The organism is Streptomyces sp. NBC_01257, from assembly GCF_035917255.1.
GTDB lineage: Bacteria > Actinomycetota > Actinomycetes > Streptomycetales > Streptomycetaceae > Streptomyces.
Window position 1 is genome coordinate 6,785,798 of record NZ_CP108472.1, and the last position, 115,343, is coordinate 6,901,140.

Sequence of the window (115,343 nt, forward strand, 5' to 3'; positions counted from 1 at the left end):
ATGATCGGGTTGATGTAGTCCTTGGCCTCACGCAGCCACTTGTCCCTGTCCCAGTTCTTCCACTCGCCGTCCTTCCACTGGTCGAGGTCGATCCCGTGCTCCTTGAGCCGGCCCTTCAGATCATCCGGAATGGTGATCTTGTTGTCCGACGTCTGGCCCGCGGAACTGCTGCTCGGCTCGGTGCTCGCGTCGTCCTCGCCCGGCCCGCAGGCGGTCGCGGTGACGGCGAGGACGGCGGTGAACGCCGCCGTGGCGAGCACGGTCGCGGGGGTGCGGCGGGCGCTTCCCCTGCGGCGTGCGGTGGAACCCGGTCGAATGAGTCGCATCTGGTGATCCCCCTGGGACTTCGTAACTCAACGCTTCCGTACTGCACTTCTGGACTTCGGCACGGCACACGGACCGGCACCGCGGACGGCGGTCCGGTGCCTCGCGCGTATGCCGTGGCGGCCGGGAGGTTGTCCCGGAGCCCCGGCGCGGTCCCCCACTATGCCGGTGCCGCTGTGGACGGTGTGCGGCAGGGCCATGGTTCCGTTCCGCGAGGATCTTCGGATTTACCCGTGATCCTCGGCGCCCGGCGTCGTTGGTACGTACGGGGGACACGGAGACAGCGTTCACCCCCGCAGTCCGTCCTTGCGGAATCGTGCTGACGTGCAACGCAACTGTTACAGCGGGAGGATCAACAGCCGTGGCCGTGACCGAACCAGCTCCGGCACCACCCCTGGCGGCACACGAAGGCATCCTGCGCCGCCAGTCACTGCGTGAGTCGGCGGCCCGTACCTACGCGCGCTCGCTGCCGATCGTGCCGGTACGGGCGCGCGGGCTGACCATCGAGGGAGCCGACGGGCGGCGCTATCTCGACTGTCTGTCCGGAGCCGGGACGCTGGCCCTCGGGCACAACCACCCGGTGGTCCTGGAGGCGATCAAGAAGGTCATCGACTCGGGTGCGCCCCTGCACGTGCTCGATCTGGCCACACCGGTCAAGGACGCCTTCACCACGGAGCTGTTCGCCACGCTGCCGCGGGAGTTCGCCGACGACGCCCGGATCCAGTTCTGCGGTCCGGCGGGCACCGACGCGGTCGAGGCGGCGTTCACCCTGGTGCGCGCCGCGACCGGCCGCAGCGGTCTGCTCGCCTTCACCGGCGCCTACCACGGCATGACGGCGGGCGCCCTCGCCGCGTCCGGCGGCGCCGAGGACGTACGGGTGACCCGGCTCCCCTTCCCGCAGGACTACCGCTGCCCGTTCGGGACGGGCGGCGAGCGCGGCGCGGAACTCGCCGCGCGCTGGACCGAGAGCGTGCTGGACGACCCGAAGAGCGGCACCCCCGCTCCCGCCGGAATGATCCTCGAACCGGTGCAGGGCGAAGGCGGCGTCAACCCCGCGCCCGACGGCTGGATGCGCCGGATGCGGGAGATCACGGCGGCCAGGTCCATCCCCCTGATCGCCGACGAGGTCCAGACCGGCGTCGGCCGCACCGGCGCCTTCTGGGCCGTCGAGCACAGCGGCGTCGTGCCCGACGTGATGGTGCTGTCCAAGGCCATCGGCGGATCCCTGCCGCTCGCCGTGATCGTCTACCGCTCCGGGCTCGACACCTGGCAGCCGGGAGCCCACGCCGGCACCTTCCGCGGCAACCAGCTCGCGATGGCGGCCGGCACGGCCACCCTCGCGTACGTACGGGAGAACCGCCTCGCCGAGCGCGCCGGCGTACTCGGCGCCCGGATGCTCGCGCGGCTGCGGGGCCTGGCGGCAAGCCACCCGAGCATCGGTGACGTCCGCGGCCGGGGCCTGATGATCGGCGTGGAACTCGTCGACCCGGAAGCCGCCCCGGTGGGCGTGGGCGGCGAGGCACCGCCCGACCCGGTCCTCGCCACCGCCGTCCAGCAGGAGTGCCTGCGCCGCGGCCTCATCGTCGAACTCGGCGGCCGCCACTCCACGGTCGTCCGCCTGCTCCCACCCCTCACGCTCACCGACGAACAGGCGACAGCGGTCGTCGACCGCCTCGCCGACGCCCTGGCAGCCGCTGAGCGCTCCCCGCACCGACGGACCGCGACCGGGTCGATCCGCTGACCCCGGAAACCATCACAGGAAAGACCGCCGTGAACCCCACCCCCGCGCCCGAGGCCGACGGCCCTCCCTCCAGCCACCACGGGGGAGAGGCCGCAACACCCGGCCACCTCGCCGTCGAACCGTCGACCGTGCCGCGCCAGAAAGAGGTGCCGCACGGTCAGTGGCCCGCCCCCAGGCCCACGGCCGCCGGTCCGGCACCGGCCGCCGATCCGCCGGACGGTCCGGACCCGCTGGACCACCCGGACCCGCTGTGCGCCGCCGACACGGCGGGCGTCGAGAACCTGCTGCGCTGCTGGGTCCGCGAGGGCGACCTGTCCCGCCCGGAGGGGGAGACCCTCCGCATCCCGCTCCCCGCGAGCGGCACCGCCCTCCTCGTCCCCGTCCGCCACTGGTCCGCCACGGGCTGGCACCGCTTCGGCCCGCCGCTCCTGGAAACGGCCCCCGACAACGCCCCCGCCGTCGACGCCGTCACCGTCGCCGCCCTCCTCGGCCGGGAGGCCGGCCACCACGAGAGCGCCGACATGGTGGGCCGGGTGGCCGACTCGGTGCGGCGGACCGCCGGATTCATCGAAGGACAACGGCACCGGCCCACCGCACCCGCCGGGGCGGACCTCTTCCTCACCGCGGAACAGTCGCTCCTCCTCGGTCATCCGCTGCACCCCTCGCCCAAGAGCAGGGAAGGCCTCTCCGACTCCGAGACCCGCCTCTACTCCCCCGAGGCGCACGGCTCCTTCCCGCTGCACTGGATGGCCGCCCACCGGTCCGTCCTCGCCACCGACTCCGCGTGGACCGAACAGGGCCGCCCGGTCGGTGCCGCCGAACTCGTCGCCCGCCACGCCGAGGGCCTGCGGATCCCCGGGCACACCGTGGCGATTCCGCTGCACCCCTGGCAGGCCCGCGACCTGGCCAACCGGCCCGAGGTCGCGGCCCTGTTCGACTCCGGACTCCTGCACGACCTCGGACCGTACGGCGAGCGCTGGCACCCCACCTCCTCGGTGCGCACCGTCCAGCAGCCCGGCGCCGACCTCATGCTGAAGCTCTCCCTCGGCGTACGCATCACCAACTCCCGCCGGGAGAACCTCCGCAAGGAACTCCACCGCGGCGTGGAGGTCCACCGGCTGCTGCGCACCGGACTCGCCCGGCAGTGGCACTCCGCCCACCCCGGTTTCGACATCGTCCGGGACCCCGCGTGGCTGGCGGTCGACACCCCCGGGGGCGAACCCGTCCCAGGACTCGACGTCATGCTGCGCCACAACCCGTTCGGCCGGCACGACGACGCCGTCTGCATCGCCGGGCTCACCGCCCCGCGCCCCTGGCCGGACCGGCCGGAGATGCGCTCCCGCCTCGCCGACATCGTCCGCCGCCTCGCCGCCGCCACCGGGCGGACCACGACCGCCGTCGCCACCGAGTGGTTCCTGCGCTACCTGGACCGCGTGGTGCGGCCGGTGCTCTGGCTCGACGCCCACGCCGGAGTCGCCCTCGAAGCCCACCAGCAGAACACCCTGGTCCTGCTCGACGCCGAGGGCTGGCCGTCCGGCGGCCGCTACCGGGACAATCAGGGCTACTACTTCCGCGAGTCCCACCGCGCCGCCCTCGACCGCAGGCTCCCCGGCATCGGATCCGTCAGCGACACCTTCGTCTCCGACGCCGTCACCGACGAACGCTTCGCGTACTACCTCGGCATCAACAACGTGTTCGGACTGATCGGGGCGTTCGGCGCCCAGCGGCTCGCCGACGAGGACGTGCTCCTCGCCGCCTTCCGGCGGTTCCTGGGATCGGTCACCGCACTGGGCTCACCGCTCCCCGCCCACCTGCTGGAAACACCCCGGCTGCGCTGCAAGGCCAACATGCTGACGCGTCTGCACGGCCTCGACGAACTCGTCGGACCCGTGGACACCCAGTCCGTCTACGTCACCATCGCCAACCCCCTCCACGGCTGAAGGAACCACTCCGCCGAGCCGGGATCCGTCCGAACCGCTCAGAAGAGGAGAGCGTCACCGTGCCTCCCGCCGATGCGCACACCGTCCCCGGAACCGGCGCCGACGACACGCTGGACCTTCGGCTCACCGCCGAACTCCTGGCGCTGCTGGGGGAGGAGACCCCCGCACCGCGCCCGCGGCACGAGGACCCGGGGCTGCTCGACCGGCCAACGGAGTGGAAGCCGGTCACGACCCCGGCCGGCGTGTTCCAGCTCGTCCCCGTGCGGCTGGAGCGCGATCTCGCGCTGATCAGCCGCTGGATGAACGACCCCGCCGTCGCGGCCTTCTGGGAGCTCGCCGGAGCCGAGACCGTCACCGCCGGGCACCTGATGCCCCAGCTCGACGGCGACGGACGCAGCGTGCCCTGCCTGGGCGTGCTCTCGGGTGTCCCGATGAGCTACTGGGAGATCTACCGGGCCGACCTCGACCCGCTCGCCCGGCACTGCCCGGTCCGCCCGCACGACACCGGGATCCACCTCCTCATCGGGGACGTGGACCACCGCGGCCGCGGGACCGGCACCACCCTGCTCCGGGCGGTCTCCGACCTCGTCCTCGACAACCGGCCCCGGTGCACCCGGGTCGTCGCCGAGCCCGATGTCCGCAACACCCCGTCCGTCTCCGCGTTCCTGAGCGCCGGATTCCGCTATTCCGCGGAGGTCGAACTCCCGGACAAGCGGGCCGCGCTGATGATCCGCGACCGAGCCCACCGTGCCCGGCTGTGAACGATCCGCTGCCCCCTCCCCACCGCTCGAACCCCGTCGGTTCCCTCCCGAGGAGTCTCCGTGCCGAAATATCCCGCGAGCCGTGATGCAGCCCCGTCGCCCGCGCTGCTCAGCACCCCGGAACTGAACCGGGCGGTCTGGGACCGAGCCGCCGCCCGGCTGCTCGCCAAGATGCTCGGCGAATTCGCCTACGAGGAAGTCATCCAGCCCGTTCCGCGCGCCGCCGGGGGCACCGCGTACACCCTGCTCCTCGACGACGGCGGAAGCCTGAGCTTCACCGCCCGGCGCGGGGTGTACGGCAGCTGGCGGGTCGCCCCCGACTCGATCCGGGCGGCGAGCAGCGCGGCGACGGAGGCCGACGCGGCCACCGGGGCACCGGCCGGGGACCAGGTCGCCGGCAGCGTCCCCTTCCGCGACCCGCTGCTCTTCCTCGCCCGGGCCCGCCGCCTCCTCGAACTGGACGGTGCCACGCTCGGCCATCTCGTCCGCGAGCTCACCACCACCCTCACCGCCGACGCCCGCCTCGACCACGGCGCGCTCACCGCCGCCGAACTCGCCGAACTCGACTACGCCGAACTCGAGGGCCACCAGACGGGCCACCCCTGGATCGTCGCCAACAAGGGACGGCTCGGCTTCTCCGCCACCGACGCGGCGCGCTTCACCCCCGAGGCCCGCACCCCGGTCACACTGCCCTGGATCGCCGTCTCCTCCCGGCTCGCCGCCTACCGGGGCGTGAACGCGCTCGCCCGCCCCGGCCGGCTCTACGACCAGGAGCTCGACCCCGAGGTCCGCGCGTCCTTCGCCGCCGCCCTGCACAGCAACGCCCTCGACCCGGAGGACTACCTCTTCCTGCCCGTCCACCCCTGGCAGTGGGACGAGTGGATCGTGCCGCTGTTCGCCCCGGCCATCGCCGCCGGCGACATCGTGCCCCTGCACGCCGATCCGGACCTTCGGCTCCCGCAGCAGTCCATCCGCACCTTCGCCAACCTGGACCGGCCCGACCGGCACACCGTCAAGCTGCCGCTGTCCATCCTCAACACGCTGGTCTGGCGCGGCCTGCCGACCGAACGCACCCTCGCCGCGCCCGCCGTCACCGGCTGGGTGCAGGGGCTGCGCGACAACGATCCGTTCCTGCGCGACACCTGCGGTGTCATCCTCCTCGGCGAGGTCGCCTCGGTCACGGTCGAGCACCCGCTCTACGACCACCTCCCCGAGACGCCGTACCAGTTCAAGGAGATCCTCGGCGCGATCTGGCGCGAACCCCTCCTCCCGCGCCTCGCACCCGGTGAGCGGGCCCGCACCCTCGCCTCCCTACTGCACACCGACCCGCAGGGCCGCGCCTTCACCGCCGAGCTGGTCGAGCGCTCCGGCCTGGCGCCCTCGGTCTGGCTGACCCGGCTCTTCGCCGCCCTGCTCCCGCCGCTGCTGCACTTCCTCTACCGCTACGGCACGGTCTTCTCCCCGCACGGCGAGAACGCCATCGTCGTCTTCGACGAGCGGGACGTTCCCGTGCGACTGGCGATCAAGGACTTCGTCGACGACGTGAACGTCAGCGCCCGGCCGCTGCCCGAGCACGACACGATGCCGGCGGACGTGCGCCGCATCCTGCTCACCGAGGAGCCGGCCTTCCTCACCCAGTTCATCCACTCCGGCCTCTTCACCGGAGTCTTCCGATTCCTGTCCCCGCTCTGCGAGGAGCAGCTGGGCGTCCCGGAGAGCGAATTCTGGTCACTCGTCCGGGCGGAGATCCTGCGCCACCACGCCCGCTTCCCCGAGCTGAAGGACAGGTTCGAGATGTTCGACATGCTGACGCCCCGCATCGAGCGCCTCTGTCTGAACCGCAACCGCCTGCATCTGGACGGCTACCGCGACCGGCCCGAGCGACCGCACGCGGCGGTCCACGGCACGGTACCCAACCCGCTCCACCCCTCCGTGTGAGTCCGGGAGTGACCGCCGTTGTCAGTGGCGCCCCGTAGGCTGGTCCGGCTATGACGAAGCCATCCCTCCCCGAGCTCCTGCACGCCGCCGTGACCGCCGTCGGCGGTACGGAGCGGCCCGGCCAGGCCGCCATGGCCGGTGCGGTCGCCGAGGCCGTAGACGACCACTCCCATCTGCTCGTGCAGGCGGGCACCGGTACGGGCAAATCGCTCGGCTACCTGGTGCCCGCCCTGGCACACGGCGAGCGCGTCGTGGTGGCCACGGCCACCCTGGCCCTGCAGCGGCAGCTCGTGGAGCGCGACCTTCCGCGTACGGTCGACGCCCTGCACCCGTTGCTGCGCCGCCGCCCGCAGTTCGCCATGCTGAAGGGCCGGTCGAACTACCTCTGCCTGCACCGCCTGCACGAGGGCGTGCCGCAGGAGGAGGAAGAGGGGCTCTTCGACCAGTTCGAGGCGGCGGCCCCGTCGAGCAAGCTCGGCCAGGACCTGCTGCGCATGCGGGACTGGGCCGACGAGACCGAGACGGGCGACCGGGACAACCTCACCCCCGGCGTCTCGGACCGGGCCTGGGCGCAGATCTCCGTCTCCTCCCGGGAGTGTCTGGGCGCCACCAAGTGCGCGTACGGCGCCGAGTGCTTCGCCGAGCAGGCCAGGGAGCGCGCCAAGCTCGCCGACGTGGTGGTGACGAACCACGCGCTGCTCGCCATCGACGCCATCGAGGGCGCCCCGGTGCTCCCGAGCCACGAGGTGCTGATCGTCGACGAGGCCCATGAGCTGGTCTCCCGGGTCACCGGGGTAGCCACCGGCGAGCTCACCCCCGGCCAGGTCAACCGCGCGGTCCGCCGCGCCGCGAAGCTGGTCAACGAGAAGGCCGCCGACGCCCTGCAGACCGCGTCGGAGGGGTTCGAGCGGGTGATGGAGCTGGCGCTGCCCGGCCGCCTGGAGGAGGTCCCGGAGGACCTCGGCTACGCGCTGATGGCGCTGCGCGACGCCGCGCGCACGGTGATCACCGCACTGGGCTCCACCCGCGACAAGTCCGTCCAGGACGAGGACGCGGTCCGCAAGCAGGCACTGGCCTCGGTCGAGACGATCCACGGCGTGGCCGAGCGCATCACCCAGGGCTCCGAGTACGACGTGGTCTGGTTCGAACGCCACGACCGGTTCGGCGCCTCGGTGCGGGTCGCACCCCTCTCCGTCTCCGGGCTGCTGCGCGAGAAGCTGTTCGCCGACCGCTCCGTCGTCCTCACCTCGGCCACGCTCAAGCTGGGCGGGGACTTCAACGGGGTGGGGGCCTCGCTCGGCCTCTCCCCGGAAGGCACCGCGGGCGATGACGTGCCGCAGTGGAAGGGGCTCGACGTCGGCTCGCCCTTCGACTATCCGAAGCAGGGAATCCTGTACGTCGCGCGGCATCTGGCCACCCCCGGCCGGGACAGCGCCCGCACCGACATGCTGGAGGAGCTCGCCGAGCTGGTGGAGGCGGCGGGCGGCCGCACGCTCGGACTGTTCTCCTCGATGCGGGCGGCCCAGGCCGCCGCCGAGGAGCTCCGGGGCCGGCTGGAGAAGCCGATCCTGCTCCAGGGCGAGGAGACCCTGGGCGAGCTGATCAAGAACTTCGCGGCCGATCCGGAGACCTGTCTCTTCGGCACGCTCTCGCTCTGGCAGGGCGTCGACGTGCCCGGTGCGAGCTGCCAGTTGGTGATCATGGACCGGATCCCGTTCCCGCGTCCCGACGATCCGCTGATGAGCGCGCGGCAGAAGGCGGTCGAGGACGCGGGGGGCAACGGCTTCATGGCCGTGGCCGCCACGCATGCCGCGCTGCTGATGGCTCAGGGCGCCGGCCGTCTCGTCCGCGCCACGGGGGACAAGGGTGTCGTAGCGGTGCTCGACCCGCGTCTGGCCAACGCCCGGTACGGCAGCTATCTGCGCGCCTCGCTCCCCGACTTCTGGTACACGACCGACCCCAACCAGGCACGCCGCTCGCTCGCCGCGATCGACGCCGCCGCCAAGGCCGACGACAAGTAGACGGGCGCCACGGGCGGCCCGTGGACACCGACGGCCCGCAGACAGCGGCAGGGCCCCGGAACCGCCGTGGCGGTTCCGGGGCCCTGCCGGGATGACGCGGGGCTTCACACCCGACGCAGCACCGCCACGACCTTGCCGAGGATCGTCGCCTCGTCGCCGGGAATCGGCTGGTACGCGGAGTTGTGGGGGAGCAGCCACACATGGCCGTCCTCCCGCTTGAAGCGCTTGACCGTGGCCTCGCCGTCCAGCATCGCGGCCACGATGTCGCCGTTCTCCGCCACGGGCTGGCGGCGCACGGTGACCCAGTCCCCGTCACAGATCGCCGCTTCGATCATCGAGTCACCGACGACCTTCAGCACGAAGAGCTCGCCGTCCCCGACCAGCTGGCGGGGGAGCGGGAAGACGTCCTCGACGGACTCCTCGGCGAGGATCGGACCACCGGCCGCGATCCGGCCGACCAGCGGCACGTACGACGCCGCGGGCTTGCCGGTCGTGTCCGTGGGCTGCGTGCTGGGCTGGTCCGAACCGCGCACCTCGTACGCCCGGGGGCGATGGGGGTCGCGGCGCAGGAAGCCCTTGCGCTCCAGGGCCATCAGCTGATGTGCGACGGAGGACGTGCTGGAAAGGCCCACCGCCTGACCGATCTCCCGCATCGACGGGGGGTATCCCCGGCGTTGTACGGAGTCCCGGATGACCTCGATCACTCGCCGCTGCCGGTCCGTGAGCCCCGAGCTGTCCGCCCGGATTCCAGGAGGTCGTCCGGGCAGCGAGCGCGCTGGGCGCGCGGGCTCCGGCCCCTCCGTGTTCGTGACTGAGTCATTCATGGCATGCACCGGCTCGAGTCGGCTCTGGGAGCGGTCCTGGGCAGTGATGATGGCACTGTCTGCGGTGGTGGTCACGTCGGCCCCTCTCGAATGGTCTCCCTAGCTGGACAACGGTAGTAGCTTTCGAAAGGTTGCGCCAAACACACGTTCGAGTGAAAAACGAATAAAAGGCTGTCGGCTGTTCAATGGCAGGTGTATGAGCGAAGCCGGGAGGGCTGTTTCGCCACCGGCCCGGACCCCGCGCCTCGCGCGCGGGTCCACCGGCAATTCGGACTATTACGGTAGCGGCCGCGCCCGCGGCGCCGGCGCGCGGGGTGGTCCCGGGTGCGCGTGTCCGCCCGTTCGGGCGGTCCGCCGACGGCCGCCCCGCAATCGGCGGCGCCGCTCGCTTCCCGTACCCTCGTGGTCGGCCGTACGCTGCCTTCCGGCCGCCCGGAACGCGCGACACGCGCTAGGGCCGAATGCGCGGCCAAACCCAAGATCTAGTGGTTGGATTGTCACGACCGCCCAGAAGTTGTGGTCCCCGTCCATCGGGGGTGTGGTCATCGCCTATGCTTGAGACCGCTTCGAGGGCCCGTAACCGGGCCTGAAGAGGCTATTCAGTCGTGCTGTGAAGGAGGGTTGGGAGCCATGCACTGCCCCTTCTGCAGGCACCCCGACAGCCGGGTCGTCGACAGTCGCACCACCGACGACGGGACCTCGATCCGCCGCCGTCGTCAGTGCCCCGACTGCTCCCGCCGTTTCACGACGGTGGAGACCTGCTCGCTCATGGTGGTCAAGCGCAGCGGCGTCACGGAGCCCTTCAGTCGTACCAAGGTCATCTCCGGCGTGCGCAAGGCGTGCCAGGGGCGGCCGGTCACCGAGGACGCCCTCGCCAAGCTCGGCCAGCGGGTCGAGGAGGCGGTGCGCGCCACCGGCAGCGCCGAGCTGACCACTCACGACGTGGGTCTGGCCATCCTCGGCCCCCTGCAGGAACTCGACCTCGTCGCGTACCTGCGGTTCGCGTCCGTCTACCGGGCCTTCAACAGCCTCGAGGACTTCGAGGCCGCCATCGTGGAACTCCGCGAGCGACGGCCTCCCGTACAAGGATGCGGGACCGGCGAGACCCCCGAGGTCCCCGTTCCCGCCGTCGCCGCCGACTAGCGGCACCCGCCGGCCGGCACCGATCCGAGGATCGGCACCGGCGCGGCACGCAGACCTGCTCCGGACGCCGTGCGCGGCGCCCGAGGCATCAGACACAGACTGTGCCCGGGGAAGTTCTCGGCACTTCAGGGCGTTTTTGCCCACATATGGGAGGCGGCATGACAGAGACGGCGAGCGGCCCGGCACGAGGTTCCCGCAACAAGGGAGCCAAGTCGACTGCGACCAAGCAGGGCCTGCGTATCGAGCGCATCCACACCACCCCCGGCGTGCATCCGTACGACGAGGTGGCGTGGGAGCGCCGTGACGTCGTCATGACCAACTGGCGCGACGGCTCGATCAACTTCGAGCAGCGTGGCGTCGAGTTCCCCGGCTTCTGGTCGGTGAACGCGGTCAACATCGTCACCAGCAAGTACTTCCGCGGGGCTGTCGGCACCCCCCAGCGCGAGACCGGTCTGCGACAGCTGATCGACCGGATCGTGAAGACGTACCGGAAGGCCGGCGAGGACTACAACTACTTCGCCTCTCCCGCGGATGCCGAGATCTTCGAGCACGAGCTGGCGTACGCCCTCCTGCACCAGATCTTCAGCTTCAACTCCCCGGTCTGGTTCAACGTCGGCACGCCCCAGCCGCAGCAGGTCTCGGCCTGCTTCATCCTGGCCGTCGACGACTCCATGGAGTCGATCCTCGACTGGTACAAGGAAGAGGGGATGATCTTCAAGGGCGGCTCCGGTGCCGGCCTGAACCTCTCCCGTATCCGCTCCTCCAAGGAGCTCCTCTCCTCCGGCGGCAACGCCTCCGGTCCGGTCTCCTTCATGCGCGGCGCCGACGCGTCCGCCGGAACGATCAAGTCCGGTGGCGCCACCCGCCGTGCGGCCAAGATGGTCATCCTCGACGTCGACCACCCCGACATCGAGAACTTCATCGAGACCAAGGTGAAGGAGGAGGAGAAGATCCGCGCCCTGCGCGACGCGGGCTTCGACATGGACCTGGGCGGCGACGACATCACGTCGGTCCAGTACCAGAACGCCAACAACTCGGTCCGCGTGAACGACGAGTTCATGAAGGCCGTCGAGTCCGGCGGGAAGTTCGGGCTGCGCGCCCGCATGACCGGCGACGTCATCGAAGAGGTCGAGGCCAAGTCCCTCTTCCGCAAGATGGCCGAGGCGGCCTGGGCCTGCGCCGACCCGGGCATCCAGTACGACGACACCATCAACGCCTGGCACACCTGCCCGGAGTCCGGCCGGATCAACGGCTCGAACCCGTGCAGCGAGTACATGCACCTGGACAACACCTCGTGCAACCTCGCCTCGCTGAACCTGATGAAGTTCCTCAAGGACGACGGCCTGGGCAACCAGTCCTTCGAGTCCGAGCGCTTCGCCAAGGTCGTCGAGCTGGTCATCACCGCGATGGACATCTCGATCTGCTTCGCGGACTTCCCCACCGAGAAGATCGGTGAGAACACCCGCGCCTTCCGCCAGCTGGGCATCGGCTACGCCAACCTCGGCGCCCTGCTGATGGCGACCGGCCACGCGTACGACAGCGACGGCGGCCGCGCGCTCGCCGGCGCCATCACCTCGCTGATGACCGGCACCTCGTACAAGCGCTCCGCCGAGCTGGCCGCGGTCGTCGGCCCGTACGACGGCTACGCCCGCAACGCCGAGCCGCACCAGCGCGTCATGAAGCAGCACGCCGACGCCAACGCGGTGGCCGTGCACGCCGACGACCTGGACAACCCGGTCTGGGCCGCCGCGACGGAGGCCTGGCAGGACGTGATCCGCCTCGGCGCGAAGAACGGTTTCCGTAACGCGCAGGCCTCGGTCATCGCGCCCACCGGAACCATCGGTCTCGCGATGTCCTGCGACACCACCGGCCTCGAGCCCGACCTCGCCCTGGTCAAGTTCAAGAAGCTGGTCGGCGGCGGCTCGATGCAGATCGTCAACGGCACCGTCCCGCAGGCCCTGCGCCGCCTGGGCTACCAGGAGGAGCAGATCGAGGCGATCGTCGACCACATCGCCGAGAACGGCAACGTGATCGACGCTCCCGGTCTGAAGACCGAGCACTACGAGGTCTTCGACTGCGCGATGGGCGAGCGTTCCATCTCCGCGATGGGCCACGTGCGCATGATGGCGGCCATCCAGCCGTGGATCTCCGGCGCGCTCTCCAAGACGGTGAACCTGCCGGAGACGGCCACCGTCGAGGACGTCGAGGAGGTCTACTTCGAGGCGTGGAAGATGGGCGTCAAGGCGCTCGCGATCTACCGCGACAACTGCAAGGTCGGCCAGCCCCTCTCCGCGAAGACCAAGGAGAAGGAGAAGGAGGCCGTCACGGCCAAGGCCGAGGACACGATCCGTACCGCGGTCGAGAAGGTCATCGAGTACCGCCCGGTCCGCAAGCGTCTGCCCAAGGGCCGTCCCGGCATCACCACCTCCTTCACTGTGGGCGGCGCCGAGGGCTACATGACCGCCAACTCCTACCCGGACGACGGTCTCGGTGAGGTCTTCCTGAAGATGTCCAAGCAGGGCTCGACCCTCGCGGGCATGATGGACGCCTTCTCCATCGCCGTCTCGGTGGGTCTGCAGTACGGCGTCCCGCTGGAGACGTACGTCTCGAAGTTCACCAACATGCGCTTCGAGCCGGCCGGCATGACGGACGACCCGGACGTGCGGATGGCGCAGTCGATCGTCGACTACATCTTCCGCCGCCTGGCGCTGGACTTCCTGCCCTTCGAGACCCGCTCGGCCCTCGGCATCCACTCCGCCGAGGAGCGTCAGCGCCACCTCGACACCGGCTCCTACGAGCCGACGTTCGAGGAGGAGCAGCTGGAGGCCGAGAACCTGGCCCAGTCCGCCCCCGTGCGGCAGCCGGAGCCGCTGAAGGCCGTGGCGCCGGTGCAGGAGGCCGGTACGCCGGCCCCGAAGACGGCGCACACCTCGGCCGAACTGGTCGAGATGCAGCTCGGCATCAGCGCGGACGCCCCGCTCTGCTTCTCCTGCGGTACGAAGATGCAGCGCGCCGGCTCCTGCTACATCTGCGAGGGCTGCGGCTCGACCAGCGGCTGCAGCTGATCCGCTGGGCCGGGCCGCACCCGATGCGGCGACCGGCCTGATCGGTGAGACGCCGTAGTGCCTGGTGAGGAGGGGGTTCCGGAACTTTCCGGAACCCCCTCTTCGGCTCTCCGGCCACCATTGCTCTCCGTCGCGGGGCCCTGGTCCGGCGGACGTATGGGCTCAGCCGTGGTGACCGGCACGGCACCGGGAACGTCAGCCGCGCTGGATACCGGTCGTGTCCTGCAGCACGCCGCGCCGTCCGTCCTCGGTCTGGGCGACGAGGCCCCGTTCGTGGTGTTCGAGCGCGAGGTACCAGACACCCGTCGCCAGTTCGGCGATCTGCCTCTGTGAACCGTCGACTCCGTACAGCGGCCGGGGTACCGGCACCGCGAACCAGAACGGCGTGAAGTCCTCAGCCGGCCCGGCACCACCCCCTGCGCTCCGCCGGCCGCCGGATGATTCTTCGCCCGCTTGCCGCTTCGCTCGGCTGCCTGCCCGCGCGAGGATGGCATCAGCCTCCCGGCGCGCGTCCTCGACGGTGCGCCGGGCACGGCGCTCCGCATCCGCACGCAAGCTCTCGGCTTCCGCACGCAGCTGCTCGGCCCTCTTCTCTATTTCGTCGAGGCGCGTCAGCGCCATCTGCTGACGAGCGGCCAGGTCCCGTTCGGACTGTTCACGCCGCTTGGCGAGGTTCGTCTCGAAGGCGGCAGCGGCCTGGGCAGCCTTCGCCCGGGTCTCCTCGAAGAGCGCGTCCGCTTCTTCGCGCTTCGCGTGAGCGTGCCGTCGCGCCTGCTCCAGGAGGTCCGCCGCTTCGGCCCCGGCCTCTTCTCCGGCGCGAGGGCGCACTGCTTCGGTGCTCACGTCGCGAGGGACCCTGTCACGCAGAGCGTCCAGTTCGGCGAGGACTTCCCGTGCCGAACCCGGCCGGTCGTCCGGCCGATGCGCGAGCAGACGCATCACGAGTCCGCTGACCTCGGCCGGTATCCCGTCGACCAGGGTGTGCGGCGGCGCCGGCTGCTCGTGGGTCTGGAGATGGATCAACGCCAGGACATTGTCCGCGACGATCGGCGGACGGCCGGTGAGCATGAAGTACAGCAGACAGCCGAGCGAGTAGATGTCCGTCCGGTGGTCGATGCCGGCCTCGCCCCGTGACTGCTCGGGCGACATGTAGAGGAGGCTCCCCAGCGCCACACCGGTGCCGGTCAGGTCGTTGACCCGTACGGTGTCCCCGAGGAACTTCGCGATCCCGAAGTCAAGAACCTTCAGGTCGCCGTCCGCGGCGAACATGACGTTCTCCGGCTTGATGTCCCGGTGCACGATCCGCTGCCTGTGCGCGGCAGCGAGCGCCACTGCCACCTGCCGCCCCCACCGGGTGGCGACCGTCCAGTGGGGGCGTTCGTCCGCGACGGTCTGCCGCAGCGTGCGGCCCGACAGCCGTTCCATCACCAGGTAGAGCACGCGCTCACCGTCGATCAGCGCCTCACCGCAGTCGTAGGCGGACACCGTGTGCCGCCCCGGCAGGCCGGCGGCCGACCGGATCTCCCTGCGGAACCGGAGGAACGTCTCCTGCTCACCCACCTGCGGAATCGCTGTGACCAGCTTGACCGCGACATCGCGGTCCATCCGGGAGTCCCGCGCGCTCCAGACCTGCCCCATGCCGCCTCGGCCCAGTCGTTCTCCGAGCACGTAGCGTCCGTCCAGCACACTGCCCCGCAACATCTTCCCCCTGGTCCCGCGGCCGGACACCCGGCAAGCTGCCCGCCCCTTCAGCCGTCCGCCCGCACCGTCACGCTCCCGGCGGACGGTTTCCCATCGCCGTGGCGAATGAGTCGGCGTCCCCGTCGAACCCCCGCACCGTGCCGTGGAACTGCCAGACACCCGAGGAGTCCCGCACGAACTCGGCGACCACGGCCGCCGTCGCCGCGCCGACCGACGAGAAGTCGTCCTCGGCCATGGTGGTGTACCCCTCGCGGATCTGGACACCGGTGTTCTCTATCGAGGCGAACGTCTTGTGGCCGTCGCGCTGCTGGATCGCGACGCCGACGACCACCCGGGAGTACGTCTCCGAGAGCCGGTCCAGCTCCAGCGTCATGACCTCGTCGTATCCCAGGCCCTGACCGGTCCTGCTGTCGCGGTTGAGCGTGATCGTGCCGTCGGGCGCGCGGCTGTCGAAGTGCACGAGGTAGCCGGGGCTGCCGTACGGATCGTCGGCCGGATAGGTCGCCGCGATGATGTCGAGGTCATGGGCGGGCTCGCCCTGGGGACTGGGGTCCCACTTGAGCCTGACCTCGACCTTCTCGATGTCCTTGTTGGGAGTGCTCATCGGAGTTCGCTCCTTCGCGCGGGGCCGTCGCACCGGTTCTATCACCGGATGATGTCCGTAACTGTCCGTGGAACCAACCGCCTTGGGACGAGGGGCGTAATCGAGCCACGACGGATCCCGGGGCCGTCAGTGCGGTATCCGGCGCGGCGGACGCTGCCGGACCCCGTCCCGGAACGCCTCGATCGCGCTGCTGACCTGACGCAGGAGGTGGGTGTCCTCGATGCGGTCGAGGTAGAGGCAGTTGCGGGCGAGCCCCTCCAGCTCGAAGGCGAAGTACAGCGACATCAGCGGGTTGATGAAGAGCTCACTGCCGCTGGTGCGCGAGGTGAACCGTACGTCGCCGAACTCTCCGCGCACCGCCGCGGCGATCGATCCGTTGACGATGCTCGGATGATCGGGCGTGTGTTCCTGGGCATGGGCCACCGCGTCGAGGAACAGTGCGCCCTCGCGCGTCGTACGGGGTACGGAGAACGCCCCCAGGTACGCGCCGTCGCGTTCGAGCGCGGCGATGTTCTCCAGGACGAGGCCGTGGCTCACCCCGTGGTAGGCGTCGACGCCGAAGCCGATGGAGACGACGAAGCACTCCGGGCCGTCGATCCCGGCGAGCGCCGCGACGCTCGTCATGTCCTCCTCCGGGGTGCCCAGACCGGATTCGTCGCCCCGCATCAGGATGTCCGTACCGCCGTCGACCAGGACGACCGCGTCGATGTCGTACCGCTCGATCAACGCGCGGTAGGCGTCGCGCAGCGGCTGGACACCCGTGCGGGACAGGGCGTGGACGGTGTCCGGGTAGCCGTGCAGGGCGAGCCACTGCGCGAGGGTCCGCTCCGGGAAGTACACCTGATGGAGGGAGGTTTCGGGGGTGATGACCGCGAGGTCGGGGGCGAGCCAGGAGTCCAGGGGGAGCCCTTCGAGCGCGCTGAAGGACAGATTGGCGAGCCGCACCTGCTTGTTCCGGTGGATCAGGGAGAGCGCGAGGGGGAGCCCGGCGTAGATGTCGAAGCCTCCGCCGGCACCGGCGACGAGGATCCTCTCCGCCGAATCGAGGCGGTCGAACAGCTGGTTGGTGTGCAGCGAGGTCATGGTGATCATTGTGTGATCACCCGTGACCGGTTCTGACGCACTCCGACGGAGCGTGACCCACGCCACGTCCGTCACCCGTACGATGGCGCAGTGCTGGTCAAGTGGATTCGCTGCAGTGTGGTGGACCGTCGGGGATTCGAGCGGGGGCAGCGGAAGTGGGCGGGGCTGCTGGGTGAGCCGGGATTCAGGGGGCAGGGCGGCGGCTGGAGCCGTGGCCGGCCGGAGGTGGCCCATGTCTTCGCGTTCTGGGAGAACCGGGTCTTCTACGACTCGTTCATGGCGCGCGGACACGACGCCCTAGCCGCCGCGCAGACCGGCACGTGCAACGACATCCAGGTCAAGCTGTTCGAGTACCGCTTCGACGTGAAGACCGGCTTCGAGCCCCGCTTCACCGACGCGGACGTGGTCAGGGTGGCGCACAGCAGGGTGCACGAGGACCGCGTCGAGCACTTCGCGCTGATGCAGCAGCGGGTGTGGAACCCGGCGATGGCCGGATCGCCCGGCATGCTGCGCGGTGTCTTCGGCGAGGCCCCCGGGCACGAGTTCCTGGTCCTGTCGATGTGGCAGTCGAGCGCCGAACGCGGCAAGTACCGGCCGGGGAGCGTGGAACGGCTCTCGCAGCGGGCGCAGACCGAGGAGGACGTGGCCTCGCTCACCGGCGACGTCGTCCAGCTCGAACCCTCGTGGACCGTGTGACCCGCCGGGGATTCACCGCCGACATGGAGCGTCGGGTTCCGGACAACTGCTCGAACGGCGGCGACTCGATCTAGGGTCGGTACATGGCAAGACCGCAACGCATCGTCCTCATCAGGCACGGCGAGTCCGAGGGCAACGCCGACGACACGGTGTACGAGCGCGAGCCCGACCACGCGCTGAGGCTCACCCCGGCCGGACTGCGGCAGGCCCGCGAGGCCGGGGTGCGGCTGCGCGAGCTCTTCGACGGGGAGCGGGTCAGTGTGTACGTCTCGCCCTACCGCCGTACGCACCAGACGTTCACCTCCCTCGGGCTGGACCTCGGGCGGGTCCGGGTGCGCGAGGAGCCCCGGCTGCGCGAGCAGGACTGGGGGAACTGGCAGGACCGGGACGACGTACGCCTCCAGAAGGCGTACCGGGACGCGTACGGGCACTTCTTCTACCGCTTCGCGCAGGGTGAGTCGGGCGCGGACGTGTACGACCGGGTGGGCGCGTTCCTGGAGAGCCTGTACCGGAGCTTCGAGGACCCCGACCACCCGCAGAACGTCCTGCTGGTCACGCACGGGCTGACCATGCGGCTCTTCTGCATGCGCTGGTTCCACTGGTCCGTGGCCGAATTCGAGTCGCTCTCCAACCCCGGCAACGGGGAGTCCCGGACGCTGGTGCTCGGGAAGGACGGGCGCTACACGCTGGACAGGCCGTTCGAGCGCTGGCGCACCCCTGAGCCGTACGGCATCACCGGATAGAGTGGAAGCGATGACCGAATCCGCTTCCGACCAGCGCTTCGACCGCGCCCTTGGCAGCCTGCGCGGCCTCTCCGTGGGAGACGCCCTGGGCTCCCAGTTCTTCGTGCCCGCGAACTATCCGCTCCTGAAGGACCGCGCCCTGCCGCCCGGCCCCTGGCAGTGGACCGACGACACCGAGATGGCCGCCTCGGTGCTGGCCGTGCTCCGGCAGTACGGCCGGATCGACCAGGACGCCCTCGCCCGCTCCTTCGCGGTGCACCACGACTTCGACCGGGGATACGGCCCCGCCGTGAACCGCCTGCTGAGGCTGGTCCGGGAGGGCGGGGACTGGCGGGAGCTGGCCTCCGCGCTGTTCAAGGGCCAGGGCTCGTGGGGCAACGGCTCCTCGATGCGCATCGCGCCGCTCGGCGCCTGGTACGCGGACGACCCCGAGCAGGCCACGCACCAGGCCGAGATCTCCTCGTACACCACGCATCAGCACCGGGAGGCCGTCGTCGGCGCGATGGCCGTCGCCGCGGCCGCCTCGCTCGCCGCCGCGCCCGGCGGGCCGCCGAAGCCGGCCGAACTCCTGGACGGCGTGATCGCGCTCGTACCCCGCAGCGCGGTCGGAGCCGGGCTGCGCCGGGCCCGCGACATGCTGGACTACGAGGACGCGGGCACGGTCGCCGCCGTCCTCGGCAACGGGCGCCGCACGAGCGCGCACGACACCGTGCCCTTCGCGCTCTGGTCGGCGGCCCGCAGCCTCGGTGACTTCGAGACCGCCTTCTGGGTGACCGCGCAGGCGGGCGGCGACGTCGACACGACCTGCGCGATCGTCGGCGGAGTCGTCGCCGCGGGCACCGCGGGCGCGCCGCCGGCCGACTGGACGCAGCGGACCGAAGCGCTGCCCGACTGGACGGCCGGGTAGCGACCCCCGGCCGTCGGGCACCCGACTGTCACGGTACTGCCACAGCGCCGCCCCGTACGGCTCACGACCGTCACCCGGGGTTACTCTTTCGGCCACGCCGCCCCCGGTGATCATCCCTCGGTGATCATCACGACGGGTGTGCACCGAATGAGACGCCGGGGGGCCGCGCTGCCCAGGGCTCGCGTGAGCGGACCCCGGTGGGGAGGGGTCCCGTGTCAGATCACACAGCAGAACCGTCCCGGCCGGAGAACGGCTCGGATCCGGCCACGGCGGAGCCTGCGGCGGCCGAGGTCCCGCCGCCCGGCGACACCGCACAGCAGACGATGCCGGCCGGGGTGCCGGAGCCCCCGAAGGTGCCCTCGTACGCGCAGCAGGCGCGTCCGACACGAGCCGATCCGTGGGGGCAGGGCCGGACGGCCCCCAAGGAGCTCTCGCTGCTGCGCCCGGCCAGGCCGGGAGACATACCCGTGGCCACCCTCTGGTCCGTCCTCGCGACCGGCCTGCTCAGCGCGCTGCTGCTCGGTGACGGCATCGGCCTGAACCTGCTTCTCGTGGCGCTCCCGGCGGCGCTCGCCGCGTACTTCGCCGCCCGCTCGGCCGCTCGCCGGCTGCGCCCGTGGACGGCGGTCTGGGCGGTCGGCGGACTGGCCCTGCTCGTCGTCCCCGCACTCCGGGACGCCGGCTGGCCGAGCTTCCTGGCCATCGTGTCCGCCTTCGCGCTCGGCTCGCTCGCGCTGCACGGCAGCCGCAGCTGGCTCGGGGTCTTCCTCGGTTCGCTGGGACTGCTCACGTCCGTCGCCGAGTCGCTCGGCTGGGCGGTGCGGGGGCTGCGCGACCGGATGGCGGGCTCCCGCGGCCGCTGGGGTGTCGTCGTGCGCTCCGGCGCCGTGGCGATCGTCCTGCTCATCGTGTTCGGGGCGCTCTTCGCGAGTGCCGACGCCGCGTTCGCCGACGTGCTCGGCGACCTGATCCCCGATGTGTCGATCGGCGACGGCCCGTGGCGGCTCTTCCTCGCCGTGCTCGGACTCGTCGGCGCGCTCGCCGCCGCGTACACCGCCGCCGCTCCGGTGCGCTGGGACAAGCTGCCGGTACGCCCGGGCAAGGCGCGCGGACGGCTGGAATGGGCGCTGCCGCTGATCGTCCTGAACCTGCTCTTCGCCGGCTTCCTCGCCATCCAGCTCACGGTGCTGCTCGGCGGGTACGACAAGGTGATGGCCGAGACCGACCTCAGCTACTCCCAGTACGCCCGGGAGGGATTCTGGCAGCTGCTGTGGGCCACCCTGCTCACCCTGCTGGTGATCGCGCTCGCCCTGCGCTGGGCCCCGCGCGGCGGAGCCCGCGACCGTACGCTCGTGCACGGCGTCCTCGGCACGCTCTGCCTGCTGACGCTCGTCGTCGTCGCCTCCGCGCTGCGGCGCATGGACCTCTACGTCGACGCCTACGGCCTGACCAGGCTGCGCATCTCGGTGGCGGCGGTCGAACTGTGGCTGGGTGCCGTCCTCGTGCTGATCATGGCGGCCGGTGTCTTCGGCGCGCGGCTGCTGCCGCGCGCCGTCGCGGCGAGCGCGGCGGCCGGCGTCCTGGCGTTCGGACTGCTGTCGCCCGACGGCCTGATCGCGGAGCAGAACGTGCAGCGCTACCGCAGCGACCACTCCATCGACATCGAGTACCTCCAGGGCCTCTCGGCCGACGCCGTACCGGCCCTGGACACCCTGCCGGAGCCGTTGCGCTCCTGCGCGCTGGAGGAGATCCAGCGGACCCTGCGGAGTTCGGACGAGCCGTGGTACGCCACGAGCTGGGGCGAGTCGAGGGCCCGGGACATTCTCGGGGACTGGGATCCCGGCGCCCGTACCCGTGACTGCCGGGGCCTGGGGTCCGGGGACAACGGGAGCGAGCGCGGCGGCTCGGACGACCAGTACGACCCCTACGACCAGTACGACCCCTACGACCCGTACTGATCCCCGTACGCACTGGACCGGTTGCGGGCCGCCCCACTCGGGGCGGCCCGCAACCGTGCCTTCCGGCTCCGTGCGCGCGGCCGCTAGGCGACCGGCCCCCCGGCCGACGCCTTTCCGCTCAGCGCCTCCAGATCGCTCTTGCGCACCCGGATCACCAGCAGCGCGGTCAGCAGGGCGAGGCCCGCCATGGCCACCGCCGCGAGGAACGCGGTGGAGATGCCCTGCGCGAGCACCGCGTGGCCCCAGCTTCCCGGCAGCTCCCGGGTCTTGGCGAACTCCGCCTTCTGCTCGGGCGACGCCTGGGCGAGGAACCGTGGGACCTGCTTCTCCGCCTCGTTGCGGCTCGCCGTGCCGAAGACCGTGACCAGGATGGAGAGTCCCAGCGAACCGCCCACCTGCTGGCTGGCGTTGAGCAGGCTGGAGGCCGCTCCGGCCTCGTGCTGGGCGACTCCGGAGACGGCCGTCAGCGTGAGCGTGACGAAGTTCAGCCCCATGCCGAAGCCGAAGACGAGCATCGGGCCCAGGACTCCGGACAGGTAGGAGCTGTCCGGCGAGATGAACGTGAGCCAGATCAGACCCACGCCGCTGAACGCCGAACCCGTGACCATGAACGGCTTGGGTCCGAGCACCGGCAGGAACCGCTGCGAGAGCCCCGCTCCCACGATGATCGCGACGGTCACCGGCAGGAACGCCAGGCCCGACTCGATGGGGCTGTAGGCCAGTACGTTCTGCACGAACAGCACGATGAAGAAGAACATGCCGAACATGGCAGCGGCCAGGCTGAGCATGATCACGTACGTACCCGAACGGTTGCGGTCGGCGAACATCCGCAGCGGAGTGATCGGTTCCCTGGCCCGCATCTCGATGAGGACGAACGAGGCGAGCAGGATCACCGCGGCACCGAACGAACCCAGGGTGAGCGAGTCCCGCCAGCCCTCCTCGGATGCCCGGATGAACCCGTACACGAGCGAGGCCATGCCGAGCGTCGAGGTCAGCGCGCCCGAGATGTCGAAGCGGCCGGGATGCTTCTCGGACTCGTTGATGTACAGCGGCGCCAGGACGGCGATCAGCACGCCGATCGGCACGTTGACGAAGAACACCCAGCGCCAGTCGAGCCATTCGGTGAGCAGTCCGCCCGCCAGCAGACCGATCGCGCCGCCGCCCGCCGAGACCGCGGCGAAGACACCGAAGGCGCGGTTGCGCTCGGGGCCCTCCGGGAACGTGGTGGTGATCAGGGCCAGCGAGGTCGGTGAGGCGATGGCGCCACCGATGCCCTGGAGAGCGCGCGCCGCCAGCAACTGCCAGGGCTCCTGGGCGAATCCGCCGAGCAGCGAGGCCAGGGTGAAGACCAGGATGCCCGTCATGAAGACCCGCCGGCGGCCCAGGATGTCCCCGGCCCTGCCGCCGAGCAGCAGGAGGCCGCCGAAGGTGAGCGTGTAGGCGCTGAGGACCCAGGAGAGATCGGTGGTCGAGAAGCTGAGCGCGTCCTGGATGTGCGGGAGGGCGATGTTGACGATCGTGGAGTCGAGCACAACCATCAACTGACAGGCGGCGATGACGGCCAGGGCGATCCCCGGGCGCCCCTGCCGTCGTGCCGCGCCCGGTGCGCTTCGTTCGTTTAACTGAGAGGTTGTCACCATGGGTCCCCCACAAGTGAATTAGTGAACGGAACCGTTCACTGCGTCGTCAACGTTAGTGAGTCCCCTTCAGTGAACGCAAGCGTTCACTGAATCGCCGTTGTCGCGCCGCGTCCGGATCCGCCGTCCCGGCCGGGACCTGCTCAGCCCGGCGCGGGCGTACCGCCCCGCTGTGATCCGATCTGTTCCGATGGAGAGAAGCTCATGGTTACTTCGCGATCGGCCGCCGCCGCCCGGCAGCCGGTGGTGTCACTCAGGCGCCGCGGACCCGTGCTGGAACGCGCGATCCTCGAAGCCGCCCTGGAGCGGCTGAGTACGGTCGGCTGGAGCGGGCTCACGATGGAGGGGGTCGCCGCCGGAGCCCAGACCGGCAAGGCCGCGATCTACCGGAGGTGGCCCTCCAAGGAGGACCTGGTCGCGGACGCGCTGCGCAGCGCGCTCCCGGCGATCGGGGAGGCGCCGGACCACGGGAACATCCGGGACGACCTCTATCAGCTGTGCTGCCGGCTCCGTGACGCGATGCTCTCCCAGTCGGGCTCGGCGCTGCGCGCGGTCCTTCACGAGTGCGATGCGGACACCGCCGAACGGTTCCAGTCGATGATCCTCAGTGGTGTCGTCGGGCCGACGACCAGCCTCATAAGAGAAGTGGTGAGCAGGGGTGTCGACCGCGGCGAGGTGCGCCCCGACGCCCTGCGCGGGCTGGCCTTCGACGTCATCCCCGCGATGATGATGTATCGCACCAAGGTGTGCGGCAGCGAATGGACGGACGGGGACATCGCCGACCTGATCGATCAGGTCGCCGTGCCGTTCTTCCGCGCCGCCCCCGCCGGCCCCCGGCGCTGAGCACTTCGTACGTCCGCCCCTGAGGCCCCGCACGAGGCCCTGCCCCGGCCCGTCCGATGAGCCGGGGCCGGCCGGGGGGCGGCCGAGGGGCGCCCCGGGGTGTTCTCGGCGGACTCATCGGCGTACGCTGACTGGCGCCATGCCGTACGAACCACCCACGCACACCGTCGAGCGCTCACTGCGCGCCACCACCGGTGCCAAGACCGTCGCCGGTGTCGACGAGGTCGGACGCGGAGCGTGGGCGGGACCGGTCACCGTGTGTGCCGCGGTCACCGGCCTCCGCAAGCCTCCCGCCGGACTCACCGACTCCAAGCTGATCAGCCCCAAGCGCCGCGCGGAGCTCGCACCGCTGCTGGAGCGCTGGGTCACGGCCTACGGACTCGGCGACGCCTCCCCGCAGGAGATCGACGAACTCGGGATGACCGCCGCGCTCCGGCTCGCCGCCGTGCGGGCCCTGGAGGCGCTGCCGGTGCGGCCCGACGCGGTGATCCTGGACGGCAAGCACGACTACCTGGGCAGCCCCTGGCAGGTCCGTACCGTCATCAAGGGCGACCAGTCCTGCGTCGCGGTCGCGGCGGCCTCCGTGATCGCGAAGGTCCGCAGGGACACCGTGATGGCCGAACTCGGCGCGGAGACCGGCGAGTACGCGGACTTCGCCTTCGACGCCAACGCCGGCTACCCGTCCCCCGTGCACCGGGCCGCGCTGGAGGAGCGGGGGCCCACGGCCCACCACCGCCTCTCGTGGTCCTACCTCGACGCGCTGCCCAGGTGGCAGCACCTCAAGAAGGTCCGCTTCTCCGCCGAGGCGGCCGCACTGGAAAGCGGGGGCCAGCTCGGCTTCGACTTCTGATCGCGCACATGTACCCACCCGCCGACGCCCCGTGCGCCGGCGTTTGATAGACAACCACCCATGCCTCTCATCCCCGAGGAGCCTCAGATTCACGAGAGCGCCCAGGGTCCCCGCGCCACTCCGGCCACCGGCCGCACCGCGTCGACCCCTCGTCCCGTACCCGGTCCGCGTTCCGCGGCCATGCCGCGCCCCGGTCGTCCGGGTCCCGGCCCCGCGAGGCCCGCGCCCCCGGCGCCGCGCCCGCACTCCAGCTCCGACCGGCCCCAGGCGGCCCGGCCGGAGAATCGTTCCGCACCCCAGCTGCAGCTGATCCCCGCCTCGGCCGACGGTGCGCTCGACGCCGCCGACGAGGCGGTGGACCTGCTGCTCGACTCGGGCCGCGCGCCCGGCGACATCCTGGTGCTCACCACCGGTGAGCAGCACCCGTGGGCCACGCACGAGCTCTCCTTCGGCGAGGCCGCCTACTGGGCCCAGCACGAAGCGGGCGACGACGTGTTCTTCGCCGGTGCCACGGCAGCGGAGCGGGTGACGTCCCGCCCGGTGGTGATCGTCGCGGTCAACGGTGCCGTCGACGACGCCGCCGCCCGCACGCTGTCGGCAGCGCAGCGCGGCGCCGGAACCCTGCTGATCGTCTGCGGTGACCCGCAGCGGATCAACGCGGTGCTCGGCGCCGGTGTCTGAGCCGCTGCACGCGGCGGCCCATGGCCGACCCGGCCGCCCGTAGGGGTGGCCGGGCGCCCGGGGGCCGGGTCAGCGGGCCGCGGTGCGGTGCAGTGCCTGCACGGCGCCGCCGCCGGTGCGCAGCGGCGCCGGATCCTGGTCCAGCGCGGTGTCGGCGAGGGCGGTCGGCTGTGACGTGGAACTGGGGCGACGGCCGCCCCGGCCCTCACCGAGCACCTGCCAGCCGCCCCGGGTCAGCGTGATGTACGCGCCGCACCGCAGCCCGTGCAGCGTGCAGGCGTCCCGCAGGCCCCACATCCAGGCCCCGTCCTCCTCCGTCCAACGCTCGTCCCCCTCGCGGCAGTAGAGCAGGACCGCGGTACGGACCGGAGTGCGGCGGCGGAGATCGTGCGGGATGACCCGGCGCAGATGCGCGAGCAGCGCGTTGCGGAACTCCCAGCCGTCCGCCGTCACCGAACGGCGGGCGAACGAAGCGCTGGCCGCCAGCCGTTCCTCGTGGTCGAGCACGGCGACGACGGCGGTCTCGGGCGTCGGCAGGTGCCTGGCGTGCAGCCCGCTGACCACCTCGCGCGGGCTGCGGAGCAGCGGTATGCCCGCTGCCGCCCACTCGGCCGGTTCGAGCATTCTGGCAAGGCGGTTGGCGGAGTCGGCGGTGGCCGACATCGAAGTGGCTGCGGACGGAGCGAATCCGAAGGTCACGGTCCTCCCTTCGCATACGCGCCCACGATGCGGGCAGGGTCGGGTGAGGGCGCGCCGCGGCACAGCCCTTCCGGGCCCGCGAAGAGACCGTGCGGGGAGCGAGACCAATTCTTCCTGGCGTATCGGCGGGCGGCAACGAGCAATTGGCGCAGCTGACGGTAATCAGCCGGAATGACACGGATATCCCTGCCCAGTCCAGCACCGGATGACGCCACCTGTCCCGCCTGAACGGCGAGGACCAGCGAAAACACCTGGCCCGTCCCGGCCCTCCCGCAGGTGAGCGGGTCCTCACGCGGGGTGAAGTCGTCGATTGTCGGTGTCATCGGGTTGCATGGGGGTCATGGACAACCTGGAACTCCGCACTGAAGCAGATGCCGTCCTCGCCGAGCTCGTCGGTGATCCCGGAGGCCCTGCCCGGCTGCGGGAGGACCAGTGGCAGGCGGTGTCCGCCCTGGTCCAGGAGCGACGGCGGGCCCTGGTGGTGCAGCGCACCGGCTGGGGGAAGTCGGCCGTCTACTTCGTGGCCACCGCTCTGCTGCGGCGGCGCGGCTCGGGTCCCACGGTGATCATCTCCCCGCTGCTGGCCCTGATGCGCAACCAGGTCGAGTCCGCGGCACGGGCCGGCATCCGGGCGCGGACGATCAACTCGGCCAACCCGGAGGAGTGGGAAACGATCTACGGGGAGGTGGAGCGCGGCGAGACCGACGTCCTCCTCGTCAGCCCGGAGCGCCTCAACTCCGTGGACTTCCGGGACCAGGTGCTGCCGAAGCTCGCGGCCACGACCGGTCTGCTGGTGGTCGACGAGGCGCACTGCATCTCCGACTGGGGACACGACTTCCGGCCCGACTACCGCCGGCTGCGCACGATGCTCGCGGAGCTGCCGGCGGGCGTCCCGGTGCTGGCCACCACGGCCACGGCGAACGCGCGGGTGACCGCGGACGTCGCGGAGCAGCTGGGCACGGGCAGTGGTGACGCCCTGGTCCTGCGCGGGCCGCTGGACCGCAAGAGCCTGCGGCTGGGGGTGCTGGAACTGCCGAACGCGGCGCACCGGCTGGCGTGGCTGGGGGAGCGGCTGGGGGATCTGCCGGGTTCGGGGATCATCTACACGCTGACGGTGGCGGCGGCCGAGGAGGTCGCGGCGTTCCTGCGTCAGCGCGGCTATCCGGTGGCGTCCTACACGGGGAAGACGGAGAACGCCGACCGGTTGCAGGCCGAGGAGGATCTGCTCGCGAACCGGGTGAAGGCGCTGGTGGCGACGTCGGCGCTGGGCATGGGCTTCGACAAGCCGGACCTGGGGTTCGTCGTGCACCTGGGCTCGCCCTCGTCCCCGATCGCCTACTACCAGCAGGTGGGGCGCGCGGGGCGCGGCGTGGACCACGCGGATGTGCTGCTGCTCCCGGGCAAGGAGGACGAGGCGATCTGGGCGTATTTCGCGTCGGTCGGCTTCCCGCCCGAGGAGCAGGTGCGCCGCACGCTGGACGTACTGGAACAGGCGGGCCGTCCGCTGTCGCTGCCCGCGCTGGAACCACTGGTGGACCTCCGGCGCTCGCGCCTGGAGACGATGCTGAAGGTGCTCGACGTCGACGGGGCGGTCAAGCGGGTGAAGGGGGGCTGGACCGCGACGGGGCAGCCGTGGGCGTACGACGCGCAGCGGTACGCCTGGGTGGCCAAGCAGCGGGAGACCGAGCAGCAGGCCATGCGGGACTACGTGGCGACCACGGGGTGCCGGATGGAGTTCCTGCAGCGGCAGCTCGATGACGAGAAGGCGACGCCGTGCGGCCGCTGCGACACCTGCGCCGGGCCCTGGCTCGATCCCGCGGTCTCCTCGGCGGCTCTCGCGGCGGCGACGGGCGAACTGGACCGGCCGGGAGTCGAGGTCGAGCCCCGCAAGATGTGGCCGACCGGGCTCGCCGCGGTCGGCATGGATCTCAAGGGCCGCATTCCCGCGGGCCAGCAGGCGGTCACCGGGCGGGCGCTGGGCAGGCTGTCGGACATCGGCTGGGGCAACCGGCTGCGCCCGCTCCTGGCGGAGCAGGCGGCGGACGGGCGGGTGCCGGACGACGTCCTGAACGCCGTCGTGACCGTGCTGGCGGACTGGGCCCGTTCGCCGGGCGGCTGGGCGAGCGGCTCTCCCGACGCGGTGGCGCGGCCGGTGGGGATCGTCTCGATGCCGTCCCGCACCCGCCCCCAGCTGGTCGGCTCCCTGGCGGAGGGTGTGGCCAGGGTGGGCAGGCTCCCGCTGCTGGGCAGCCTGGTCCACACCCCGGAAGCCGGCGAGTTCGCGGCCCACCGCAGCAACTCCGCCCAGCGACTGCGTGCCCTGGCCGCCTCGTTCGCCGTGCCAGACGAACTGGCCGCCGCCCTGGCCGGGGCCGCCGGCCCGGTCCTGCTCGTTGACGACTACTCCGACTCCGGCTGGACCCTGGCCGTGGGCGCGCGCCTCCTGAGCCAGAGCGGATCGGGTCCGGTGCTGCCGCTCGTCCTGGCCCTGGCCGGCTGAGGAACGGCGCCGACCGCGGCTCCCGGCTCGGGGGCCCCGGACCGGTCTCACCCCCTGTGGACAAGTTATCCACAGGGGGTCGCGGAAACCGTCCCGACGCGGGACGGTCATCCCATGAACAAGCACCACGAATCCACCGGTCCGTCCGATGAGCAGCAGATCACTTTGCGCGGCCCCGCCGAGCTGGCCGACGCACTCCCGTATCTCATGGGGTTCCATCCGAACGACAGCGTGGTCATGGTCGCGCTGCACGGCGGCCGGGGCCGTTTCGGCGGGCGTCTCAGGCTCGGTATCCCGCAGTCCGAGCAGGAATGGCCGTCGGTCGCCGAGCAGCTGGCCGAGTGCCTGATCAAAGGGAGCGAGCGGCGTGGCGGGCGCCCCGACGCGATCGTCGTCTTCCTCTGCCAGGAACCCGCCGAAGGGGAGACCGGCAGCCGGACCATGGAGCGGCTGCGGCCCTTCGCCCAGGGGCTGCGTACCGCCTGCGGGGCTCTGGACGTCCCCGTGCTCGAAGCGCTCTGCATCTCCGGCAACAGGTTCTGGTCCTACGTCTGCCCCGACGCCCGCTGCTGCCCGGCGGAGGGGAACCCGATGGCCGTGCCCGGCACCTCGGTGATGGCGGCGGCAGCGACGTATGCCGGTATCCAGGTGCGCGGATCGCTGCGGGAGATGGAGGCCCGGCTGGCACCCCGGACCGGCGCGGCGGGCCGGGAGCAGGAACAGGCCCTGGACGCGGCGGGGTCGGCGCTGGTGCCGAAGCTCCTCGACGAGGAGAGCCGCAAGGAGGTCGGCGGCACCACGCTGGAACTGGCCGGACGGCTCATGAGGCGCCTCGGCCGGGCACCGGCGGCGACACCCTCACTGGCCGACCTCAACGACGACCGGCTGATCAGTCACGAGGAGGCCGCCGCGGTGATCCTCGGCCTCCAGGACCGGGAGACCCGGGACAGGGCCGCGGAATGGATGGAAGGGCCCGAAGCGGAGTCCGCGCTGCGGCTGTGGCGGGCACTGGCACGGCGCTGCGTCACGCCGTACGAGGAGCACGCGGCGGCGCCGCTCGCGCTGGCGGGGTGGGTCTCGTGGTCGACGGGCGACGAGCCGGGGGCGCGGGTGGCGCTGGGCCTCGCGCTCCGGCTGGATCCCCGGTACACCTTCGCCCAGCTTCTGCACGAGGCCTGCAACCAGGGCCTCGATCCGGAGACGCTGCGGCGCTGCCTGCGCGGTGAGCGCGACACCCGGACGGCGGCGCGCGACACGGCGCAGGACACGGGGGCCGTGCGGCGCGACACCCGGACGGTACGGCGTGGCCACGGTGCGGGACGGGTCGCGGGGGCCCGTTCCGCCCGGGCGCAGGCGGACGGGCGGCGGCGGACGCGGCCCCGGACCGTCCGGTCGGGCGCCGTCGGCCGCCGCCGGGCCGGGCAGTCGCGGAACCAGGGCCGCCGCGCGACCCGGACCGGCCGATGAGAGCAGCGTGGCGCCGGACAGCCGGAGGTGGCCGGCGACCGGGGTACGGGTCGCCGGTGGCCACCCCGTCGCCGACCGGTCCGGGCCCGGGGGAAGCCCGTCCGGAAGGCGCCGGGACCCGTGAAGAGGCATCACGAAGGGAGTGTTTATCGTCAGGCAGACGACTATGATCACGGCATGCCGCCCTACGACCCGTCGACCTTCCCGCCCTTCGCTGTCACCGTCGACCTGGTTGTGCTCACGGTGCGCCGTCATGCGCTCTGTGCGCTGGTGGTACGCCGAGGTGAGACGCCGTTCCAGGGCAGGTGGGCGCTGCCCGGCGGCTTCGTCAAAGCCGATGAGGACCTCGGCGCCGCGGCGGCGCGCGAACTCGTCGAGGAGACCGGGCTGTGCGCGCACGACCCGGCGACCCCGTCGGTCGGCAACGGCGCACATCTCGAACAGCTCGCCACGTACGGAGCGCCCGAGCGCGATCCCCGGATGAGGGTCGTAAGCGTCGCCCATCTCGCGCTGGCGCCCGATCTGCCGGCTCCGCGTGCGGGCGGCGACGCGAACAGTGCGCGCTGGGCGCCTGTCGAGGACCTTCTCGGGCCGGAAGGGGGCTACGGGCGCGAGGGCGAGCGGCAGGCCCCGCTGGCCTTCGACCACGCCCAGATCCTCGCCGACGGTGTGGAGCGGGCCCGTTCCAAGATCGAGTACTCCTCGCTGGCCACCGCGTTCTGCCCGCCCTCGTTCACGGTCGGCGAGCTGCGCCGGGTGTACGAGGCGGTGTGGGGCGTGGTGCTCGACCCGAGGAACTTCCATCGCAAGGTGACGGGCACGCCCGGCTTCCTGGTGCCTGCTGGGGGGACGACCACCCGTCAGGGCGGCCGCCCCGCCCAGCTGTTCCGGTCGGGTTCGGCCACGGTGCTGAATCCGCCGATGCTGCGACCCGAGGTCTGAGCCTGAGGTCTGGGCCCGAGGTCTGAGCGCGAGGTCTGAGCCCGAGGCCTGGGCCCGAGGTCTGAGCCCGAGGCCTGGGCCCGAGGTCTGAGCCCGAGGCCTGGGCCCGAGGCCTGAGCCCGAGGTCTGGGCACCCGGGAGCGGCCGGCCGGCTGAGGGCGGTCGTCGACGCCCACACCGGGGCCGAGCCCGCTGATGCTGGGGGCTGAGGTCCGAGCCCGAGATCCGTGCTGCCTGGGATCCGGACCCGAGGTGGCGCTCCCGGTGCTTCTGACGCTCTGACAGATGTCCGGAACGCCGTAGGTTCGGCATTGCGCGAAAAGTCCGATATGTCGGGTTATCGTGCTGCGGTACCTTCTGCCGCCGAGCGGTCTCACCTTCTGCGAGAGAAGCGATGCTCCAGGCCATCGGACTCACCAGCGCCCGCCACCGCGGACTTCCGCCCGCCGTGGACGACCTCACGTTCGAAGCCGGATCCGGCTGCGTCACCGCCCTGCTGGGCCCACCGGGTTCCGGCAAGACCGCGGCCCTGCGCCTCATGCTCGAACTCGAACCGGGGCGAGGTGTCACCTACTTCCGCGGCAGACCCCTGCACCGGGTGGCGCATCCGGCCCGGGAGGTGGGGGTGCTGCTCGGGGACGTACCGGGGCACCCCGCCCGCACCGCCCGCGGCCAGCTCCGCATGCTCTGCGCCGCGACCGGAGTGCCCGCGTCCCGGGCCGACGAACTGCTCGACGCCGTCGGTCTCTCCGGGCTGGGGGACCAGCGCATCGGCACGCTCTCCCTGGGCATGGACCGCAGGCTGGCACTCGCCTGCGCACTGCTCGGCGATCCGCACACGCTGATCCTGGACGAACCCGCGGAGGGACTCACCTCGCGGGAGGCCGACTGGCTGCACGGCATGCTCGGGTCCCATGCCGATCGGGGCGGCACCGTCCTGTACACCACGCACGACGCCAAGAGGGCGGCCCGGTCGGCCGGTCATGTGGTGACCATCGACGCCGGCCGTCTGGTCGCCGATCAGAGCGTCGCCGACTTCTCCCGCACCCGCCTGCGGCCCCGCGTCGCGGTCCGCTCCCCGCACGCCGCCCGCCTCGCCGCGATCGTCAGCCGTGAGGCGCGGGCCGACCGGCGCTCCGTCGAAGTGGTCACCGAGGCGAGCAGCAGCCGGCTCTCCGTCTACGGCAGCAGCTGCGCGGAGATCGGGGACACGGCATACCGCCATGGGCTGCCCGTGCATCAGCTCGCCGACGAGATCGGTGACACGTCCCCCGAGGCGGGCCCCGGCCCTGGCCCCGACGCCGCCGCCCCCGCCCCCCGCCTCGAATCCTCCGCCGCGCCGCCTCCCTCACCCCTCTCCGAACCGCTCCCGGTGGCGGGGGCCGGCGAGGGCGAGAGGCAGCTGCCGCCGCGGATCCGGCGGCGTCCGGCCCGTGGCCCGCTGCGCCCGGTGCGTTACGAACTGCGCCGCCTCTTCGGTGTCAGGACCACGACGCTGATCATCGCCGTGGCTCTCGTCGCCTCGGCGGCGCTGTCCGTCCTGCTCGGCCGCAACGGCGGCACCCCGTTGCCGAACGTACTGGCCGCCTGGCCCTCGCTGCTGCCGCTGCCGCCCGCCGCGCTTGGCGCCGGACTGCTCGGTGCCCTCTCCTTCGGTGACGAGTTCCGCTACCCCGCGCTCGCCGCAGGGCGCGGCACCGTCCCCCGACGGCTCGGGCTGCTCCTCGCCAAGCTGGCGGTTTCGGCGGGCGTCGCGCTGGTGCTGGCGCTCCTGGTCGTGCTGGCGTCGGCGGAGTCCCTCCGCCTCGTGTACGGCGGGGACTTGGTCAAGGTCCCTTCGAACGCGGTTTCGCTGGCCGTGAGTTGGTCGGGGCTGACCGTCGGCTGCGCCTGGGCCGGCCTGCTGGCCGCCGGGATCTTCCGTGTGACGGCGGCGGGTGTCGCCGCCGTACTCGCCGTTCCCGTCCTGATGGTCCCGCTCATCGAGTCGATGCCGAAGGCGCCGACCGCCCGTTCGATGAGCGGACTTCCGGGCCGGCTGAGGGAACTGGCCTGGCTGCAGTGGCCGCACGAGGCGGACCGGTGGGTGGCTGCCGCGGTGCGGGTCGTGGCGCACCCGGTGGGCGCGGCGCTGACGCTGTCGTTGTCGGTCCTTGTCTGCGCGTATCTGTTCATGACCCTTCGCGGCAGAGTGCGTTGGTGATCGCGGAAGGGAACTTGAGTACGCAGAGATCCACAACTCCATTGAAAATGCCCGCTTTGTACCAGTAAGTCGTCAATTGTGAGGCGGGTGCCGATCACCCTTTCGTGTGCTTTTCACCAAAGACCTCAAGGGGTGGCTGAGCCGCGCCGACAAAGGATGCGTGAGTACCCTTGCGCACACCACGATGACCGCCGCCCGCTCCGCCGACTCCGGCCTCGCCGGCCCGGGCGAACTCGACCGATACACCTATGCGGAGGCGCCGGCCGGCGAGCGTGCCGCCGCCCGGTCCTGGGGCGGTTCCGATACCGAGCTCGGCCGGGTGGGCCGACGGGGATCAGCCAGCCGGGGCCGCGGCCTGCACGGTCAACTTGTTCAGCAGCTCGGTCAGATGATCGTTTCCGGTGACCTCGGTGCCGACCGGCCCCTCGTGCCGGAGGAGATCGGTCAGCGATTCGAGGTCTCCCGCACCGTCGTCCGGGAGTCGTTGCGTGTCCTGGAGGCCAAGGGCCTGGTCAGCGCCCGGCCCAATGTGGGTACCCGGGTCAGGCCGGTCAGTGACTGGAACCTGCTCGATCCCGACATCATCGAATGGCGCGCCTTCGGCCCGCAGCGCGACGACCAGCGCCGCGAGCTCGGTGAGCTGCGCTGGACGATCGAGCCGCTGGCCGCCCGGCTGGCCGCGGGCCACGGGCGTGAGGACCTTCAGCAGCGGCTCGGCGACATGGTCGAGATCATGGGGCACGCGCTCGGACAGGGCGACGTGATCACCTGCGCCCGGGCCGACGCGGAGTTCCACTCCCTGCTCATCCAGGCCGCGGGCAACCGCATGCTGGAGCACCTCTCCGGCATCGTCTCCGCCGCGCTCCAGGTCTCGGGCGCCCCGGTGACCGGTTGTGACCGTCCCAACGAGGCATCCCTCGGTCACCACGCGCGCATCGTCGAGGCCCTGGCGTCCGGCGACTCCGCGGGCGCCGAGGCCGCCATGCGTCAGCTGCTCGTGGCCCAGCCCGGAGTCGTACCGGCGCCGCGCGAGCACTGAGCGCGGCGCGGTCAGGGTGTACGAGCCATGTGTCGCCGGACCCTCGTGGTCCGGCGGCACAATTGTGGAGAGATGTCACCACTGATCTGGTTCGTCGCAAATGAGGTGTGACTCGGGCCACGCGGATTGGGCGTAACACTCCTCGAAACAGCGCGATGACTTAAGAGGTGACCGCCGCGGAAGGAATACAGCAGCCATTCAGTGCGCTGTGCAGTTCTGAGGCCTAGCCCGCGCCGTCGGTACATTCCCAGCCCGACGGTCGTCGGTTCCAGCCCTCTCAGGGCCGGGCCGGAAGCCGTTTCCATCGTTCCGAGAGGTTGTTCGTGTCGGCCAGCACATCCCGTACGCTCCCGCCGGAGATCGCCGAGTCCGAATCTGTCATGGCGCTCATCGAGCGGGGAAAGGCTGATGGGCAGATCGCCGGCGACGACGTGCGTCGGGCCTTCGAGGCTGACCAGATTCCGCCAACCCAGTGGAAGAACGTTCTGCGCAGCCTCAACCAGATCCTCGAGGAAGAGGGTGTGACGCTGATGGTCAGTGCCGCGGAGCCGTCGAAGCGCGCCCGCAAGAGCGTCGCAGCGAAGAGCCCGGTCAAGCGCACCGCCACCAAGACCGTCGCGGCCAAGACGACCGTGACGCGGACCGTCGCGGCCACCGCCGCCCCATCGGCCGAGACCGTGGACGCCGTGGCCGATGACGCCGCCGCGGCCGCGCCCGCCAAGAAGGCCGCAGCCAAGAAGACGGCTGCCAAGAAGACCGCCGTGAAGAAGACGGCGGCGAAGAAGACCGCGTCGAAGAAGGCCGGCAAGCAGGACGACGAGGTCCTCGACGGCGACGACGCGGCCGAGGAAGTCAAGTCCGGCAAGGGTGAGGAAGAGGAGGGCGAGGGCGAGAACAAGGGCTTCGTCCTCTCCGACGACGACGAGGACGACGCACCTGCGCAGCAGGTCGCCGTCGCCGGCGCCACGGCCGACCCGGTCAAGGACTACCTGAAGCAGATCGGCAAGGTCCCGCTCCTCAACGCCGAGCAGGAGGTCGAGCTCGCCAAGCGCATCGAGGCGGGCCTGTTCGCCGAGGACAAGCTGGCGAACGCCGACAAGCTCGCTCCCAAGCTCAAGCGTGAGCTGGAGATCATCGCCGAGGACGGCCGCCGCGCCAAGAACCACCTGCTGGAGGCCAACCTCCGTCTCGTGGTCTCGCTGGCCAAGCGCTACACCGGCCGCGGCATGCTCTTCCTGGACCTGATCCAGGAGGGCAACCTCGGTCTGATCCGCGCGGTCGAGAAGTTCGACTACACCAAGGGCTACAAGTTCTCCACGTACGCCACCTGGTGGATCCGTCAGGCGATCACCCGCGCCATGGCCGACCAGGCCCGCACCATCCGTATCCCGGTGCACATGGTCGAGGTCATCAACAAGCTCGCGCGTGTGCAGCGTCAGATGCTCCAGGACCTGGGCCGTGAGCCCACCCCGGAGGAGCTGGCCAAGGAACTCGACATGACCCCCGAGAAGGTCATCGAGGTCCAGAAGTACGGCCGCGAGCCGATCTCCCTCCACACCCCCCTGGGTGAGGACGGCGACAGCGAGTTCGGTGACCTGATCGAGGACTCCGAGGCGGTCGTCCCGGCGGACGCGGTCAGCTTCACGCTTCTGCAGGAGCAGCTGCACTCGGTGCTCGACACGCTGTCCGAGCGTGAGGCGGGCGTGGTCTCCATGCGCTTCGGCCTCACCGACGGACAGCCGAAGACGCTGGACGAGATCGGCAAGGTCTACGGCGTGACGCGTGAGCGCATCCGTCAGATCGAGTCGAAGACCATGTCGAAGCTGCGCCACCCGTCGCGTTCGCAGGTGCTGCGCGACTACCTCGACTAGGCCGTCGTCCCGACCGGCACATCGGCCGAGGGCCCGGATCCCCCAGGGGATCCGGGCCCTCGGCCGTTTCCGGTGCGGGCGGGCGCCGCCGATTTCGTGCGGGTGCGGGTTGGTGACAGCGGAATGACTCTGGGTAGGCAAGGTCCATCACAGAGTCAGGAGCACACATGTCCCGTACCGTCGTCCGCGCCATGACCGGGGCGCTCGCCCTCACTGCCGCAGCGGCAGTGATACCGCTCGGGTCCCCTGCCGCGGCAGTCGCGGACAGCATCGTCATCGGAGGCCAGCCCGCGCACGTCAAGGACAGTCCCTGGGTGGTGGCCCTCTCCAGCCGTGACCGGTTCGGAGGTACCCGGGCCGGCCAGTTCTGCGGCGCCGTGGTGGTGGAGCCGAAGAAGGCGATCACGGCCGCGCACTGTCTGACCCGGGAGGCGCTGGGTGTCGATGTCGGCCAGGTCCGCGATCTGCGGATCATCTCCGGCCGCGACGAGCTGAACGGCACCGACGGCAAGGAGATCGCGGTGAGCGGCACCTGGGTCAATCCCGGCTTCGACGCCACCACGAACAGCGGTGACGTCGCCGTGCTCACTCTCGCCGAGGCGCTGCCCGAACAGAGCGTGATCCCCATGGCGCCGGCCGGCGACTCCGCGTACGACTCCGGGACCGCGGCGGTCGTCTACGGCTGGGGTGACACGACCGGCAACGGTGACTACGCGACGTCACTCAGGTCCGCGAAGGTGACCGTGCTGCCGGACAGCTCGTGCGAGCAGGCCTACCCGGGGGGCGGGAACGGCACGTACGAGGCCTCAGCGATGCTCTGCGCGGGCGAACCCGAGGGAGGGTACGACGCCTGCCAGGGAGACAGTGGAGGGCCCCTGGTGGCCCAGGGGAGGCTCGTCGGCCTCGTGTCCTGGGGGAGTGGGTGCGGCCGCGCGGGCAGCCCTGGCGTCTACACGCGGATCTCCGCGGCCATCGAGTGGATGAAGGACGCTGACTGACCGGACGCTTCCGCGGGTACGAGAACGGGCGGCTCCCCTTGTGGGGAGCCGCCCGTCGGCCGGTCGGGACCGGCCCCTGGCTCGTCGTGGATGCGAGGTGTCAGTGTTGTTCCTCTTCGGCGGCTTGGGCCTGCACGGCTGTCAGCCGGTCCGTCTCATCCTGTATTTCCGCGGCGATCTTCTTGAGTTCCGGCTCGAACTTGCGACCGTGGTGGGCGCAGAAGAGCAGTTCACCGCCGCTGATCAGGACGACGCGCAGGTATGCCTGGGCGCCGCAACGGTCACAGCGGTCTGCTGCGGTCAGCGGGCTCGCGGGGGTCAGAACAGTAGTCACGTCGCCTCTTCTCTAGCTCGACGAGCTGTCGTACCAGGGTCAACATCCAACCAGGCCGAAAACGTTCCCGCTCGTGGCATTTCTTCGAAACTTCTTCTCAGGATGGCTGTCTGTTGCCGGTTCGCGGCGAATGTGCCGTATTGCGTGGCGCTACGGTTTCGCGTTGCTCTCGGTCGGTCCCGCCGGCTGGCTTGCCGGTTGTTCATGAGGACGTGCCCGGAGCCTAAATGGTTCATGCCTGGAAGGGAACGTGATGTGCGCGTCACTCCAAGGAGGGATCGAACGTGTATGCGAGGCTGGACTAGTGTGAGCGTTCTCCGAGGGTGGCGTTACACCCGCTCTACCAGGCCTCGGTACCCTCTCAGCGGCGACCGAAGCCGAGCCCGTTACCCACTGGGCCCCAAATGAAATTCAGCGAGGAGCGAACCGCGTGACCGCCGATACGTCCGTGCCGTCCACTGCGCTGCTGACCGGAGCAGACCGAGACGGTTCCAACTACACCGCGCGGCACCTGCTCGTACTCGAGGGGCTCGAAGCGGTTCGCAAGCGCCCCGGCATGTACATCGGGTCCACCGACAGCCGCGGCCTCATGCACTGCCTCTGGGAGATCATCGACAACTCCGTCGACGAGGCCCTCGGCGGGTACTGCGATCACATCGAGGTCATCCTCCACGACGACAACTCCGTCGAGGTCCGTGACAACGGCCGCGGCATCCCCGTCGACGTGGAGCCCAAGACCGGCCTGTCCGGCATCGAGGTCGTGATGACCAAGCTGCACGCCGGAGGCAAGTTCGGCGGCGGCTCCTACGCCGCGTCCGGCGGCCTGCACGGCGTCGGCGCCTCCGTGGTGAACGCCCTGTCCGCCCGGCTGGACGTCGAGGTCGACCGCAACAGCGCGACCCACATGATCAGCTTCCGGCGCGGTGTTCCGGGCATGTTCACCGAGCAGGGCCCGGACAGCCCCTTCGACCCGGCCAACGGGCTGCTCAAGGGCAAGCGGGTCCCGAAGGCGCGCACCGGGACGAGGGTGCGCTACTGGGCCGACCGGCAGATCTTCCTCAAAGACGCCAAGCTCAATCTGGAGACGCTCTACCAGCGGGCCCGCCAGACCGCCTTCCTCGTCCCCGGCCTCACCATCGTCGTCCGCGACGAGCGCGGCCTGGACGGCGAGGGCAAGACGGAGGAGACGTTCCGCTTCGACGGCGGCATCAGCGAGTTCTGCGAGTACCTCGCCCAGGACAAGGCCGTCTGCGACGTCCTGCGCCTGACGGGGCAGGGTACGTTCAAGGAGACCGTGCCCGTACTCGACGACCGCGGCCACATGACGGCGACCGAGGTCACCCGGGAGCTGGTCGTCGACATCGCGATGCGCTGGGGCACCGGCTACGACACCAATCTCAAGTCCTTCGTCAACATCATCGCCACCCCCAAGGGTGGTACACATGTGTCCGGATTCGAACGCTCCGTGACCAAGACGGTCAACGAGGTCCTCCGCTCCGCGAAGATCCTGCGCGTCGCCGAGGACGACATCGTCAAGGACGATGCGCTGGAGGGTCTCACCGCGGTGGTGACCGTACGGCTGGCGGAGCCGCAGTTCGAGGGGCAGACCAAGGAGGTGCTCGGCACCTCGGCGGCCAACCGGATCGTCGCCAACGTCGTGGCCAAGGAGCTCAAGGCGTTCCTGACCTCGACCAAGCGGGACGCCAAGGCGCAGGCCAGGGCGGTCCTGGAGAAGGCGGTGGCAGCCGCCAGGACCCGGATCGCCGCCCGCCAGCACAAGGACGCGCAGCGCCGCAAGACGGCTCTGGAGTCCTCCTCCCTGCCCGCGAAGCTCGCCGACTGCCGCAGCGACGACGTCGAGCGCAGCGAGCTGTTCATCGTGGAGGGCGACTCCGCGCTCGGCACCGCCAAGCTGGCCCGGAACAGCGAGTTCCAGGCACTGCTGCCGATCCGGGGCAAGATCCTCAACGTTCAGAAGGCATCCGTCTCCGACATGCTGAAGAACGCCGAGTGCGGTGCGATCATCCAGGTCATAGGAGCCGGGTCCGGGCGGACCTTCGACATCGACGCCGCCCGCTACGGCAAGATCGTGCTCCTGGTCGACGCCGATGTGGACGGCGCCCACATCCGCATCCTGCTGCTGACGCTGTTCCAGCGCTACATGCGGCCCATGGTCGAGGCGGGACGGGTCTTCGCCGCGGTGCCCCCGCTGCACCGGATCGAGCTGGTCCAGCCGAAGAAGGGCCAGGACAAGTACATCTACACGTACTCGGACAACGAGCTGCGCCAGCGGCTGCTGGAGCTCCAGCGGAAGAACGTCCGGTACAAGGACTCGATCCAGCGCTACAAGGGTCTGGGCGAGATGGACGCCGACCAGCTCGCGGAGACGACGATGGATCCGCGTCACCGCACGCTGCGGCGGATCAACATCGGCGACCTGGAGTCGTCCGAGAAGGTCTTCGACCTGCTGATGGGCAACGAGGTGGCCCCCCGCAAGGAGTTCATCACCAGCTCCGCGGCCACGCTGGACCGCTCGCGCATCGACGTCTGAGTCCGAGGCGCAGGGGCCGGGATCCGGACCCCGCTGTCCCACCGAGCCGTTGTCTCCACCCACGGGTGGAGACAACGGCTCCACCCGTGATCCACCCCTGAGCCGATCCCCTGACCTGGCCCTTTCCGTAGCGTCGAAGTGACAGAACTTCCCGCAACCCGGAGGCGCCCATGTCCGGTCTCGTCAACCTGCTCGTGATCGTCGCGGTCATCGGCTTCGTCGTGGTCCGTCAGTGCTCGGCGCAGCAGATCTCGGGAGCCCGGCGCTGGTGGGTCCTGCCGGGTGTCCTGCTCGTGATGGCCCTGCGTGAGCCCGGACTGGTGGATCCGCGTCACGAGGCGCTGTCCGTCATCGTCCTGGGTGCGGAGCTGGCCGTGGGCCTGGTCACCGGGGCCGGCTGGGGGTGGACCGCCCGGCTCTGGCGCGCGGAGGACGGGACGCTCTGGAGCAAGGGCACCAAGGCGACCGTGTACGTCTGGACCGGAGGCCTGATCCTGCGAGCGGCTCTGTACGGGCTCGCCGCGGCGCTGGGCATACATCAGGGCGGCCCCGCCCTGATGATGGCTCTCGCGGTCACCCTGCTGGTCCGCAGCGGTGTGCTGGCCCGGCGGGCCGGGGAGATACCGCGGTCGTACCGTGGCCCGGGCGACGGTGGACCGGCCGGCCGCCGTTCCGCCGGCCGTGTGCCGTTCCGGCCGGCCGGAAAGGACCGCGTGTGACACCCGCTGCCTGGACCAGCTGGCCGTCGAGGGAGGCCCTCGCACGGGAGAGGCGCACCCGCGCACGCGCCGTGATCGGCTGGTCCGTGCGGGCCGGGCTGCTCACCGTGATGCTCTGGGGGACCTTCAGCGGCGGGCTGTTCGGCCCGTGGGAGACCGTGGTCGGTCTGGCCGGGGTGGCGGGATGCGCGGCGGCCGCCGTGGCCTTCTTCCGGACCAGCCTGGAGAACCGGCTGTGGCCCTCGCTCGGGCTGCTCGCCCTGCTGATGCTCGCGGCCTTCGGAGCGCAGCAGGCAGGAGCCGGCGTGCCCGCCGCGGTGATCTGGTGCGGCTGCGCCGTCACCGCGCTGGAGCGGCTCCCGCTCTCGGCGGGCGTTCCGGCCACGGCGGCGGCGCTCGGGGCATACGCCGCCGTGAACACCGACGGCTGGCTGAACACGGCCCTGACCACGGCCGGGCTCTGTCTCGGGGGGTACGTGCTGCGGCTGGACGCCGAGGCCCGTGGAAGCGCACAGCGGCTGCTCGCCCAGGAGCGGGCGGCCAGGGTGGCGGAGGCCGAGACGGCGGCGCTGGACGAGCGCTCCAGGATCGCCAGGGAGATCCATGACGTGCTCGCGCACAGCCTCTCCGCACAGCTGGTGCACCTGGAGGCGGCGCGGCTGCTGATCGAGAGGGAGCCCGAGGGCGAGTTCCGGGACCAGGTGCTGCAGCGGGTGGTCGCCGCCCGCTCCATGGCCCGCGAGGGCCTCGCGGAGACCCGTCAGGCGCTGTCGGCCCTGCGCGGCGAGGTGTCGCCGGTGGAGGAGTTCCTGCGGCAGCTGGTGGCGGCGGAGCCGGCCGAGGTCCGGGTGGAGGGGGAGCAGCGGACGCTGACCGCCGAGGCGTCGCAGGCGGTGCGGCGGGTGGCGCAGGAGGCGCTGACCAACGTGCGCAAGCACGCACCGGGGGCCAGGGTGCTGATCAGGCTGGAGTACCTGCCGGACGTGATCGCCCTGGAGGTCAGCGCTTCGGGTGGTACCGGTGCCGGCGGCGAGCTGGCTGTCAGTGGCTCCGGCTACGGTCTGCTGGGGATGCGGGAGCGCGCCGAACTGCTGGGCGGAACGCTGGAGGCCGGTCCCGGCGAGGAGGGGTTCGTGGTGAGTCTGCGGGTGCCCGCGTGAGCGCGCGGGTGATCGTCGCCGACGATCAGTCGGTGGTGCGCGAGGGAATCGTCATGCTGCTGGGCCTGCTGCCCGGGATCGAGGTGGTCGGCGCGGCCAGGGACGGGGAGGAGGCCGTCGCCCTGGTGGCCGAACTCGCTCCGGACGTCGTCCTGATGGACCTGAGAATGCCCCGCTGCGACGGCGTGGAGGCGACGCGCCGTATCCGCAGGGACCATCCCGGCACCCAGGTCGTGGTGCTGACGACGTTCGCCGACGACGATTCGCTCTTCCCCGCGCTCCGGGCGGGGGCCCGGGGCTACCTCACCAAGGACGCCGGGGGCGACGAGATCGTGCGGGCCATCGAGGCGGTGCTCTCGGGCGAGGCGGGTCTGTCGCCCGCCATCCAGCGCCGTCTGCTGGAGCAGGTCACCACCGGGCCGCTGCCGTCCGCGGGAGGCGCCGAGGCCGAGCTCCCCGACGGGATGACGCCACGTGAGGCCGAGGTGCTGGTGCTGATCGCCGAAGGGATGTCCAACACGGAGATCGCCCGGCGTCTGCACATCTCGCAGGCCACCGTGAAGAGCCACATCAACAACCTCTTCGCCAAGGCGGGACTGGGCGACCGGGCCCAGGCGGTCCGTTACGCGTACGTTCGAGGACTCGCACAGCCGCCCGGCACATCCTTCACCTGAAGAGGTGAAGTCCGGGGAATGAAGTGCCCGGGATCTTCCCGATCTGCCCATTCTTGGGTACGCGGCCGAAGTGGTCCGTGGACAAGGGGAGTTGTTCGGTGGAGAAGGAAGCAGGGCGCGAGGCCGCGGCGACGCGACTCGAAGACCCGTGGTACGACGCGCTGGCCTCCGGATGGGGGGAACTCGACGGCACGGGCAGCTTCGCGCCCGCCGCCGCGCCCGGCCCCGCGGAGTCCCGGCGCGGCCCCAGCGCGGCCGAGATCTATCTGGAGGTGCAGCGCAGCGAGGCCTTCCAGGAGGTGCGCCGCCGCTACCGGCGGTTCGTCGTCCCCGCCTCCCTCGCCTTCCTCGTCTGGTATCTCGCCTACGTCGTCACGGCGGTCACCGCGCCCGGTCTGATGGCCCGTCCGGTGGCGGGGGCGGTCAACGTCGCCATGGTCGCGGGACTCGGGCAGTTCCTCACCACGTTCCTGCTCACCGGGGCCTACGCGCGGCACGCGCGGCTGCGCAGGGACCGGGCCGCGCTCGATCTGCGCTGGGACACGCAGGAGATGACGCGGGGGATCGTGCGTTGAGCGGGAACCACCAGACCCTGGCGCTGCTGCTGTTCAGCGCCTTCATCGCCGTGACGCTCGGCATCACCACCTGGGTGAGCCGCAACCGGCACGGTTCGGCGGAGGAGTTCTACGCCGGCGGCCGGCTGTTCTCCCCCATGGAGAACGGTTTCGCCATCGCCGGCGACTACATGTCGGCCGCCTCGTTCCTCGGCATCTCCGGGCTCATCGCCCTCTTCGGCTACGACGGCATGCTCTACTCGGTCGGCTTCCTCGTCGCGTGGCTCGTCGTGCTGCTGCTGGTCGCGGAACTCGTGCGCAACTGCGGCCGGTTCACCCTCGCCGACGTGGTCGCGGCGCGGATGGCGGAGCGCCCGGTCCGGATCGCGGCGGGGACCTCGTCCGTCACCGTCTCCGTGCTCTACCTGGTGGCGCAGATGGTGGGGGCGGGCAGCCTCGTCGCCCTGCTCCTCGGCGGGACGAGCGGCGCCGCGCGCTCCTGGACGGTCATCGGGGTCGGCGCCCTCATGGTGGTCTACGTGTCGCTCGGCGGCATGCGCGCCACCACCTGGATCCAGATCGTCAAGGCCGTCCTCCTGATGGTGGGCACCGTGGTGCTCACCGTGCTGGTCCTCGTCCACTTCCACGGCAACGTCAACGAGTTGCTCAACTCGGCCGCCGACCGGAGCGGTTACGGCAAGGAGTTCCTCTCACCCGGCCTCCGCTACGGCGGGAGCTGGACGGCGCGCTTCGACTTCATCAGTCTGGGACTGGCCCTGGTGCTCGGCACGGCGGGCCTTCCGCACATCCTGTCGCGCTTCTACACCGTGCCCACCGCCCGCGCCGCCCGCCGGTCGGTCGTCTGGTCCATCGGCCTCATCGGCAGCTTCTACCTGATGACGATCGTCCTCGGCTTCGGAGCGGCCGCGCTGGTCGGCTCGGCCGACGTACGGGAGTCGAACCCCGCCGGGAACACGGCGGTTCCGCTGCTCGCCCTGGTCCTGGGCGGCGGCGAGGGATCGACCGGCGGGACGATTCTGTTCGCCGTGGTCGCCGCCGTGGCCTTCGCGACCATCCTCGCGGTCGTCGCCGGCATCACCCTCGCCTCGTCCGCGTCCGTCGCCCACGATCTCTACGCCTCGCTCAGGCGACCCGGCTCCCGGGAGCACAGCGAGGTCGCCGTGGCCAGGGTCGCCGCGGCGGGCATCGGGGTGGTCGCCATCGGGCTGGGCCTGCTCGCCCAGGACCTCAACGTGGCGTTCCTGGTGGGCCTGGCGTTCGCGGTCGCCGCCTCCGCGAACCTGCCGGTGCTGCTCTTCTCGCTGTTCTGGCGGAAGTTCACCACGCGCGGCGCGGTCTGGTCGGTCTACGGCGGTCTCATCCCCGCCGTCCTGCTCGTCCTGCTCTCCCCGGTCGTCTCGGGCAGCCCCACCTCGCTCTTCCCGGGCGTGGACTTCCAGCTCTTCCCCCTGGAGAACCCCGGCCTGGTCTCCATCCCGCTGGGCTTCCTGGCCGGCTGGATCGGCACGGTCACCTCGGCCGAGCCGCCCGACGAGGCCAAGTACGCGGAGACCGAGGTACGTGCGTTCACCGGAGCCGGCGCGGTGTGACGGGTGCGGGGTGACAGGCGACGCGTGACGGCAGGGGGCCGGCCCCCTGCCCCGCCTCACCAGGCCGTGGCGAGCCAGGCGGCCGCCGCGGCGAGCACGATGAGCGCGGCGTTGAGCCCGGTCTCCCTGACCTCGCTGCGGGACAGGTGCAGGGCGGTCGCCAGCACCTGGAGCACGAGCAGGCCCAGCGCCGCCGCCACCGCGAGGGCGGGCGCGATCCCCGTGAGCGGCGGCAGCACCAGACCGGCGGCACCGAGGATCTCGACGGCGCCGATGACCCGGACCAGCCACATCGGGACCGTGTCCACCCAGCCCATCATCGGCGCCAGCCGTTCCTGGCTCTGCACGGCCTTCTTGCCACCCGCGTACAGGTAGAAGGCCGCCAGGAGCCCGGCGACGATCCAGTAGGCGATTTCCATGTTCGTGTCCTCCGTCATGGTGACGACTTGTAAGCAGGCACATAGTCGGTGACTATCGGAACGCTTACAAAAGGCACACGGGTGTGCCTTGCGAACAGAGGACGCCCATGTCGAAGTACCGCCACAGCTGCCTCATCCGCGGCGACGGAGGCCGGGCGGTCCGCGGCATCCTGGACCGCATCGGCGACAAGTGGACCCTGCTCGTCGTGGCCACGCTCGACGGCGAACGCATGCGCTTCACCGAACTCCAGCAGCGCATCCCCGGCATCTCGCAGCGCATGCTCACCCGCACCGTCCGGAACCTGGAGCGCGACGGACTGGTGTCGCGCACGGTGTTCCCCGAGGTCCCGCTGCGGGTCGAGTACGAACTCACCGCGAGGGGACGCACCCTGATCGAGCCGGCCGTGAAGCTGGCCGAGTGGGCCGTCGACCACAACGCCGGCATCGAGCTGAGCCAGTCGTCCTACGACTCGGAGCACCCCCGCCCGTAAGGCGGGAGGAGCACGGTCACGTCCCGCCGGTGACCCACGCGTAGCGGTGCTCGGGGCGGCCCGTCTCGCCGTAGCGCAGGGTCAGCCGGACGCGGCCGGAGCGTTCCAGCAGCTTCAGATAGCGCTGGGCGGTCTGGCGGCTCATCCCGGCGCTCTCCGCGACCTCCTGGGCGGAGAGCGGGCCGTCGGAGCCGCGGAGCGCCGTGCGGACGAGTTCCGCCGTCGTGGCCGAGTGCCCCTTGGGCAGATCGGGCTCGCCCGCCGTCCACAGAGCGCCGAAGAGCCGGTCCACGTCCCCCTGCTCGGCCTCGCCGCCGCCCTCCAGGGTGTGCCGCAGCGCCGCGTACGCCTCCAGCTTGGTCCGCAGCCCCGCGTACGTGAACGGCTTCACCAGGTACTGCAGGGCCCCCTGGCGCATGGCCTCCTGGACCGTGGCGACGTCGCGCGCCGCAGTCACCATGATCACGTCCGTGCGGTGGCCGAGGCCGCGCAGCTCCCGCACCACCGCCAGCCCGCTGCGGTCCGGCATGTAGTGGTCCAGCAGGATCAGGTCCACCGGCCCGTTCTCGACCGCGAGGAGCGCGTCGGCGGCGCAATGCGCCTGGGCGGCCACCCGGAATCCGGGCACCTTGGAGACGTAGGCCGCGTTGATCCGCGCGACCCGGACGTCGTCGTCCACGACCAGGACCTCGATCACCGTGCCGCTCCCGCCCTGTCGGATTCCGCCTCGGTCATGGCCTCGGGGAGCACGACGGTGAATTCGGCCCCGCCCTCGTCCGCCGTGTCCACCGCCACGCTGCCGCCCTGGCGCTCGGCCAGCCGTCGTACCAGCGCGAGCCCGAGGCCGCGCCTGCCGTGCGCCGGGAGCTCCTTGGTCGACCAGCCCTCCGTGAAGATCGATCCACGCTGTGCGGGCGGGACACCGGGACCGCTGTCGCGGACCCGCAGCACCACCGTACGGCCCTCGGTCCGCAGCCCGACCTCGACCAGGGCGCCGTCCGATCCGGCGGCCGCGTCCAGCGCGTTGTCGACCAGGTTGCCGACGACCGTCACCAGCCCGCGGGGGTCGACGAGCCGGTCGGGGAGAAGCGTGCCGGGGGCGATGCGCAGGGCGACGCCGCGCTCCGTCGCGACCGTCGCCTTGCCCACCAGCAGCGCGGCGAGCAGCGGATCGCGGACCCTCTCGGCGACCTGTTCCGCGGTGGCCCGGTGGACGCCGACGACCTCGGTGACGAACTCCCTCGCGTCCTCGTGCAGCTCCAGCTCCAGCAGCCCCAGAAGCGTGTGGAGCCGGTTGGCGTGCTCGTGGTCCTGGGCGCGCAGGGCGTCGATCAGCCCACGGGTGGAGTCGAGTTCGCGGCCGAGGTGTTCGAGCTCGGTGCGGTCGCGGAGGGTGACGACGGCACCCCCGTCGGCGGTCGGCATGCGGTTGGCCAGCAGCACCCGGCTGCCGCGTACCGTCAGCAGGTCCTCGCCCGCCACCTCGCCGGCCAGCACGTCGGCGGTCCGCCCGGTGCCGAGTGCCTCGGCCAGCGGACGCCCCGACGCCTCGGGACCGACCCCGAGGAGCCGCTGCGCCTCGTCGTTCAGGAGGCGGATCCGGCCGGTCCGGTCGAGCGCCACGACGCCCTCCCGGATGCTGTGCAGCATCGCCTCGCGCTCCGTCAGCAGCGCCGCGATGTCGGAGAAGGCCAGATCGTGGGTCTGCCGTTGCAGCCGCCGGGAGATCAGGAGGGCGGCGAGCGCGCCCACGGCCAGCGCCCCGCCCGCGTAGGCGAGCAGTCCGGGGATCGCCGCGAGGAGCCGGGCTCGGACGCTGTCGTACGCGATGCCCACGGAGACCGCGCCCGCGATGTCCCCGGACGCGTCGCGCAGCGGCACCTTGCCGCGGGCGGAGCGCCCGAGCGTGCCGTCGTCGATCTCCCTGACCTCCAGGCCCGCGAGCGCCTCACCCGGGTCGGTGGAGACCACCCGCCCGATCCGGGCCGGGTCCGGGTGCGACCAGCGCACCCCGCGGCGGTCCATCACGACGACGTACTCCGCGCCCGTGGCACGCCTGATCCGCTCCGCGGCGGACTGGACGGGGCCCCGGGGCTCCGGTTCCGTCGCCAGGAGCGACTCGGCGATCTGCGGCTGGGCGGCGGTGCTCTGCGCGATCGACAGGGCGCGGCGCATCGCCTGGTCGTCCAGTTGTGCGCTGAGGGGTGCCAGAAAGAGGCCGGTGGCGAGTACGGTGACGCCGGTGGCTACGGCCAGCTGCATCAGCAGGACCTGCGAGAAGACCCGCCGGGGCCAGCCGAGCCGACGGGGCCTCCTGACCGTGGGCGGTGGGGCGCTCATCGTGAAGACGGTAAGCGCCTTCCGGCGCTTTCCGAAAATCGTCTCGTTTCCAGGTCAACGCAATCGGCTTGCGCTTCTTGCGCTAATCTTGCGCACATGACGCGACGACTTGCTCAGGTGGCACAGAAGGTTGGAGTCAGCGAGGCCACGGTCAGCCGGGTGCTCAACGGCAAGCCAGGAGTCTCCGACGCCACGCGGCAGGCCGTCCTGTCCGCGCTGGACGTCCTCGGATACGAGCGGCCGACCCAGCTGCGCGGCGAGCGGGCCCGGCTCGTCGGCCTGGTCCTGCCCGAGCTGCAGAACCCGATCTTCCCCGCCTTCGCGGAGGTGGTCGGGAGCGCACTCGCGCAGCAGGGCCTCACCCCCGTCCTGTGCACCCAGACCAAGGGCGGCGTCTCGGAGGCGGAGTACGTCGAGCTGCTCCTGCAGCAGCAGGTCTCGGGCGTCGTCTTCGCCGGTGGCCTCTACGCCCAGACCGACGCCCCGCACGACCACTACAAGGTGCTGGCCGACCGGAAGATCCCCGTCGTCCTCATCAACGCGGCCATCGACCACCTCGACTTCCCGGGCATCTCCTGCGACGACTCGGTGGCCGTCGAGCAGGCCTGGCGCCACCTAGTGTCGCTCGGCCACGAACGCATCGGGCTGGTGCTCGGCCCCTCGGACCACGTGCCCTCGCAGCGCAAGCTCGCCGCGGCCCGGGCGCTCGCCGAGGAAGCCGGCACGACCATGCCGGACAAGTGGGTGGCCCGGGCGATGTACTCGCTGGAGGGCGGACAGGCGGCCGCCATGCGGCTGCTGGACGAGGGCATCACCGGGATCATCTGCGCCAGTGACGTGCTCGCCCTGGGGGCGGTGCGCGCCGCGCGCCGCCGGGGTCTCTCGGTCCCGGCCGACGTCTCCGTCGTCGGCTACGACGACTCGGCGTTCATGAACTGCACCGAGCCGCCGCTGACCACGGTGCGCCAGCCGATCGAGGCCATGGGGCGGGCGGCGGTCGAGCTGCTCTCCGTGCAGATCGGGGGCCGTACGGTGCCCTCCGAGGAGCTGCTCTACGAGCCCGAGCTGGTGGTACGCGGATCCACCGCCCAGCCCCCGCGCACCGTTTCCCGCTGACCGTCGCTTATTTGCGTCACGCGAACCGTCTATTGCGGAGGTTCCCCTGTGGCGACGGGCAACGGCTGAGGCGGCTGCGGTCCGGTGTACTGCCCGCTGGGGCGCATCCGCAGCGGGCGCTCCCCGTACTCCTCCAGGGCATGGGCGATCCAGCCCGCGGTGCGGGAGACCGCGAACACGGTCTCGCCCGCCTCCACGGCCATGCCCGAGGAGACGGAGAGCACGGCGAGCGCCAGATCGACGTTGGCGTGCAGGGGGGCGTGACGGGCGGTCGTGGCGACGACGTCACGGGCCGCGGCCAGGGCCGGCGCTGCCTCCGGGATCCGCGCGAGCAGGGCGAACAGGGTCGTCGCCCGGGGGTCCTCGCCGGTGTAGAGCCGGTGACCGAGGCCCGGCACCCGGCGCCCGGTTCGCAGATGGTCCGCGACCACGGGAGCCGCCCCGCCCCGCTCCAGTACCTCGGTCAGCATGCGGTGCGCCAGCCCGCTCGCGGCGCCGTGCAGAGGACCCTCCAGCACTCCGAGGCCCGCTGAGACCACCGCGTACGGATGGGCGCGCGCCGATGCCGCGACCCGCGCCGCCAGGGTGGAAGCGGCCAGGTCGTGGTCGATCAGCAGCCCCAGAGCGGTGTCCAGCACGGCGAGCGACGCCTCGTCGGCAGGGCGGCCGGTCAGTTTCGGCCACAGTTGCGGGGCCAGTCGAGATGCCTCGTCCCCGACCGCCGCGGCTTGCGTGACGGCCTCGTCGGCGACCGTCGGCAGCGCGGCGACCAGCGTCGGGATCAGGCTCCGGGCCCCGCCCAGCACCGCCTCGCGCGACAGGTCGAAGCGCAGCGGATCGGTCGCGGCGGCCGCGATGACCGCGACCCGCAGCCGGTCCGTCGACCCGGCGTGCGGCGGCAGCGCACCGACCGCCCGCCGGGCCGCGGCGAGAGCCTCGGCAGGCGCCGTGAAGCGGACACCGGGCCGCAGCTCCCCGGTCCAGAGCCACTCGGCGACCTCCTCGTACGCATGCCGCCGTGCCAGCTCCGTGGCATCGACGCCCCGGAAGTAGTACCGGTCGCTCCCGATGAGCGTGATGCCGGTGGGGAAGGCGAGGCCGCCGGCCGGGGCGGCCGGCTCCCTGCGCCCGGTACGGCGCGCCAGGGCGTCGACCTCCGCCGCGTCGAACGTGCTTCCGCGACCGCCCGGGGCGCGGTTGCTGCTGAGCTGGCCCCGGCTCACGTACGCGTACACCGTTTCGGGCTTCACGCCCAGGCGCTCGGCCGTCTCCCGTGTGGTGAGCCGCTGAGCGGAGGGCTCGGCGAATCCGCCCGCACCTGCTTGATCCGTCATGGTGTCCACCGTATCCATATTGATTCAATCAACATTGACAGATCTTCAGTCAAGCATGGACAGTCGAATCAATGTCAACAGTCACCGGAATCTCCAGTCACCGCACTGTTCGGTCCCAGGAATGTCCATGGAGGAAGCAATGACGACCACCACCGCCGGCACACCGCTCGACGTCCCCCGGGGACTCGCGGGTGTCGTCGTCACCGAAACCGCCCTGGGTGACGTCCGGGGCCGCGAAGGCTTCTACCACTACCGGCAGTACTCGGCGATCGAGCTGGCGCAGAACCGCAGCTTCGAGGACGTGTGGTACCTGATGACGGAGGGCGAGCTGCCGACCCGGGCAGCGCGGGCGGACTTCGCGGCCCGGACCGCCGCGCTGCGCACGCTGCCCGCCGCGGTCCGCGACGCCCTGCCCGCCATAGCCCGTGCGGGTGCCGTATCGGGTCCGCTCGCCGGGCTCCGCACCGCACTCTCCCTGCTGGGCGCCTCGGCCGGCTTCCGCCCGGTGTACGACATCGACGCGGAGCGGCGCCGCAGCGACGCCCTGACCGTGTGCGCCGCCGTTCCCACCGTGCTGACCGCCCTGCACCGGCTCGGCCAGGGACTCGAACCGGTGGAGCCGCGCGACGACCTGCCCTACGCGGCGAACTACCTCTACATGCTCACCGGGTCCGTACCGGACGACGCCCGGGTCAGGGCCGTCGAGCAGTACCTCATCTCCACGGTCGACCACGGCTTCAACGCCTCGACCTTCACCGGCCGCGTCGTCGCCTCCACCGGCGCCGACGTCGCCGCCTGCCTGGTGGCGGCCGTCGGCGCGCTCTCCGGGCCGCTGCACGGCGGTGCGCCGAGCCGCGCCCTCGACACCCTGGACGCCATCGGCACCCCCGACCGCATCGACGGCTGGATCCGCGAGCGCGTGCTCGCCGGCGACCGGATCATGGGCTTCGGACACCCGGTCTACCGCACCGAGGACCCCCGCTCGCGCATGCTCCGCGGCATCGCCCAGAGCTTCGGCGGACCGCTCGTCGACTTCGCCGTCGAGGTGGAACGGCAGGTCGAGGCGATCCTCGCCGAACTCAAGCCGGGGCGTGAGCTGCACACCAACGTGGAGTTCTACGCCGGAGTGGTCATGGAGCTGTGCGGGCTGCCCCGCGAGATGTTCACCCCGACCTTCTGCGCGGCGCGGGTCGTCGGCTGGAGCGCCAATATCCTGGAGCAGGCGGAGGACTCGAAGATCATCCGCCCGGCGGCCCGCTACATCGGTCCGCCCCCGCCCCAGCCGGTCCCGGCCGTCTGACCCCGCAGGAAGGCCCCCGTTGAGCCCGTCGTCGCCGCCCCGCAGCCAGCAGATCCCGGTCATCGTCCTCGCGGGATTCCTGGGATCCGGCAAGACGACGCTGCTCAACCACCTCCTGCGCCACCGCGCCGGAAACCGGATCGGCGTGATCGTCAACGATTTCGGGTCCATCGAGATCGACGCCATGACCGTCTCCGGACAGGTCGGCTCGACCGTCTCGCTGGGCGGCGGCTGCCTGTGCTGCGCGGTCGACGCGAGCGAACTGGACACCTACCTGGAGACCCTGACCCGGCCTGCCGCCCGCCTCGACGTGATCGTCATCGAGGCGAGCGGGCTGGCCGAACCGCAGGAACTCGTGCGCATGCTCCTCGCCAGCGACAACCCGCACATCCTGTACGGGGGACTGGTCGAGGTCGTCGACGCCGCCGAGTTCGGGGCAACCCGGGAGCGCCATCCGGAGATCGACCGCCACCTCGCCGTTGCCGACCTCGTGGTGCTGAACAAGACGGACCGGGCAGGGGAGGCGGAGCGGACCCGGGTCCGGGAGGCCGTCGCGGCGACCGGCAGCACGGCGGCCGTCATCCCCGCCACGTACGGACGCATCGATCCCGAGCTGCTCTTCGACCCGGCGCTGCGGCCCGACGGCGAGGAGAAGGCCCGTCAGCTCACCTTCGAGGACCTGTACCTGGAGGAGCGCGCGCGGGAGACCGGCGAGGAGCACGGGGACCATCTGCACACGGCGTACGAGAGCGTCGACTTCACCTCCGACGTGCCGATGGACCCCCGCCGGCTGATGGGGTTCCTCGACTCCCGGCCCGAGGGCCTCTACCGGATCAAGGGGTACGTCGACTTCGGCGCGGGCGACGCGGACCACGCGTACGGGGTGCACGCCGTCGGCCGGTTCCTGCGGTTCGCCCCGCGGCCCTGGACGCGCGGCGAGCCGCGGCTGACCCGGCTCGTCCTCATCGGCTCCGGCGTCGACGCCCCGGCCCTGCGCAAGGAACTCGAAAGCTGCCGGGAGCCGGGGGACGCGGGGCCGGAAACACCGCAGGACGCCGCACACGAGCGAGCCATGTGGGGCGTCCTGCGGTACGTGCAACAGCCCGGCGACGACGACGCGTAGGGTGCGCCGCCACCGGGCCGGCGGCCTACACGGGGCCGGCGATCACGGCGACCGGGTTCTCCAGCGGAGTGCCGGAACCGTCGCGCCGCGGATCGGGCTCGGGCAGTGCCGCCGGCGTGCCGTTCTTCTGCGCGGCCCGGGCCGGCGTCGCACCCGCCCAGCCGAACACCAGCACGTCCTCGCCCTTGAGGAACCGGTGGCAGCGCACCCCGCCGGTCGCCCGGCCCTTGCGCGGGTACTGGTCGAACGGGGTGAGCTTGCACGTCAGTACCGAATCGTCCAGCGTGCCGTGCGAACCCGCGACCGTGAACACCATCGCGTCCACCGCCGGATCCACCGCCGAGAACGAGAGCACCTCCGCCCCCGCCGCGAGCTTCACGCCCGCCATACCGCCGGCCGGACGGCCCTGCGGACGCACCTGCGCCGCCGGATAGCGCAACAGCTGCGCGTCCGAGGTGACGAAGACCAGGTCCTCCTCACCGGTGCGCAGTTCGGCCGCGCCGACGATGCGGTCACCGTCCTTGAGGGTGATGACCTCCAGCTCGTCCTTGTTCGCGGGGTAGTCGGGCACCACGCGCTTCACGACGCCCTGCAGGGTGCCGATCGCCAGCCCCGGTGACGCCTCGTCCAGCGTGGTGAGGCAGACGACCTCCTCGTCCGCGTCCAGCGTGAGGAACTCCGCGACCATCGCCCCGCCCGAGAGGTTGGGCGCCGCATGGGTGTCCGGCAGCTGCGGCAGATCGATCACCGGCAGCCGCATCAGCCGCCCGGTGGACGTCACCACGCCGATGTCGCCGCGCGCGGTGGCCGCGACCGCCGACACGATCACATCGTGCTTGGCCCGCTTGGCGTCCTCGGCGAACTCGATCGGCTCGTTGTTGGCGGTGCGCGCCAGCAGCCCGGTCGAGGACAGCAGCACCCGGCAGGGGTCGTCCGCGACCTCCAGCGGCACCGAGGCCACCTGCGATCCGGCCGACTCCAGCAGCACCGTGCGCCGGTCGGTGCCGAACTTCTTCGCGACAGCGGCCAGTTCCGTGGAGACGAGCTTGCGCAGCTCGGTGTCCGACTCCAGGATCGCGGTCAGCTCGTCGATCTCGGCGTTGAGCCGGTCCCGCTCGCTCTCCAGCTCGATCCGGTCGAACCGGGTCAGCCGGCGCAGCGGGGTGTCCAGGATGTACTGGGTCTGGATCTCGCTCAGCGAGAAGTGCTCGATGAGCCGCTCCTTCGCCTGCGCCGAGTTGTCGCTGGAGCGGATGAGGCGGATGACCTCGTCGATGTCGATCAGCGCGACGAGGAGACCCTCGACCAGGTGCAGCCGGTTGCGGCGCTTGGTCCGGCGGAACTCGCTGCGCCGGCGGACCACGTCGAAGCGGTGGTCGAGGTAGACCTCCAGGAGCTCCTTGAGCCCCAGCGTGAGCGGCTGGCCGTCGACCAGCGCCACGTTGTTGATGCCGAAGGACTCCTCCATCGGCGTCAGCTTGTAGAGCTGCTCCAGGACGGCCTCCGGCACGAAACCGTTCTTGATCTCGATGACCAGACGCAGTCCGTGCGAGCGGTCGGTGAGGTCCTTGACGTCCGCGATGCCCTGGAGCTTCTTCGACGAGACCAGGTCCTTGATCTTGGCGATCACCTTCTCCGGGCCGACGGTGAAGGGCAGTTCGGTGACGACCAGGCCCTTGCGGCGCGGGGTGACGTTCTCCACGGCGACCGTGGCGCGGATCTTGAACGAGCCGCGGCCGGCCGCGTAGGCGTCCTTGATGCCGCCCAGACCCACGATCCGGCCGCCGGTCGGCAGGTCGGGACCGGGGACGAACCGCATCAGGGTCTCCAGGTCCGCGCCCGGATGCTTGATCAGGTGGCGGGCGGCGGCGATGACCTCGCCCAGGTTGTGCGGCGGCATGTTGGTCGCCATGCCGACCGCGATCCCGGTCGTGCCGTTGACCAGGAGGTTCGGGTAGGCGGCCGGGAGGACGACAGGCTCCTGCTCCTGGCCGTCGTAGTTCGACTGGAAGGCGACGGTGTCCTCGTCGATCGACTCCGTCATCAACGACGTCGCGTCGGCCATCCGGCACTCGGTGTACCGCATGGCGGCCGGCGGGTCGTCGTTGCCGAGCGAGCCGAAGTTCCCGTGTCCGTCGACGAGGGGGAGCCGCATGGAGAACGGCTGTGCCATCCGCACCAGCGCGTCGTAGATCGACGCGTCGCCGTGCGGGTGCAACTTACCCATGACCTCGCCGACCACGCGGGCGCACTTCACGAAGCCGCGTTCCGGGCGCAGGCCCATCTCGTTCATCTGGTAGACGATGCGGCGGTGCACCGGCTTCAGGCCGTCACGGGCGTCCGGCAGGGCCCGTGAGTAGATCACGGAGTACGCGTACTCGAGGAAGGAGCCCTGCATTTCGTCGACGACGTCGATGTCGAGGATCTTCTCCTCGAAGTCGTCCGGCGGCGGGGTCTTCGTGCTGCGGCGGGCCATCGCTGCTGCGACTCCTTCACGGATTCGGTTCGGGCAACCTCAGGTTCTGACGCGCACCATTGTGGACCGCTCCACTGACAACCCCGACCTCGACCCGTCCCAAAGGGCGTTCTCCACCCGTCCCGGAGCGGCCGGAACGCTCGTTCTCGCGAACTTTCGCGGTACGGGAACTTCGCCAGGTGTCGGTGCGCTTGCTTACAGTGGCAGGTCTCGCATCACATCCAGTATCGCGATCGAAGGGACGTACATGCCCATGGGTCACACGGCCACAGCCCAGGCCGGCTCCGGCGGCTTGACAGCGACCGAGCACCGTCTGGCCAACGGCCTGCGCGTGGTGCTCTCCGAGGACCATCTGACCCCGGTCGCCGCGGTGTGCCTCTGGTACGACGTCGGCTCGCGCCACGAGGTCAAGGGACGCACCGGTCTGGCTCACCTCTTCGAGCACCTGATGTTCCAGGGCTCCGGCCAGGTCAAGGGGAACGGACACTTCGAGCTGGTCCAGGGCGCCGGCGGCTCCCTCAACGGGACAACCAGCTTCGAGCGGACCAACTACTTCGAGACGATGCCCACGCATCAGCTGGAGCTGGCCCTGTGGCTGGAGGCCGACCGGATGGGCTCCCTGCTCGCCGCGCTCGACGAGGAGTCCATGGAGAACCAGCGTGACGTCGTCAAGAACGAGCGCCGCCAGCGCTACGACAACGTCCCGTACGGCACCGCGTTCGAGAAGCTGACGGCGCTCGCCTACCCGGAGGGCCACCCGTACCACCACACCCCGATCGGTTCGATGGCCGACCTGGACGCCGCGACCCTCGAGGACGCGCAGACCTTCTTCCGTACGTACTACGCGCCCAACAACGCGGTGCTCTCGGTCGTCGGCGACATCGACCCCGAGCAGACCCTCGCCTGGATCGAGAAGTACTTCGGCTCCATCCCCTCGCACGACGGCAAGCAGCCGCCGCGTGACGGCGCGCTGCCCGGCACCATCGGCGGCCAGCTGCGCGAGGAGGTCCGCGAGGAGGTCCCGGCGCGTGCGCTGATGGCCGCCTACCGGCTCCCGCACGACGGCACCCGGGAGTGCGACGCCGCCGACCTCGCGCTGACCGTACTGGGCGGCGGCGAGTCGTCCCGGCTGCACAACCGCCTGGTCCGCCGCGACCGTACGGCCGTCGCGGCCGGATTCGGACTGCTGCGGCTGGCCGGTGCGCCCTCGCTCGGCTGGCTGGACGTCAAGACGTCCGGCGGCGTCGAGGTGGCGCAGATCGAGTCCGCGGTGGACGAGGAGCTCGCCCGGTTCGCCGAGGAGGGGCCCACGCCCGAGGAAATGGAGCGCGCGCAGGCCCAGTTGGAGCGCGAGTGGCTGGACCGTCTCGGTACGGTCGCGGGCCGCGCCGACGAACTGTGCCGGTACGCGGTGCTGTTCGGCGACCCCCAGCTCGCCCTGACCGCCGTGCACCGGGTCCTCGACGTCACGGCCGACGAGGTCAAGGCGGCGGCCAGGGCCCAGCTGCGCCCCGACAACCGGGCGGTGCTGGTCTACGAGCCGGTCGAGTCGGCCGAATCCGCCGAAGAGGCGGAAGACGGCGCCGCCACCGACAACGACGCGCACGAAGGAGCGGACAAGTGACCGACGCTGCCGCGACTGGAGTTTCGATGGAGTACCACCCGCAGCCCGCACCCGGCGTCGCCAGGCCCTGGGCCTTCCCCGCACCCGAGCGCGGCGCCCTGCCCAACGGCCTCACGGTGCTGCGCTGCCACCGCCCCGGCCAGCAGGTCGTGGCCGTCGAGATCTTCCTCGACGCGCCCCTGGACGCCGAGCCCGAGGGCCTGGACGGGGTGGCCACGATCATGTCGCGCGCCCTGTCCGAGGGCACCGACAAGCAGAGCGCCGAGGAGTTCGCCGCCGAGCTGGAGCGGTGCGGTGCCACGCTCGACGCGCACGCCGACCACCCCGGTGTCCGGGTCTCCCTGGAGGTGCCGGCCTCCCGGCTCGCGAAGGCGCTCGGCCTGGTCGCCGAGGCGCTGCGGGCCCCCGCCTTCGCCGACAGCGAGATCGAGCGGCTGGTGAACAACCGGCTCGACGAGATCCCGCACGAGCAGGCCAATCCCGCCCGGCGCGCCGCCAAGCAGCTCTCCAAGGAGCTCTTCCCGGCCACGGCCCGCATGTCGCGCCCGCGCCTGGGCACCGAGGAGACCGTGGAGCGGATCGACTCGGCGGCCGTGCGCGCCTTCTACGACGCACACGTCCGGCCGTCCACCGCGACCGCGGTGGTCGTCGGCGACCTCACCGGGATCGACCTGGACGCGCTGCTCGCCGACACCCTCGGCGACTGGTCGGGCAACACCGCCGCGCCGCGCCCCGTCCCGCCGATCACCGCCGACGACACCGGCCGCGTGGTCATCGTGGACCGCCCGGGTGCGGTGCAGACGCAGCTGCTGATCGGCCGGATCGGCGCCGACCGGCACGACAGCGTGTGGCCGGCCCAGGTGCTCGGCACGTACTGCCTGGGCGGCACGCTCACCTCCCGGCTCGACCGGGTGCTGCGCGAGGAGAAGGGCTACACCTACGGCGTGCGGGCCTTCGCCCAGGTGCTGCGCTCCTCGGCGCCCGGCTCCGCCGCCGGTGCGACGGGGGCCGCGATGCTCGCCATCAGCGGTTCCGTGGACACGGAGTCCACCGGCCCGGCGCTGGAGGACCTGTGGAAGGTCCTGCGGACCCTGGCGGCCGAGGGCCTGACGGACGCCGAGCGCGAGACGGCCGTGCAGAACCTCGTCGGTGTCGCACCGCTGAAGTTCGAGACGGCCGCGTCCGTCGCGGGCACCCTCGCCGACCAGGTCGAGCAGCACCTCCCGGACGACTACCAGGCGCAGCTGTACGCGCGCCTGGCCGACACCGGCACGGTGGAGGCGACGGCCGCCGTGGTCAACGCCTTCCCCGGGGACCGGCTGGTCACGGTCCTGGTCGGGGACGCCTCGCAGATCGAGGAGCCCGTCCGGGCACTCGGCATCGGCGAGGTGTCGGTCGTCGCCGGCTGACCGCTCGTTTCGCCCGATACCCGGGCAAAGGGAAGCACCTGACGGGGCCTGCCCCGTCAGGTGCTTCCCTTTTGTCTGTTTTGTGGGGGAGGTTGCCTGTCTGCCCTGTGGGATGCGCTACAAAACGGCCTGTCCGTTTGGTGGCGGGAAGTGCCCCCGTTTAGCGTCGGCTCCGCTGTCTGTCACTCGTATGCCGCATCCGCGACGTACCGGGCAGCCATCGCCGAGTCCCCGTCAGGCGCGAGCCTGGGGAGCCGGGGACCCACTCAGTCCCTGGGGTGAATCGGATGCCTGAGCCTCGCACGAGGCCGGGGGATCCGTAGGAGACCTTCCTGCTCCGAACCCGTCAGCTAACCCGGTAGGCGAGAAGGAAGGAAAGGACCAGCCACTTCATGGCGTTCACCCGTGCCACCGGGAAGCACCGTGCCCCGAGCCGTCTGACGCGCACCGGCGCGAAGGCCGTCGGCATCGCGACTCTCGCCACCACCGGCGTCATCGGCGGACTGGCCTCCCCGGCCCTCGCCTCGGACGCCGAGACCCCCGCCGTCAGCGAGACCGGTCTCACCCAGGTCATCGCCATCGAGGGTGACCTCGCCGACCGGATCGCCGCACAGGCGGACGCGCAGCAGCACCAGGCCGACGCCGCGAAGAAGAAGGCCCAGGCCAAGGCGGACGCCAAGAAGAAGGCGGAGGCCAAGAAGAAGGCCGAGGCCGCCGCGAAGGCCAAGGCGAAGGCTGCCGCGAAGGCGAAGGCCGCCGCCCGTGCCGAGGCGGCCCGCGAGGGCGCCTCGCGCGCCGCCCGCTCCACCGAGCGCGCCCGGCTCGGCTCCTTCCAGCTCCCCGTCGCCGGTTCGTACGTGAGCACCGGCTACAAGTCCAGCGGCTCCCTCTGGTCCTCCGGCAGCCACTCGGGCATCGACTTCCACGCCGCGTCCGGCAGCTCCGTCGTCGCCGTCGGCGCCGGCACGGTCGTCGAGGCCGGCTGGGGCGGCGCGTACGGCAACAACATCGTGCTGCGGATGACGGACGGCACGTACACCCAGTACGGCCACCTCTCCTCGATCGGTGTCTCCGTCGGCCAGAGCGTCGGCCAGGGGCAGCAGATCGGGCTCTCCGGCTCGACCGGCAACTCCACAGGGCCGCACCTCCACTTCGAGGCCCGCACCACGCCGTCGTACGGTTCCGACATGGACCCGGTCGCCTACCTGCGCGCCCACGGCGTCACCGTCTGACCGTCCGAAGACTCCCCGAAGGCCCCGGCGACCACGCCGGGGCCTTCGGCGTTCCCCGCCGCCGCGTCGCCATGCGCGCCGCACCCGTCCGGACCGGTCGGTGACCAAAAGATATTCATGAATTTCCACCCGGCATCGGAAATGCGACCGCATTGCAATAGAGTCACAGGACAGGCGTCGATCGGCCGCGTTTCGCGGGGATTAAGGCGGAGGTTCGGACATGCGCATTCCGGCGCATTCGGTATGCACGGCAATCCGTGAAGACATCGTCTCGGGTGTCTTCGAGCGCGGCAGCCGACTCACCGAGGAGGTGCTCGCGCGGCGTTACGGGGTCTCCCGCGTCCCGGTACGGGAAGCGCTGCGCACCCTGGAGTCCGAGGGATTCGTGGTCACCCGCCGGCACGCCGGAGCCTGCGTCGCCGAGCCCACCGAGCAGGAGGCCGCCGACCTCCTGGAGGTGCGGATGCTGCTGGAGCCGCTCGGCGCGGCCAGGGCCGCCCAGCGGCGCACCGACGCGCACCTCAAAGTCCTCCGCGGCCTGGTCAGGCTGGGTCAGGAGCGGGCCCGCCGCGGCGAGGGCGAGGACCTGCGCTCCCTGGGCGGCTGGTTCCACGAGACGCTCGCGCAGGCCTCTGGCAGCCCCGGCCTGATCGCTCTGCTCACCCAGCTCCGGCACAAGATCGCCTGGATGTACGCGGTCGAGCAGCCCGCCCGCCCCGCCGAGTCCTGGGCCGAGCACGGAGCCATCGTGGACGCCGTGGCGCGCGGTGACGCGGAACGGGCGAGGGCCCTGGCCGCCCAGCACGCCGAGCGGGCCACCGCCGCGCACCGGCTGCGCCGCCCCGGCCGGCCGGACGCCGCGGCGGCCCACGCCGGCCGGGTGAGGACTTCGCAACATGCCGTAAACACCGCGAGCGGCCGGCATTAACAATTGCGCCGTATACAAAGAATAGGCATTCCGCAGGGCTTTCTTTAAGCTGCCCGAATTCGCCGCTGTGCGGTCATTCGGCTGCCCGTGCCTTTTGCGTAAACCAAAGAGCCGCGGCTCCCGGTCGGGGGTGCCGCGGCTCTTTCGCGGGAAGGCCCGCGTGGTGACCGGTCGGGGTCAGACGGTCTCCGGGAGCTCGTCGAGCCCCTCGGCGACCAGCTTGGACAGGCGGTCCAGAGCGGCTTCGGCGTTGTCCGCGTCGGACGCGAGGACGATCTCCTCGCCGCCCTGTGCGCCGAGGCCGAGCACCGCGAGCATGGAGGCCGCGTTCACCGGGTTGCCGTCGGCCTTGGCGATGGTCACGGGGACCCCGGAAGCCGTGGCGGCACGGACGAAGATGGAAGCGGGGCGGGCGTGCAGGCCCTCGGCCCAACCGACGTTGACGCGGCGCTCAGCCATGGTTCTGCCCTTCACGAATCAATGGTTGTCTAGACCAGTCTCTCATGCAGTGCGCGATGCTCGGGCCGACTCCCGGACCGCCCGCAGCGCGCGCCCTGCCGTCGATCGGCCACCCTCAGACTGCCCCGGCCCCGGCACCCACGCGACCGCTGACGGAGCCGTAGGCTTTGGCCATGCAGCCCTCTCCGGAGCAGAGTCCGCATCACGCCTACCCCGATCACTGGGAGGCGGACGTGGTGCTCCGCGACGGTGGCACCGCCCGTATCAGGCCGATCACCACGGACGATGCCGAACGGCTGGTCAGCTTCTACGAGCAGGTCTCCGACGAGTCGAAGTACTACCGCTTCTTCGCTCCCTACCCCCGGCTCTCCGCCAAGGACGTCCACCGCTTCACCCATCACGACTACGTCGACCGGGTGGGACTGGCCGTCACGGTGGGCGGCGAGTTCATCGCGACCGTCCGCTTCGACCGGATCAACGCCCAGGGCAGGCCCGCGTCGGCGCCGGCCGACGAGGCGGAGGTCGCCTTCCTCGTCCAGGACGCGCACCAGGGCCGCGGTGTCGCCTCGACCCTCCTCGAACACATCGCGGCCGTCGCCCGCGAACGCGGCATCCGGCGCTTCGCCGCCGAGGTGCTGCCCGCCAACAACAAGATGATCAAGGTGTTCCGGGACGCCGGGTACACCCAGCAGCGCAGCTTCGAGGACGGCGCCGTCCACCTCACCCTGGACCTCGAACCGACCGCCGAGTCCCTCGCCGTCCAGCGCGCCCGCGAACAGCGCGCCGAGGCCCGGTCCGTGCAGCGGCTGCTCGCCCCCGGCTCCGTCGCCGTCATCGGCGCGGGCCGCACGCCCGGAGGCGTCGGCCGCACGGTCCTGCGGAACCTGCTGGGCGCCGGCTTCACCGGCCGCGTCTACGCCGTGAACAGCGCCCTGGCCGCGGACCAGGACACCATCGACGGCGTCCCCGCCCACCGCTCCCTCGGCGAGATCGGCGAACCCGTCGACCTCGCGGTCGTCGCCGTACCCGCCGACCGGGTGCCGGAGGCCGTCGCGGACTGCGGCGAACACGGCGTCCAGGGCCTGGTCGTCCTCTCCGCCGGATACGCCGAATGGGGCGCCGAGGGCCGTGAACGCCAGCGCGAACTGGTCCGCCAGGCCCGCTCGTACGGCATGCGGATCATCGGCCCGAACGCCTTCGGCATCATCAACAACTCCGACGCGGTCCGGCTCAACGCCTCCCTCGCCCCCGAACGGCCCGCCTCCGGGCGCATCGGCCTGTTCACCCAGTCCGGCGCCATCGGCATCGCGCTGCTCTCCGGGCTCTACCGGCGCGGCGCGGGCCTCTCCACCTTCATCTCGGCCGGCAACCGCGCCGACATCTCCGGCAACGACTTCCTGCAGTACTGGTACGAGGACCCGGACACCGACGTCGCCCTGCTGTACCTGGAGTCGCTCGGCAACCCCCGCAAGTTCACCCGCCTCGCCCGGCGGACGGCGGCCGTGAAGCCGGTGGTCGTCGTCAAGGGCGCCCGGCACAGCGGCTCCACCCCGCCCGGCCACGCCGTCCCCGTCAGCCGGATCCCGGACGCCACGGTCTCCGCGCTGATGCGGCAGGCGGGCGTGATCCGCGTCGACACGGTGACCGAGATGGTCGATGCCGGACTGCTCCTGGCCGGCCAGCCGCTCCCCGCGGGCGGCCGGGTCGCGATCCTCGGCAACTCCGAGTCCCTCGGCCTGCTCACGTACGACGCCTGCCTGGCGGAGGGGCTCCGCCCGCGCCCACCCGTCGACCTCACCACCGCCGCCACCCCGCAGGACTTCCGGGACGCGCTGGCCGAGGCGCTGGCCGACGGCGGCTGCGACGCGGTCATCGTGACGGCGATCCCGTGGGTGGGCGAGGACGGCGAGGCGGAGACGGGCGACGGGGAGGTCCTGGCCACCGCCCTGCGCGCGGCGGCCGCCACCGGCCCGGCGAAGCCGGTGGCCGTGGTCCATGTGGAGATCGGCGGCCTGGCGGAGGCGCTGGCCGCCGCCACCAGCACGGTCGCCCAGCAACGCCCGGCGGCGGCCCCCCTCGCGTCCCGCCCGGCCCCGCCCACTGCCCCCGCCGCCACTGCCCCCGCCCCCGACGACTCCGCCGCCACCGACCCCGAAGCCCCCCGCGTCCCCGGCCGGATCCCCGCCTACCCCGCCGCCGAACGTGCGGTCCGGGCGCTCGCCGAAGCCGTGAAGTACGCCCAGTGGCGCCGGCAGGCAGCCGTCCCCGGAAAGGTGCCCGAGTTCCTCGACGACACCATCGACGAACCGGCCGCCGCCGCCCTCATCGACACCCTGCTCGGCCGGGACCCCGATCCGCGCGGCAGGCCCCTGGAACACGACGAGGCCCGTGAACTCCTGGCCTGCTACGGCATCGCCGTCCGGCCGACGCTGCCCGCGCCCGGCCCGGAGGAGGCCGTGGCAGCGGCCGGCCGGCTCGGCTACCCGGTGGCACTGAAGACCACCGCACCCCACCTGCGCCACCGCGCCGACCTCGGCGGGGTCCGGCTGGACCTCGGGGGCGAGTCCGCGCTGCGCCGCGCGTACGGCGAACTGACCGGCCTCCTCGGCAAGCCCGCCGAGCTGCGGCCCGTCGTGCAGGCGATGGCCCCGCGCGGCGTCGACACCGTCGTACGGGCCACCATCGACCCGGCCGCGGGCGCCGTCCTCTCCTTCGGCCTGGCCGGCGCACCCTCCGAACTCCTCGGCGACACCGCGCACCGGCTGGTCCCCGCCACCGACCGCGACGCCGCCGAACTGATCCGCTCCATCCGGGCGGCCCCCGTCCTCTTCGGCTGGCGCGGCTCGGCCCCCGTGGACACCGCCGCGCTGGAGGAACTGCTGCTGCGGGTCTCCCGGCTGGTCGACGACCACCCCGAGGTGGTCTCCATCGCGCTGGAACCGGTCGTGGTCGCCACCCAGGGGCTGACCGTGCTCGGGGCGAGCGTCCGGCTCTCGCCGCCCCCGGCCCGTACCGACCTGGGCCCCCGGCGGCTGTCCAACTACTGACCCGCGCCACCCCGGACCCGCCGGGCAGCGGCGGCGGGACCGTCCCCGGCAGCCATCAGCCCCCCGTAGGATGGTGCGTATGGCTAAGACCGGTACGACGACCCAGGGGCTGCGCGCGGCGATCGAGCGCAGCGGCTACTACCCGGCCCTCGTGGCCGAGGCGGTGGAGGCCGCCGTCGGCGGTGAGCCGGTCGCTTCGTACCTGGTGCACCAGGAGACCACCTTCGACTCCAACGAGGTGCGCCGCCACGTCACGGTGCTGGTGCTCACCGACACCCGTTTCATCGTCAGCCACACCGACGAGCAGAACGCCGACACCAGCTCCCCGACGCCGTACGCCACCACCTCCACCGAGTCGGTCAAGCTCGACCGGATCTCCTCGGTCGTGGTCAGCCGGGTCGTGGCCAACCCGGAGAAGTACGTCCCGGGCACCCTGCCCCGCGAGGTCGTCCTGACCATCGGCTGGGGCGCGGTCTCCCGGATCGACCTGGAGCCCGCCGCCTGCGGCGACCCCAACTGCGAGGCCGACCACGGCTACACCGGCAGCTCCACCGCCGACGACCTGAGCCTGCGGGTCAGCGAGGCCGGCGACGGCCCCGACACCGTGCGCCAGACCCTCGCGTTCGCCCAGGCGCTCTCCGAGGCCACGGCCGCGACCGCGGCGGCCGGCCGCTGATGGTCCAGCCTTCCTGGCAGGACCCGGTACTGCTGCCCGTCGACACCGCTCCCGTCCCGGAGTACGGCAGCGGCTCGCTCGCCGACCTGCTGCCCACCCTCGTCGCGGGACAGGAGGTCCCCGGCTTCACGGCCGCGATCCCCGAGCTCACCCCCGCCGACCGGAACTGCGTCTTCCTGATCGACGGCCTCGGCTGGGAGCAGATCAAGGCGCATCCCGACGAGGCGCCGTTCCTGCACTCCCTCCTGCCCACCTCGCGCGGCGGCACGGGCCGCCCGATCACGGCGGGCTTCCCGGCGACGACCGCGACCTCGCTGGCCTCCGTCGGCACCGGGCTGCCGCCGGGCGAGCACGGACTGCCCGGCTACACGGCCCGCAATCCGGAGACCGGCGAGCTGATGAACCAGCTCCGCTGGAAGCCCTGGACGCCGCCGAAGGTCTGGCAGCCCTACCCCACCGTCTTCCAGCTCGCCGACGCCGCCGGAGTCCGTACCGCACAGGTCTCCGCCCCCACCTTCGAGCAGACCCCGCTCACCAAGGTCGCGCTCAGCGGCGGCTCGTTCCTGGGCCGGCTCACCGGCGAGGAGCGGATGGACGTGGCCGCCGAGCGGCTGGCCGCCGGTGACCGGTCGCTGGTCTACACGTACTACAGCGAGGTCGACGGCAAGGGGCACCGCTTCGGTGTCGACTCCGACGCCTGGCGCGGTCAGCTGATGTACGTCGACGGGCTGGCCCGGCGCCTCGCCGAACAGCTCCCGCCGCGCACGGCGCTCTACATCACCGCCGACCACGGCATGATCGACATCCCGTTCGACGAACAGTCCAGGATCGACTTCGACGAGGACTGGGAGCTGGGCGCGGGAGTGGCCCTGCTCGGCGGCGAGGGCCGGGCCCGTCATGTCTACGCCGTGCCGGGCGCCGAGGCCGATGTGCTGACCGTCTGGCGCGAGGTGCTCGGCGAGCAGTTCTGGGTGGCGAGCCGTGAGGAGGCCGTCGAGGCGGGCTGGTTCGGCCCGCGCATCGACGAGCGGGTGCTGGGCCGGATCGGCGACGTGGTCGCGGCGGCCCACGACGACGTGGTGATCACCGCCTCGCGCAACGAGCCGCACGAGTCCGCGATGGTCGGCATGCACGGCTCGATGACCCCCGTCGAGCAGCTCGTCCCGCTCCTCGAAGTACGCTCGTAGGCCCTGCCGTTCCACTCCGCCGCCCTCCCCGCTCCGCCCGTTCCGAAAGGTGTTCGACCCCTCATGCCCGAGCTTGTGTTCTTCTCCGGAACGATGGACTGCGGAAAGAGCACGCTGGCGCTGCAGATCGCGCACAACCGGTCGGCGAGAGGCCTGCAGGGCCTGAACTTCACCCGGGACGACCGGGCGGGGTCGGGGAAGCTCTCCTCACGGCTCGGCCTGGTGACCGAGGCGGTCGAGGCGGTGCAGGGCATGGACCTGTACGGCTATGTCGTCGACCGGGTGTCGCAGGGCGGCCGGGTCGACTACCTGATCGTCGACGAGGCGCAGTTCCTGGAACCGGTGCAGATCGACCAACTGGCGCGGGTCGTCGATGACTTGGACCTGGACGTCTTCTCCTTCGGGATCACCACCGACTTCCGTACGAAGCTCTTCCCCGGCTCACGGCGGCTGATCGAGCTGGCGGACCGGGTCGAGACGCTGCAGGTGGAGGCGATGTGCTGGTGCGGCGAGCGGGCCACGCACAACGCCCGTACGGTGGGCGGCGAGATGGTGGTGGAGGGCGAGCAGGTCGTCGTCGGTGATGTGAGCAGCCCGGCCGAGGAGGTCGGCTACGAGGTGCTGTGCCGGCGCCATCACCGCCGCCGCATGACGAGCGGTTCCGTCCACGCCGGCGCGCTCTCGCCGGACGTCCTGCCGGTGGCCTCCGACTGAGGGGCACGGGCCCGGCCGGCCGTGGTTCACGGGGCGGCGGCCCCTGGAGATCTGGATCTTGGGTCGCATAGGGTTGCCGGCATGGGGCTGCAGCTGGTTCAGGTGAATTTCAAGGCGCGCGACGACGCGGCGCTCGGCGGGTTCTGGGCGAAGGCGCTCGGCTGGGGAGTCTCCAGTGAGGGCCCCGGTGTCACCAACATCGAGCCCGTGGGCTTCGACTGGCCCGACCCCACCGCCGTCTGCATCGATGTCGTGAAGGTCCCGGACCCCGGGACGGTGAGGTACCGCGCGCGCCTCGATCTCGCCACCACCTCCGAGGGCCATCGCGCGGAACTGGTCGCGCACCTGACGGAACTCGGCGCGAAGCCCGCCGGTGCGAGCCCCGGCGACGTGCCGTGGACCGTGCTGACCGACCCCGAGGGCAACACGTTCCGGGTGCTGGAGCCCCGGGAGATCTATCGGGACACCGGTCCGATCGCCGCGGTGGTCGTCGAATGCGCCGAACCGCGCGCCATGGCCCGGTTCTGGGGCGAGGCGGTCGACTGGACCGTCCACGAGGAGACGGACGACCACGCGCGGCTGCGCTCCGCCGAGGGTGTCGGGCCGTACCTGGAGTTCGTCCGCACGTCCGAGGAGGATGCCGTGTGGACCCGCGTCCATCTCGACGTGCTGCCGTACCGCGGTGACGACCGGGAGGCGGAGGTGGCCCGGCTGAAGGCCCTCGGCGCGAGGACCGCCGACGTCGGCCAGGGCGACGTCTCCTGGGTGGTGCTGGCCGACCCGGCGGGCAACGAGTTCTGCGTCCTCGGCCGGGGCTGAGAGCGGACCCGCCCCGGCCTGGCCGCTCTCAGCGCCCCGCCGACCGCACGATCGTGAACGCCGCGCCCTCCGGATCGGCGACCGTGGCCACCCTGCCGCTGGACCCCTCCCGGGGCGGCTGCAGGATGTGCCCGCCGAGCTCCACCACGTGCTGGGCGGCCTCGTCCGTGTCCGCGACCTCGAAGTACGTCATCCAGTGCGGCCCCCGGTCGCGCGGCAGGGCATGGCCCACGCCGTGGATCGAGGCCACCGGGCGGCCCCCCAGGTGGAGGGTCTGGTAGTCGAAGTCCGCCGAGACGACGGCCTCGGTCTCGTAGCCGAACACCGCCTGGTAGAACTTGGCGACCGTCGATGTCTCGCGGGTCACCAGCTCGTTCCAGACCGGGGTGCCCGGTTCTCCGGCGAGCGTGGTGCCCAGGTGCGCGGCCGCCTGCCAGATGCCGAAGACGGCGCCGCCGGGGTCGGAGGCGATGGCCATCCGGCCCGCCTCCCCGGCGTCGAGCGGTCCGACGCCCACCGTGCCGCCGCAGGCCCGGATCGCCTCGGCGGTGAGATCGGCGTCATCGGTGGCCAGATAGGTCGTCCAGGCGATCGGGAGATGCCGGTCGGGCGGCAGCTGTCCGATGCCGGCGACCTCCTTCCCGTCGATCAGTGCCCGGACATACGGGCCGAGCTGCTCGGGGCCGGGCCCGAACTCCCAGCCGAACAGTTCGGCGTAGAAGTTCTGGGTCGTGTGCAGGCCGTGCACGATCAGGCTCACCCAGCAAGGTGTTCCGGGTGTACGCCGAGCGGCAGCCTCGGTCATCGTCACTCTCTCCTCGGACCATCGTGGTGGCCGTACGGGGGGAACGGAGCCGGCGCGCCGTTGTGCGGTACGGGATGTGTACGCCCCGTGCAGATGCTTGCACCACCCGGCGCGTGATGCGCCCCGGCCGCGCCGCTTTTTCCGTGATCTCGACAGACGAGGTCCGGTTTATTGCGGTATATCCGTTTCGGCGTTGTTACGGGTGGGCCGGACTCTGCGCGAGGATGGCACGCATGAAGCCCATCATCTCCGCATCCGAATGCGCGAGCGAGTCGGCGGGGCCACGTCCGCCGGTGCTCCTGGACGTACGTTGGCAGCTGGGCGGCCCGCACGGCCGGCCCGACTACGAGGCCGGACACCTGCCCGGCGCGGTCTTCGTCGATCTGGACGCGGAACTCGCCCGGCCGGCCGGTGACGGCGGCCGCCACCCCCTGCCCGACCCGGAGGAATTCGGTGCGGTGATGCGCCGCGCCGGGGTCCGCGGGGACAGTTCGGTGATCGTGTACGACGGAGGCCAGGGCTGGGCCGCGGCCCGCGCCTGGTGGCTGCTGCGCTGGACGGGGCACCGGGACGTCCGGGTGCTGGACGGCGGCCTCGCGGCCTGGACCGGCGAGCTGTCGAAGGAGACCCCGGCACCCGCCGAGGGCGACTTCGTGCCCGTCCCCGGCGCGCTGCCGCTGCTGGACGCGGACGGCGCCGCCGCCCTGGCCCGTTCGGGCCTGCTGCTCGACGCACGGGCCGCCGAGCGCTACCGCGGCGATGTGGAGCCGATCGACCGGGTGGGCGGGCACATCCCGGGGGCGGTCTCGGCCCCCACGACGGAGAACGTCGCAGCGGACGGACGTTTCCTCCCCGCCGAGCGGCTGGCCTCCCGGTTCTTCGACCTGGGCGCCGCCGAGGGAACGGGGGAGGTCGGCGTCTACTGCGGCTCGGGGGTCTCCGGGGCCCATGAGGTGCTGGCGCTGGAGGTCGCCGGGTTCACGGGCGCGCTGTATGCGGGCTCCTGGTCGCACTGGACGCGCGACGCGTCCCGGCCGGTCGCCACAGGGCCCGAACCGCAGTAGGCGGCCCGCCGGGCGGCACCGGTGCCGGAGGTTCCGCCCCGGCAGCGCACGAGGGCCCGTACGCGCCTGCGTACGGGCCCTCGTCATGCTGCGGTCACCCGGGCTCTCAGTCCTGCTTCTTGCGGCGCGTGCCGAAGACGATCTCGTCCCAGCTCGGCACCGCGGCCCGGCGTCCGGGCCGGACCCCGTCCGCCTCGGCCTGCCGGTCCGTCGTCCCGGTGAGCCGGTCGCGGTGACCGGCGACCGCACGCGGCATCAGGACGTCCGCGTAGGCGGAACCCGCGCCCGCGGAAGCCGCCGGGGCCGGCGGCTCCTCGGCCTCGGGCTCCTGCGCGGCCGGTTCGATGGCCGGCGGCTCGGGCGGCGACGGTCGTTCGGGGACGACCATGTCGCCGCGGAAGCTGGGCACCGCCTCCAGCAGGCTGGTCAGCGAATCCCGCTCGCTCGCGGTGACCCCGCCGATGCGCTCCTCCGGCTCCGGGGCCGGAGGCGGCGCGGGGCGCTCCATCTGGCGGTCGAGGGCGCGGTCCAGCGGCCGGTCGCGCGGCAGCCGGGCGATCCGGGGGACGAACGGGAAGCTGGGCTCGGGCGCCGCGACGTCGTCGGTCTCGCCGATCAGCGAGCGCGCCTCGTCGTCGACGGCCTGGACCAGCCGGCGCGGCGGGTCGTACGTCCAGCTCGCCGAGTGCGGCTCGCCGGCGACCCGGTACACCAGGAGGACCTCCCAGGTGCCGTCGTCGCGGCGCCACGAGTCCCACTGGACGGTTTCCTTGTCGGCGCCGCGCAGCAGGAGGCGTTCCTGCACCGCTTCGCCGAGTTGAGGGCCGGTGTTCTCGCCGGGACGGCGCACAGGAGTCTTCCGGGCCCGCTCGGCCATGAAGGCGCGCTCCGCGAGCACGGGGCCCTCGAAGCGGCGGACACGGTCGACCGGAATTCCGGCGAACTGAGCGACCTCCTCCGCGGAGGCACCGGCTCGTATCCGGGCCTGGATGTCGCGGGGGCGGAGGTGGCTCTCCACCTCGATCTCGATCTGGCCGAGCCGCGCGCGGTCGTTGCGCACGGCGGCTCGCAGCCGCTCGTCGATCGGAAGCGTGTACTCCGTGCTGTCCGCAGCCTTGAGCACCAGTCGTGTGCCGTCGTTGGAGACGGCCACGACACGCAGTTCGGGCATGGGGACCTCCCGGGTGGTGCCTGCCGACGTCACGTGCGTCGCTGCTTCCGCTAGTCGAGTGTGGCCTGCCCGGGTGCAGCCTGCCACAACATTGCCGTGTTGCCCGGCGTGTCGGGCGTGAGCCCTTGATCGCCGGTATGACACGGTGACCTCTTGCGCAACGCAAAGTGACCGATGGTCACTCCGCGTAGCCGGCCCCCGTGCGATGCCGCGGCGCCGCCGGATCGAGTGCCTCCTTCGGCCCCCTCCCGAAGGTTCCGGACTTCCGTGCGGGAGTCCGGCCCCAGGGCTCGCCACAGTACTCCATTCGGGCCATGTGGGTGGACCGCCGCGCCGCCGAACTTCTCGTGAGGCACGGGAGTTGAGGTACCCCGCAGAACGCCGTACGCCCCTCCCGCGTGTCCTGCTTCACAGAATCACCGTAAACGGAACTATCCGCTTCGCTCAAATGTCCCTTGTTGTTGCATGGTGGGAGAGATGTCAATCAAGGGCTGGAAATGGTGCAGAAGCCGGAAAGTGACATAGAACCCAGAGAAAGGCGGATAGATCTGAGCCTGCCCCAGGTGGCGGGCAGTGCGGTGGCGGCGGTCGCGGCGGCGGTGGCGGCCTCCCAACTGGGCGTGTACGGGACGATTCTCGGCGCCGGGGTGATGAGCATCGTGGCCACCTGCGGGGGCTCGGTCTTCCAGCACTTCTTCCGCCGCACGGGCGAGCAGATCCGCGAAGTGACGGTCCAGGTGAAGCACCCGGGCCGCGAGGTGACCGTGCACACGCGCCAGACGCGTGACGGCGGGGACCCGGACGCGGAGTGGGAGACCGCCGGCACCCGGGTCGCGCTGCGCGAGGCGGCCGGATCGGCCGATGCCACCGCGATGCTGCGGCCGCCGGACGCCACGACCGTCCTGCGGCGGGTGGACCCCGCCGATCTGCCCGGCAGCGAGGCGCGGAAGGACGCCGAGGCCACGGCCCTGCTGCGGCCGGTGGACGCCACGACCGTGCTGCGCAAGGTGACCGCCGACCCGGACCGTACGCAGCTGATCGGGGCGGCCGACGGAACCCGGCGGCTCACGACGGTCCCGGCGGCCGCGTCGCCCGAGGACGACGCGTTCTCGCAGGCGACCACGCACGGCACCCGGATCCGCGGCTGGAAGCGCTCGGCGCTCGGCGCCGCGGTGGTGTTCGTCGTCTCGATGATCGGGATCACCACGTTCGAACTGGTCTCCGGCAACGATCTGAGCGGCGGTCAGGGAACGACCGTCGGCTCCGTCGTGCGCGGCGAGCGGGGTTCGGGCGGTTCCTCCGACCCGGCGCCGGCGCCGAGCACCGGCCAGGACCAGGACCAGGACGCCACGGACCCGGGCCAGGACAAGGACAAGGGCAAGGACACGGAGCAGGGCACCGACCCGCAGGACGGGCGGAGCACGAGCCCGGATCCGGACCGCGGCGGCAGCTCCACGGAGCCGACGCCCACGCCCACCCCGTCGGAGACCTCCGGCGAGGACGCGGACCCGTCGACCGCGCCCGCCCCGCCGATCCCCGGCGACGGCGGGAGCGCCACGCCCGGTCCGACGGACACCGGCAGCGCCCCGGCGCAGGAGAACCGCGCACCGGCCGGCACCGGCACCGGTGAGTGAACGGACCGGACAGCGCATCCCACCGGAAGCCGTCGGCCTCCGCCCACGATCGGGGCGGAGGCCGACGGCTTCCGCGTGACGGGGCCGGCGTCAGTCGCCCAGGACCCGGCGCAGGTAGTCGTTGGCGAACAGCCGGTCCGGGTCCAGCCGGTCCCGTACGGCGGTGAACTCGCCGAACCGCGGGTACACCCCGGCCAGGTACGCGGCGTCACGGGTGTTGACCTTGCCCCAGTGCGGGCGGCCGGCGTGGGCGGTCATGATCCGCTCGACCGCCGTGAAGTACGCCTGGTAGGGCGTGCCCCGGTACAGGTGCACGGCGATGTACGCGCTCTCGCGGCCCGAGGCCGTGGACAGCGCGATGTCGTCGGCGGGGGCGGTGCGCACCTCCACCGGGAAGCTGATCCGCAGCGGGGAGCGGTCCACCATCGCCTTGAGCTCGCGCAGCGCTTCTACGGCCGCCTCGCGCGGCAGGGCGTACTCCATCTCCACGAACCGCACCCGGCGCGGGCTGGTGAACACCTTGTACGGGATGTCGGTGTACGTGCGCGCCGACAGGGCCCGGCTGGAGAGCTTGGCGATCGACGGGATGGTGGCGGGGACCGCGCGGCCGAGCGAGCAGGCCACCTGGAAGACGCCGTTGGAGAGGAGCTCGTCGTCGATCCAGCCGCTGACCCTGCCGGGCGGCGCCGCGGGGCCCGCGCTCCGGTTGTTGCGCTTGGTGTTGCAGTTGCCCGTGTGCGGGAACCAGTAGAACTCGAAGTGCTCGTTCTCCGTCACCAGCTGATCGAAGTCGGCCGTGACCTTGTCGAAGGTCATCGGCTCCTCGCGGGCCGTCAGCAGGAAGACCGGTTCGACGGCGAGGGTGATCGCCGTGATGACACCCAGCGCGCCGAGCCCGATCCGGGCGACGGCGAAGATGTCGGGGTTCTCGTCCGCCGAACAGGTCAGCACCGTGCCGTCGGCGGTGACCAGCTCAAGGGCGCGGATCTGCGCGGATATCGACGCCGAGTCGCGGCCGGTGCCGTGGGTGCCGGTCGAGGTGGCCCCGGCGACCGTCTGCTCCATGATGTCGCCCATGTTGGTGAGCGAGAGGCCCTCGCGGGCCAGCGCGGCGTTGAGCCGCTTCAGCGGGGTGCCGGCCTCGACGGTCACCGTCATCGCCGCCCGGTCGATGTCACGGATGCCGGTGAGCAGATCGGGGCGGATCAGCAGCCCGTCGGTGGCCGCGGTCGCGGTGAACGAGTGGCCGGTGCCGACCGGCTTCACCTTGAGACCGTCATCGGACGCGCGGCGCAGCGCCTCGGCCAGTTCGTCCACGGAGGCGGGTGACACGGTCCGTGCCGGACGGGCGGTGACGTTCCCCGCCCAGTTACGCCACGCGCTCGTCGTCGTCCGTGCGTAGGTGTCGGTCATCTTCCCCGCGCCCTTCCGTAGGAACCGGCCCTCTGAGCCGGCGGTACCCCAGGAACGCCACCGCGGCCGCGAGCGCTCCCGCCACGGCGGGCACCGCGTACCCCGCCTTCGCCCCGGACGCGTCGACCACCCAGCCCGCGGCCGAGGAGCCGAGCGCCACACCCACGGCGAGCCCGGTGCTGGTCCAGGTCATGCCCTCGGTCAGTCTGGTGCGCGGTACGTGCTGTTCGACGAGAGCCATCGTGGTGACCATCGTCGGTGCGATGGCGAGGCCCGCGACAAAGAGCGCCACGGCCAGGAACGGCAGGCTCCCGGCCAGTTGGAGGGGGATCATACTCACGGCCATCGCACACACTCCCACCAGCCACCTCGTGGACGCCTTCCCCTTCAGGCGCAGCAGGCCGAACACGGCCCCGGCGAGGCAGGAACCCAGCGCGTACACCGCCAGCACCAGGCTCGCCGCGGCCTTGTGGCCCTGCTCCTCGGCGAAGGCCACCGTCACCACGTCGACCGCCCCGAAGATGGCGCCGGTCGCCACGAAGGTGATCACGAGCACCTGCAGACCGCGCGAGCCCAGCGCGGAGCCCCTGGTGTGCCGGGCGTGCGGATGCGGCACCGGTTCGGTGGCCCGCTGCGCGGTCAGCCAGAAGACCCCGACCAGCAGGAAGCCGGCGGCGAGCAGCGGGCCCGCCTCGGGGAACCAGGCGGTGGAGAGCCCGATCGAGATGATCGGGCCGAAGATGAAGCACACCTCGTCGACGATCGACTCCCAGGCGTACGCGGTGTGCAGCTGCTGCGCCCTGCCGCGGTAGATCTCCGCCCAGCGGGCCCGGACCATCGACCCGACGCTGGGCACGCATCCGGCGCCCGCGGCGAAGACGAACAGGGTCCAGTCGGGCAGCCGCTGCTGCGCGCAGACCAGCAGCCCGGCCACGGCCGCCAGCGCGACGAGCGTCACCGGGCGCAGGACCCGGCGCTGGCCGTGCCGGTCGACCAGCCGCGACACCTGCGGTCCGACCACCGCGGCCGACATCGCGAGCGTCGCGGAGAGCGCGCCCGCCAGCCCGTACCGGCCGGTGAGCTGGGACACCATCGTCACCACGCCGATGCCCATCATGGACAGCGGCATCCGGCCGAAGAAACCGGCTGTTGAGAACCCCTTGGAACCGGGGGCGGCGAAGATCGCACGGTAGGGACTGGGCAAGGGGAACTCCGATACGGCGTGCTCACACGCGGTGTCAGGGGTGAACGTGGCCGATACAGCTTACGGGCGGGCCGGCGGACCCGACAGCGGGATTCCCGGCCGGGCCGCCGGGCGGATGTCGGTGGGAACGGGGCCGGGGCCGGGTGGCAGGATCGGTGTCATGTCCGATCTGCGCGATCCCGCTCCCTACGACGCCCTGCTGCTGCTCTCCTTCGGAGGCCCCGAAGGACCGGACGACGTGGTTCCGTTCCTGGCGAACGTGACCCGCGGCCGGGGAATCCCCGAGGAGCGGCTGAAGGAGGTCGGCAAGCACTACTTCCTCTTCGGCGGCGTCAGCCCGATCAACGCCCAGAACCGCGCGCTGCTCGACGCCCTGCGCAAGGACTTCGCGGATCACGGGCTCGACCTGCCGGTGTACTGGGGCAACCGCAACTGGGCGCCGTACCTGACCGACACCCTGCGCGAGATGGTCCGCGACGGACACCGCCGCATCGCCGTCCTGGCGACCAGCGCCTACGCCTCGTACTCCGGCTGCCGGCAGTACCGGGAGAACCTCGCCGAGTCGCTGGCCGCCCTGGAGGCCGAGGGTCTGCCGGTCCCGCGCGTCGACAAGCTGCGGCACTACTTCAACCACCCCGGCTTCGTCGAGCCCATGGTGGAGGGGGTCGTCGCCGCCCTGGCCGACCTGCCCGCGGACGTGCGCACGGGTGCGCGGCTGGCCTTCACGACGCACTCCATCCCCACCTCGGCGGCCGACTCCTCCGGACCGGTCGGGGCGCACGGCGACGGCGGTGCGTACGTGGCCGAGCACCTGGACGTCGCCCGGCTGATCGTGGCGGCGGTGGCCGAGCGGACCGGCGTCGAATACCCCTGGCAGCTCGTCTACCAGTCGCGCAGCGGCGCCCCGCACATCCCGTGGCTGGAGCCCGACATCTGCGACCACCTGGAGTCGCTGCACGGCGACGGGGTCCCTGCCGTGGTGATGGCGCCCATCGGATTCGTCTCGGACCACATGGAGGTCCTCTACGACCTCGACACCGAGGCCGCCGCGAAGGCCGCGGAGCTCGGCCTGCCGGTGCGCCGGGCCGCGACCGTCGGTGCCGACCCGCGGTTCGCCGCGGCCGTGCGCGACCTGGTGCTGGAGCGGGCCGCCACCGAACAGGGACGCGACCGGGAGCGGTGCGCGCTCGGGGCCCTCGGGGCGAGCCACGACCTCTGCCCGGTCGGCTGCTGCCCCGCCCGGGCGCTCAAGCCGGCCGCCGCCGGCGCCGACAGCCCCTACGCGTGACGCGCCACCGCCGACCCGCCCCGTCCCGTACCCCCTCACCCCCTTGGGAGCGCCGTGACCGACCCCCTGCTGTCCGAACTGCTCGACCTCGCGCTGGACGTCGCCCGTCGCGCCGGTGCGCTGCTGCGCGACGGCCGCCCCGCCGACCTGGGGGTGGCCGCGACCAAGTCCAGCCCGGTGGACGTCGTCACCGAGATGGACATCGCCGCCGAGAAGCTGATCACCGGCTTCCTGGCCGAGCGCCGTCCCGATGACGGCTTCCTCGGCGAGGAGGGCGCCAGCTCCGAGGGCACCAGCGGCATCCGCTGGGTCATCGACCCGCTCGACGGCACCGTGAACTATCTCTACGGGCTGCCCACCTGGGCCGTCTCCGTCGCCGCCGAACGGGACGGGGAGCGGGTCGTGGGCGTGGTGGAGGTCCCGATGCGCCGGGAGACCTACCACGCGGTCGTCGGCGGCGGTGCGTACGCAAAGGGCGGGGCGTACGGCGAGGGCGCCCGGCTGCGCTGCCGGCCCGCGCCGCCGCTCGCGCAGGCGCTCGTGTCGACCGGATTCAACTACGTCGCCGACGTCCGCGCGCACCAGGCGGACGTGGCACGCGTGCTCATCCCGAGGCTGCGCGACATCCGGCGCGGCGGCTCCGCGGCGATCGACCTGTGCGACGTGGCGGCGGGCCGGCTCGACGGCTACTACGAGCGCGGCCTGCACCCGTGGGACCTCGCGGCCGGCGACCTCATCGCCCGGGAGGCGGGCGCGCTCACCGGCGGGCGGCCCGGGCTGCCCGCCGACGGCGGACTGACGGTGGCCGCGTCACCGGGCGTCTTCGAACCCCTCCAGGCCCTCCTGGAGGAACTGGGCGCCTGGCACGACTGAGCCGCCCCCGCGGCGCCCGCGCACACCGCTGTACGGGCCGTGGGCGCCACCGGAACCAGGAAGGCCCCGCACGTGCCGTTGCGGCACCGCGGGGCCTTCCTGTGACAGCTCAGACGCTCGAGGCGCCGATGTGGACACCGTGCTCCGCCGCGAGGCGGTGCAGGTCGTCCAGCTCGCCCTGCTCGACGTCCGCAAGGAAGTCGTCGCCCGTCTCGCGGGCTTTCGTGAGGTCGGACTCGGTGGTCTGGATGCGTTGCAGCAGACCTGCGGTGAAAGCGTCCATGAAGCGCCCCCTCATCGTGGGTCGGTGGCACGGGGGTGTGCCCGGGTTTCCCTCCGCCGAAGCGGTAGGGCGGGTGATCACGCAATCTCCGGGGGACGGAGGGGCCTGTGGCACGCCACATACGAGACGTGATCGCGGGTGTGAATTCGTCCTCCCCGGCCCAACCCTCAGAGAAACCTCAACTGGCCCGGGAATCCGCCGGTTTCCCGGAAGCCGCAGGTGGGGCCGCGCCGTCTTACCGCCGGTTTATACGTGTTACGGGCAGGATGGAGCCGCACGGCCCGTGCCGAGGCGTGGTCCGGATCACGGTCCGCGGGCCCGTACGGCCGTTTTGAAGACCTGTTGTGAAGTTCTAAGGAAGGAAGCGCCGTGCGCGTACTCGTCGTGGAGGACGAGCAGCTGCTCGCCGATGCGGTGGCCACCGGATTGCGCCGTGAGGCCATGGCCGTCGATGTCGTGTACGACGGTGCCGCGGCCCTGGAGCGCATCGAGGTCAACGACTACGACGTCGTGGTCCTGGACCGCGACCTCCCCCTGGTGCACGGGGACGACGTCTGCCGCCGGATCGTCGAGCTGGGCATGCCGACCAGGGTGCTCATGCTCACCGCGTCCGGGGACGTCAGTGACCGTGTGGAGGGCCTTGAGCTCGGCGCCGACGACTATCTGCCCAAGCCCTTCGCCTTCAGCGAGCTGACGGCCCGGGTCCGGGCCCTCGGCCGCCGTACGACGGTGGCCCTGCCGCCCGTCCTGGAGCGCGCGGGAATCAAGCTCGACCCCAACCGCCGCGAGGTCTTCCGGGGCGAGCAGGAGGTCCAGCTCGCCCCCAAGGAGTTCGCCGTGCTGGAGGTCCTGATGCGCAGCGAGGGCGCCGTCGTCTCGGCCGAGCAGCTCCTGGAGAAGGCGTGGGACGAGAACACCGACCCGTTCACCAACGTGGTCCGGGTGACCGTCATGACCCTGCGGCGCAAGCTCGGCGAGCCGCCCGTGATCGTCACGGTGCCCGGTTCCGGATACCGGATCTGACGCCGGTGCCCACTGTCCCGCCGCCCGTGGCGGCGCCCCCCAAACCCACCTGGGAGCCCAAGCAGCAGGAGCCCCCGTACCCCTGGCTGCGCCCGACCATCCGGATACGGCTCACGCTGCTGTACGGCGGCATGTTCCTGATCGCCGGCATCCTGCTGCTGTCGATCATCTACATGCTGGCCGCGCAGGCCCTGCACGTGGGCAGCGAACTGCCGTTCAAGATCGTCGACGGGCATGTGTCCAGCGAGATCTGCAACCTGCTGGGGGAGGGGAGCTCACCGAACGCCGTCAACTCAGCGATGAACTCCTGCGTCAACCACCAGCGCCAGCAGGCGCTCGACACGCTCCTGAACCGCTCGCTGCTGGCCCTCGTCGGCCTGAGCGTCATCGCCTTCGCCTTCGGCTACGCCATGGCGGGACGGGTGCTCTCGCCGCTGGGCCGGATCACCCGCATCGCACGCCGCGTGGCCGGCACGGACCTGTCCCGCCGCATCGAGCTGGACGGGCCGGACGACGAGCTCAAGGAGCTGGCCGACACCTTCGACGACATGCTGGAGCGGCTGGAGCGGGCCTTCACCGCGCAGCAGCGGTTCGTCGGGAACGCGTCGCACGAGCTGCGCACGCCCCTGGCCATCAACCGCACGCTGCTGGAGGTCCACCTCTCCGATCCCGCGGCGCCCCCGGAGCTCCAGCAGCTCGGCAAGACGCTGCTGGCCACCAACGAGCGCAGTGAGCAGCTCGTGGAGGGCCTGCTGCTGCTCGCCCGCAGCGACAACCAGATCGTCGAGCGCAAACCCGTCGACCTGGCCGAGGTGGCCTCCCGCGCGCTGGACCAGGCGCGGGGCGAGGCCGAGGCCAAGGGCGTGGAGATGCGGGCCGAGCTGGCCCCGGCCGTCGTCCAGGGCAACGGCGTCCTGCTGGAGCGGATCGCGCTGAACCTCGTACAGAACGCGGTGCGCTACAACGTCGCCGAGGACGGCTGGGTCGAGGTCACCACGGAGCTGATGCCCGGACAGGCGCTGATGGTCGTCACGAACACCGGACCCGTGGTGCCCGCCTACGAGATCGACAACCTCTTCGAGCCCTTCAGGCGGCTGCGTACGGAGCGGACGGGCAGCGACAAGGGGGTCGGTCTCGGCCTGTCGATCGCACGCTCCGTCGCGCGCGCTCACGGAGGCCGTATCATCGCGGAGCCCCGCGAGGGCGGTGGTCTTGTGATGCGCGTCTCACTGCCGGTCTGAGAGGCCGGGCGAGGCGTGGTGCGCATGGATTATTTTTGTTCGCTTTGAGCGGAATTTTCGGGACGCTGTCCCGGAGGATCCGTGTGTGATCGATCACAGGAGCGAATTTCCGCCCATCCACACTCCGTGATCAGGCATCCCTTCGGAAATCCGGCGATAATCGGGGTTTTCGGGGCCCAATATCACGGGAAGTACACGGGGTGGCGCCTGTAATGGACGCCGCCGGGACCGTGTACGGTCCCCATCGCCACCCAAGCCGATCACTCTCGAGCGGTCCTTTTGGGTGTCGATTGAGTAACAGACCTTGATGTGAGGCAAAATCTCCGCCTCGGGTCGGGCACAAGTCCGGCCTCTCACGCGTTACGTGCGCTGAGACACCGCAGACACCCAGAGGGGGAGAGCGACAATGGCAACGGATTACGACACCCCACGCAAGACCGACGACGACGTCGATCAGGACAGCCTTGAAGAGCTCAAGGCTCGCCGGAGCGACAAGACGGCGTCCGCCGTCGACGTCGACGAATTCGACGCGGCCGAAGGACTGGAGCTGCCCGGCGCAGACCTGTCCAACGAAGAACTGGCCGTGAGGGTCCTGCCCAAGCAGGCCGACGAGTTCACCTGCATGAGCTGCTTCCTCGTGCACCACCGCAGTCAGCTGGCCCGCGAGAAGAACGGCCAGCCGATCTGCCGCGACTGCGACTGAGGTCCGGTCGGCCGTGGCAGGGGACACACCGTTCCGGAAGCGGCGCATCCGGCGCAAGAAGGGGCCGGAGGCGCAACAGGGCGGGACAGGCCCGGCAGAGGGCGTGACAGCGCCTGCCGAGCAGTCCGCCCTGCCACCCACGCCGGGCGAACAGGATGACGACGGGCGAGGCCGGCCGGCCTCGCTCGAAGCAGTCGAAGCAGCTGTCGCGGCCATCGAGGCGGCTGCGGAAGTCGACGCGGCCGAAAGGGCCGGACAGGTCGACAGGACGGAGCCCGTGACCGGGGCAGGCCGTCTGAAGTCAGTGAAACGGGGCGTACGCAAGGGCGGGGAGAGCGCCAAGGCCGCGATCGGTCATATCGCCGACCTGATCATCGATATCGCTCCCCGCGTCCCCGTACGCGACCTCGCCACCCTGCGCAGGCACTTCCCGGGCCTGGGGCCCGAGGAGATCGCCGACCGGCTCATCGCCGGCGCGAGCAAGGGCACCGCCACCGTCGGCGCCGGAATCGGCGCCGCGGCCATGATGCCCGTACCGCCCGCCATGCTCGCCGAGCTGGCCGCGGAGATCACCGGTGTGGCCGCGATCGAGATGAAACTCGTCGCCGAGCTGCACGAGGTCTACGGACTGCGCCCGCCCGGCAGCCTCGGCCAGCGCTCCACCGCCTACCTCACGTCCTGGACGGAGGAGCGCGGCATCGACGTCACCCACCCCACGACGGTCAACGCGGCGCTCGGCGGCCAGATGAAGCGCGAGCTGCGCCAGCAGATCATGAAGCGCACCGTGCGCGATCTGCCCAACCTCATCCCGTTCATGATCGGCGCCGCCGTCGGCGCGATGATGAACCGCCGTGACACGAGGAAGCTCGCCGAACGGATCAGGAAGGACCTGCGCGAGCGCCAGATCCCCTGGGACCGCCTTCCCGAGCTCCCGCCGCTGGAACGCCCGGCGCTTCCGTACACGCGCTTCCCCGAGGACCCCGAGGCCCCCAGGCCCCCGAAGGGCTGAGACCCGCTCCGGCGGCCGTACAGCACCCGCCGAGGCCGTGGGACGAGACCGGCAGGGCTCCCGGGATCAGCCGGCCGGGACCGCCGCCTTCAAGGCCGCCACCAGTGCCTCCGGCTCACGCGTCGACAGGTAGACGTACGGAGTCGGGTCCTGCGGGTCCGTGATCTCCACCCGCACCGCCGTGGGGATGTAGCTGCGCAGCAGCATGAAGGCCCGGGTGTCCGCCTTGTACGAGCGCCAGGCGCGCGCCTCCTCGGCGTCCAGCACCTCGGCCTCGCCGAGCGCCGATACGGGGATCCGCGCGTCCCCCGCGACCAGGGCGCCGGCCACCACCCGGATCCGGGCGGAGCCGTACGAACTGACCGCCACCGCCGACAGGGCGGTGCCGCCCGCGAGACCGGCGAGCAGGGGCAGGGTGCCCAGTGGCAGCAGCATCAGCGCGCACGCGATGCCGACCAGGGTGGCGATGAGCCACCACGAACGGGGCGCGGTGAGACGTTCGTCGAACGGCGGGGTGGAAGGCTGCATGAACCCAAGCTTGGCACGGCGCGACCTGCGGGTACCCGCGCGGGTAAGGTCTGCGCCTGTGAGTGGAACATCTGCGGCTCTGACGCCCCCCGCCGACGCGGTGAAACCGGTCCGGCATCCCGACGCCCCGGCACCCGGCGAACTGCTCGGCGCGCACTACGAACACTGTTTCGGCTGCGGCGACGGACAGCCGCACGGGCTGCACCTCCAGGCGCGGGCCGGCGAGGGGGTCGGCGTCACCGCCGAGTTCACCGTGCAGGCCGCCCACCAGGGCGCCCCCGGCCTCGCCCACGGCGGCGTACTGGCCAGCGCGCTGGACGAGACGCTCGGCTCGCTGAACTGGCTGCTGCGGGTGATCGCGGTGACCGGACGGCTGGAGACCGACTTCGTCCGCCCCGTACCGGTCGACACCGTGCTGCACCTCGACGCGGAGATCACCGCCGTGCACGGCCGGAAGATCTACTCCCGGGCGACCGGCCGGATCGGCGGCCCGGACGGGCCCGTGGCGGTCCGGGCCGAGGCCCTGTTCATCGAGGTCAAGGTCGATCACTTCATCGACAACGGCCGCCCGGCCGAGATCCAGGCCGCGATGGCCGATCCCGACCAGGTCAAGCGGGCCCGTGCCTTCGAGGTGAACCCGTGACACGCCACCCCGTCGACGTGCTGATCCGCCGGGTCGACCCCGAGGTGCCGGTCCCGGCGTACGGGCACCCCGGCGACGCCGGGGCCGATCTGGTCACCACCGAGGCCGCCGAACTCGCACCGGGTGAGCGGGCCGTGCTGCCGACCGGGGTTTCGATCGCCCTGCCGGACGGGTACGCCGCGTTCGTGCACCCCCGCTCCGGTCTCGCCGCACGCTGCGGAGTCGCCCTCGTGAATGCCCCGGGGACGGTGGATGCCGGGTACCGTGGAGAGATCAAGGTGATCGTCATCAATCTCGACCCGCGCGAGTCCGTGCGGTTCGAGCGGTTCGACCGGATTGCCCAACTGGTCGTGCAGCAGGTCGAGAAGGTGCGCTTCCACGAAGTGTCGGAGCTTCCCGGTTCGGCGCGGGCCGAAGGGGGCTTCGGGTCCACCGGCGGTCATGCCGCCGTTGATGTTGATGGCGTCCGGGGCGGGGTTCCCCAGGGCGGGAACAGCTACGCTTCGGTCGAATCCGACCGGGAAGGACAGTGACGTGTTCGGACGTCGCAAGAACAGTGGTTCCGCCGAGGACACGGCGGACGAAGCGCGCGAGGCCGAGCAGGTCGTCGACGAGCTCGATGACGCCGATGCCGCCGGGAGCGGATCGCGTCGGACGAACCTTCCGCCCGCGCCGCGGCCGGACGGCCCGTGGGACATCGAAGAGGTGTCCCAGCCCGGCGAGGGCCGGGTCGACCTGGGCGGCATCTTCGTGCCCGGTGTCGAGGGCATGGAGCTGCGCGTAGAGGTCGCCGGTGACGCGATCGTCGCGGCCACCGTCGTGCTGCGCGACAGCGCGATCCAGCTGCAGGCCTTCGCCGCCCCCAAGAAGGAGGGCATCTGGGGCGAGGTCCGCGAGGAGATCGCCTCCGGTATCACCCAGCAGGGCGGCATCATCGACGAGATCGAGGGTCCGCTGGGCTGGGAGCTGCGCGCGCAGGTCCCCGTACAGCTGCCCGACGGGGCGAACGGCGTGCAGCTGGTGCGCTTCGTCGGCATCGACGGCCCGCGCTGGTTCCTGCGCGGAGTGATCTCCGGTCAGGGCGCCGTGCAGCCGGAGGCCGCAGGGCTCCTGGAGACGGTCTTCCGTGACACCGTGGTGGTCCGCGGCGACGGCCCGATGGCCCCGCGCGACCCGATCGTCCTGAAGCTCCCCAACGACGCCCAGATGGTCCCCGAGGGCGTCCAGCAGGAGGAGCAGGAGGGCTCGAAGTTCTCCGGTGGCATGGCGGGCCTCCAGCGCGGCCCCGAGATCACCGAGGTGCGCTGACCCGCACCCCGCACACAACGGCCGGTGGCCCGTACCCCTTCGCAGGGGTGCGGGCCACCGGCCTCTCTGCGTCCCGGGGGAGTGGGGCGCGACGGCGCGTATGGGGCGCGTATCGGGCACGTACAGGCGCCGTCAAGGCGGTGCCCGTCCCCGTAAGGAAGACATCAACGCAGGTCACAGCGGCGTCGGCGAGGGGTTTGCTCAAGAGGTCCGAGAAATCCGCACCTCATCCAGGAGCATCCGATGGCCGACATGGCCTTCGTCGTCACCACGATCGCGGTCTTCGCGCTGGTGGCACTCATTGCCAAGGGGGTGGCGAAGCTGTGACTGCCGAAAACGTGACCGGCCTCGTCGTGGCCGTCGCCCTGCTGGGCTATCTCGTCCTCGCCCTTCTGTACCCGGAGAGGTTCTGAGCCCGATATGAGCCCCGTCCTCGCCGGCGTGCTCCAGGTCCTCGCGCTCGTAGCGGCGCTCGGCCTGGCGTACCGCCCGCTCGGTGACTACATGGCCGGCGTCTACTCCTCTCCCCGGCATCTGCGGGTGGAGAAGTGGATATACAAGGCCATCGGCGCCGACCCGAACACGCAGATGCGCTGGCCCGCCTATCTGCGCGGCGTCCTCGCCTTCTCGGCGGTGAGCGTCCTCTTCCTGTATCTGCTGCAGCGGCTCCAGGGCTCGCTGCCCGGCTCGCTCGGCTTCTCCTCGATCGATCCGGACCAGGCGTTCAACACGGCGGCCTCGTTCGTCGCGAACACCAACTGGCAGTCGTACTACGGCGAACAGGCCATGGGCCACGTCGTGCAGACCGGCGGCCTCGCGGTGCAGAACTTCGTGTCGGCCGCCGTCGGCATCGCCGTCGCGGTGGCACTCGTCCGCGGCTTCGCCCGGTCCCGCACCGGTGAACTGGGCAACTTCTGGTCCGACCTGGTGCGCGGCACCGTCCGGATCCTGATCCCGATCGCCGTGATCGGGGCCCTGGTGCTGGTGGCGACCGGTGCGATCCAGAACTTCTCCGGCATCCACGAGGTCGGCCAGTTCATGGGGGGCTCGCAGCAGTGGAACGGCGGCGCGGTCGCCTCGCAGGAGGTCATCAAGGAGCTGGGGACCAACGGCGGCGGGTACTTCAACGCCAACTCGGCCCACCCGTTCGAGAACCCCAACGGGCTGTCGAACCTCTTCGAGATCTTCCTGATCCTCGTCATCCCGTTCGCCCTGACCCGCACCTTCGGCCGCATGGTCGGCTCGCTCAGGCAGGGGTACGCGATCCTCGCGACGATGGGCGTCATCTGGCTCGGCTTCACCGCGCTGATGATGTGGACCGAATTCGCCCACCACGGGCCCGCGTTCGACATCGCGGGCGGGGCGATGGAGGGCAAGGAGAACCGGTTCGGCGTCGGCGGCTCGTCCATCTTCGCCGTGGCCACCACGCTCACCTCGACCGGTGCGGTGAACTCGTTCCACTCCTCGTTCACCGGTCTCGGCGGCGGCATCACGATGCTCGGCATGCAGCTGGGCGAGATCGCTCCCGGCGGTACCGGATCGGGGCTCTACGGAATGCTGATCATGGCGGTCATCGCGGTGTTCATCGCCGGTCTGATGGTCGGCCGCACGCCCGAGTACCTCGGCAAGAAGATCGGCACCCGCGAGATCAAGCTCGCCGCCTGCTACATCCTGATCACCCCGGCGCTGGTGCTCTGCTTCGCGGCCGCCGCGATGGCTCTGCCGACGCCCGCCCACTCGATGACGAACACGGGCGCGCACGGCTTCTCGGAGATTCTGTACGCCTACACCTCGGGCGCCAACAACAACGGTTCGGCGTTCGCCGGGCTCAACGCGGACACGCAGTGGTTCAACACCACGATCGGACTCGCGATGCTGCTCGGCCGGTTCCTGCCCATGGTGTTCGTCCTGGCCCTGGCCGGCTCGCTCGCCGGGCAGAAGCCCGTCCCCGCGACCGCCGGCACGCTCGGCACCCACAAGCCGCTCTTCAGCGGACTGCTGGTCGCCACCATCATGATCATCGCCGGTCTGACCTACTTCCCGGCCCTCGCCCTGGGGCCGCTGGCCGAGGGGCTGGCGTCATGACCATCCGTACGAAGCAAGAGGACTCGATGTCCACAGTCACCCCGGCCCGCGCACCGCACCAGGACGCACCGGCCGGCCCCGGTCCCGGTCCCGAAGGGCGCGTCGGCGCCGGCCTGTTCGACCCCGGCATGCTGATCGCCTCGTTCCCCGACGCGCTGCGCAAGCTCGACCCCCGGACCATGGTCAAGTCCCCGGTGATGTTCGTCGTGCTGGTCGGTTCGGTGCTCACCACCGTGCTCGCCGTACTGGACCCGACGGACTGGTTCGGCTGGGCCATCACGGTCTGGCTGTGGCTCACGACGATCTTCGCCAACCTGGCGGAGGCGGTCGCCGAGGGCCGCGGCAAGGCGCAGGCCGACACCCTGCGCAAGGCCAAGACCGACACCGTCGCCCGCCGGATCACCGGCACGCACGAGGAGCGGGTGCCGGGCGCGGAGCTGCGCATCGGTGATCTCGTGGTCTGCGAGGCCGGTGACATCATCCCGGGCGACGGAGACGTCGTCGAGGGCGTCGCCAGCGTCGACGAGTCCGCGATCACCGGCGAATCGGCGCCGGTGATCCGGGAGTCCGGCGGTGACCGCAGCGCGGTCACCGGGGGTACGAAGGTGCTCTCCGACCGGATCGTCGTCAAGATCACCACCAAGCCCGGTGAGACGTTCATCGACCGGATGATCGCCCTGGTCGAGGGCGCCGCGCGGCAGAAGACACCCAACGAGATCGCGCTGAACATCCTGCTGGCGTCGCTCACCGTCGTGTTCCTGCTCGCCGTCGTCACCCTGCAGCCGTTCGCGATCTACGCGGGCAGCGAGCAGTCCATGATCGTGCTGACCGCGCTCCTGGTCTGCCTGATCCCGACCACCATCGGTGCACTCCTCTCCGCGATCGGCATCGCGGGCATGGACCGGCTCGTGCAGCGCAACGTGCTCGCCATGTCCGGGCGGGCCGTCGAAGCCGCGGGCGACGTCTCGACGCTGCTCCTCGACAAGACCGGCACCATCACCCTCGGCAACCGCCAGGCCGCCGAGTTCCTCCCCGTCAGGGGCACGACCGAAGCGGAACTCGCGGACGCCGCGCAGCTCTCCTCGCTGGCCGACGAGACCCCCGAGGGACGGTCCGTCGTCGTCCTCGCCAAGGAGAAGTACGGGCTGCGCGAACGCCACCAGGGCGAACTGTCCGCGGCCGAGTGGGTCGCCTTCACCGCCCAGACCCGGATGTCGGGTGTCGACGTCGAGGGGCGCAGGGTCCGCAAGGGCGCGACCGGATCGGTCGTCGCCTGGGTGAAGGAGCGGGGCGGCAGCGTCTCGGCCGACGCGCAGGCCCTCACCGACCGCATCGCGCAGGCCGGCGGCACCCCGCTGCTGGTGGCGCTGGAGGATGCGGACGGGGCCCGGGTCCTGGGTGTCATCCACCTCAAGGACGTGGTCAAGGAGGGCATGCGCGAGCGCTTCGACGAGCTGCGCCGGATGGGCATCCGCACCGTCATGATCACCGGCGACAACCCGCTGACCGCGAAGGCCATCGCCGAGGAGGCGGGCGTCGACGACTTCCTCGCCGAGGCCACCCCCGAGGACAAGATGGCCCTCATCAAGCGGGAGCAGGCCGGCGGCAAACTCGTCGCGATGACCGGCGACGGTACGAACGACGCCCCCGCGCTCGCCCAGGCCGATGTCGGCGTCGCCATGAACACCGGGACCTCGGCCGCCAAGGAGGCCGGGAACATGGTGGACCTGGACTCCAACCCGACCAAGCTGATCGAGATCGTCGAGATCGGCAAACAGCTCCTGATCACCCGCGGCGCCCTCACCACGTTCTCCATCGCCAACGACGTCGCGAAGTACTTCGCGATCATCCCCGCGATGTTCGCCGTGGTCTACCCGGGCCTGGACAGGCTCAACATCATGGACCTCTCCTCACCCCGGTCCGCGATCCTGTCCGCCGTCGTCTTCAACGCACTGATCATCGTCGCGCTGGTCCCGCTCGCCCTCAAGGGCGTCCGCTACCGCCCCAGCGGCGCCGACTCCATGCTCCGGCGCAACCTCGGGATCTACGGACTCGGCGGCCTGATCGCCCCGTTCGTCGGCATCAAGATCATCGACCTGATCATCTCCCTCATCCCCGGAATCGGCTGACCTGCCATGAACAACACCGTAGGAAGCTCCGCCCGCCTGCTCTGGGCAGGACTGCGCGCCCTCCTCGTCCTCACCCTGGTCTGCGGCGTCGTCTACCCGCTCGCCGTCACCGGCGTCGCCCAGGGCCTCATGCCCGGCCGCGCCAACGGCTCCGAGATCACCTCGGACGGCAAGGTCGTCGGCTCCTCGCTCATCGGCCAGCGCTACGACCTCCCCCTCAAGAAGGGCCAGGAGACCCCGGACCCCGACCTCAGGTGGTTCCAGCCCCGCCCCTCCAACGGCCTCGGCACCAACAGCGTCAACACCCAGTACGAGCTGATCCTCTCCGGGGCCACCAACCGCTCCGGCGACAACAAGGAACTCATCGACTGGGTCACCGCCGCCAAGGCCGCCGTCGTCAAGGACAACTCCGTCCCCGGCCACCCCGTCAGCCCGTCCCAGGTCCCCGCCGACGCCGTCACCTCCTCCGGCTCCGGCCTCGACCCCGACATCTCCCCGGCCTACGCCGGCCTCCAGGTCAACCGCGTCGCCGCACGCAACCACCTCGACGCCGCACAGGTCCGCAAGCTCGTCGGCCGGCACACCGACGGCCGCATCCTCGGCTTCGTCGGCGAGCCCCGCGTCAACGTCCTCCAGCTCAACATCGCTCTCAAGGACCTGGTGAACGACGCCGGAACGCGCTGAACGCACCGAATGCCCGGGTCAGGCCGCCACGGCCGGACCCGGGCATTGCCCGGTCCTCGGCCGCATGGACATACTGGCGGCCGACAGGACGAAGGACCTACGGGGAGCGACATGACCGAGAGCACCGCCGCCACGGGCGCCGACGGGGAGAGCGGTACGACCGTGGCCGAACGGCCGATGGTCCGTATCGAGGACCTGCACCGTTCGTACGGCACCGGCGCCGGCGCCGTGCACGCGCTGCGCGGTGTGTCCCTCGAAGTGCCGCGCGGGGAGCTCGTCGCGCTGAAGGGCCGGTCCGGCTCCGGCAAGACGACCCTGCTCAACCTGGTCGGCGGACTCGACACCCCCGACAGCGGCCGGATCACCGTGGACGGCACCGACCTCGCCTCGCTCGGCGAGAAGGGGCTGCTGGAGCTGCGCCGCGACCGGATCGGCTTCATCTTCCAGTCGTTCGGCCTGATCCCGATCCTGACGGCGGCGGAGAACGTCGGCGTACCCCTGCGGCTGCGCAAGGCCGATCCGCGCGAGCGCGAGGAGCGGGTGTCGCTGCTGCTCTCCCTGGTCGGTCTCGCCGACCACGCCGCCCAGCGCCCCGGCGAGCTCTCCGGCGGCCAGCAGCAGCGCGTCGCGATCGCCCGCGCCCTCGCCAACCGGCCCGCCCTGCTGATCGCCGACGAGCCGACCGGACAGCTCGACGCGGAGACCGGCCTCGCGGTGATGGAGCTGCTGCGCGCCGTCGTGCGCAGCGAGGGCGTCACCGCCCTCGTCGCCACCCATGACGCCCAGCTGCTCGGCCTCGCGGACCGGGTGCTGGAGCTCAGCGACGGCCACATCATCGAGCACTGACGCCGCCCGCCCCCGGCCGGAGCGCCCCCGGCCGGGGGCGGACTCTTTCCTCCTCGGGGGCGGCGGACTCCTCCCTGCGGCGGGGCATCAGAATTACGTCAATACGGACCTCAGCCGCACCCCGCGCCCGATATGCGTGAAATTCACGGGGTAGTTTCGACAGTGGCTGCCGCATGGGCCGCCACCGGCGCCGGTGAGGACGGCCGGTTTCAGGAAGACAATGGGGCCATGGCGCGCGGCAAACTTCGGATCTACCTCGGTGCGGCACCCGGCGTCGGCAAGACGTACGCGATGCTCTCCGAGGCGCACCGCCGTGTGGAGCGGGGCACCGACTGCGTCGTCGGCTTCGTCGAGCACCACGACCGCCCCCGCACCGAGGTCATGCTGCACGGCCTGGAGCAGATCCGGCGCCGCGAGATCGAGTACCGGTCCGCCGTCTTCACCGAGATGGACGTCGACGCGGTCCTGGAGCGCGCCCCCGCCGTCGCCCTGGTGGACGAACTCGCGCACACCAATGTGCCGGGCTCCCGCAACGCCAAACGCTGGCAGGACGTCGAAGAGCTCCTCCAGGCCGGCATCGACGTGGTCTCCACGGTCAACATCCAGCACCTGGAGTCCCTCGGCGACGTCGTCGAGTCCATAACCGGCGTGCGCCAGCGCGAGACGGTGCCCGACGAGGTCGTCCGCCGCGCCGACCAGCTCGAACTCGTCGACATGTCGCCCCAGGCCCTGCGCCGTCGGATGGCCCACGGCAACATCTACAAGCCGGACCGGATCGACGCCTCGCTCTCCAACTACTTCCGCCCGGGCAACCTCACCGCGCTGCGCGAGCTCGCCCTCCTCTGGGTCGCCGACCGGGTCGACGAATACCTCCAGGAGTACCGCGGCGAGCACAACATCCGCACCACCTGGCAGGCCCGCGAACGCATCGTCGTCGGACTCACCGGCGGACCCGAGGGCCGCACCCTCATCCGCCGCGCCTCCCGGATGGCGGCCAAGGGCTCCGGCAGCGAGATCCTCGCCGTCTACATCGCCCGCAGCGACGGACTCACCTCGGCATCGCCCAAGGAGCTGACCGTCCAGCGCACCCTGGTCGAGGACCTCGGCGGCACCTTCCACCACGTCATCGGCGACGACATACCCTCGGCCCTGCTCGAATTCGCCCGGGGCGTCAACGCCACCCAGATCGTCCTCGGCTCCAGCCGCCGCAAGGCATGGCAGTACATCTACGGACCCGGCGTCGGCGCCACCGTCGCCCGTGAGTCCGGCACCGACCTCGACGTCCACATCGTCACCCACGACGAGGTCGCCAAGGGCCGCGGCCTGCCCATCGCCCGCGGCGCCCGGCTGGGCCGGGCCCGCATCATCTGGGGCTGGGTCGTCGGCGTCGGCGGACCGGCCCTGCTCGCCCTGCTCCTCAAGGGCATGGAGAACGGGCCGGGGCTCGCCAACGACGTCCTGCTCTTCCTCTTCATGACCGTCGCCGCCGCCCTGCTCGGCGGGCTGCGGCCCGCCCTCGCGTCGGCCGCCGCGGGATCGCTGCTGCTGAACTACTGGTTCACCCCGCCCACCCACACCCTGACCGTGCAGGACCCCGAGAACTTCGTCGCCATCGTGATCTTCTTCGCGGTGGCGGTCGCGGTGGCCTCCGTGGTGGACCTCGCGGCCCGCCGCACCCATCAGGCCGCCAGGCTGCGCGCCGAGTCCGAGATCCTCTCCTTCCTGGCCGGCAGCGTGCTGCGCGGGGAGACCACCCTGGACGCCCTCCTGGACCGGGTCCGCGAGACCTTCGGCATGGAGTCCGTCGCCCTGCTGGAGCGGCAGAGCGACGTCGACCCGTGGACGTGCGCCGGCAGCGTCGGACCGGCGCCGGTCGCCCGGCCCGAGGACGCCGACGTGGACATGCCCGTCGGCGACCACATGGCCCTCGCCCTCTCCGGCCGGGTGCTGCCCGCCGAGGACCGCCGGGTGCTCGGCGCCTTCGCCGCCCAGGCCGCCGTCGTCCTCGACCGCCAGCGCCTGGTCGGCGAGGCGGAGGAGGCCCGCCGGCTCGCCGAGGGAAACCGGATCAGGACCGCGCTGCTGGCAGCCGTCAGCCACGACCTGCGCACCCCGCTGGCCGCCATCAAGGCCGCCGTCAGCTCCCTGCGCTCCGACGACGTCGCCTGGTCCGACGACGACGAGGCGGAGCTCCTCGAAGGCATCGAGAACGGTGCCGACCGCCTCGACCACCTCGTCGGGAACCTCCTCGACATGTCCCGCCTGCAGACGGGCACCGTCACCCCGCTGATCCGCGAGATCGACCTCGACGAGGTCGTGCCCATGGCCCTGGGCGGCGTCCCCGAGGGCAGCGTCGACCTGGACATCCCCGAGACGCTGCCGATGGTCGCCGTCGACCCCGGGCTGCTGGAGCGGGCCGTCGCCAACATCGTCGAGAACGCCGTCAAGTACAGCCCCGACCGCGACCGCGTCACCGTCGCCGCCAGCGCGCTCGGCGCCCGCGTCGAGCTCCGGGTCGCCGACCGCGGCCGCGGCGTCCCCGACGAGGCGAAGGAGCGCATCTTCGAGCCCTTCCAGCGCTACGGCGACGCCCCGCGCGGCGCCGGAGTCGGCCTGGGACTCGCCGTGGCCCGAGGCTTCGTCGAGTCCATGGGCGGCACGCTGGACGCCGAGGACACCCCGGGCGGCGGCCTGACCATGGTCCTGACCCTCAAGGCGGCCTCGGGATACGTTCCGGTCAGCTCCGGCCTGCCCGCCCGGGTCACCTCATGAGCCGCACGATCCACGGGGAGCGCCGCGGATCCACGTACAGCACGACAGACGTCCACCGGACACGTACAGCACAGACGTACAGCAGAGAGGCAGGACCGCGATGACCCGGGTGCTTGTGGTCGACGACGAGCCGCAGATCGTACGCGCCCTCGTGATCAACCTGAAGGCGCGCAAGTACGAGGTGGACGCGGCGCCCGACGGGGCCACCGCCCTGCAGCTCGCCGCCACCCGCCACCCCGATGTCGTCGTCCTGGACCTGGGGCTGCCCGACATGGACGGCGTCGAGGTGATCAGGGGACTGCGCGGCTGGACCAGGGTGCCGATCCTGGTGCTCTCCGCCCGGCACACCTCGGACGAGAAGGTCGAGGCGCTGGACGCCGGGGCCGACGACTACGTCACCAAGCCGTTCGGCATGGACGAGCTGCTGGCCCGGCTGCGCGCCTCGGTGCGCCGCGCCGAGCCCGTCGGCCAGGACGGCGGCGACGAGGTCGTGATCGTGGAGACCGAGGGCTTCACCGTCGACCTGGCCGCCAAGAAGGTCCACCGCGAGGGCCGCGACGTACGGCTCACCCCCACCGAGTGGCACCTGCTGGAGGTCCTGGTCCGCAACAGCGGCCGGCTGGTCAGCCAGAAGCAGCTGCTCCAGGAGGTCTGGGGGCCCTCGTACGGCACCGAGACCAACTACCTGCGGGTCTACATGGCCCAGCTGCGGCGCAAGCTGGAGGCCGACCCCTCGCACCCCCGGCACTTCGTCACCGAACCGGGGATGGGATACCGCTTCGAGCGCGCCTGAGACCGGGGCGGGGGCCCCGGTCCCATCCTCGCCGGGGTACCTGCGTAACCCGTTCGAGTGAGATGGTGGACACCCGCCGGGACCCCCCGGGACCGGTACCCTTCGGGTATGAGTGCTGTTCCTCGTTTCGAGAAGCCCCAGAAGGCCGAGCGGCCGTCCGGGCGCTTCCGGCGGATGCTCGACCGGCTGTCCAGCTCCCAGGAGGACCTGGAGTGCGAGGAGCTGGAGGAGGACTCGCAGGCATCGGGGTGCACCCGGATCTCCGAGTGCACCGACCGCCAGATCGTGAAGGTCACTGGTACCTTGCGGACGGTCACCCTGCGACCGCGCGCCGGAGTGCCCGCCCTGGAGGCGGAGCTCTTCGACGGCACCGCGCCGCTCGACGTCGTCTGGCTCGGCCGCCGCTCCATCGTGGGCATCGAACCGGGCCGCAAGCTCATCGCCTCCGGCCGCATCGCCATGAGCCACGGGCGCCGGGTGCTGTTCAATCCCAAATACGAACTCCGACCGCTCGGCAAGGAGTAGCCGGTGACGTCTCTCGACAAGCCGACGTCCGACACGGACCGCACCACCGACCAGCAGGAGGCCGATGCCAAGGCGGTCACCGAGGCCGCGCTCTTCGAGGCCTTCGGCGGCATCAGGGGCATGGTGGAGACGGTCCTGCCCGGACTGCTCTTCGTCACGATCTTCACCATCGACAAGAACCTGACGAACTCGGCCATCGCGGCCGTCGCGGTGTCGCTGGTGCTCGTGGCCGTCCGGCTGATCCGCAGGGACACCGTCAAGCACGCCTTCAGCGGTGTCTTCGGTGTGGCCTTCGGTGTCGTCTTCGCGAAGATGACCGGCAACGCCAAGGACTTCTACCTGCCGGGCATGATCTACACGCTCGGACTGGCCCTGGCCTACCTGATCACCACGGTGGCCGGGCTGCCGCTGATCGGACTGATCCTGGGCCCGGTGTTCAAGGAGAACCTCTCCTGGCGCACCAGGAACCCCGGCCGCAAGAAGGCCTACGCCAAGGCCAGCTACGCCTGGGGCCTGATCCTGCTCGCCAAGTGCGCGATCCTCTTCCCGCTGTACTGGTGGGGTGACACCACGCAGTTCGGCTGGGTCCTGGTCGCCCTGAAGATCCCGCCGTTCCTGCTCGCGGTCTACCTCACCTGGGTGTTCCTGGCCAAGGCGCCGCCGCCCATCGACGTCTTCGCCGAGATGGAGGCCGAGGAGCAGGCCGAGAAGGACCGCAAGGCGGCTGCGGCCGCCGAAGCGGCCCGCAGCCAGGAGTTCTGAGCCACAGCACGCGTCTGAGCCACAGCACGTGAGAGGGGCCTGTTACCGCCACCGGCGGTAACAGGCCCCTCTCACGTGTCCAGGTGGTGTTCCGGTCAGCTCTCCGGGTCGCCCTGGCGCACCGACAGCAGATCCTCCAGCTGCTCCTCGCGCGCCTGCGCGGCCACGAACAGCAGCTCGTCACCGGCCTCCAGGGTCTCCTCGGTGCTCGGCGTCAGGACGCGCTGCCCGCGGATGATCGTGACCAGCGAGGTGTCCTCCGGCCAGGCGACCTCGCCGACCTGGGTACCGGCCAGCGCCGACTCGGGCGGCAGCGTCAGCTCCACCAGGTTCGCGTCGCCGTGGCTGAAGCGCAGCAGCCGGACCAGATCACCGACACTCACCGCCTCCTCGACCAGCGCCGACATCAGACGCGGCGTGGAGACCGCCACATCGACGCCCCAGGACTCGTTGAACAGCCACTCGTTCTTCGGGTTGTTCACCCGGGCGACGACGCGCGGCACGCCGTACTCCGTCTTCGCGAGCAGCGAGACGACCAGGTTCACCTTGTCGTCACCGGTCGCCGCGATCACGACGTTGCAGCGCTGCAGCGCGGCCTCGTCCAGTGAGGTGATCTCGCAGGCGTCCGCCAGCAGCCACTCGGCCATCGGCACCCGCTCCACCGAGATGGCGGTCGGCGCCTTGTCGACGAGGAGCACCTCGTGCCCGTTCTCCAGCAGCTCGCCCGCGATGGAACGGCCCACCGCACCGGCCCCGGCAATAGCGACACGCATCAGTGACCGCCCTCCTCGGGGCCTTCGGCGAAGGCCGCCTCGACCTTCGCGATCTCGTCCGTGCGCATCATCACGTGGACGAGGTCGCCCTCCTGCAGCACCGTCTGCGACGACGGCAGAATCGCTTCGCCCAACCGGGTGATGAACGCCACGCGGACGCCCGTCTCCTCCTGCAGCGTGCTGATCTTGTGGCCGATCCACGACGGCGTGGTGTGCACCTCGGCGAGCTGTACACCGCCGCTCGGATCCCGCCACAGCGGCTCCGCGCCCGAGGGCAGCAGCCGGCGCAGCATCTGGTCGGCGGTCCAGCGCACGGTGGCGACCGTGGGAATGCCCAGGCGCTGGTAGACCTCGGCACGACGGGGGTCGTAGATCCTGGCCGCGACGTTCTCGATGCCGAACATCTCGCGTGCCACCCGGGCCGCGATGATGTTCGAGTTGTCGCCGCTGCTCACGGCGGCGAACGCGCCGGCCTCCTCGATCCCCGCCTCGCGGAGGGTGTCCTGGTCGAAACCGACACCCGTGACGCGACGCCCGCCGAAGCCGGAGCCGAGGCGCCGGAACGCCGTGGGGTCCTGGTCGATGACGGCGACCGTGTGCCCCTGCTGCTCCAGGGTCTGCGCGAGAGCGGCTCCTACTCGCCCGCAGCCCATGATGACGATGTGCACCTTGCGCCTACCTCGCAGTCCTGATCGTCCGGCTGACCTGCGAAAACACCCTGCTCACACTCTTCCCTCGGCTGGCCGGGCAAACAATGGGGCAACGGTTCGTCCCGTTGCCCAGGATGAGCTTAAGCGGCGCCGGGTGCGTTGCCTCATTCGAGTGTGCGTATCACGGGGCCACTGTGGCAAAGGCGACAACGGCCCGAAGCGCCCGGCCGGGATTCCCCGCAGCGTCCGGCCGGGATTCCGCGGAGCGGCCGACGTGCCTTCGAGGAGCGTCCCACGGAATTTCGAAGAGCGTTCGGCGGGCTGCCGGGCGGCCGCGGTGCAAGGATTCCGTTAAGGATTCCGTGGCTTTTCCGGCCGAGTGCAGGAGATTGCCGGGTCCCGGGGGTGGTGCGTGGGCCGGTCCCATACGGAACCCTTACGATCCTCAGCGTGTCCAAACTGACCGACGTGCCCAAACGGATCCTGATCGGACGGGCCCTGCGCAGCGACAAGCTGGGGGAGACTCTCCTCCCCAAGCGCATCGCGCTCCCCGTCTTCGCATCCGACCCGCTGTCCTCGGTGGCGTACGCACCCGGGGAAGTCCTCCTCGTGCTGTCCATCGCGGGTGTGTCGGCGTACCACTTCAGCCCGTGGATCGCGGTCGCCGTCGTGGTCCTGATGTTCACCGTCGTCGCCTCGTACCGGCAGAACGTGCACGCGTACCCGAGCGGCGGCGGCGACTACGAGGTCGCGACCACCAACCTCGGGCCGAAGGCCGGACTGACCGTGGCCAGCGCGCTGCTGGTCGACTACGTCCTGACCGTCGCCGTGTCGATCGCCTCCGGGGTGGAGAACCTCGGCTCCGCGATCCCGTTCGTCGTCGAGCACAAGACGGCGTGCGCCGTCGCCGCCATCGTGCTGCTGACCCTGATGAACCTGCGGGGCGTCAAGGAGTCCGGCAAGCTCTTCGCCATCCCCACGTACCTCTTCGTGGCCGGCGTCTTCATCATGATCATCTGGGGTGCCTTCCGCGGGCTGGTGCTCGGCGACACCATGCACGCCCCGACCTCCGACTACACGATCAAGCCGGAACACCAGGGCCTGGCAGGCTTCGCCCTGGTCTTCCTGCTGCTGCGGGCGTTCTCTTCCGGCTGTGCGGCGCTCACCGGCGTGGAGGCGATCAGTAACGGCGTCCCCGCCTTCCGCAAGCCCAAGAGCAAGAACGCCGCCACCACCCTCGCGGCGATGGGCCTGCTGGCCGTCACCATGTTCTGCGGCATCATCGGGCTGGCCATGGCCACCGACGTCAAGATGGCCGAGAACCCGGCGAAGGACCTGATCAGCAACGGTTCCCCGGTCGGCTCGTCCTTCGTCCAGGACCCGGTGATCTCCCAGGTCGCGGCCGCGGTCTTCGGCGACGGCACGTTCTTCTTCGTGATCCTCGCCGCGGCCACCGCGCTCGTCCTGTTCCTGGCCGCGAACACCGCGTACAACGGCTTCCCGCTCCTCGGCTCGATCCTGGCCCAGGACCGCTACCTGCCCCGCCAGCTGCACACCCGCGGTGACCGGCTCGCCTTCTCCAACGGCATCGTGCTGCTGGCCGGCGCCGCGATCCTGCTGGTCGTCATCTACGGGGCCGACTCGACGCGGCTGATCCAGCTCTACATCGTCGGCGTCTTCGTCTCCTTCACGCTCAGCCAGACCGGCATGGTCCGGCACTGGAACCGGCACCTGCGCTCCGAGAAGGACCCGCTCAAGCGCCGCCACATGATCCGCTCCCGCGCGATCAACACCTTCGGCGCCTTCTTCACCGGCCTGGTGCTCGTCGTCGTCCTCGCCACCAAGTTCACCCACGGCGCCTGGGTCGCGCTGCTCGGCATGGTGATCTTCTACGGCACGATGACCGCGATCCGTAAGCACTACGACCGGGTCGCCGCGGAGATCGCCGCCGACGAGACGCCGTCCGACGAGAGCGTCCGCCCCTCCCGGGTCCACTCGATCGTCCTGGTCTCCAAGCTCCACCGCCCCACCCTGCGCGCCCTCGCCTACGCGAAACTGATCCGCACGGACCACCTGGAGGCGCTCTCCATCAGCGTCGACCCGGCCGAGACGAAGGCGCTCAAGGAGGACTGGGAGCGGCGCGGCATCAACGTCCCGCTGAAGATCCTCGACTCGCCCTACCGCGAGGTGACCCGCCCGGTCATCGAATACGTCAAGGGCCTGCGCCGGGAGAGCCCGCGCGACGTCGTGAGCGTCTACATCCCGGAGTACGTCGTCGGCCACTGGTACGAGCACCTGCTGCACAACCAGAGCGCCCTGCGGCTCAAGGGCCGGCTGCTCTTCACGCCGGGCGTGATGGTCACCTCCGTCCCGTACCAGCTGGAGTCCTCCGAGGCGGCCAAGAAGCGGGCCCGGCGGCGCGCGGACTGGACCGCGCCCGGCTCGGTGCGACGCGGCCCGGTGGAACGCAAGCACAAGGAGCCCACGCACAAGAGCTGACACCGCCGGGGCTGACAGTGCCCTCTCATCGGTGGTAAGCGGCCGGACGGCACCCACGTAGACTCGTAGGTTGTTGTCCGGCCGCTTTCCCCTGATCTCTGGAGCCCTCCCCTCATGCAGAACGAATCCACTTCGCCGCAGACCGGGGAGACGCAGACCGGGGAGCTGCAGACCGAGGAGTCCCAGGCCGCGGAGTCACTGGTCGGCCGGGAGTACGAGGTCGAGGTCGGCCCGGTCGCCCACGGCGGCCACTGCATCGCCCGCACGTCCGAGGGCCAGGTCCTGTTCGTACGCCACACCCTCCCGGGCGAGAAGGTCATCGCCAAGGTCACCGACGGCGCCGCCGACTCCCGTTTCCTGCGCGCCGACGCGGTACGGATCATCGAGGAGTCCAAGGACCGCGTGAAGGCCCCGTGCCCGTTCGCCGGCCCCGGCAAGTGCGGCGGCTGCGACTGGCAGCACGCCAAGCCGGGCGCCCAGCGCCGGCTCAAGGGCGAAGTGATCGCCGAGCAGCTCCAGCGCCTCGCGGGCCTCACCCCGGAGGAGGCGGGCTGGGACGGCACCGTCATGCCGGCCGATGGCGACAAGCTCCCGCCCGGCGAGGTGCCCGCCTGGCGCACCCGCGTCCAGTACGCCATCGACGCGGACGGCCGGGTCGGCCTGCGCAAGCACCGCTCGCACGACATCGAGATCATCGACCAGTGCATGATCGCCGCGCCCGGCGTCACCGAGCTCGGCATCGAGAAGCAGGACTGGCCCCAGATGGCCACCGTGGAGGCCATCGCCGCCACCGGCTCCCACGACCGCCAGGTCATCCTCACCCCGCGCGAGGGCGGCCGCCTCCCGCTGGTCGAGCTCGACAAGCCCGTCTCGGTCCTGCGCGTGGACGAGCGCGACGGCGGCGTGCACCGCGTCCACGGCCGCGGCTTCGTCCGCGAACGCGCCGACGACCGCACCTACCGCGTCGGCTCCGGCGGCTTCTGGCAGGTCCACCCGCAGGCCGCGGACACCCTCGTCCGCGCTGTCATGCAGGGCCTGCTGCCCCGCAAGAACGACATGGCGCTCGACCTCTACTGCGGCGTCGGCCTGTTCGCCGGCGCCATCGGCCAGCGCATCGGCGAGAAGGGCGCGGTGCTCGGCATCGAGTCCGGCAAGCGCGCGGTCGAGGACGCCCGCCACAACCTCAAGGACCTGGAGCGGGTCCGCATCGAGCACGGCAAGGTCGACCAGATCCTGCCGCGCACGGGCATCACCGAATGCGACCTGATCGTCCTGGACCCGCCGCGCGCGGGAGCGGGCAAGCAGGTCGTCAAGCGCCTCTCGGGCCTCGGGGCCCGCAAGATCGCGTACGTGGCCTGCGACCCGGCGGCGCTGGCGCGGGACCTGGCGTACTTCGCGGAGGGCGGCTACAAGGTGCGGACGCTGAGGGCGTTCGATCTGTTTCCGATGACGCATCATGTGGAGTGCGTGGCGATCCTGGAGCCCGCCGCAAAGGGTGCCTGACCTGCAGGTTTAGGCGATGTGTATTATGCGCACTGTGGGCGTTACGGGCGATATCTTGACGCTGAAATGACGCTCTACGAGGCATCTTGACGCTCATTTGACGCTCGTTCTGATGAGGTGTCAGAAGTCGCTTCTTGCAGGCGACGGTTGGTTGGGCGCCACTTGCGGGAAGTCCCTCTGTGCCGTCTCTTGACGGGAAGCGGCTCAGTAGGAGTGAGGACCGTGCAGGCTTCAGCCGTGGAGTTACGGCTCCAGGGCGACGAGTCTGGGCGTGGGCAGGGTGGAGAGTCGTTGCCTTTCTGCGGCGTTTTCTGGTCTACGCGGCGTTTGCGTTCTATAGCTTCGCCGCGTAGGACGACTTTTTGCGTGATTTCCGAGAACTGTTCCTCGAGAAGACGGCTGGGAGTGTTGGCCGATTCGATGGCGCGGTGAGAGGAGATCGAACAGGACATCGCCCGTCTGTTGGACGCGAAACCAACTCACCGCGACTGACCCGCTGACGGTCCCCTGTCCGACGATCCCGAGACCGATCTGATCGCCTGGTGGAAGGCGGCAGATCCCCGGCGGCAGCGCTCTGCGACGCTCTGCTGCTGACTCCCGATCTGCTGGATCAGGTCCGTTTGATGCGGCTGCCGAGCAAGCGGAACGCGGCCCCGGTGACCAACCGGCTTGAGTGCTTGAGTGGGAGACGGCTGGACCCGCACGTTCACTTGAGTCCTTGCCGACCGGCAGAGGCTCCGTGCTGTCTACCGCTTGAGCTGTGCCAGGAAGTCCTCCACGAACTTCTCCACCTCGGCCCGGCTCTTCACTTCCTCCACGTTCAGCCGGTCGACCACTTTCACGCCGGAGTGCAGGAACAGGCGGGTACGGCTGTGGTCGCGCCCGGCGTGGCCCTTGTGGTGAGGCCCGTCGATCTCGATAACACCGGCGTAGCCGCGATGCGTGATCAACAGGTCGGGCTCGAAGGTCCAGCCCCTCACCCTCATACCTCCGAGCGGCATGATCCCGATCGTCTCGTTGTCCGGCAGAGAATGCTGCCGCTCCCTGAGCACCCGGTACACGTCGAGCTCCCACTCGTTCGTGAAACGGAGCTGATCTTCGACCGGATGTCCCGGTTCGAGCTGCACCTTGCGCCCCTGGTTGCTGGGCTTGGGGCTGTCGGCGGTCTTGACCTGCCTGCGCCAGTCCGGGCCGAGGCGAGGTATCGACGGTCGGGCGACAAGCTCATCAACGGACTTGCTCGACCCCCACATCACGTCTCGCATCACCTCGGCGATGTTCTCCAACTCCCGCTCGGTGTAAGTGGGGTACAGGCTCGGCTCCACCACGAGCACGATCCTGTAGCCCTCGTGGCCGTACTCGGTGTTCCAGAGCCGGACCTCAGCCGACGATACGTCGGCGATCATCCGCGCTGTATCGGTCTTCCCCAGGTGATACGCCAGCACAGCGCTCGTGCCGAGCAGCCACTCACTCACCAGCGGAGCGTTCTCGGGAGTGTCGAGGGGACGGGACATGTCAGGTGATGGCAGCTCATCACTCATGCAAGGGATTGTGACACTTGCCGCTGACAGTGGGAGGGCGCAGGAACATGAGGGTGATTCCGCCAACATGGTGAGCTGGCAATGGGGTTGAACCCGAGCCGCACAGGACGGAGCCCGGCCGGGGAGCCTCACAGGCCGGGCATCGTGCTGTTAGGGGTTATCTGCCTCGGTGACAGGTACCCCTGTTCCGGCGGAGCAGGAGGATCCCGTGTCCCTGGACTAACGGCACGTCCTTCCTCTGGCGGTACTCGGCATGCAGGTCTTCGTACCCTGGCAGTTTCACCACCGGGCACTCCGCCGACAACGCGACGTCGGTCTCGGTGGCGCGCCCGGTCGTAGCCCGTCTCCCCGGCTGCGGGCGTCGGCGTGGACCATGTCGCCGGCAGCCGCTCGGCTGGCCGTCACCCGGTGCACCGTCTCCGGCTCGCAGCCCGCCGACTCCGGTTGGCCAGGGCTGCACCTACGGCCCCTCATGTCGCATCACCACGCCGACCTGGCAGGTCGCCTCAACGTAAGCGTGATCACCGACGTCAGGCAGGTTCTCGGTTATGCGTTGTCAGACAATGCGTAATTCCCGCCATGATGCGCCCACATCGCCGCGTTCAGGTCCCAGACCTTGGACAGGTCACCGTCCCGCCGGGCTGTTGTCCGCCTCTGCGACAGAGCTTGGCTCCTGGGGCACCCCTCCGTCGGCTGCGGTTCGGGTTCCGGCAGACCGAGCCCCACCGGGGGTGTATGCCTGGGGTTCAGTCCCCCGATTCGGCATCTGGAGAGTGGACTTGGAAGCCTGATACGGCCATGGTCTGCGGCGGATTTCCCGATTGCCACGGATCTTGCACGCCCGCTGCGCGTACCTCTGCCGGACTTTCCAGGGACAACAGGCACAGTGGGCAGTGCAGGGCGTCCATTAGTAGCCGGGGGCCGAGCTTGATGTCTCGCGACGGCAGCACCTTCAGCATTGCCGTGCCTGAGCAACAGGGGCACCCGACTGTGGCAAGAATGTAGTAATGAGACTCCGTTGGTGCTCTGAAGGGGCTGATGTCGAACGGGTAGGGAGCAGAGGAGGGCTCGGCAAGCGCTCGTTCCCGGGCGCTTTCAGGGAGACCTGCGAAGCGGTCATCGAAGCGATGCCAAGCTTGTCTGATCCGGATCTCGACGTCCCGTTCGACCTGGCTCCGCTGCTGATCCACAGCTATGATTACTGCGCCTGACCAGCGTTCCCAGAAGTCACCTATGTCGATGCCGACCTTCTTGAGCAGGGCCCATGAGCTCTCGACAAGGGCTGGAAGGAGGGCCTTTGCTCTGTCTCCAGTCGAGGTGTGCGCAGTTCCGTTGCGAAGTTCGATGAGCATATCGAGCTGAGGGTCAGGAGGGAGTATGCCTAGCGTGCGGAGCCGTTTGATGGCGTCCTTGGCGCCGACCGTGCGGACCTTCTCCTCGCCCAACTCAAGGTGACCGCCGAGGTACAGGAGCATGTCTGGGTTCCCGTTGCGCATCTCCAGCAGATAGACGGGATTCATCGAGACCAAAACCGCCTTGGCGAGCTTCTCGATGGCCACACCGCCTTGAAGGGCGAAGTTGTCGTACTCGCTTCGTCCGTGCTCGTCCATGGCTCTGTGAGCCGCCTTCTTTGCGCCCTCAAGGAAGCTCGCGAAGGAGAGGAAGTCGTCCATGGCAGGACGGTAACCGCTGCTGTAGTGAGGGGCGATCGAATTGGTGAATCCGACTCCTGGGCGAACCGCACTCGGAAGCCTACAGGGGTAGGGATCCGGTTCCGAGAGGTCGGCCCGTGCGCGTCCGAGGGCATCAACTGGCCTCTCAGCGCGCCGAGCTAAAGGAGAGGGTTCCCGCAGCTGCGTGGACGTCGGTCGAGCATCAGTGTGATCACGTGACGCTCGCCAGACTTGTAGATCTTCAAGGCCGCCGTCTTGGCCAGCGTCTGCCACTTGGAGCTGGCTCAACGCAAAAAGTTGGCCAGTCTGCCGGGTGGTGCGCTCGTCCGCGCCTGCGTACGGCTGAGCGAGCGAGGCAGAGACGTAACCGACGGTGCGGGTGCGAGAGGTGCACCCCGAGGCGCACCGCAGACCACTTCGGCTAGCAACATGCGCATGCCGCAGCCAGGAGTCTGAGACATCGATGTGACGCTGGCCGCGAGCTCACCCGAAGCCACCGCCCCGGCCGGCACCCGCAACGACTGCCACGCACGGAGTGATGGAGCAGGCGCTTAGAAGGCGCCTGCTCTGTCCCTGGCTCCTCACTGCCCGGCGCTGGTGCAGCTGGCAGTACCCCAACGCGGTACTTGATTGTGCTGATTCGCCGACGGCAGACACGTTGAGGGCGCAATTGACTGGAATGACGCGCCGAAGCAAGCAAACCTAGAACAGTCCGCAGCAGCGCGACTACGCGCTGCCTTCACATGTGTGCGCCAGGGGCCGAGAGTACCGAGTCGGGCGCAACATAGCCGACGATCGCCGGTTAGCCAAACCGGCGTTTCTCCAGACCATTGAACCACCCGCTGATCTGCCGGGTGTGTTCCGTCGTTCCCGCAAGGAGTTCAAAACTATGTCGGTCGAAGTCATGGAAGAAGAGTGGCTGTATCCCGAGGAGCAGGTTCGAGCGCTGCTTGAGTGGGTGCGTGGACGGGAGGGTGTTGAACGTTCGGTGTACCCCTTCATGCGTGTTGTGGCCGAGCAGGCTCTGCGCCCGGGCGAAGCCCGTGAGCTGCGAGTGAGCGATGTGGTGCTCCCGGAGCGTGGTCTGGGCAAGCTGACCGTCCGCTACAGCGGGAAAGCGAGGGAGGTTCCCCTCCGCTCGCAGTCCGTCGAGTTTCTGCGGGCATGGATAAGCGAGGCCGGCTTGCGGGAGGACGATCTCCTGTTTCCCGACCTGCGCGGACGTTCAGCCTCGACTTCCGTATACCAGCAGGTATGGGAGCAGGCCCAAGAGGCCGTTCTGCCACGGGACGAGCGGTACTCGTGGCGCCTGGGGGAGCCCATCTCCATTCTCCGGGAGTCCTGCCTGGCGAAGTGGCTCGGGATGGGCATCTCACCCTTCACGGTTGCTGAGTTGGCCGGTGTGACTCCGAGTTGGCTGGCCCTGCGTTACCCGCACTGCTTCCGTGTGGAAGACGCCGAGATCGACTGGGACCGCCTGGAGGCCGTCATGGGCCTTCCAGAGTCACTGAAGTCGTGAATTTCGCCCCGCGCTCTGGCTGAGGTCCAGAGCGCGGGGGCGCACGGGGCACAACCGCCCTCTTGGTATGACCTCCTGAAGGCGATGAAGCCGCCGTGTGACCAGCCTCCCTCTGGTTGAGGCTCTCCTGGAGGGTTTCACGCCCCGAGCAGGGTTACTTGATCGCCCCTTACGCCCGACCGACGCTCTGATGGCCGTCTCGCCGGGCGTCCAGCCCATCCCCAGCACATCGAGGCCCCCGCTATGCCCTCACGCCTGCTGTCCATACCCACCGTCGCCGCCGCCCTGGACGTCGACCGTCGAACCGTCTATCGCTTCATCGAAGCCGGCGATCTGCCTGTCGTCGACCTCCGCACAGGGCCAGGCCGCTCCCGTGTGCGGGTCCCAGCGGCCAGCCTTGACGAGTTCATCAACCGTCGCGCCGTTGCCATGCCAACCGCTCGCCGCTGACCCCGATCATGGCGGCCCCGTCGTCGTCGAACAAGGAGTAGAACCTGTACCTACGCAAGTTGAAGACCGGCAACTGGCAAGCGACCGTACGCAACCGGGCAGGAGACCGGTACAGCGAGTCGTTCCCCCTCAAGGCGCAGGCCCGCGCCTGGGGCACCGAGATGGAGACACAGTCCGCCCGCGGAAGCATGCGCGACCCGAGGGCCGGCGAAATCACGTTCCGTGAGTGGCACGACAGGTGGTGGGACGCCCGCATCGTTGAGCCCCGCACCCTGCGCGGCGACGCCTCCACCATCAAAAACCACGTCATGCCCCACTGGGCGGACTGGGAGATGCGGGCCGTTACTCGCATGGACGTCCAGAGCTGGATCCGCTCCCTGGTGGAGAAGGGCGTGGGCGCTGCCGCGATCAAGCGGGCGTACAACCTGACCTCGTCCATCATGCGCGCGGCCGTGGACGACGACGTGATCGCGTTGAGCCCGTGCCGCCGCATCGACCTGCCCCAGATCGCCGTCAAACCGCCGCAGTGGTTCACGACCGACCAGGCGCAGAGTATCCTCGACGAGCTTCCCGCCCCCTGGAAGACGATGTGCCTACTGGGCGTCTACACCGGACTGCGCTGGGGCGAACTCTCCGGCCTTCACCGTCACCGCATCGACCAGCGCCGCTCACGCCTCTTCGTGGTCGAGGTCAACACCAAGAGGGGCATCAAGGAGTATCCCAAGAGCTCCAGGAGCCGCCGGGAGGTCCCGCTCCCGGCCCATGTCCTGGAGGCACTTGAACGTCACATATACCGGCTCGACCGGGACGCCGTGGTGTTCACCACCGTCACCAGGGGCCGGGCTGGACGACTGCTCGATGACGGTAACTGGCGTCGACAGACCTGGTGGCCAGCCGTCGAAGGAGCCCGCTACTTCGATGACGACGGCGAGCAGCAGCTCGTCCCGCACTACCCGCCCCACTCCATGCGCCACACCTGCGCCTCATGGCTGGTCCAGAAAGGAGTTTCTCTCTACGAGGTCCAGCACCTCCTCGGCCATGAGAGCTTCCAGACCACCCAGCGCTACGCCCACCTGCAGCCGGACGCGCACAAGGCCGTCCTCGGGGCCTGGGAGCGGATGGAAACCCCGCTCACGATCGCCGCATAAACGTTCCTTCGCCCCTGTCCTGCTTGGACAGGGGCGAAGCCGGTTGCGAGCGGAACGCGGTCACGATCACGAGTTCGACTCGGCCGGCTGTTCCTGGGGGAGCACCCAGCGGCCGTCAGCGTCGAACGGCCACGGATAGGCGTAGGCATCGACCTTTGCAAGCTCGCGAAGAACCTCCCGTTTGGCCGGGGGGTCCGGCGGAGTAACAAGCGCGTGGGGCAGCGGGTCGAGCCGTGCGGCATACGCCTCCGCCCACTGCAGCCACTCGGACTCGCCTGCCGGAAGCGGAGCGCTGTCGGTTCGAGCGCGGGCTGCCTGGCAGAAGGCGCGGATCTCGGCAGCCTGATTCCAAGCAGTCATCTGTTCGGTGAGCACCTTCGCACGCTGCTGATCGACCTGCTGCTCACGAGCCTGTGCGATAGCCGCGTACCACCGGCGCCGCCGCTCAGCTTCGAGGAGTTCCTGCTCCCGGTCCCGGCGTTCGCCTTCAGCAGCGAGATGTTCGAGGTCCTGCAGGAAGAGACCCAGGCGCGACTCCAGCGTCCAGCGCGCCCCGTCGCTGTGCGCATACGAGTGCTGGTACCAGCTCTTGGCGGGTGCACCGAGGGCGAGGCGTCCGTTGAACTCCTCGTCGTACTTGAGGAGCCGGATCCAGGGATTGCGCTCCTTTTGGCGTACCTCCTTCGGAGTCGGCTCGTGGGGGACTTTGGTCGTCCGTTCCGTGAGGGCGAGAGGGAAGGCTCGGCCCCGGATCACGATCGCCAGTGTGTGTAGGGCCTCGCCGCGTTGGAGGTCGGTCTGAGGCTCAGCTGTGTAGCCGCGCTTCTCGGCTTCGGTCAGTAGCGCGTGCATGATCCGTAGGGCGCGGTCGGCAAGCGGACGCGACACATGCAACGGGAAAGCCCCCGCTCTGCCGCGAGTGTCGACCGTGCCCTGAGAGCGGCCCATGGCTTTACGCGTCGCACGGACGAGAGGGTGAGGTCGATCCAGAACTTCCGGTACGTCGACGCTCGGCACCGGAGGAGGCTGTGCAGCCTTCTCGGCCTCTTCGTTGACCAGGGTGAAGACACAGTCGCCACGTTGGCGACCGTTCCACCGCACCTTGTGACCTCCCGGAACGTGCCCGTGGTGGAGCGCATCATAATAGGCGGCCCGCCACCGCCCCCGGGTCCGAGGCGCAGGATCAGCAACCGTGATCGTCCCTGATGCCGATTGCAGTCGGGAGACCAGTTCAGCCCCGCCGGCCGGGGCGAGCGCAGCTTGAGCGCTGTCACCCGCCAGCCGCTCCTTCTCCGCCTGGACCTGCCGGGGATGCTTGCCGTGTTTGAGGTAGTAGCGGCCGTCCGCAGTCACCACAGCGACGTGACCACTGCCGCGCCAGGTCCTCTTGATCAGCCCTCGCTGCTCCAGCGCCCATGCGACCTGTGTACGGCCGGGTGTGATGCGCACGGCATCAGACACCGCCGCGATCTCGCGCAGCAAGTCAGCCTGCGGTGCAGACACCGCGTACTTCACCACTCCGGCTCCACTCAAGGATGCAGATGGGATCGTCAAGGTAGAGGAGAAGGGCGCCGATCGAGGTGTGTTGGCCCTCGTGCGAGTGGTGCCAATGCTGAACTCGACCACGAACGGCGGCATCTGGTCAGCCCTACTGATCCTCCACAGGGCAGATTCGCCCGGAATCGGATGTTCGACATTGTCTTGATGCCCTGCATCCGCTACCGAGACGCCGGCCTCGGGCGCGGCACGAACGACCCGGTCGAGCAGAAGAGCAGGGGCCGAGGGGACGTTCGTCATCCGTGGACTCATCTATGCTCGCGCCCAGTTGATATGACCGGTTCGCTTCAGGGGGCGGAGAGCCGTATGGCCGATGAGATCAAGTACGAGTACAAGGTCGTGCAGACGGTTCGAGGCACCGACGGACTGGTGATCTCGAAGATGCAGAAAGACGGATGGGAGCTCGCGGAACAGCTCCCAGGCAGACTTCGCACCACCCTCAACTTCCGTCGGCCGAAGAGGCCGCTGCCTTGGCGTCTGATCGGGGCAGGGGCTGCCGCCGTCGCGGTCTTGGCCGCCATCATCGGCACGGGCGTTGCGCTCGGTGACGGCGACGAGGAGAAGGGCGCGTCGGCCAGTTCGCCGGCCGCGAGTGAGAAGCCTTTCGCTACGCCGCCCGCAAACGGGCCGACCACCGCTGAGGTGATCACGACGCAAAACAGTGCCGAGTTCGCCGCGTTGTTGAAGGCGGATCCGTGTGGTGAAGCGAACGTGAACTTCGCAACCAAGCACGAGGGGCAGACGGTCGCCTTCGACGGGTCAATCAGGCACATGGCGGCCCACGCGGATGACCAGACCCGCTACGACTTCCTTCTCGGCCCGGGCGGCAAGGGGCCGCAGACGACGGACGGCCCGAACTTCAAGTACGAGGACGTCAACACCGGCAACCTCCACCTGACCGGTAAGGAGATCCCTGCCACCCTTGCAGTTGGCGACACGTTCCGCTTCATCGCCGAGGTGATCGAGTTCAACACGGCCCAGTGCCTATTCCGCCTCGCCCCGGTCTCGACGGAGACCCGGTAGCCGAGATGGCCAGCCTTCCCACCATGGAGGGAGCTGCCCAAGGGAACGGCCCCCTGCTCCATCCATTCGAGAGTTTTGCACTTTCCCACCAGCTTGCCAGACGGCAGCGCCATCCTTGACCCATGCTCGCATCCAGCCCAACCCAACGGCTCGCCGACCACGTTCGACATTCCCTTGGCAGCGGACCGTTTCTCCAACCCGGCGGATGGACCCACATGGGTGTTGTCATCTGCGACGTCAGCTTCCAGCCACGGTGCAACTACGAGAGGACTCTCCGACCGCGGCTCCTCCATTTGCAACTGAGCTGGGCTGATGCAAGAACAGTCCGCGGATTCCAGCGCCGGCTCGTCACGGAAGACCTCGCCGTGGCCATGAAGTTCAACCACGCACAGAAGGTCGCGACGGCTCGCGCCATCACCGACCTCCTCGCTGCCGACGGGGTCGATACCCGCGAGGACCTCCACGCCTGGCTCGATCAGCAGGCCAATCGCGCCGCTCTGCGCACGGTGAAGGGAGTGGGGCCGAAGAGCATCGACTACATAGGCAATCTCGTCGGCCGTTCGCACGTTGCCGTCGACGTACACCTGCGTGCCTTCGCCGGGGATGCTGGTGTTCCAGACCTCCCATACGACCAGTTACGTGCCGTGTATGAGGAAGCTGCCGCGCTTCTCGGGCACGACAAAGGCGGGCTGGAGCATGCCGTTTGGCGGCATAAGTCGAAGGCTGCCTAAGGTATCCGTTACATGCCACACCCGTTACATTGGGTCTCCGAGCGTAATGGGTGGTCGCGTCGGCCCAATGTGGTTACGGCGTGATCACATGCCGCAACCTTGCCGCCCGTGATCACCTGGCGGTCGTTCTGGTGAAGGTCGTCCGGTCGAGTAGCGGTGCTTCTGGGGGGAATGCCAGGTTGGACGAGATGGCTACCGGTGCGGAGTCCGCAGGTACAGATGGTCGCGCTGCTGCGACGCGAACTCAGCACGCCATTCGATTGCTAGTTCTGCTCGATGGATGTGGTACGCCGAGTGTGGATGGAGACCCACCCGGAACGATCAGGTCGGTACGAAGCGAGCTGCGGCTCCAAGCGATGGACTTCTGGCTGCGAAACCCGGACTACCTCGCCGATGAGCTGGTGTCGATGGTGGAAGCCAGCACGGCCGACGCTGGTCACCTGAACACAGCGCGGTCGCTCTTGGACGATCCAGAACCTGACCTGCGCTGGTACCCGATGCCGCGCTGGTTCTTCGGCGCATACGAGCAGCTCGATGATGCTTTCTCCATCCTGGAAACGTACGGCCTCGCCACGTTGCGCCGCGCCGGGCAGCCAGGCAAAAAGAGCAAGCGCAACCAGTTCTTCCTGACGCAGGCCGGGGCCGCCGCGGTCGCTGAGCTCGCGAAGGATCCGACTCTGGGCTGGTACGCCAAGCAGGTGAAGCTGGTCGCATTGGTCGCGGGGGACGACGGTGGGCAGGCACTGAAGGACCGGCAATACCGGCAGGCCACGTACGCGGGGACGGAGCTGGGGGTGGCCATTGCGCCGATCGCTCCGCGGGTGCGCGAACGGCTGGATGCGCTGAGCGCTTCCGCGCCGGTATCGGCTACTGGAGCAGTAGGTCAGGAAGGAGACCAGACGTGAGTGCTCTCGGCAAGGAGGTTGTTGACATCCTGGCCAGGCGACGGGCGGGCGGTTCGCTGAGCCTCACTGTTGACGAGGTTGACAAGATCCTCAGCGGACTCGGCGTGCCGCTCGGCGGCACCAAGGCAGTTCCCGTGCCGCTACGCGCGACCCGGATGCACTTCCGTGGGACGAAATGGCTCGAACCGGATCACCCCGGCGCCCATGGACACCCGTTGGCTGATGTAACCGATCTCCCTGAGTGGATCCGACCGGTCGTCGACAAGTACTCACCCGCAGCGATCTCGGCCGGAGAAGGCGAGGCGGCGGAGGTCGATGAGCAGGCAGGACCGAAGGCGCGGGTCCCATTTCACTTCGAATGGTCGCCGCAGCCCGGTGTCAACGGGATTGGCTCGGGCCGGAATCTACGCGGCAAGTCAACCCTCTTGAACGTTCTCATGTGGTCGCTGACCGGCCGGTGCCCGCAGTTCCAGAACGACGTCCGAAGCTGGATCGAGCACGTTGAAGTCGATTGGCAGGTGGGCGCGGAGCGGCTGCGGGTGGCTTTCGATGCGGTGGACGGGGCGGCCACCGGACAAGTGATCAGGATCATGGGGGTGGACTCGGACTCCAGATCCACGGTCCTCGGGCAGTTCGACGGCGCGGACTTCGAGGGCGTCATGGGCTCGCTGATGATGACTCGGCTGAGGTTGGAGAACATCCCGGTCTGGACGGACACGGCGGCTCGGGTGCACGCGTGGCCTTCGTACTCCAGTTCGTTCGTGGTCCGCGCGAACCAGCTCGATCCGATCGTCGGTAACGAGCAGACCATCGGCCTCCGAATGATGCAGATGTTCATCGGTACGGACTGGGCACCGGTGCAGGCTGCGGCAATGACGGCGCGGCGCGGCATGGACACGGCACGGGACGCCGCGAAGGGCAAGGCGCAGGCGGCTGGCGAGGCGGTGGAGGCGAGCCGAATCGCGGCGGAGAAGCAGGTCCAGGATCTTCGAACGAAGATTGGGAATCTGCCCGCCGGGACGCCGGACATGCAGGTGGTGCTCGACGCCGCAACCCGCGCATCCGACCTCGCACGAGAGAATCACAGGCTTGAGACAAAGCTGATCGCGCAGACTTCGCTGGCCGGAACAGCACGTCAACAGCTCAAGGCGGCGAAGGCTCGGGTGCATACCAACTACGAGGACGTGCTCGCCGCCAGGTTCTTCCATCACATGCGTCCGTCGGTGTGCCCACGCTGCGCGGCGCAGGTCACTCCAGAGCGACAGGCGGCGGAACCGGACAAACATGAGTGTTCGGTGTGCACCAGTGAACTGAATCTGGAGGCCCTCCAGTCCGATGTCATCGTGGCCGCGTCCGCGCCGGATGAGTTCGTGACCGGCATGGTTGCGAGGACGTCCGGAAGTGACGGCGACGACGCGGATGCCGAAGAGGGCCCCCTGGACGAAGTTGAAGCGGCGCAGGCCGCGGTGGCCGCGGCCGAGGCCGCGGTGGCGGAGTTGACTGCCGAGATCGCGGCGCTGACGACGGAGCGGGAAGAGGCGGCGGCGCGGGCAGAGGTGGGGAGCGAACTTCTCACGGTCGCGGGTGAGCGTCGCGTGCTCGAACTCGACTTGGCCCGCGCCGAAGGCGCCCTGGGGGCGTTGACCCGGTCAAGCGACCCGGAGGTGATTGACCCGGTCGATTCGACGCACCTCGCCGTCGTGGAAGCAGCCGAGCAGGTGCTGAAGAAGTGGGTGAAGAACGACCAGGATCCGATGCTGGTCCAGATCTCCGCCGACATCGAACGCCTGACGCAGAGCTTCGGCGCCGATAACCTCAGTGGCTTTACCCTCAGCGGCGCAGCGAACATGACGCTTCGAGAGAACGGCGTCAAGCAGACCTACTCCGGGCTCACAGCCGGCGAGAAGCTGCGGGTCAAGATCGCGACCGCCATCGCCCTCATCCAGCACGGTTACGTCGAGGGGATCGGCCGCCACCCCGGGTTCCTCGTCCTGGACTCGCCCTCCGCCGAGGAAATGCCGGAGGAGGACCTCGCCACCATGGTCAGGGCACTGCGGGAGGTCGCAGGCGAAGCCGAGATGCAGATCTTCGTCGCTACCCGCAACGCCGCTCCCCTCCTTGATCTTCTTCCGCAACCCAACCGGGTTGTCGCGGAGGGTAACTCCTACGTGTGGTGAGAAGCTGAACGGTGGTTGCTGACGAGAGGAAAGCCATGAGCGGCAGTGCGGCGGTCGAGCTGGAGAAGGACCTCACCGCGCTCCTCTCGGCAAACGCTGGAGGCCCGCCGGGCGAGGGCGCTTTCGCGGCGCTTGGTGGCTGGGACCGACTGGCTCGGGAAGCCTCTGACCTCACCGACAGTCCGGTGCTTCCGCCTCTCGTCCACCTGGTCGCGCACGAGGCAGCCAACTCCGGCAGCCGAACCGACAGCTATCCGGCAGCTTTGCGCCGCATATCAGCTGCTGTCACATCCACCACGAGTCCGGCCATCCTCACCGACAGCTTGGAGGCTCTGCTCACCAGTGGACCCGTGCTGAACGAGGTCGGCGCGGGTCTGGCCAAGGCCCTGGAGGATGCTGTCCAGGAATTCCTTGACGTGCCGGATCCGGACAGCCGTGCCGCCCTGAGAACGGCAAGCGCACTGGAGGCCCGCACCCGACTTGCCCTGTGCGGGATCGGATCACCATTCGCACTGCTGGCCCTTCTGGAACGCTTCGATGCACCGGTGCCGAAGCCGCTCGGCACCGCAGTTGTCCGCGCCGTCGGTGTTGCCGTCGACCACTGGCCGCACGCCGCGAGCCTCGCCAGCGTTGTCCGTCTCGTCGCTGGTATCGACCCCCCAGCTGGCCAGCCGCGCCCAGGTGCCGACCCCGAGGGCGTCGCCTCCGACGCCGCATGGGTGCTGGCGGGTATCGAACTGGTCAGCGCACTCCGCGCCGCGGACCTGCCGCTCATGCTGAACAACCTCGAAGCCTCCGCGAGGTACTTGCAGGTCGCCTGGGACACCTACGAGCGTGAGGACGCGAGCATCCTCTTGACCGTAGTCGAAGTGCTGTGTGCACTCCTCGCCGAGTCCTCGCCGAGGCTGCACGTGGCCGCCCTGTCGGCCCCTCGGCTCGAACCACACGCACTGGCCGACCTGGCTGAGCGGATTCGCCGGCTCAACGTGACGTCGATTGGGCTGAACCACTGGTACGGGGATCCGAAGCGAGCGGCGCTGCTGGCGTGGACTCAACTGGCCAACGACCTGGGAAGGCTCCGGGAAGAGTTTCAACGGGATAGCTTCTACAAAGCCGAGGTCGTTGTCGACGACCTACTCCAGATATACCTGGGCTCGCGCTCCGCGGCTGTCGTCTCCCACAAGGAGGATATTGACGGCCTGCTCAGGCTCGTTCAGCCGGTCATCGCGTCGGGGTTCGCCAGAACGGCGGGCCTTCTGTGCAACCTCGAAGATCATACCCACGCCTTGGAGCAGGAAGCCGCGACCGCGGCGGGCGACCGTGAACGCGAGGTCACCGAGAAGCTCGCCGCCGCGCAAGCGGTCCTTCGAGGGGCGAGGGCGCAAGCATTGGCAGGTGCAGGGCCGGGAAAAGGCCATAGTGGCACGGCGACCGAGTCGCTGCCGCAACCCCTCAACCAACTCGTCCTGCCCGGATCCGCAGCAGCGATCGAACTTGCCGAGAAAGTGTCGCCCGAGACCCTGGCTGAACTCGCTAAAGCGGTCAGCGACAAAACCATCGGCAGGCACAGCCTCAACCTGATCGAGGCCGAGGTCTACTCCGGGATCCGAACGTGTCTGGAGACGAGCCCCGACTACGTCGGGGATCCGAAGGATGCAGTGGACGACATTCTTCGGCTGATCATCCAGTTCGTCAGCTCACGGACCAATGCCCAATCGGACCTGTATCCGTATCTGTTCGAACCGAAGGCCGTCGAAGGCCACATCCACAAGGACCTCCTCGACTACTTGAAGTCCAGTAGCCTCGGCGCGATCGTTGAGTTCGAGGTCCAACACGTCGGCGGCGGGCGAATCGACCTGCGACTCAAGTTCAGCGGATTCAACATCTGCATCGAGATGAAGGTCGATTCGATGAAGCAGCCCTTGAGTGACAAGCAGGCGTACCTCAAGCAGGCGGTCACATATCAGACCACGGACATCCGAATCGGATTCCTGGTTTCACTGCGCCACAAGGCGTTCGATCCCACCGGGGCGCCGCCACACCTGAGCGCGCTCATCGGGCATACGGCTTTCGATGTGCCAGGCGACGCGGTCCCGAGGCACATCGTCACCGTCGGCGTTCCTGGCAGCCGGACCAGACCGTCGGACATGAAGTAGGGCCGGCTCGGTCCAGTCGGTGGAACCGGTCGCATCCTCCGCGACTGCCGCCTGAAGAGCGACGGCGTGCACCACGCCACGCTCGGCATCGCCCGCTTGCACAACCTCGCCCTCACGGGCTGAGCGAGCGCCCCGCCCAACAGACAGCCGCACTCATGCCGCCCGGAAGATCATTTACGGGACAACCCGATGTCGCCGCTGCGGTGGACGGTGAAGTCGACACGCATCCTTGCCCGGGAGCTGGCCCGGGCCGGGCATAAGGTCAGCGCCGACACCGTCGCCGATCTGCTGCGGGAGGAAGGCTTCAGTCTGCAGGCCAACGTCAAAACCCTGGAGGGCGGCGGGCACCCGGATCGTGACGCCCAGTTCCGCTATCTCAACGAACAGGTCCGCGAGCACCGGGACGCCGGCCAGCCGGTGATCAGCGTGGACACCAAGAAGAAGGAGCTCGTCGGAGAGTTCAAGAACGGCGGCCGTCAGTGGCGGCCGGCGGGTGATCCGGTGCTGGTGGACGTCCACGACTTCGCCGACCCGCAGCTGGGCAAGGCCGTCCCCTATGGGGTCTACGACATCGAGGCGAACATCGGCTGGGTCAACGTCGGCACCGATCATGACACCGCCGCGTTCGCGGTCGAGTCGATCCGTCGCTGGTGGCACGGCCAGGGCCAGGACGCCTACCCGCAGGCAGCACGGCTGCTGATCACCGCAGACGCGGGCGGCTCGAACGGCTACCGCACCCGGGCCTGGAAACTCGAACTGGCCCGGCTCGCCTCCGAA

95 protein-coding genes, 2 pseudogenes and 1 riboswitch (2 of these 98 running past the window's edge) are annotated in these 115,343 nt (G+C 70.5%); of the genes and pseudogenes, 72 read left to right on the forward strand and 25 right to left on the reverse strand.

Features of this window, described 5'->3' with window-relative positions:
* Positions 1 to 326: the start of a trypsin-like serine peptidase gene (locus tag OG408_RS29645; protein WP_266783693.1), read on the reverse strand. 904 nt of this gene lie to the left of the window's left edge; the window shows 326 of its 1,230 coding nt (coding positions 1-326); the start codon lies at positions 324 to 326; the stop codon falls past the left edge of the window.
* A 359-nt stretch (positions 327 to 685) separates the two neighbouring features.
* On the opposite strand from OG408_RS29645, the gene OG408_RS29650 reads away from it, so the two are divergent.
* Genes OG408_RS29650 through OG408_RS29670 form a run of 5 tightly spaced genes read left to right on the forward strand, consistent with a single transcriptional unit; the run spans position 686 to position 8,725 of the window.
* Positions 686 to 2,065 carry a diaminobutyrate--2-oxoglutarate transaminase family protein gene (locus OG408_RS29650; RefSeq protein ID WP_326672892.1) on the forward strand — a complete coding sequence of 460 codons (1,380 nt, stop codon included), beginning with the start codon at positions 686 to 688 and terminating at the stop codon, positions 2,063 to 2,065.
* A gap of 29 nt (positions 2,066 to 2,094) precedes the next feature.
* Positions 2,095 to 4,005, forward strand: a complete 1,911-nt coding sequence (locus OG408_RS29655) for an IucA/IucC family protein (RefSeq protein ID WP_266783697.1) — start codon at positions 2,095 to 2,097, stop codon at positions 4,003 to 4,005.
* A gap of 59 nt (positions 4,006 to 4,064) precedes the next feature.
* Positions 4,065 to 4,766, forward strand: coding sequence for a GNAT family N-acetyltransferase (locus OG408_RS29660; protein WP_326672895.1), 702 nt, complete (start codon positions 4,065 to 4,067; stop codon positions 4,764 to 4,766).
* Positions 4,767 to 4,826: 60 nt separating this feature from the next.
* Positions 4,827 to 6,704 carry an IucA/IucC family protein gene (locus OG408_RS29665; protein WP_326672897.1) on the forward strand — a complete coding sequence of 626 codons (1,878 nt, stop codon included), beginning with the start codon at positions 4,827 to 4,829 and terminating at the stop codon, positions 6,702 to 6,704.
* Positions 6,705 to 6,754: 50 nt separating this feature from the next.
* The gene (locus tag OG408_RS29670; protein ID WP_285571382.1) at positions 6,755 to 8,725 is read left to right on the forward strand and encodes an ATP-dependent DNA helicase; all 1,971 of its coding nucleotides are present in this window, start codon (positions 6,755 to 6,757) and stop codon (positions 8,723 to 8,725) included.
* A gap of 104 nt (positions 8,726 to 8,829) precedes the next feature.
* Here OG408_RS29670 and lexA read toward each other — a convergent pair whose 3' ends face one another.
* Positions 8,830 to 9,624, reverse strand: a complete 795-nt coding sequence (lexA, locus tag OG408_RS29675; protein WP_219573501.1) for a transcriptional repressor LexA — start codon at positions 9,622 to 9,624, stop codon at positions 8,830 to 8,832.
* Between the two features lie 555 nt (positions 9,625 to 10,179).
* Here lexA and nrdR point away from each other — a divergent pair.
* A complete protein-coding gene (nrdR, locus tag OG408_RS29680; protein WP_266783706.1) occupies positions 10,180 to 10,692 on the forward strand; it encodes a transcriptional regulator NrdR in 513 nt (170 codons plus the stop codon).
* 158 nt (positions 10,693 to 10,850) lie between these two features.
* Positions 10,851 to 13,757, forward strand: coding sequence for a vitamin B12-dependent ribonucleotide reductase (locus OG408_RS29685; RefSeq protein WP_266783708.1), 2,907 nt, complete (start codon positions 10,851 to 10,853; stop codon positions 13,755 to 13,757).
* Positions 13,758 to 13,952: 195 nt separating this feature from the next.
* On the opposite strand, the gene OG408_RS29690 is transcribed toward OG408_RS29685, so the two are convergent.
* The 3 genes from OG408_RS29690 to OG408_RS29700 all read right to left on the reverse strand — a co-directional run bounded on the left by OG408_RS29690 (position 13,953) and on the right by OG408_RS29700 (position 17,145).
* A complete protein-coding gene (locus OG408_RS29690) occupies positions 13,953 to 15,425 on the reverse strand; it encodes a serine/threonine-protein kinase (RefSeq protein WP_326672901.1) in 1,473 nt (490 codons plus the stop codon).
* 100 nt (positions 15,426 to 15,525) lie between these two features.
* Positions 15,526 to 16,062 carry a TerD family protein gene (locus tag OG408_RS29695; protein ID WP_326672902.1) on the reverse strand — a complete coding sequence of 179 codons (537 nt, stop codon included), beginning with the start codon at positions 16,060 to 16,062 and terminating at the stop codon, positions 15,526 to 15,528.
* 126 nt (positions 16,063 to 16,188) lie between these two features.
* Positions 16,189 to 17,145: a DUF1152 domain-containing protein gene (locus OG408_RS29700; protein WP_326672904.1), complete on the reverse strand. Its 957-nt coding sequence runs from the start codon at positions 17,143 to 17,145 to the stop codon at positions 16,189 to 16,191.
* A gap of 90 nt (positions 17,146 to 17,235) precedes the next feature.
* Between OG408_RS29700 and OG408_RS29705 the strand changes: the two genes are divergently transcribed.
* From OG408_RS29705 to OG408_RS29720, 4 genes are all read left to right on the forward strand, one after another.
* Positions 17,236 to 17,841: a YdbC family protein gene (locus OG408_RS29705; RefSeq protein WP_266783716.1), complete on the forward strand. Its 606-nt coding sequence runs from the start codon at positions 17,236 to 17,238 to the stop codon at positions 17,839 to 17,841.
* Between the two features lie 83 nt (positions 17,842 to 17,924).
* Positions 17,925 to 18,584 (forward strand): histidine phosphatase family protein, encoded by a 660-nt coding sequence (locus OG408_RS29710; protein WP_266783718.1) that lies wholly within the window; start codon positions 17,925 to 17,927, stop codon positions 18,582 to 18,584.
* A 10-nt stretch (positions 18,585 to 18,594) separates the two neighbouring features.
* Complete coding sequence (locus OG408_RS29715; RefSeq protein WP_285571391.1) at positions 18,595 to 19,491, forward strand: ADP-ribosylglycohydrolase family protein; 897 nt, start codon at positions 18,595 to 18,597, stop codon at positions 19,489 to 19,491.
* Positions 19,492 to 19,703: 212 nt separating this feature from the next.
* Positions 19,704 to 21,449, forward strand: a complete 1,746-nt coding sequence (locus OG408_RS29720) for a DUF4153 domain-containing protein (RefSeq protein ID WP_326672905.1) — start codon at positions 19,704 to 19,706, stop codon at positions 21,447 to 21,449.
* Positions 21,450 to 21,532: 83 nt separating this feature from the next.
* Here OG408_RS29720 and OG408_RS29725 read toward each other — a convergent pair whose 3' ends face one another.
* Positions 21,533 to 23,089, reverse strand: coding sequence for an MFS transporter (locus OG408_RS29725; protein ID WP_405405779.1), 1,557 nt, complete (start codon positions 23,087 to 23,089; stop codon positions 21,533 to 21,535).
* A 201-nt stretch (positions 23,090 to 23,290) separates the two neighbouring features.
* Between OG408_RS29725 and OG408_RS29730 the strand changes: the two genes are divergently transcribed.
* The 3 genes from OG408_RS29730 to OG408_RS29740 all read left to right on the forward strand — a co-directional run bounded on the left by OG408_RS29730 (position 23,291) and on the right by OG408_RS29740 (position 25,460).
* Positions 23,291 to 23,929 carry a TetR/AcrR family transcriptional regulator gene (locus OG408_RS29730; protein WP_266783724.1) on the forward strand — a complete coding sequence of 213 codons (639 nt, stop codon included), beginning with the start codon at positions 23,291 to 23,293 and terminating at the stop codon, positions 23,927 to 23,929.
* A gap of 139 nt (positions 23,930 to 24,068) precedes the next feature.
* The gene (locus tag OG408_RS29735; RefSeq protein ID WP_266783727.1) at positions 24,069 to 24,779 is read left to right on the forward strand and encodes a ribonuclease HII; all 711 of its coding nucleotides are present in this window, start codon (positions 24,069 to 24,071) and stop codon (positions 24,777 to 24,779) included.
* 60 nt (positions 24,780 to 24,839) lie between these two features.
* Positions 24,840 to 25,460, forward strand: coding sequence for a hypothetical protein (locus OG408_RS29740; RefSeq protein WP_326672908.1), 621 nt, complete (start codon positions 24,840 to 24,842; stop codon positions 25,458 to 25,460).
* Between the two features lie 69 nt (positions 25,461 to 25,529).
* On the opposite strand, the gene OG408_RS29745 is transcribed toward OG408_RS29740, so the two are convergent.
* Positions 25,530 to 26,159 carry a hypothetical protein gene (locus OG408_RS29745; protein ID WP_266783731.1) on the reverse strand — a complete coding sequence of 210 codons (630 nt, stop codon included), beginning with the start codon at positions 26,157 to 26,159 and terminating at the stop codon, positions 25,530 to 25,532.
* 340 nt (positions 26,160 to 26,499) lie between these two features.
* On the opposite strand from OG408_RS29745, the gene OG408_RS29750 reads away from it, so the two are divergent.
* The 7 genes from OG408_RS29750 to OG408_RS29780 all read left to right on the forward strand — a co-directional run bounded on the left by OG408_RS29750 (position 26,500) and on the right by OG408_RS29780 (position 37,179).
* Positions 26,500 to 28,659, forward strand: coding sequence for a RecQ family ATP-dependent DNA helicase (locus OG408_RS29750; RefSeq protein WP_326672910.1), 2,160 nt, complete (start codon positions 26,500 to 26,502; stop codon positions 28,657 to 28,659).
* A 114-nt stretch (positions 28,660 to 28,773) separates the two neighbouring features.
* A complete protein-coding gene (locus tag OG408_RS29755) occupies positions 28,774 to 30,126 on the forward strand; it encodes a DUF4192 domain-containing protein (RefSeq protein WP_326672912.1) in 1,353 nt (450 codons plus the stop codon).
* A 177-nt stretch (positions 30,127 to 30,303) separates the two neighbouring features.
* Positions 30,304 to 31,068 carry an NUDIX hydrolase gene (locus OG408_RS29760; RefSeq protein ID WP_266783737.1) on the forward strand — a complete coding sequence of 255 codons (765 nt, stop codon included), beginning with the start codon at positions 30,304 to 30,306 and terminating at the stop codon, positions 31,066 to 31,068.
* A 394-nt stretch (positions 31,069 to 31,462) separates the two neighbouring features.
* The gene (locus OG408_RS29765) at positions 31,463 to 33,271 is read left to right on the forward strand and encodes an ABC transporter ATP-binding protein (protein WP_326672914.1); all 1,809 of its coding nucleotides are present in this window, start codon (positions 31,463 to 31,465) and stop codon (positions 33,269 to 33,271) included.
* A 184-nt stretch (positions 33,272 to 33,455) separates the two neighbouring features.
* Entirely contained in the window at positions 33,456 to 34,310 is an 855-nt protein-coding gene (locus OG408_RS29770; RefSeq protein ID WP_285572876.1) for a FadR/GntR family transcriptional regulator, read from the forward strand.
* Positions 34,311 to 34,633: 323 nt separating this feature from the next.
* Positions 34,634 to 36,181, forward strand: a complete 1,548-nt coding sequence (locus OG408_RS29775) for an RNA polymerase sigma factor (RefSeq protein WP_266783743.1) — start codon at positions 34,634 to 34,636, stop codon at positions 36,179 to 36,181.
* Positions 36,182 to 36,348: 167 nt separating this feature from the next.
* Entirely contained in the window at positions 36,349 to 37,179 is an 831-nt protein-coding gene (locus OG408_RS29780) for a S1 family peptidase (RefSeq protein WP_266783745.1), read from the forward strand.
* A gap of 100 nt (positions 37,180 to 37,279) precedes the next feature.
* On the opposite strand, the gene OG408_RS29785 is transcribed toward OG408_RS29780, so the two are convergent.
* Positions 37,280 to 37,513, reverse strand: a complete 234-nt coding sequence (locus tag OG408_RS29785) for a DUF7455 domain-containing protein (protein ID WP_024489001.1) — start codon at positions 37,511 to 37,513, stop codon at positions 37,280 to 37,282.
* Positions 37,514 to 37,943: 430 nt separating this feature from the next.
* Here OG408_RS29785 and OG408_RS29790 point away from each other — a divergent pair, with 430 nt between their 5' ends.
* The 6 genes from OG408_RS29790 (at position 37,944) to OG408_RS29815 (ending at position 44,781) form a co-directional block, all read left to right on the forward strand.
* Entirely contained in the window at positions 37,944 to 40,064 is a 2,121-nt protein-coding gene (locus OG408_RS29790; RefSeq protein WP_285568920.1) for a DNA gyrase/topoisomerase IV subunit B, read from the forward strand.
* A 170-nt stretch (positions 40,065 to 40,234) separates the two neighbouring features.
* Entirely contained in the window at positions 40,235 to 40,783 is a 549-nt protein-coding gene (locus tag OG408_RS29795) for a DUF1453 domain-containing protein (RefSeq protein ID WP_326672917.1), read from the forward strand.
* Positions 40,780 to 41,943, forward strand: coding sequence for a sensor histidine kinase (locus OG408_RS29800; RefSeq protein WP_326672919.1), 1,164 nt, complete (start codon positions 40,780 to 40,782; stop codon positions 41,941 to 41,943). The genes OG408_RS29795 and OG408_RS29800 overlap by 4 nt, the downstream gene beginning before the upstream one ends.
* Positions 41,940 to 42,617 carry a response regulator transcription factor gene (locus OG408_RS29805; RefSeq protein WP_326672920.1) on the forward strand — a complete coding sequence of 226 codons (678 nt, stop codon included), beginning with the start codon at positions 41,940 to 41,942 and terminating at the stop codon, positions 42,615 to 42,617. The genes OG408_RS29800 and OG408_RS29805 overlap by 4 nt, the downstream gene beginning before the upstream one ends.
* A 98-nt stretch (positions 42,618 to 42,715) precedes the next feature.
* Positions 42,716 to 43,192: a DUF485 domain-containing protein gene (locus OG408_RS29810; RefSeq protein ID WP_266783755.1), complete on the forward strand. Its 477-nt coding sequence runs from the start codon at positions 42,716 to 42,718 to the stop codon at positions 43,190 to 43,192.
* Positions 43,189 to 44,781: a solute symporter family protein gene (locus tag OG408_RS29815; RefSeq protein ID WP_266783757.1), complete on the forward strand. Its 1,593-nt coding sequence runs from the start codon at positions 43,189 to 43,191 to the stop codon at positions 44,779 to 44,781. The genes OG408_RS29810 and OG408_RS29815 overlap by 4 nt, the downstream gene beginning before the upstream one ends.
* A gap of 56 nt (positions 44,782 to 44,837) precedes the next feature.
* Here OG408_RS29815 and OG408_RS29820 read toward each other — a convergent pair whose 3' ends face one another.
* Positions 44,838 to 45,200, reverse strand: a complete 363-nt coding sequence (locus tag OG408_RS29820) for a DoxX family protein (protein ID WP_285568938.1) — start codon at positions 45,198 to 45,200, stop codon at positions 44,838 to 44,840.
* Between the two features lie 107 nt (positions 45,201 to 45,307).
* Here OG408_RS29820 and OG408_RS29825 point away from each other — a divergent pair, with 107 nt between their 5' ends.
* Complete coding sequence (locus OG408_RS29825) at positions 45,308 to 45,691, forward strand: winged helix-turn-helix transcriptional regulator (RefSeq protein ID WP_326672923.1); 384 nt, start codon at positions 45,308 to 45,310, stop codon at positions 45,689 to 45,691.
* Positions 45,692 to 45,707: 16 nt separating this feature from the next.
* Here the strand turns inward: OG408_RS29825 and OG408_RS29830 are convergent, their stop codons facing one another.
* The gene (locus tag OG408_RS29830; RefSeq protein ID WP_266783761.1) at positions 45,708 to 46,388 is read right to left on the reverse strand and encodes a response regulator; all 681 of its coding nucleotides are present in this window, start codon (positions 46,386 to 46,388) and stop codon (positions 45,708 to 45,710) included.
* A complete protein-coding gene (locus tag OG408_RS29835; RefSeq protein WP_326672925.1) occupies positions 46,385 to 48,031 on the reverse strand; it encodes a sensor histidine kinase in 1,647 nt (548 codons plus the stop codon). Before OG408_RS29835 ends, OG408_RS29830 begins: the two co-directional genes overlap by 4 nt.
* A 96-nt stretch (positions 48,032 to 48,127) precedes the next feature.
* On the opposite strand from OG408_RS29835, the gene OG408_RS29840 reads away from it, so the two are divergent.
* On the forward strand, positions 48,128 to 49,147 hold the full coding sequence (locus OG408_RS29840) for a LacI family DNA-binding transcriptional regulator (RefSeq protein WP_266783764.1): 1,020 nt from the start codon (positions 48,128 to 48,130) through the stop codon (positions 49,145 to 49,147).
* A 29-nt stretch (positions 49,148 to 49,176) separates the two neighbouring features.
* Here the strand turns inward: OG408_RS29840 and OG408_RS29845 are convergent, their stop codons facing one another.
* The gene (locus tag OG408_RS29845; RefSeq protein ID WP_326672927.1) at positions 49,177 to 50,481 is read right to left on the reverse strand and encodes a citrate synthase; all 1,305 of its coding nucleotides are present in this window, start codon (positions 50,479 to 50,481) and stop codon (positions 49,177 to 49,179) included.
* Positions 50,482 to 50,620: 139 nt separating this feature from the next.
* Between OG408_RS29845 and OG408_RS29850 the strand changes: the two genes are divergently transcribed.
* Together OG408_RS29850 and OG408_RS29855 are read left to right on the forward strand one after the other, a co-directional pair.
* On the forward strand, positions 50,621 to 51,781 hold the full coding sequence (locus OG408_RS29850; protein ID WP_266783766.1) for a citrate synthase/methylcitrate synthase: 1,161 nt from the start codon (positions 50,621 to 50,623) through the stop codon (positions 51,779 to 51,781).
* 19 nt (positions 51,782 to 51,800) lie between these two features.
* Positions 51,801 to 52,904, forward strand: a complete 1,104-nt coding sequence (locus tag OG408_RS29855) for a CobW family GTP-binding protein (RefSeq protein WP_266783767.1) — start codon at positions 51,801 to 51,803, stop codon at positions 52,902 to 52,904.
* A 25-nt stretch (positions 52,905 to 52,929) separates the two neighbouring features.
* Here the strand turns inward: OG408_RS29855 and OG408_RS29860 are convergent, their stop codons facing one another.
* A complete protein-coding gene (locus tag OG408_RS29860; RefSeq protein WP_326672930.1) occupies positions 52,930 to 55,380 on the reverse strand; it encodes a DNA gyrase/topoisomerase IV subunit A in 2,451 nt (816 codons plus the stop codon).
* A gap of 247 nt (positions 55,381 to 55,627) precedes the next feature.
* Here OG408_RS29860 and OG408_RS29865 point away from each other — a divergent pair, with 247 nt between their 5' ends.
* The 4 genes from OG408_RS29865 (at position 55,628) to OG408_RS29880 (ending at position 60,573) form a co-directional block, all read left to right on the forward strand.
* Positions 55,628 to 57,004 (forward strand): M16 family metallopeptidase, encoded by a 1,377-nt coding sequence (locus OG408_RS29865; protein ID WP_326672932.1) that lies wholly within the window; start codon positions 55,628 to 55,630, stop codon positions 57,002 to 57,004.
* A gap of 26 nt (positions 57,005 to 57,030) precedes the next feature.
* The gene (locus tag OG408_RS29870; RefSeq protein ID WP_266786494.1) at positions 57,031 to 58,413 is read left to right on the forward strand and encodes a M16 family metallopeptidase; all 1,383 of its coding nucleotides are present in this window, start codon (positions 57,031 to 57,033) and stop codon (positions 58,411 to 58,413) included.
* Positions 58,414 to 58,624: 211 nt separating this feature from the next.
* Positions 58,625 to 58,792, forward strand: a riboswitch (cyclic di-AMP (ydaO/yuaA leader).
* Positions 58,793 to 58,805: 13 nt separating this feature from the next.
* The gene (locus OG408_RS29875) at positions 58,806 to 59,645 is read left to right on the forward strand and encodes a M23 family metallopeptidase (RefSeq protein WP_266783770.1); all 840 of its coding nucleotides are present in this window, start codon (positions 58,806 to 58,808) and stop codon (positions 59,643 to 59,645) included.
* Positions 59,646 to 59,865: 220 nt separating this feature from the next.
* Positions 59,866 to 60,573 carry a GntR family transcriptional regulator gene (locus OG408_RS29880; protein ID WP_266783771.1) on the forward strand — a complete coding sequence of 236 codons (708 nt, stop codon included), beginning with the start codon at positions 59,866 to 59,868 and terminating at the stop codon, positions 60,571 to 60,573.
* A 177-nt stretch (positions 60,574 to 60,750) separates the two neighbouring features.
* Here the strand turns inward: OG408_RS29880 and OG408_RS29885 are convergent, their stop codons facing one another.
* Positions 60,751 to 61,032 carry an HPr family phosphocarrier protein gene (locus OG408_RS29885; RefSeq protein ID WP_136327836.1) on the reverse strand — a complete coding sequence of 94 codons (282 nt, stop codon included), beginning with the start codon at positions 61,030 to 61,032 and terminating at the stop codon, positions 60,751 to 60,753.
* Between the two features lie 173 nt (positions 61,033 to 61,205).
* Between OG408_RS29885 and OG408_RS29890 the strand changes: the two genes are divergently transcribed.
* From OG408_RS29890 to OG408_RS29910, 5 genes are all read left to right on the forward strand, one after another.
* A complete protein-coding gene (locus OG408_RS29890) occupies positions 61,206 to 64,079 on the forward strand; it encodes a bifunctional acetate--CoA ligase family protein/GNAT family N-acetyltransferase (protein ID WP_266783773.1) in 2,874 nt (957 codons plus the stop codon).
* A 79-nt stretch (positions 64,080 to 64,158) separates the two neighbouring features.
* Complete coding sequence (locus OG408_RS29895) at positions 64,159 to 64,755, forward strand: DUF5998 family protein (RefSeq protein ID WP_136327834.1); 597 nt, start codon at positions 64,159 to 64,161, stop codon at positions 64,753 to 64,755.
* A complete protein-coding gene (locus OG408_RS29900; RefSeq protein ID WP_266783775.1) occupies positions 64,755 to 65,942 on the forward strand; it encodes an alkaline phosphatase family protein in 1,188 nt (395 codons plus the stop codon). The genes OG408_RS29895 and OG408_RS29900 overlap by 1 nt, the downstream gene beginning before the upstream one ends.
* A 63-nt stretch (positions 65,943 to 66,005) precedes the next feature.
* Positions 66,006 to 66,656: a thymidine kinase gene (locus OG408_RS29905; RefSeq protein ID WP_266783777.1), complete on the forward strand. Its 651-nt coding sequence runs from the start codon at positions 66,006 to 66,008 to the stop codon at positions 66,654 to 66,656.
* 81 nt (positions 66,657 to 66,737) lie between these two features.
* Complete coding sequence (locus OG408_RS29910; protein ID WP_285568874.1) at positions 66,738 to 67,475, forward strand: VOC family protein; 738 nt, start codon at positions 66,738 to 66,740, stop codon at positions 67,473 to 67,475.
* 28 nt (positions 67,476 to 67,503) lie between these two features.
* Here OG408_RS29910 and OG408_RS29915 read toward each other — a convergent pair whose 3' ends face one another.
* Positions 67,504 to 68,280, reverse strand: a complete 777-nt coding sequence (locus OG408_RS29915) for a VOC family protein (RefSeq protein WP_266783781.1) — start codon at positions 68,278 to 68,280, stop codon at positions 67,504 to 67,506.
* Between the two features lie 233 nt (positions 68,281 to 68,513).
* Between OG408_RS29915 and OG408_RS29920 the strand changes: the two genes are divergently transcribed.
* Entirely contained in the window at positions 68,514 to 69,344 is an 831-nt protein-coding gene (locus OG408_RS29920; protein ID WP_266783783.1) for a sulfurtransferase, read from the forward strand.
* Positions 69,345 to 69,450: 106 nt separating this feature from the next.
* Here OG408_RS29920 and sepH read toward each other — a convergent pair whose 3' ends face one another.
* Positions 69,451 to 70,515 carry a septation protein SepH gene (gene sepH / locus OG408_RS29925; protein WP_266783785.1) on the reverse strand — a complete coding sequence of 355 codons (1,065 nt, stop codon included), beginning with the start codon at positions 70,513 to 70,515 and terminating at the stop codon, positions 69,451 to 69,453.
* Between the two features lie 497 nt (positions 70,516 to 71,012).
* On the opposite strand from sepH, the gene OG408_RS29930 reads away from it, so the two are divergent.
* The gene (locus OG408_RS29930; RefSeq protein ID WP_326672939.1) at positions 71,013 to 72,149 is read left to right on the forward strand and encodes a hypothetical protein; all 1,137 of its coding nucleotides are present in this window, start codon (positions 71,013 to 71,015) and stop codon (positions 72,147 to 72,149) included.
* 90 nt (positions 72,150 to 72,239) lie between these two features.
* Here OG408_RS29930 and OG408_RS29935 read toward each other — a convergent pair whose 3' ends face one another.
* Positions 72,240 to 73,562, reverse strand: a complete 1,323-nt coding sequence (locus tag OG408_RS29935; protein WP_266783789.1) for a D-arabinono-1,4-lactone oxidase — start codon at positions 73,560 to 73,562, stop codon at positions 72,240 to 72,242.
* Positions 73,519 to 74,766, reverse strand: a complete 1,248-nt coding sequence (locus OG408_RS29940; RefSeq protein WP_285568859.1) for an MFS transporter — start codon at positions 74,764 to 74,766, stop codon at positions 73,519 to 73,521. Before OG408_RS29940 ends, OG408_RS29935 begins: the two co-directional genes overlap by 44 nt.
* Before the next feature lie 160 nt (positions 74,767 to 74,926).
* Between OG408_RS29940 and OG408_RS29945 the strand changes: the two genes are divergently transcribed.
* Both OG408_RS29945 and OG408_RS29950 read left to right on the forward strand, forming a co-directional pair.
* Complete coding sequence (locus tag OG408_RS29945) at positions 74,927 to 76,054, forward strand: ferrochelatase (RefSeq protein ID WP_326672941.1); 1,128 nt, start codon at positions 74,927 to 74,929, stop codon at positions 76,052 to 76,054.
* A gap of 54 nt (positions 76,055 to 76,108) precedes the next feature.
* Complete coding sequence (locus OG408_RS29950) at positions 76,109 to 76,927, forward strand: inositol monophosphatase family protein (RefSeq protein WP_326672943.1); 819 nt, start codon at positions 76,109 to 76,111, stop codon at positions 76,925 to 76,927.
* A gap of 109 nt (positions 76,928 to 77,036) precedes the next feature.
* On the opposite strand, the gene OG408_RS29955 is transcribed toward OG408_RS29950, so the two are convergent.
* Positions 77,037 to 77,210: a hypothetical protein gene (locus OG408_RS29955; RefSeq protein WP_266783797.1), complete on the reverse strand. Its 174-nt coding sequence runs from the start codon at positions 77,208 to 77,210 to the stop codon at positions 77,037 to 77,039.
* Positions 77,211 to 77,579: 369 nt separating this feature from the next.
* Here OG408_RS29955 and OG408_RS29960 point away from each other — a divergent pair, with 369 nt between their 5' ends.
* The 4 genes from OG408_RS29960 to OG408_RS29975 all read left to right on the forward strand — a co-directional run bounded on the left by OG408_RS29960 (position 77,580) and on the right by OG408_RS29975 (position 81,186).
* Positions 77,580 to 78,233, forward strand: a complete 654-nt coding sequence (locus OG408_RS29960) for a response regulator transcription factor (RefSeq protein ID WP_024490544.1) — start codon at positions 77,580 to 77,582, stop codon at positions 78,231 to 78,233.
* A 5-nt stretch (positions 78,234 to 78,238) separates the two neighbouring features.
* Positions 78,239 to 79,474 carry a sensor histidine kinase gene (locus tag OG408_RS29965; RefSeq protein WP_266783800.1) on the forward strand — a complete coding sequence of 412 codons (1,236 nt, stop codon included), beginning with the start codon at positions 78,239 to 78,241 and terminating at the stop codon, positions 79,472 to 79,474.
* A gap of 406 nt (positions 79,475 to 79,880) precedes the next feature.
* Positions 79,881 to 80,177 carry a DUF4193 domain-containing protein gene (locus OG408_RS29970; RefSeq protein ID WP_003965732.1) on the forward strand — a complete coding sequence of 99 codons (297 nt, stop codon included), beginning with the start codon at positions 79,881 to 79,883 and terminating at the stop codon, positions 80,175 to 80,177.
* Between the two features lie 13 nt (positions 80,178 to 80,190).
* Positions 80,191 to 81,186 carry a hypothetical protein gene (locus OG408_RS29975; protein WP_326672945.1) on the forward strand — a complete coding sequence of 332 codons (996 nt, stop codon included), beginning with the start codon at positions 80,191 to 80,193 and terminating at the stop codon, positions 81,184 to 81,186.
* 66 nt (positions 81,187 to 81,252) lie between these two features.
* Here the strand turns inward: OG408_RS29975 and OG408_RS29980 are convergent, their stop codons facing one another.
* Positions 81,253 to 81,714 carry a DUF3093 domain-containing protein gene (locus OG408_RS29980; RefSeq protein WP_266783804.1) on the reverse strand — a complete coding sequence of 154 codons (462 nt, stop codon included), beginning with the start codon at positions 81,712 to 81,714 and terminating at the stop codon, positions 81,253 to 81,255.
* Positions 81,715 to 81,772: 58 nt separating this feature from the next.
* Between OG408_RS29980 and OG408_RS29985 the strand changes: the two genes are divergently transcribed.
* The 12 genes from OG408_RS29985 to OG408_RS30040 all read left to right on the forward strand — a co-directional run bounded on the left by OG408_RS29985 (position 81,773) and on the right by OG408_RS30040 (position 94,261).
* Complete coding sequence (locus tag OG408_RS29985; protein ID WP_266783806.1) at positions 81,773 to 82,357, forward strand: PaaI family thioesterase; 585 nt, start codon at positions 81,773 to 81,775, stop codon at positions 82,355 to 82,357.
* Positions 82,354 to 82,890 carry a dUTP diphosphatase gene (gene dut, locus OG408_RS29990; protein WP_266783808.1) on the forward strand — a complete coding sequence of 179 codons (537 nt, stop codon included), beginning with the start codon at positions 82,354 to 82,356 and terminating at the stop codon, positions 82,888 to 82,890. The genes OG408_RS29985 and dut overlap by 4 nt, the downstream gene beginning before the upstream one ends.
* Before the next feature lies 1 nt (position 82,891).
* Positions 82,892 to 83,665, forward strand: a complete 774-nt coding sequence (locus OG408_RS29995; protein WP_326672948.1) for a DUF3710 domain-containing protein — start codon at positions 82,892 to 82,894, stop codon at positions 83,663 to 83,665.
* Positions 83,666 to 83,988: 323 nt separating this feature from the next.
* Positions 83,989 to 84,078, forward strand: coding sequence for a K(+)-transporting ATPase subunit F (gene kdpF / locus OG408_RS30000; protein ID WP_148021375.1), 90 nt, complete (start codon positions 83,989 to 83,991; stop codon positions 84,076 to 84,078).
* Positions 84,079 to 84,085: 7 nt separating this feature from the next.
* On the forward strand, positions 84,086 to 85,750 hold the full coding sequence (gene kdpA / locus OG408_RS30005) for a potassium-transporting ATPase subunit KdpA (protein WP_266783813.1): 1,665 nt from the start codon (positions 84,086 to 84,088) through the stop codon (positions 85,748 to 85,750).
* A 26-nt stretch (positions 85,751 to 85,776) separates the two neighbouring features.
* Positions 85,777 to 87,879: a potassium-transporting ATPase subunit KdpB gene (gene kdpB, locus OG408_RS30010; protein WP_326674613.1), complete on the forward strand. Its 2,103-nt coding sequence runs from the start codon at positions 85,777 to 85,779 to the stop codon at positions 87,877 to 87,879.
* A 6-nt stretch (positions 87,880 to 87,885) separates the two neighbouring features.
* Positions 87,886 to 88,563, forward strand: coding sequence for a potassium-transporting ATPase subunit C (locus OG408_RS30015; RefSeq protein WP_285568835.1), 678 nt, complete (start codon positions 87,886 to 87,888; stop codon positions 88,561 to 88,563).
* 111 nt (positions 88,564 to 88,674) lie between these two features.
* Entirely contained in the window at positions 88,675 to 89,409 is a 735-nt protein-coding gene (locus tag OG408_RS30020) for an ABC transporter ATP-binding protein (protein WP_326672952.1), read from the forward strand.
* 228 nt (positions 89,410 to 89,637) lie between these two features.
* Complete coding sequence (locus OG408_RS30025; RefSeq protein ID WP_266783819.1) at positions 89,638 to 92,181, forward strand: sensor histidine kinase; 2,544 nt, start codon at positions 89,638 to 89,640, stop codon at positions 92,179 to 92,181.
* Between the two features lie 100 nt (positions 92,182 to 92,281).
* The gene (locus tag OG408_RS30030) at positions 92,282 to 92,974 is read left to right on the forward strand and encodes a response regulator (RefSeq protein ID WP_266783821.1); all 693 of its coding nucleotides are present in this window, start codon (positions 92,282 to 92,284) and stop codon (positions 92,972 to 92,974) included.
* A 108-nt stretch (positions 92,975 to 93,082) separates the two neighbouring features.
* Complete coding sequence (locus tag OG408_RS30035; protein ID WP_266783823.1) at positions 93,083 to 93,499, forward strand: OB-fold nucleic acid binding domain-containing protein; 417 nt, start codon at positions 93,083 to 93,085, stop codon at positions 93,497 to 93,499.
* A 3-nt stretch (positions 93,500 to 93,502) separates the two neighbouring features.
* Positions 93,503 to 94,261 carry a DUF3159 domain-containing protein gene (locus tag OG408_RS30040; protein ID WP_266783825.1) on the forward strand — a complete coding sequence of 253 codons (759 nt, stop codon included), beginning with the start codon at positions 93,503 to 93,505 and terminating at the stop codon, positions 94,259 to 94,261.
* A gap of 95 nt (positions 94,262 to 94,356) precedes the next feature.
* Here the strand turns inward: OG408_RS30040 and OG408_RS30045 are convergent, their stop codons facing one another.
* A complete protein-coding gene (locus OG408_RS30045; protein ID WP_266783827.1) occupies positions 94,357 to 95,034 on the reverse strand; it encodes a potassium channel family protein in 678 nt (225 codons plus the stop codon).
* On the reverse strand, positions 95,034 to 95,702 hold the full coding sequence (locus tag OG408_RS30050) for a potassium channel family protein (RefSeq protein ID WP_266783829.1): 669 nt from the start codon (positions 95,700 to 95,702) through the stop codon (positions 95,034 to 95,036). Before OG408_RS30050 ends, OG408_RS30045 begins: the two co-directional genes overlap by 1 nt.
* Before the next feature lie 432 nt (positions 95,703 to 96,134).
* Between OG408_RS30050 and OG408_RS30055 the strand changes: the two genes are divergently transcribed.
* Both OG408_RS30055 and OG408_RS30060 read left to right on the forward strand, forming a co-directional pair.
* The gene (locus tag OG408_RS30055; RefSeq protein ID WP_266783831.1) at positions 96,135 to 98,183 is read left to right on the forward strand and encodes an APC family permease; all 2,049 of its coding nucleotides are present in this window, start codon (positions 96,135 to 96,137) and stop codon (positions 98,181 to 98,183) included.
* Positions 98,184 to 98,297: 114 nt separating this feature from the next.
* Positions 98,298 to 99,686, forward strand: a complete 1,389-nt coding sequence (locus tag OG408_RS30060; RefSeq protein ID WP_326672957.1) for a class I SAM-dependent RNA methyltransferase — start codon at positions 98,298 to 98,300, stop codon at positions 99,684 to 99,686.
* A 746-nt stretch (positions 99,687 to 100,432) separates the two neighbouring features.
* Here the strand turns inward: OG408_RS30060 and OG408_RS30065 are convergent.
* Positions 100,433 to 101,227: a hypothetical protein gene (locus tag OG408_RS30065; protein WP_326672958.1), complete on the reverse strand. Its 795-nt coding sequence runs from the start codon at positions 101,225 to 101,227 to the stop codon at positions 100,433 to 100,435.
* Positions 101,228 to 101,973: 746 nt separating this feature from the next.
* Positions 101,974 to 102,900: a hypothetical protein gene (locus tag OG408_RS30070; protein WP_326672959.1), complete on the reverse strand. Its 927-nt coding sequence runs from the start codon at positions 102,898 to 102,900 to the stop codon at positions 101,974 to 101,976.
* Positions 102,901 to 103,789: 889 nt separating this feature from the next.
* On the opposite strand from OG408_RS30070, the gene OG408_RS30075 reads away from it, so the two are divergent.
* The 3 genes from OG408_RS30075 (at position 103,790) to OG408_RS30085 (ending at position 106,017) form a co-directional block, all read left to right on the forward strand.
* On the forward strand, positions 103,790 to 104,419 hold the full coding sequence (locus tag OG408_RS30075) for a tyrosine-type recombinase/integrase (protein WP_326672961.1): 630 nt from the start codon (positions 103,790 to 103,792) through the stop codon (positions 104,417 to 104,419).
* A 243-nt stretch (positions 104,420 to 104,662) separates the two neighbouring features.
* Positions 104,663 to 104,869, forward strand: a complete 207-nt coding sequence (locus tag OG408_RS30080) for a helix-turn-helix domain-containing protein (RefSeq protein ID WP_326672963.1) — start codon at positions 104,663 to 104,665, stop codon at positions 104,867 to 104,869.
* Positions 104,870 to 104,928: 59 nt separating this feature from the next.
* Positions 104,929 to 106,017 (forward strand): tyrosine-type recombinase/integrase, encoded by a 1,089-nt coding sequence (locus OG408_RS30085; RefSeq protein ID WP_326672965.1) that lies wholly within the window; start codon positions 104,929 to 104,931, stop codon positions 106,015 to 106,017.
* 66 nt (positions 106,018 to 106,083) lie between these two features.
* Here OG408_RS30085 and OG408_RS30090 read toward each other — a convergent pair whose 3' ends face one another.
* Complete coding sequence (locus OG408_RS30090; protein ID WP_326672966.1) at positions 106,084 to 107,814, reverse strand: hypothetical protein; 1,731 nt, start codon at positions 107,812 to 107,814, stop codon at positions 106,084 to 106,086.
* 66 nt (positions 107,815 to 107,880) lie between these two features.
* Between OG408_RS30090 and OG408_RS30095 the strand changes: the two genes are divergently transcribed.
* The 7 genes and pseudogenes from OG408_RS30095 to OG408_RS30125 form a co-directional block, all read left to right on the forward strand.
* Positions 107,881 to 108,597, forward strand: coding sequence for a DUF4839 domain-containing protein (locus OG408_RS30095; RefSeq protein ID WP_326672968.1), 717 nt, complete (start codon positions 107,881 to 107,883; stop codon positions 108,595 to 108,597).
* Positions 108,598 to 108,719: 122 nt separating this feature from the next.
* Positions 108,720 to 109,328: a hypothetical protein gene (locus tag OG408_RS30100; protein WP_326672970.1), complete on the forward strand. Its 609-nt coding sequence runs from the start codon at positions 108,720 to 108,722 to the stop codon at positions 109,326 to 109,328.
* Positions 109,329 to 109,684: 356 nt separating this feature from the next.
* On the forward strand, positions 109,685 to 110,233 hold the full coding sequence (locus OG408_RS30105) for a hypothetical protein (RefSeq protein ID WP_326672972.1): 549 nt from the start codon (positions 109,685 to 109,687) through the stop codon (positions 110,231 to 110,233).
* Complete coding sequence (locus OG408_RS30110) at positions 110,230 to 112,410, forward strand: ATP-binding protein (protein ID WP_326672974.1); 2,181 nt, start codon at positions 110,230 to 110,232, stop codon at positions 112,408 to 112,410. Before OG408_RS30105 ends, OG408_RS30110 begins: the two co-directional genes overlap by 4 nt.
* A gap of 35 nt (positions 112,411 to 112,445) precedes the next feature.
* The gene (locus tag OG408_RS30115) at positions 112,446 to 114,566 is read left to right on the forward strand and encodes a hypothetical protein (RefSeq protein ID WP_326672976.1); all 2,121 of its coding nucleotides are present in this window, start codon (positions 112,446 to 112,448) and stop codon (positions 114,564 to 114,566) included.
* Between the two features lie 24 nt (positions 114,567 to 114,590).
* Positions 114,591 to 114,689, forward strand: a pseudogene (locus OG408_RS30120) (IS5/IS1182 family transposase); the annotation flags it as partial.
* 54 nt (positions 114,690 to 114,743) lie between these two features.
* A pseudogene (locus tag OG408_RS30125) lies at positions 114,744 to 115,343 on the forward strand (ISAzo13 family transposase) (its annotated part continues 708 nt past the right edge of the window); the annotation flags it as partial.

What these genes read in the sequence shown, in the direction of transcription:
- OG408_RS30030 (WP_266783821.1), top strand. Translation starts at nt 92,282, where the DNA reads ATGACCCGGGTGCTTGTGGTCGACGACGAGCCGCAGATCGTACGCGCC.
- OG408_RS29700 (WP_326672904.1), bottom strand. Translation starts at nt 17,145, where the DNA reads ATGACCTCGCTGCACACCAACCAGCTGTTCGACCGCCTCGATTCGGCG.
- OG408_RS29835 (WP_326672925.1), bottom strand. Translation starts at nt 48,031, where the DNA reads ATGAGCGCCCCACCGCCCACGGTCAGGAGGCCCCGTCGGCTCGGCTGG.
- OG408_RS30065 (WP_326672958.1), bottom strand. Translation starts at nt 101,227, where the DNA reads ATGAGTGATGAGCTGCCATCACCTGACATGTCCCGTCCCCTCGACACT.
- OG408_RS29710 (WP_266783718.1), top strand. Translation starts at nt 17,925, where the DNA reads ATGGCAAGACCGCAACGCATCGTCCTCATCAGGCACGGCGAGTCCGAG.
- OG408_RS29880 (WP_266783771.1), top strand. Translation starts at nt 59,866, where the DNA reads ATGCGCATTCCGGCGCATTCGGTATGCACGGCAATCCGTGAAGACATC.
- OG408_RS29670 (WP_285571382.1), top strand. Translation starts at nt 6,755, where the DNA reads ATGACGAAGCCATCCCTCCCCGAGCTCCTGCACGCCGCCGTGACCGCC.
- OG408_RS29845 (WP_326672927.1), bottom strand. Translation starts at nt 50,481, where the DNA reads ATGACGGATCAAGCAGGTGCGGGCGGATTCGCCGAGCCCTCCGCTCAG.
- OG408_RS29905 (WP_266783777.1), top strand. Translation starts at nt 66,006, where the DNA reads ATGCCCGAGCTTGTGTTCTTCTCCGGAACGATGGACTGCGGAAAGAGC.
- OG408_RS30020 (WP_326672952.1), top strand. Translation starts at nt 88,675, where the DNA reads ATGACCGAGAGCACCGCCGCCACGGGCGCCGACGGGGAGAGCGGTACG.
- OG408_RS30075 (WP_326672961.1), top strand. Translation starts at nt 103,790, where the DNA reads ATGTCGGTCGAAGTCATGGAAGAAGAGTGGCTGTATCCCGAGGAGCAG.
- OG408_RS29915 (WP_266783781.1), bottom strand. Translation starts at nt 68,280, where the DNA reads ATGACCGAGGCTGCCGCTCGGCGTACACCCGGAACACCTTGCTGGGTG.
- OG408_RS29715 (WP_285571391.1), top strand. Translation starts at nt 18,595, where the DNA reads ATGACCGAATCCGCTTCCGACCAGCGCTTCGACCGCGCCCTTGGCAGC.
- OG408_RS29865 (WP_326672932.1), top strand. Translation starts at nt 55,628, where the DNA reads ATGCCCATGGGTCACACGGCCACAGCCCAGGCCGGCTCCGGCGGCTTG.
- sepH (WP_266783785.1), bottom strand. Translation starts at nt 70,515, where the DNA reads ATGCCCGAACTGCGTGTCGTGGCCGTCTCCAACGACGGCACACGACTG.
- nrdR (WP_266783706.1), top strand. Translation starts at nt 10,180, where the DNA reads ATGCACTGCCCCTTCTGCAGGCACCCCGACAGCCGGGTCGTCGACAGT.
- OG408_RS29795 (WP_326672917.1), top strand. Translation starts at nt 40,235, where the DNA reads ATGTCCGGTCTCGTCAACCTGCTCGTGATCGTCGCGGTCATCGGCTTC.
- OG408_RS30070 (WP_326672959.1), bottom strand. Translation starts at nt 102,900, where the DNA reads ATGGACGACTTCCTCTCCTTCGCGAGCTTCCTTGAGGGCGCAAAGAAG.
- OG408_RS30080 (WP_326672963.1), top strand. Translation starts at nt 104,663, where the DNA reads ATGCCCTCACGCCTGCTGTCCATACCCACCGTCGCCGCCGCCCTGGAC.
- OG408_RS29900 (WP_266783775.1), top strand. Translation starts at nt 64,755, where the DNA reads ATGGTCCAGCCTTCCTGGCAGGACCCGGTACTGCTGCCCGTCGACACC.
- OG408_RS29765 (WP_326672914.1), top strand. Translation starts at nt 31,463, where the DNA reads ATGCTCCAGGCCATCGGACTCACCAGCGCCCGCCACCGCGGACTTCCG.
- OG408_RS30100 (WP_326672970.1), top strand. Translation starts at nt 108,720, where the DNA reads ATGCTCGCATCCAGCCCAACCCAACGGCTCGCCGACCACGTTCGACAT.
- OG408_RS29770 (WP_285572876.1), top strand. Translation starts at nt 33,456, where the DNA reads ATGACCGCCGCCCGCTCCGCCGACTCCGGCCTCGCCGGCCCGGGCGAA.
- OG408_RS29695 (WP_326672902.1), bottom strand. Translation starts at nt 16,062, where the DNA reads ATGAGCACTCCCAACAAGGACATCGAGAAGGTCGAGGTCAGGCTCAAG.
- OG408_RS29920 (WP_266783783.1), top strand. Translation starts at nt 68,514, where the DNA reads ATGAAGCCCATCATCTCCGCATCCGAATGCGCGAGCGAGTCGGCGGGG.
- OG408_RS30105 (WP_326672972.1), top strand. Translation starts at nt 109,685, where the DNA reads ATGGACTTCTGGCTGCGAAACCCGGACTACCTCGCCGATGAGCTGGTG.
- OG408_RS30115 (WP_326672976.1), top strand. Translation starts at nt 112,446, where the DNA reads ATGAGCGGCAGTGCGGCGGTCGAGCTGGAGAAGGACCTCACCGCGCTC.
- OG408_RS29955 (WP_266783797.1), bottom strand. Translation starts at nt 77,210, where the DNA reads ATGGACGCTTTCACCGCAGGTCTGCTGCAACGCATCCAGACCACCGAG.
- OG408_RS29890 (WP_266783773.1), top strand. Translation starts at nt 61,206, where the DNA reads ATGCAGCCCTCTCCGGAGCAGAGTCCGCATCACGCCTACCCCGATCAC.
- OG408_RS29870 (WP_266786494.1), top strand. Translation starts at nt 57,031, where the DNA reads ATGGAGTACCACCCGCAGCCCGCACCCGGCGTCGCCAGGCCCTGGGCC.
- OG408_RS29725 (WP_405405779.1), bottom strand. Translation starts at nt 23,089, where the DNA reads ATGGTGACAACCTCTCAGTTAAACGAACGAAGCGCACCGGGCGCGGCA.
- OG408_RS29945 (WP_326672941.1), top strand. Translation starts at nt 74,927, where the DNA reads ATGTCCGATCTGCGCGATCCCGCTCCCTACGACGCCCTGCTGCTGCTC.
- OG408_RS29895 (WP_136327834.1), top strand. Translation starts at nt 64,159, where the DNA reads ATGGCTAAGACCGGTACGACGACCCAGGGGCTGCGCGCGGCGATCGAG.
- OG408_RS29910 (WP_285568874.1), top strand. Translation starts at nt 66,738, where the DNA reads ATGGGGCTGCAGCTGGTTCAGGTGAATTTCAAGGCGCGCGACGACGCG.
- OG408_RS29740 (WP_326672908.1), top strand. Translation starts at nt 24,840, where the DNA reads ATGCCTCTCATCCCCGAGGAGCCTCAGATTCACGAGAGCGCCCAGGGT.
- OG408_RS29875 (WP_266783770.1), top strand. Translation starts at nt 58,806, where the DNA reads ATGGCGTTCACCCGTGCCACCGGGAAGCACCGTGCCCCGAGCCGTCTG.
- OG408_RS29760 (WP_266783737.1), top strand. Translation starts at nt 30,304, where the DNA reads ATGCCGCCCTACGACCCGTCGACCTTCCCGCCCTTCGCTGTCACCGTC.
- OG408_RS30015 (WP_285568835.1), top strand. Translation starts at nt 87,886, where the DNA reads ATGAACAACACCGTAGGAAGCTCCGCCCGCCTGCTCTGGGCAGGACTG.
- OG408_RS29780 (WP_266783745.1), top strand. Translation starts at nt 36,349, where the DNA reads ATGTCCCGTACCGTCGTCCGCGCCATGACCGGGGCGCTCGCCCTCACT.
- OG408_RS29750 (WP_326672910.1), top strand. Translation starts at nt 26,500, where the DNA reads ATGGACAACCTGGAACTCCGCACTGAAGCAGATGCCGTCCTCGCCGAG.
- OG408_RS29820 (WP_285568938.1), bottom strand. Translation starts at nt 45,200, where the DNA reads ATGGAAATCGCCTACTGGATCGTCGCCGGGCTCCTGGCGGCCTTCTAC.
- OG408_RS29850 (WP_266783766.1), top strand. Translation starts at nt 50,621, where the DNA reads ATGACGACCACCACCGCCGGCACACCGCTCGACGTCCCCCGGGGACTC.
- OG408_RS30035 (WP_266783823.1), top strand. Translation starts at nt 93,083, where the DNA reads ATGAGTGCTGTTCCTCGTTTCGAGAAGCCCCAGAAGGCCGAGCGGCCG.
- OG408_RS29935 (WP_266783789.1), bottom strand. Translation starts at nt 73,562, where the DNA reads ATGACCGACACCTACGCACGGACGACGACGAGCGCGTGGCGTAACTGG.
- OG408_RS29860 (WP_326672930.1), bottom strand. Translation starts at nt 55,380, where the DNA reads ATGGCCCGCCGCAGCACGAAGACCCCGCCGCCGGACGACTTCGAGGAG.
- OG408_RS29980 (WP_266783804.1), bottom strand. Translation starts at nt 81,714, where the DNA reads ATGCAGCCTTCCACCCCGCCGTTCGACGAACGTCTCACCGCGCCCCGT.
- OG408_RS29755 (WP_326672912.1), top strand. Translation starts at nt 28,774, where the DNA reads ATGAACAAGCACCACGAATCCACCGGTCCGTCCGATGAGCAGCAGATC.
- OG408_RS30060 (WP_326672957.1), top strand. Translation starts at nt 98,298, where the DNA reads ATGCAGAACGAATCCACTTCGCCGCAGACCGGGGAGACGCAGACCGGG.
- OG408_RS29685 (WP_266783708.1), top strand. Translation starts at nt 10,851, where the DNA reads ATGACAGAGACGGCGAGCGGCCCGGCACGAGGTTCCCGCAACAAGGGA.
- OG408_RS30095 (WP_326672968.1), top strand. Translation starts at nt 107,881, where the DNA reads ATGGCCGATGAGATCAAGTACGAGTACAAGGTCGTGCAGACGGTTCGA.
- OG408_RS30090 (WP_326672966.1), bottom strand. Translation starts at nt 107,814, where the DNA reads ATGACGAACGTCCCCTCGGCCCCTGCTCTTCTGCTCGACCGGGTCGTT.
- OG408_RS29970 (WP_003965732.1), top strand. Translation starts at nt 79,881, where the DNA reads ATGGCAACGGATTACGACACCCCACGCAAGACCGACGACGACGTCGAT.
- OG408_RS29930 (WP_326672939.1), top strand. Translation starts at nt 71,013, where the DNA reads ATGGTGCAGAAGCCGGAAAGTGACATAGAACCCAGAGAAAGGCGGATA.
- kdpB (WP_326674613.1), top strand. Translation starts at nt 85,777, where the DNA reads ATGTCCACAGTCACCCCGGCCCGCGCACCGCACCAGGACGCACCGGCC.
- OG408_RS29840 (WP_266783764.1), top strand. Translation starts at nt 48,128, where the DNA reads ATGACGCGACGACTTGCTCAGGTGGCACAGAAGGTTGGAGTCAGCGAG.
- OG408_RS30025 (WP_266783819.1), top strand. Translation starts at nt 89,638, where the DNA reads ATGGCGCGCGGCAAACTTCGGATCTACCTCGGTGCGGCACCCGGCGTC.
- kdpA (WP_266783813.1), top strand. Translation starts at nt 84,086, where the DNA reads ATGAGCCCCGTCCTCGCCGGCGTGCTCCAGGTCCTCGCGCTCGTAGCG.
- OG408_RS30045 (WP_266783827.1), bottom strand. Translation starts at nt 95,034, where the DNA reads ATGCGTGTCGCTATTGCCGGGGCCGGTGCGGTGGGCCGTTCCATCGCG.
- OG408_RS29735 (WP_266783727.1), top strand. Translation starts at nt 24,069, where the DNA reads ATGCCGTACGAACCACCCACGCACACCGTCGAGCGCTCACTGCGCGCC.
- OG408_RS29730 (WP_266783724.1), top strand. Translation starts at nt 23,291, where the DNA reads ATGGTTACTTCGCGATCGGCCGCCGCCGCCCGGCAGCCGGTGGTGTCA.
- OG408_RS29825 (WP_326672923.1), top strand. Translation starts at nt 45,308, where the DNA reads ATGTCGAAGTACCGCCACAGCTGCCTCATCCGCGGCGACGGAGGCCGG.
- OG408_RS29885 (WP_136327836.1), bottom strand. Translation starts at nt 61,032, where the DNA reads ATGGCTGAGCGCCGCGTCAACGTCGGTTGGGCCGAGGGCCTGCACGCC.